The sequence below is a fragment of the Rossellomorea sp. GQ25 genome (assembly GCF_059758515.1).
In genome coordinates this window covers 115,343-230,685 of the sequence record NZ_JCAXEQ010000006.1, presented here as the reverse complement: position 1 = coordinate 230,685, position 115,343 = coordinate 115,343, and the positions used below count along the sequence as shown (strand labels likewise).

Annotated in this window: 117 protein-coding genes, 1 pseudogene and 2 riboswitches (2 of these 120 running past the window's edge); of the genes and pseudogenes, 33 read left to right on the top strand and 85 right to left on the bottom strand. The window is 43.0% G+C overall.

The genetic code is table 11. The annotated features are described in order from the left end of the window. The 3 genes in view from AC6CIB_RS18930 to argH are tightly spaced (at most 16 nt apart) and all read left to right on the top strand, a layout consistent with a single transcriptional unit that may run on beyond the window. Positions 1-782: the 3' portion of an ABC transporter ATP-binding protein gene (locus tag AC6CIB_RS18930; protein WP_498283285.1), read on the top strand. It extends 325 nt beyond the left edge of the window; only the last 782 of its 1,107 coding nucleotides appear in the window; the start codon falls outside the window, past its left edge; it ends in the stop codon at positions 780-782. After that, entirely contained in the window at positions 779-2,470 is a 1,692-nt protein-coding gene (locus AC6CIB_RS18925) for an ABC transporter permease (protein ID WP_498283283.1), read from the top strand. The genes AC6CIB_RS18930 and AC6CIB_RS18925 overlap by 4 nt, the downstream gene beginning before the upstream one ends. 16 nt (positions 2,471-2,486) lie before the next feature. After that, positions 2,487-3,977 (top strand): argininosuccinate lyase, encoded by a 1,491-nt coding sequence (gene argH / locus AC6CIB_RS18920; protein WP_498283281.1) that lies wholly within the window; start codon positions 2,487-2,489, stop codon positions 3,975-3,977. A gap of 42 nt (positions 3,978-4,019) precedes the next feature. Here the strand turns inward: argH and AC6CIB_RS18915 are convergent, their stop codons facing one another. Continuing rightward, the gene (locus AC6CIB_RS18915) at positions 4,020-4,181 is read right to left on the bottom strand and encodes a YwzD family small protein (protein WP_498283279.1); all 162 of its coding nucleotides are present in this window, start codon (positions 4,179-4,181) and stop codon (positions 4,020-4,022) included. Positions 4,182-4,723: 542 nt separating this feature from the next. Here AC6CIB_RS18915 and AC6CIB_RS18910 point away from each other — a divergent pair. The 5 genes from AC6CIB_RS18910 (at position 4,724) to AC6CIB_RS18890 (ending at position 13,316) form a co-directional block, all read left to right on the top strand. Next, on the top strand, positions 4,724-5,389 hold the full coding sequence (locus tag AC6CIB_RS18910; RefSeq protein ID WP_498283277.1) for a hypothetical protein: 666 nt from the start codon (positions 4,724-4,726) through the stop codon (positions 5,387-5,389). A 19-nt stretch (positions 5,390-5,408) separates the two neighbouring features. Further along, complete coding sequence (locus AC6CIB_RS18905; protein WP_498283275.1) at positions 5,409-6,647, top strand: efflux RND transporter periplasmic adaptor subunit; 1,239 nt, start codon at positions 5,409-5,411, stop codon at positions 6,645-6,647. Positions 6,648-6,810: 163 nt separating this feature from the next. Beyond that, positions 6,811-8,430, top strand: coding sequence for an alkaline phosphatase (locus AC6CIB_RS18900; RefSeq protein WP_498283273.1), 1,620 nt, complete (start codon positions 6,811-6,813; stop codon positions 8,428-8,430). A 424-nt stretch (positions 8,431-8,854) separates the two neighbouring features. After that, on the top strand, positions 8,855-10,498 hold the full coding sequence (locus AC6CIB_RS18895; RefSeq protein ID WP_498283271.1) for an SWIM zinc finger family protein: 1,644 nt from the start codon (positions 8,855-8,857) through the stop codon (positions 10,496-10,498). Next, positions 10,491-13,316, top strand: coding sequence for a DEAD/DEAH box helicase (locus tag AC6CIB_RS18890; protein ID WP_498283269.1), 2,826 nt, complete (start codon positions 10,491-10,493; stop codon positions 13,314-13,316). The genes AC6CIB_RS18895 and AC6CIB_RS18890 overlap by 8 nt, the downstream gene beginning before the upstream one ends. 559 nt (positions 13,317-13,875) lie before the next feature. Here the strand turns inward: AC6CIB_RS18890 and AC6CIB_RS18885 are convergent. Both AC6CIB_RS18885 and AC6CIB_RS18880 read right to left on the bottom strand, forming a co-directional pair. After that, positions 13,876-14,049 (bottom strand): hypothetical protein, encoded by a 174-nt coding sequence (locus AC6CIB_RS18885; RefSeq protein ID WP_498283267.1) that lies wholly within the window; start codon positions 14,047-14,049, stop codon positions 13,876-13,878. A gap of 24 nt (positions 14,050-14,073) precedes the next feature. Then, positions 14,074-14,451: a single-stranded DNA-binding protein gene (locus AC6CIB_RS18880; protein WP_498283265.1), complete on the bottom strand. Its 378-nt coding sequence runs from the start codon at positions 14,449-14,451 to the stop codon at positions 14,074-14,076. 267 nt (positions 14,452-14,718) lie between these two features. Here AC6CIB_RS18880 and AC6CIB_RS18875 point away from each other — a divergent pair, with 267 nt between their 5' ends. Both AC6CIB_RS18875 and AC6CIB_RS18870 read left to right on the top strand, forming a co-directional pair. After that, positions 14,719-15,159 (top strand): YwpF-like family protein, encoded by a 441-nt coding sequence (locus AC6CIB_RS18875; protein WP_498283263.1) that lies wholly within the window; start codon positions 14,719-14,721, stop codon positions 15,157-15,159. Between the two features lie 93 nt (positions 15,160-15,252). Further along, complete coding sequence (locus AC6CIB_RS18870) at positions 15,253-15,573, top strand: helix-turn-helix domain-containing protein (RefSeq protein ID WP_498283261.1); 321 nt, start codon at positions 15,253-15,255, stop codon at positions 15,571-15,573. A 34-nt stretch (positions 15,574-15,607) separates the two neighbouring features. On the opposite strand, the gene AC6CIB_RS18865 is transcribed toward AC6CIB_RS18870, so the two are convergent. Both AC6CIB_RS18865 and AC6CIB_RS18860 read right to left on the bottom strand, forming a co-directional pair. Beyond that, positions 15,608-15,745: an anti-repressor SinI family protein gene (locus AC6CIB_RS18865; protein ID WP_498283259.1), complete on the bottom strand. Its 138-nt coding sequence runs from the start codon at positions 15,743-15,745 to the stop codon at positions 15,608-15,610. Positions 15,746-15,778: 33 nt separating this feature from the next. Beyond that, a riboswitch (cyclic di-GMP riboswitch) is annotated at positions 15,779-15,937 on the bottom strand. A 403-nt stretch (positions 15,938-16,340) separates the two neighbouring features. Then, on the bottom strand, positions 16,341-17,045 hold the full coding sequence (locus AC6CIB_RS18860; RefSeq protein ID WP_498283257.1) for a hypothetical protein: 705 nt from the start codon (positions 17,043-17,045) through the stop codon (positions 16,341-16,343). Positions 17,046-17,275: 230 nt separating this feature from the next. Between AC6CIB_RS18860 and AC6CIB_RS18855 the strand changes: the two genes are divergently transcribed. Continuing rightward, positions 17,276-17,602, top strand: coding sequence for a helix-turn-helix domain-containing protein (locus AC6CIB_RS18855; protein WP_498283255.1), 327 nt, complete (start codon positions 17,276-17,278; stop codon positions 17,600-17,602). Continuing rightward, complete coding sequence (gene srtD / locus AC6CIB_RS18850; RefSeq protein ID WP_498283253.1) at positions 17,595-18,203, top strand: class D sortase, LPxTATN-specific; 609 nt, start codon at positions 17,595-17,597, stop codon at positions 18,201-18,203. The genes AC6CIB_RS18855 and srtD overlap by 8 nt, the downstream gene beginning before the upstream one ends. A 205-nt stretch (positions 18,204-18,408) precedes the next feature. Here the strand turns inward: srtD and AC6CIB_RS18845 are convergent, their stop codons facing one another. The 13 genes from AC6CIB_RS18845 to spoIIQ form a co-directional block, all read right to left on the bottom strand. Next, the gene (locus AC6CIB_RS18845; RefSeq protein ID WP_498283251.1) at positions 18,409-18,702 is read right to left on the bottom strand and encodes a hypothetical protein; all 294 of its coding nucleotides are present in this window, start codon (positions 18,700-18,702) and stop codon (positions 18,409-18,411) included. Between the two features lie 201 nt (positions 18,703-18,903). Continuing rightward, positions 18,904-19,335, bottom strand: a complete 432-nt coding sequence (gene fabZ, locus AC6CIB_RS18840; RefSeq protein WP_498283249.1) for a 3-hydroxyacyl-ACP dehydratase FabZ — start codon at positions 19,333-19,335, stop codon at positions 18,904-18,906. Positions 19,336-19,564: 229 nt separating this feature from the next. Next, positions 19,565-19,843: a DNA-directed RNA polymerase subunit beta gene (locus tag AC6CIB_RS18835; RefSeq protein WP_498283247.1), complete on the bottom strand. Its 279-nt coding sequence runs from the start codon at positions 19,841-19,843 to the stop codon at positions 19,565-19,567. Between the two features lie 15 nt (positions 19,844-19,858). Then, complete coding sequence (locus tag AC6CIB_RS18830) at positions 19,859-20,701, bottom strand: flagellar hook-basal body protein (protein WP_498283245.1); 843 nt, start codon at positions 20,699-20,701, stop codon at positions 19,859-19,861. Positions 20,702-20,761: 60 nt separating this feature from the next. Beyond that, a complete protein-coding gene (locus AC6CIB_RS18825; protein WP_498283243.1) occupies positions 20,762-21,601 on the bottom strand; it encodes a flagellar hook-basal body protein in 840 nt (279 codons plus the stop codon). 70 nt (positions 21,602-21,671) lie between these two features. Next, complete coding sequence (locus AC6CIB_RS18820) at positions 21,672-22,682, bottom strand: rod shape-determining protein (protein ID WP_498283241.1); 1,011 nt, start codon at positions 22,680-22,682, stop codon at positions 21,672-21,674. Positions 22,683-23,175: 493 nt separating this feature from the next. Continuing rightward, positions 23,176-23,436: a sporulation transcriptional regulator SpoIIID gene (gene spoIIID, locus AC6CIB_RS18815; protein WP_032086905.1), complete on the bottom strand. Its 261-nt coding sequence runs from the start codon at positions 23,434-23,436 to the stop codon at positions 23,176-23,178. A 388-nt stretch (positions 23,437-23,824) separates the two neighbouring features. Then, positions 23,825-24,484: a 3'-5' exonuclease gene (locus AC6CIB_RS18810; RefSeq protein ID WP_498283238.1), complete on the bottom strand. Its 660-nt coding sequence runs from the start codon at positions 24,482-24,484 to the stop codon at positions 23,825-23,827. A gap of 7 nt (positions 24,485-24,491) precedes the next feature. Further along, entirely contained in the window at positions 24,492-26,384 is a 1,893-nt protein-coding gene (locus AC6CIB_RS18805; protein ID WP_498283236.1) for a DUF294 nucleotidyltransferase-like domain-containing protein, read from the bottom strand. Then, positions 26,365-28,032, bottom strand: coding sequence for a sodium:solute symporter family protein (locus AC6CIB_RS18800; RefSeq protein WP_498283234.1), 1,668 nt, complete (start codon positions 28,030-28,032; stop codon positions 26,365-26,367). The genes AC6CIB_RS18805 and AC6CIB_RS18800 overlap by 20 nt, the downstream gene beginning before the upstream one ends. 43 nt (positions 28,033-28,075) lie before the next feature. Then, on the bottom strand, positions 28,076-28,378 hold the full coding sequence (locus AC6CIB_RS18795; protein ID WP_498283232.1) for a DUF4212 domain-containing protein: 303 nt from the start codon (positions 28,376-28,378) through the stop codon (positions 28,076-28,078). 24 nt (positions 28,379-28,402) lie between these two features. Next, positions 28,403-28,585, bottom strand: coding sequence for a hypothetical protein (locus tag AC6CIB_RS18790; protein WP_498283230.1), 183 nt, complete (start codon positions 28,583-28,585; stop codon positions 28,403-28,405). Between the two features lie 375 nt (positions 28,586-28,960). Then, positions 28,961-29,875, bottom strand: a complete 915-nt coding sequence (gene spoIIQ / locus AC6CIB_RS18785; protein WP_498283228.1) for a stage II sporulation protein SpoIIQ — start codon at positions 29,873-29,875, stop codon at positions 28,961-28,963. Between the two features lie 684 nt (positions 29,876-30,559). Here spoIIQ and AC6CIB_RS18780 point away from each other — a divergent pair. Then, a complete protein-coding gene (locus tag AC6CIB_RS18780; RefSeq protein ID WP_498283226.1) occupies positions 30,560-30,997 on the top strand; it encodes a VanZ family protein in 438 nt (145 codons plus the stop codon). 39 nt (positions 30,998-31,036) lie between these two features. On the opposite strand, the gene spoIID is transcribed toward AC6CIB_RS18780, so the two are convergent. The 35 genes from spoIID to AC6CIB_RS18605 form a co-directional block, all read right to left on the bottom strand. After that, complete coding sequence (spoIID, locus tag AC6CIB_RS18775; protein WP_498283224.1) at positions 31,037-32,050, bottom strand: stage II sporulation protein D; 1,014 nt, start codon at positions 32,048-32,050, stop codon at positions 31,037-31,039. Positions 32,051-32,570: 520 nt separating this feature from the next. Next, positions 32,571-33,875 (bottom strand): UDP-N-acetylglucosamine 1-carboxyvinyltransferase, encoded by a 1,305-nt coding sequence (gene murA, locus AC6CIB_RS18770; RefSeq protein WP_113969226.1) that lies wholly within the window; start codon positions 33,873-33,875, stop codon positions 32,571-32,573. Positions 33,876-33,907: 32 nt separating this feature from the next. Then, entirely contained in the window at positions 33,908-34,657 is a 750-nt protein-coding gene (locus AC6CIB_RS18765) for a YwmB family TATA-box binding protein (RefSeq protein ID WP_498283222.1), read from the bottom strand. 222 nt (positions 34,658-34,879) lie between these two features. After that, positions 34,880-35,116 carry a DUF1146 family protein gene (locus AC6CIB_RS18760; protein ID WP_044339983.1) on the bottom strand — a complete coding sequence of 79 codons (237 nt, stop codon included), beginning with the start codon at positions 35,114-35,116 and terminating at the stop codon, positions 34,880-34,882. 243 nt (positions 35,117-35,359) lie between these two features. Next, positions 35,360-35,764, bottom strand: a complete 405-nt coding sequence (locus AC6CIB_RS18755) for a F0F1 ATP synthase subunit epsilon (protein ID WP_044339984.1) — start codon at positions 35,762-35,764, stop codon at positions 35,360-35,362. 22 nt (positions 35,765-35,786) lie between these two features. Next, positions 35,787-37,190: a F0F1 ATP synthase subunit beta gene (gene atpD, locus AC6CIB_RS18750; RefSeq protein ID WP_498283220.1), complete on the bottom strand. Its 1,404-nt coding sequence runs from the start codon at positions 37,188-37,190 to the stop codon at positions 35,787-35,789. A 71-nt stretch (positions 37,191-37,261) separates the two neighbouring features. Further along, complete coding sequence (locus tag AC6CIB_RS18745) at positions 37,262-38,122, bottom strand: F0F1 ATP synthase subunit gamma (protein ID WP_498283218.1); 861 nt, start codon at positions 38,120-38,122, stop codon at positions 37,262-37,264. A gap of 105 nt (positions 38,123-38,227) precedes the next feature. Continuing rightward, positions 38,228-39,736 carry a F0F1 ATP synthase subunit alpha gene (atpA, locus tag AC6CIB_RS18740; RefSeq protein ID WP_498283216.1) on the bottom strand — a complete coding sequence of 503 codons (1,509 nt, stop codon included), beginning with the start codon at positions 39,734-39,736 and terminating at the stop codon, positions 38,228-38,230. A gap of 27 nt (positions 39,737-39,763) precedes the next feature. Then, positions 39,764-40,300: a F0F1 ATP synthase subunit delta gene (locus AC6CIB_RS18735; protein WP_498283214.1), complete on the bottom strand. Its 537-nt coding sequence runs from the start codon at positions 40,298-40,300 to the stop codon at positions 39,764-39,766. Continuing rightward, positions 40,297-40,815 (bottom strand): F0F1 ATP synthase subunit B, encoded by a 519-nt coding sequence (locus AC6CIB_RS18730; protein WP_498283212.1) that lies wholly within the window; start codon positions 40,813-40,815, stop codon positions 40,297-40,299. The genes AC6CIB_RS18735 and AC6CIB_RS18730 overlap by 4 nt, the downstream gene beginning before the upstream one ends. Positions 40,816-40,978: 163 nt before the next feature. Next, positions 40,979-41,191 carry a F0F1 ATP synthase subunit C gene (atpE, locus tag AC6CIB_RS18725; RefSeq protein WP_044339990.1) on the bottom strand — a complete coding sequence of 71 codons (213 nt, stop codon included), beginning with the start codon at positions 41,189-41,191 and terminating at the stop codon, positions 40,979-40,981. 71 nt (positions 41,192-41,262) lie between these two features. Beyond that, a complete protein-coding gene (gene atpB, locus AC6CIB_RS18720; protein ID WP_498283210.1) occupies positions 41,263-41,976 on the bottom strand; it encodes a F0F1 ATP synthase subunit A in 714 nt (237 codons plus the stop codon). 22 nt (positions 41,977-41,998) lie between these two features. Continuing rightward, positions 41,999-42,373, bottom strand: a complete 375-nt coding sequence (locus tag AC6CIB_RS18715) for an ATP synthase subunit I (protein WP_113969236.1) — start codon at positions 42,371-42,373, stop codon at positions 41,999-42,001. 3 nt (positions 42,374-42,376) lie between these two features. Continuing rightward, positions 42,377-42,598 (bottom strand): AtpZ/AtpI family protein, encoded by a 222-nt coding sequence (locus tag AC6CIB_RS18710; protein ID WP_113969237.1) that lies wholly within the window; start codon positions 42,596-42,598, stop codon positions 42,377-42,379. A gap of 435 nt (positions 42,599-43,033) precedes the next feature. Further along, on the bottom strand, positions 43,034-43,663 hold the full coding sequence (gene upp, locus AC6CIB_RS18705) for a uracil phosphoribosyltransferase (RefSeq protein WP_498283208.1): 630 nt from the start codon (positions 43,661-43,663) through the stop codon (positions 43,034-43,036). 385 nt (positions 43,664-44,048) lie between these two features. Beyond that, positions 44,049-45,290, bottom strand: coding sequence for a serine hydroxymethyltransferase (gene glyA / locus AC6CIB_RS18700; protein WP_498283206.1), 1,242 nt, complete (start codon positions 45,288-45,290; stop codon positions 44,049-44,051). Between the two features lie 422 nt (positions 45,291-45,712). Further along, on the bottom strand, positions 45,713-46,255 hold the full coding sequence (locus tag AC6CIB_RS18695; protein WP_498283204.1) for a TIGR01440 family protein: 543 nt from the start codon (positions 46,253-46,255) through the stop codon (positions 45,713-45,715). Positions 46,256-46,267: 12 nt separating this feature from the next. Further along, on the bottom strand, positions 46,268-46,711 hold the full coding sequence (gene rpiB, locus AC6CIB_RS18690; RefSeq protein ID WP_498283202.1) for a ribose 5-phosphate isomerase B: 444 nt from the start codon (positions 46,709-46,711) through the stop codon (positions 46,268-46,270). A 153-nt stretch (positions 46,712-46,864) separates the two neighbouring features. After that, positions 46,865-48,154: a methyl-accepting chemotaxis protein gene (locus AC6CIB_RS18685; protein ID WP_498283200.1), complete on the bottom strand. Its 1,290-nt coding sequence runs from the start codon at positions 48,152-48,154 to the stop codon at positions 46,865-46,867. An 18-nt stretch (positions 48,155-48,172) separates the two neighbouring features. Further along, complete coding sequence (locus AC6CIB_RS18680; RefSeq protein WP_498283198.1) at positions 48,173-48,610, bottom strand: low molecular weight protein arginine phosphatase; 438 nt, start codon at positions 48,608-48,610, stop codon at positions 48,173-48,175. Between the two features lie 391 nt (positions 48,611-49,001). Beyond that, positions 49,002-49,556 carry a manganese efflux pump MntP gene (locus AC6CIB_RS18675; protein ID WP_397553707.1) on the bottom strand — a complete coding sequence of 185 codons (555 nt, stop codon included), beginning with the start codon at positions 49,554-49,556 and terminating at the stop codon, positions 49,002-49,004. Positions 49,557-49,700: 144 nt separating this feature from the next. Further along, positions 49,701-50,741 carry an L-threonylcarbamoyladenylate synthase gene (locus tag AC6CIB_RS18670; RefSeq protein ID WP_498283196.1) on the bottom strand — a complete coding sequence of 347 codons (1,041 nt, stop codon included), beginning with the start codon at positions 50,739-50,741 and terminating at the stop codon, positions 49,701-49,703. 352 nt (positions 50,742-51,093) lie between these two features. Continuing rightward, positions 51,094-51,534 carry a GNAT family N-acetyltransferase gene (locus AC6CIB_RS18665; protein ID WP_498283194.1) on the bottom strand — a complete coding sequence of 147 codons (441 nt, stop codon included), beginning with the start codon at positions 51,532-51,534 and terminating at the stop codon, positions 51,094-51,096. A 148-nt stretch (positions 51,535-51,682) separates the two neighbouring features. Next, the gene (gene spoIIR, locus AC6CIB_RS18660; RefSeq protein WP_498283192.1) at positions 51,683-52,558 is read right to left on the bottom strand and encodes a stage II sporulation protein R; all 876 of its coding nucleotides are present in this window, start codon (positions 52,556-52,558) and stop codon (positions 51,683-51,685) included. A gap of 315 nt (positions 52,559-52,873) precedes the next feature. Further along, entirely contained in the window at positions 52,874-53,746 is an 873-nt protein-coding gene (prmC, locus tag AC6CIB_RS18655; protein ID WP_498283190.1) for a peptide chain release factor N(5)-glutamine methyltransferase, read from the bottom strand. Then, entirely contained in the window at positions 53,746-54,816 is a 1,071-nt protein-coding gene (prfA, locus tag AC6CIB_RS18650; RefSeq protein ID WP_148996332.1) for a peptide chain release factor 1, read from the bottom strand. The genes prmC and prfA overlap by 1 nt, the downstream gene beginning before the upstream one ends. Positions 54,817-54,967: 151 nt before the next feature. Further along, positions 54,968-55,420 (bottom strand): hypothetical protein, encoded by a 453-nt coding sequence (locus AC6CIB_RS18645; RefSeq protein ID WP_498283188.1) that lies wholly within the window; start codon positions 55,418-55,420, stop codon positions 54,968-54,970. Between the two features lie 411 nt (positions 55,421-55,831). After that, positions 55,832-56,443 carry a thymidine kinase gene (locus tag AC6CIB_RS18640; protein ID WP_498283186.1) on the bottom strand — a complete coding sequence of 204 codons (612 nt, stop codon included), beginning with the start codon at positions 56,441-56,443 and terminating at the stop codon, positions 55,832-55,834. A gap of 312 nt (positions 56,444-56,755) precedes the next feature. Continuing rightward, on the bottom strand, positions 56,756-56,968 hold the full coding sequence (rpmE, locus tag AC6CIB_RS18635; protein ID WP_034765123.1) for a 50S ribosomal protein L31: 213 nt from the start codon (positions 56,966-56,968) through the stop codon (positions 56,756-56,758). A 220-nt stretch (positions 56,969-57,188) separates the two neighbouring features. Continuing rightward, on the bottom strand, positions 57,189-58,451 hold the full coding sequence (gene rho, locus AC6CIB_RS18630; protein WP_044340561.1) for a transcription termination factor Rho: 1,263 nt from the start codon (positions 58,449-58,451) through the stop codon (positions 57,189-57,191). A 333-nt stretch (positions 58,452-58,784) separates the two neighbouring features. Beyond that, the gene (gene glpX, locus AC6CIB_RS18625) at positions 58,785-59,747 is read right to left on the bottom strand and encodes a class II fructose-bisphosphatase (RefSeq protein ID WP_498283184.1); all 963 of its coding nucleotides are present in this window, start codon (positions 59,745-59,747) and stop codon (positions 58,785-58,787) included. 515 nt (positions 59,748-60,262) lie between these two features. Further along, positions 60,263-61,546, bottom strand: coding sequence for a UDP-N-acetylglucosamine 1-carboxyvinyltransferase (murA, locus tag AC6CIB_RS18620; protein WP_498283182.1), 1,284 nt, complete (start codon positions 61,544-61,546; stop codon positions 60,263-60,265). A gap of 192 nt (positions 61,547-61,738) precedes the next feature. Next, a complete protein-coding gene (fsa, locus tag AC6CIB_RS18615) occupies positions 61,739-62,380 on the bottom strand; it encodes a fructose-6-phosphate aldolase (protein WP_148996329.1) in 642 nt (213 codons plus the stop codon). Positions 62,381-62,555: 175 nt separating this feature from the next. After that, positions 62,556-63,416: a class IIb fructose-bisphosphate aldolase FdaB gene (gene fdaB / locus AC6CIB_RS18610; protein ID WP_498283180.1), complete on the bottom strand. Its 861-nt coding sequence runs from the start codon at positions 63,414-63,416 to the stop codon at positions 62,556-62,558. Positions 63,417-63,596: 180 nt separating this feature from the next. Then, a complete protein-coding gene (locus AC6CIB_RS18605) occupies positions 63,597-63,959 on the bottom strand; it encodes a response regulator (RefSeq protein ID WP_044340566.1) in 363 nt (120 codons plus the stop codon). Positions 63,960-64,163: 204 nt separating this feature from the next. Between AC6CIB_RS18605 and AC6CIB_RS18600 the strand changes: the two genes are divergently transcribed. Next, the gene (locus AC6CIB_RS18600) at positions 64,164-64,688 is read left to right on the top strand and encodes a DUF2529 domain-containing protein (protein ID WP_498283178.1); all 525 of its coding nucleotides are present in this window, start codon (positions 64,164-64,166) and stop codon (positions 64,686-64,688) included. Positions 64,689-64,970: 282 nt separating this feature from the next. On the opposite strand, the gene AC6CIB_RS18595 is transcribed toward AC6CIB_RS18600, so the two are convergent. The 13 genes from AC6CIB_RS18595 to AC6CIB_RS18535 form a co-directional block, all read right to left on the bottom strand. Further along, complete coding sequence (locus AC6CIB_RS18595) at positions 64,971-65,960, bottom strand: ABC transporter permease (RefSeq protein WP_498283176.1); 990 nt, start codon at positions 65,958-65,960, stop codon at positions 64,971-64,973. Beyond that, the gene (locus AC6CIB_RS18590; protein WP_498283174.1) at positions 65,929-67,464 is read right to left on the bottom strand and encodes a sugar ABC transporter ATP-binding protein; all 1,536 of its coding nucleotides are present in this window, start codon (positions 67,462-67,464) and stop codon (positions 65,929-65,931) included. Before AC6CIB_RS18590 ends, AC6CIB_RS18595 begins: the two co-directional genes overlap by 32 nt. Before the next feature lie 16 nt (positions 67,465-67,480). Continuing rightward, positions 67,481-68,566 (bottom strand): sugar ABC transporter substrate-binding protein, encoded by a 1,086-nt coding sequence (locus tag AC6CIB_RS18585; RefSeq protein WP_498283172.1) that lies wholly within the window; start codon positions 68,564-68,566, stop codon positions 67,481-67,483. A 95-nt stretch (positions 68,567-68,661) separates the two neighbouring features. Next, positions 68,662-68,768: riboswitch (SAM riboswitch) on the bottom strand. A gap of 421 nt (positions 68,769-69,189) precedes the next feature. After that, positions 69,190-70,794, bottom strand: coding sequence for a CTP synthase (pyrG, locus tag AC6CIB_RS18580; protein WP_498283170.1), 1,605 nt, complete (start codon positions 70,792-70,794; stop codon positions 69,190-69,192). Between the two features lie 495 nt (positions 70,795-71,289). Next, positions 71,290-71,853: a DNA-directed RNA polymerase subunit delta gene (gene rpoE, locus AC6CIB_RS18575; RefSeq protein WP_498283168.1), complete on the bottom strand. Its 564-nt coding sequence runs from the start codon at positions 71,851-71,853 to the stop codon at positions 71,290-71,292. A gap of 160 nt (positions 71,854-72,013) precedes the next feature. After that, positions 72,014-72,196, bottom strand: a complete 183-nt coding sequence (locus AC6CIB_RS18570; RefSeq protein ID WP_498283166.1) for a hypothetical protein — start codon at positions 72,194-72,196, stop codon at positions 72,014-72,016. A 309-nt stretch (positions 72,197-72,505) separates the two neighbouring features. Further along, positions 72,506-75,772 (bottom strand): fused isobutyryl-CoA mutase/GTPase IcmF, encoded by a 3,267-nt coding sequence (gene icmF / locus AC6CIB_RS18565; RefSeq protein ID WP_498283164.1) that lies wholly within the window; start codon positions 75,770-75,772, stop codon positions 72,506-72,508. Continuing rightward, entirely contained in the window at positions 75,769-76,422 is a 654-nt protein-coding gene (locus tag AC6CIB_RS18560) for a TetR/AcrR family transcriptional regulator (protein WP_498283162.1), read from the bottom strand. Before AC6CIB_RS18560 ends, icmF begins: the two co-directional genes overlap by 4 nt. Before the next feature lie 247 nt (positions 76,423-76,669). After that, entirely contained in the window at positions 76,670-77,809 is a 1,140-nt protein-coding gene (locus AC6CIB_RS18555) for an acyl-CoA dehydrogenase (RefSeq protein WP_498283160.1), read from the bottom strand. 182 nt (positions 77,810-77,991) lie between these two features. After that, positions 77,992-79,128, bottom strand: coding sequence for an acyl-CoA dehydrogenase (locus AC6CIB_RS18550; protein ID WP_498283158.1), 1,137 nt, complete (start codon positions 79,126-79,128; stop codon positions 77,992-77,994). 29 nt (positions 79,129-79,157) lie between these two features. Beyond that, positions 79,158-80,009: a 3-hydroxybutyryl-CoA dehydrogenase gene (locus AC6CIB_RS18545; RefSeq protein ID WP_498283156.1), complete on the bottom strand. Its 852-nt coding sequence runs from the start codon at positions 80,007-80,009 to the stop codon at positions 79,158-79,160. Between the two features lie 237 nt (positions 80,010-80,246). Continuing rightward, complete coding sequence (locus tag AC6CIB_RS18540; protein WP_498283154.1) at positions 80,247-81,434, bottom strand: acetyl-CoA C-acetyltransferase; 1,188 nt, start codon at positions 81,432-81,434, stop codon at positions 80,247-80,249. Between the two features lie 547 nt (positions 81,435-81,981). Beyond that, entirely contained in the window at positions 81,982-84,099 is a 2,118-nt protein-coding gene (locus AC6CIB_RS18535) for a 4Fe-4S dicluster domain-containing protein (RefSeq protein WP_459226982.1), read from the bottom strand. A gap of 354 nt (positions 84,100-84,453) precedes the next feature. Between AC6CIB_RS18535 and cls the strand changes: the two genes are divergently transcribed. The 3 genes from cls to AC6CIB_RS18520 are packed head-to-tail and all read left to right on the top strand — an operon-like array spanning position 84,454 to position 86,749. Further along, a complete protein-coding gene (gene cls / locus AC6CIB_RS18530; RefSeq protein ID WP_498283152.1) occupies positions 84,454-85,608 on the top strand; it encodes a cardiolipin synthase in 1,155 nt (384 codons plus the stop codon). A gap of 11 nt (positions 85,609-85,619) precedes the next feature. Then, positions 85,620-86,573, top strand: a complete 954-nt coding sequence (gene uvsE, locus AC6CIB_RS18525; RefSeq protein ID WP_498283150.1) for a UV DNA damage repair endonuclease UvsE — start codon at positions 85,620-85,622, stop codon at positions 86,571-86,573. 20 nt (positions 86,574-86,593) lie between these two features. Continuing rightward, the gene (locus AC6CIB_RS18520) at positions 86,594-86,749 is read left to right on the top strand and encodes a hypothetical protein (RefSeq protein WP_498283148.1); all 156 of its coding nucleotides are present in this window, start codon (positions 86,594-86,596) and stop codon (positions 86,747-86,749) included. On the opposite strand, the gene AC6CIB_RS18515 is transcribed toward AC6CIB_RS18520, so the two are convergent. From AC6CIB_RS18515 to speE, 5 genes are all read right to left on the bottom strand, one after another. Continuing rightward, positions 86,742-86,921, bottom strand: a complete 180-nt coding sequence (locus AC6CIB_RS18515) for a XapX domain-containing protein (RefSeq protein ID WP_148970668.1) — start codon at positions 86,919-86,921, stop codon at positions 86,742-86,744. The two genes, AC6CIB_RS18520 and AC6CIB_RS18515, sit on opposite strands and share 8 nt — an antisense overlap. Positions 86,922-87,025: 104 nt before the next feature. Continuing rightward, complete coding sequence (gene argS / locus AC6CIB_RS18510; RefSeq protein WP_498283146.1) at positions 87,026-88,696, bottom strand: arginine--tRNA ligase; 1,671 nt, start codon at positions 88,694-88,696, stop codon at positions 87,026-87,028. Between the two features lie 4 nt (positions 88,697-88,700). After that, on the bottom strand, positions 88,701-89,138 hold the full coding sequence (locus tag AC6CIB_RS18505; RefSeq protein WP_498283144.1) for a YwiB family protein: 438 nt from the start codon (positions 89,136-89,138) through the stop codon (positions 88,701-88,703). Between the two features lie 208 nt (positions 89,139-89,346). Continuing rightward, positions 89,347-90,219 carry an agmatinase gene (speB, locus tag AC6CIB_RS18500; protein ID WP_498283142.1) on the bottom strand — a complete coding sequence of 291 codons (873 nt, stop codon included), beginning with the start codon at positions 90,217-90,219 and terminating at the stop codon, positions 89,347-89,349. A gap of 123 nt (positions 90,220-90,342) precedes the next feature. Further along, complete coding sequence (speE, locus tag AC6CIB_RS18495) at positions 90,343-91,173, bottom strand: spermidine synthase (protein ID WP_148996313.1); 831 nt, start codon at positions 91,171-91,173, stop codon at positions 90,343-90,345. 663 nt (positions 91,174-91,836) lie between these two features. Here speE and AC6CIB_RS18490 point away from each other — a divergent pair. Continuing rightward, positions 91,837-93,903, top strand: coding sequence for a transglycosylase domain-containing protein (locus AC6CIB_RS18490; protein WP_498283501.1), 2,067 nt, complete (start codon positions 91,837-91,839; stop codon positions 93,901-93,903). Between the two features lie 579 nt (positions 93,904-94,482). On the opposite strand, the gene AC6CIB_RS18485 is transcribed toward AC6CIB_RS18490, so the two are convergent. Together AC6CIB_RS18485 and AC6CIB_RS18480 are read right to left on the bottom strand one after the other, a co-directional pair. Continuing rightward, positions 94,483-94,986: a YwhD family protein gene (locus AC6CIB_RS18485; protein ID WP_498283140.1), complete on the bottom strand. Its 504-nt coding sequence runs from the start codon at positions 94,984-94,986 to the stop codon at positions 94,483-94,485. Between the two features lie 28 nt (positions 94,987-95,014). Further along, on the bottom strand, positions 95,015-95,620 hold the full coding sequence (locus tag AC6CIB_RS18480; protein WP_149154984.1) for a site-2 protease family protein: 606 nt from the start codon (positions 95,618-95,620) through the stop codon (positions 95,015-95,017). Positions 95,621-95,911: 291 nt separating this feature from the next. Between AC6CIB_RS18480 and thmT the strand changes: the two genes are divergently transcribed. Then, positions 95,912-96,097 carry a 2-hydroxymuconate tautomerase gene (thmT, locus tag AC6CIB_RS18475; RefSeq protein ID WP_498283138.1) on the top strand — a complete coding sequence of 62 codons (186 nt, stop codon included), beginning with the start codon at positions 95,912-95,914 and terminating at the stop codon, positions 96,095-96,097. 350 nt (positions 96,098-96,447) lie between these two features. Continuing rightward, the gene (locus AC6CIB_RS18470) at positions 96,448-96,636 is read left to right on the top strand and encodes a DUF4083 family protein (RefSeq protein WP_498283136.1); all 189 of its coding nucleotides are present in this window, start codon (positions 96,448-96,450) and stop codon (positions 96,634-96,636) included. 99 nt (positions 96,637-96,735) lie between these two features. On the opposite strand, the gene AC6CIB_RS18465 is transcribed toward AC6CIB_RS18470, so the two are convergent. From AC6CIB_RS18465 to AC6CIB_RS18455, 3 genes are all read right to left on the bottom strand, one after another. Further along, positions 96,736-97,245 carry a YwgA family protein gene (locus AC6CIB_RS18465; RefSeq protein ID WP_498283134.1) on the bottom strand — a complete coding sequence of 170 codons (510 nt, stop codon included), beginning with the start codon at positions 97,243-97,245 and terminating at the stop codon, positions 96,736-96,738. A gap of 58 nt (positions 97,246-97,303) precedes the next feature. Continuing rightward, complete coding sequence (locus AC6CIB_RS18460) at positions 97,304-98,605, bottom strand: HD domain-containing protein (protein WP_498283132.1); 1,302 nt, start codon at positions 98,603-98,605, stop codon at positions 97,304-97,306. A gap of 283 nt (positions 98,606-98,888) precedes the next feature. After that, positions 98,889-99,113, bottom strand: coding sequence for a YuzB family protein (locus tag AC6CIB_RS18455; RefSeq protein WP_034765044.1), 225 nt, complete (start codon positions 99,111-99,113; stop codon positions 98,889-98,891). Positions 99,114-99,359: 246 nt separating this feature from the next. Between AC6CIB_RS18455 and AC6CIB_RS18450 the strand changes: the two genes are divergently transcribed. Continuing rightward, the gene (locus AC6CIB_RS18450; protein ID WP_498283499.1) at positions 99,360-100,172 is read left to right on the top strand and encodes an RsfA family transcriptional regulator; all 813 of its coding nucleotides are present in this window, start codon (positions 99,360-99,362) and stop codon (positions 100,170-100,172) included. 377 nt (positions 100,173-100,549) lie between these two features. Here AC6CIB_RS18450 and lipL read toward each other — a convergent pair whose 3' ends face one another. Further along, positions 100,550-101,392, bottom strand: coding sequence for an octanoyl-[GcvH]:protein N-octanoyltransferase (gene lipL / locus AC6CIB_RS18445; protein ID WP_498283130.1), 843 nt, complete (start codon positions 101,390-101,392; stop codon positions 100,550-100,552). Positions 101,393-101,675: 283 nt separating this feature from the next. Continuing rightward, positions 101,676-102,647 (bottom strand): phosphate acetyltransferase, encoded by a 972-nt coding sequence (gene pta / locus AC6CIB_RS18440; protein WP_498283128.1) that lies wholly within the window; start codon positions 102,645-102,647, stop codon positions 101,676-101,678. 301 nt (positions 102,648-102,948) lie between these two features. On the opposite strand from pta, the gene hemQ reads away from it, so the two are divergent. From hemQ to gerQ, 3 genes and pseudogenes are all read left to right on the top strand, one after another. Continuing rightward, a complete protein-coding gene (hemQ, locus tag AC6CIB_RS18435; protein ID WP_498283126.1) occupies positions 102,949-103,695 on the top strand; it encodes a hydrogen peroxide-dependent heme synthase in 747 nt (248 codons plus the stop codon). 203 nt (positions 103,696-103,898) lie between these two features. Then, positions 103,899-104,111 (top strand): annotated as a pseudogene (locus tag AC6CIB_RS18430) (cell wall hydrolase); the annotation flags it as partial. A 75-nt stretch (positions 104,112-104,186) separates the two neighbouring features. Then, on the top strand, positions 104,187-104,621 hold the full coding sequence (gene gerQ / locus AC6CIB_RS18425) for a spore coat protein GerQ (RefSeq protein ID WP_498283497.1): 435 nt from the start codon (positions 104,187-104,189) through the stop codon (positions 104,619-104,621). Between the two features lie 48 nt (positions 104,622-104,669). Here the strand turns inward: gerQ and AC6CIB_RS18420 are convergent, their stop codons facing one another. From AC6CIB_RS18420 to AC6CIB_RS18400, 5 genes are all read right to left on the bottom strand, one after another. After that, entirely contained in the window at positions 104,670-105,041 is a 372-nt protein-coding gene (locus AC6CIB_RS18420; protein WP_324745968.1) for a DUF423 domain-containing protein, read from the bottom strand. Between the two features lie 33 nt (positions 105,042-105,074). After that, a complete protein-coding gene (locus tag AC6CIB_RS18415) occupies positions 105,075-105,368 on the bottom strand; it encodes a YwdI family protein (protein ID WP_498283124.1) in 294 nt (97 codons plus the stop codon). Positions 105,369-105,501: 133 nt separating this feature from the next. Beyond that, a complete protein-coding gene (locus AC6CIB_RS18410) occupies positions 105,502-105,678 on the bottom strand; it encodes a uracil-DNA glycosylase (RefSeq protein ID WP_498283122.1) in 177 nt (58 codons plus the stop codon). Between the two features lie 74 nt (positions 105,679-105,752). Continuing rightward, the gene (locus AC6CIB_RS18405) at positions 105,753-106,424 is read right to left on the bottom strand and encodes a uracil-DNA glycosylase (protein WP_498283120.1); all 672 of its coding nucleotides are present in this window, start codon (positions 106,422-106,424) and stop codon (positions 105,753-105,755) included. A 15-nt stretch (positions 106,425-106,439) separates the two neighbouring features. After that, positions 106,440-107,207, bottom strand: a complete 768-nt coding sequence (locus AC6CIB_RS18400) for a DUF4230 domain-containing protein (RefSeq protein ID WP_498283118.1) — start codon at positions 107,205-107,207, stop codon at positions 106,440-106,442. 146 nt (positions 107,208-107,353) lie between these two features. Between AC6CIB_RS18400 and AC6CIB_RS18395 the strand changes: the two genes are divergently transcribed. From AC6CIB_RS18395 to AC6CIB_RS18360, 8 genes are all read left to right on the top strand, one after another. Further along, entirely contained in the window at positions 107,354-107,704 is a 351-nt protein-coding gene (locus AC6CIB_RS18395; protein WP_498283116.1) for a YflT domain-containing protein, read from the top strand. A gap of 169 nt (positions 107,705-107,873) precedes the next feature. Next, positions 107,874-108,683 carry a pyridoxine/pyridoxal/pyridoxamine kinase gene (gene pdxK / locus AC6CIB_RS18390; RefSeq protein ID WP_498283114.1) on the top strand — a complete coding sequence of 270 codons (810 nt, stop codon included), beginning with the start codon at positions 107,874-107,876 and terminating at the stop codon, positions 108,681-108,683. 177 nt (positions 108,684-108,860) lie between these two features. Further along, entirely contained in the window at positions 108,861-109,208 is a 348-nt protein-coding gene (locus tag AC6CIB_RS18385) for a YojF family protein (RefSeq protein ID WP_498283112.1), read from the top strand. Between the two features lie 33 nt (positions 109,209-109,241). Further along, positions 109,242-109,925, top strand: a complete 684-nt coding sequence (gene bshB2, locus AC6CIB_RS18380; protein ID WP_498283110.1) for a bacillithiol biosynthesis deacetylase BshB2 — start codon at positions 109,242-109,244, stop codon at positions 109,923-109,925. A 183-nt stretch (positions 109,926-110,108) separates the two neighbouring features. Beyond that, the gene (locus tag AC6CIB_RS18375) at positions 110,109-110,837 is read left to right on the top strand and encodes an ABC transporter ATP-binding protein (protein WP_498283108.1); all 729 of its coding nucleotides are present in this window, start codon (positions 110,109-110,111) and stop codon (positions 110,835-110,837) included. Then, on the top strand, positions 110,827-111,843 hold the full coding sequence (locus AC6CIB_RS18370; RefSeq protein WP_498283106.1) for an ABC transporter permease: 1,017 nt from the start codon (positions 110,827-110,829) through the stop codon (positions 111,841-111,843). The genes AC6CIB_RS18375 and AC6CIB_RS18370 overlap by 11 nt, the downstream gene beginning before the upstream one ends. A 34-nt stretch (positions 111,844-111,877) precedes the next feature. Continuing rightward, complete coding sequence (locus AC6CIB_RS18365; RefSeq protein WP_498283104.1) at positions 111,878-112,525, top strand: TetR/AcrR family transcriptional regulator; 648 nt, start codon at positions 111,878-111,880, stop codon at positions 112,523-112,525. 289 nt (positions 112,526-112,814) lie between these two features. After that, entirely contained in the window at positions 112,815-113,609 is a 795-nt protein-coding gene (locus AC6CIB_RS18360; RefSeq protein ID WP_498283102.1) for an SDR family NAD(P)-dependent oxidoreductase, read from the top strand. Between the two features lie 52 nt (positions 113,610-113,661). On the opposite strand, the gene AC6CIB_RS18355 is transcribed toward AC6CIB_RS18360, so the two are convergent. Further along, positions 113,662-114,036: a hypothetical protein gene (locus AC6CIB_RS18355; protein WP_498283100.1), complete on the bottom strand. Its 375-nt coding sequence runs from the start codon at positions 114,034-114,036 to the stop codon at positions 113,662-113,664. Positions 114,037-114,220: 184 nt separating this feature from the next. Between AC6CIB_RS18355 and AC6CIB_RS18350 the strand changes: the two genes are divergently transcribed. Continuing rightward, complete coding sequence (locus tag AC6CIB_RS18350; RefSeq protein WP_220154059.1) at positions 114,221-114,319, top strand: putative holin-like toxin; 99 nt, start codon at positions 114,221-114,223, stop codon at positions 114,317-114,319. 74 nt (positions 114,320-114,393) lie between these two features. Here AC6CIB_RS18350 and AC6CIB_RS18345 read toward each other — a convergent pair whose 3' ends face one another. Beyond that, positions 114,394-115,343, bottom strand: the 3' portion of a protein-coding gene (locus AC6CIB_RS18345) for a PQQ-dependent sugar dehydrogenase (protein WP_498283098.1). 148 nt of this gene lie beyond the right edge of the window; the window shows 950 of its 1,098 coding nt (coding positions 149-1,098); the start codon falls outside the window, past its right edge; it ends in the stop codon at positions 114,394-114,396.

Below are 115,343 nucleotides of genomic sequence, written 5' to 3'. Positions count from 1 at the left end.
AAGTAAAGGCCCGGGTTAAGGATGTTTTGAATAAAGTCAGACTTGAACAATATTCCGATCGTCAAGTGAGTCAATTAAGCGGAGGTCAACAGCAGCGTGTCGCGTTAGCCCGTGCATTGGTGATTGAACCGGAAATCCTTCTGTTAGATGAACCACTCAGTAATCTGGATGCGAAACTTCGTGACGAAATGAGAAGTGAGATCCTGCGATTACAGAAAGAATATAACATCACCACTATTTACGTGACCCATGATCAGGCAGAAGCCCTCTCCATGAGTGACCGGATTGCCGTTTTCAACTTTGGTGTCTGCCATCAAGTAGGGACACCGACTGAAATCTATAATGAACCTGCCAATGACTTTGTCGCAAGTTTCATCGGAGAGATTAATCTATTGCCTGTTTCTCTTAATCGTGTCGAGGAAGATAGTGCTTATGTCTCTGCAAAAAGCGGCACGATCACCAAAGAGATAGCTGTACATAACCATCCTGTCATTGGAGAAATGAATGCGCAAGGAGACATCGCCCTCTCGATTCGTCCCGAAGCTATTAAGCTTGTGGATCAAAGTATGGATGGGGAAAATGTGTTCAGAGCAACCGTAAAGGAAGTTCACTTCTTCGGGTCCGTCATTAACGTCCAGATTGAAGTAGACCATCAGCTCTTACAGGTTCATACATTGAATACTCTTCTTTCTAATAAGCTTCAACCAGGCGATGAAATCCGGGTTGAATTACCTAAAGAGCATATGCGCCTCATACCAGTGATCAGCGGTGATGCCCCATGATCAAAAATCGGGACACCCGCTTGACTTTATGGCTGCTGCTGCCTGTACTCCTGGTGTTAATTGCTTATGTGCTGTATCCTTCATTGCGGACGTTTCTGGAAAGTTTGAATAAAAACGGCAGCATAGGGTTTGAAAACTATGCAGACTTTTTCACTCAAGAATCGAAAACAAATTTAGAAGCTTTATGGAACTCTGTTTATATTTCTGTTTTAAGTGTCCTAGTCGCTGCCATGATCGGAATTCCACTTGCGTTTATTTTTAATCGCTATGATTTCCCGGGTCGTAATTTCTTTTCAACTGCCGCCATTATGCCCATCGTTCTCCCTTCTTTGGTTGGAGTTATGGCCTTTATGTTTTTATACGGTGAGACGGGATTAATACCGAACGCCATCAAAGATTTGTTCGGATTGAAGGACGTTCCCTTTAAAATCGGCGGTGTTTCAGGAATCTTGATTGTACACGCATATACCATGTATGTGTATTTCTATATGACTGTCTCTTCAGCCATCAATAAAATTGATCCATCCTTGGAGGAAGCGGCCTTTAACTTGGGAGCCAATCGATTTAAAGTCTTTTTGAAGGTGACCTTTCCATTATTGACTCCAGCGATTGTTGCGGCCTCATTACTCGTATTTATGATTTCAATGGCCTCCTTCAGTGCGCCTTTTCTATTGGCAGGCGGATTCCGCGTTTTAAGTTTACAAATTTATTTTTCCAAGATTAACGGTGATATGGAAGTAGCCGCTACACAATCTGTCATTCTCTCGATTGTGTCCATCAGTTTCTTACTTTTCATGAGATGGTATCAGAACCGGAAAGATTATCGTATGGCTTCGAAGGGGATCGGCGCTCACCGCAGTGAAGTGAAAAATCCATTTATGAAGTGGACATTGGTCGCTGCAGGTGTTGTCGGAGTGGTTATCCTTCTCCTGCCTCACTTCACCATCCTGCTTCTCTCTCTTGTTCCGGATGGTACATGGACATGGCAGACGTATCCAAGCGTTTTTAATTTCGAAAATTACCGGTTACTCTTTGAGGACCCGAATATATTTAAACCGCTCAAAAATAGTTTGATCCTTTCGTTTATTGCAACAGCAGGGAACCTGGTTTTCGGAGTATTGACCTCTTACTTATTAGTGAAACGCAAATTTGTCGGAAAAAGCTTTGTTGATATATTAGTGATGATTCCATGGGCACTTCCAGCCACCGTTATCGGGATGAACTTGATTTTTGCCTTTAACGAGCCGACTATTTTTTCTTTCGGAAACATTCTTGTCGGTACGTTCTGGATTCTGCCGTTAGCCTATTTTATCAGGCATATCCCATTGGTCGTCCGTTCAACCAATGCCGTACTGGAGCAGCTCGATGACTCGATCGAAGAAGCTGCCCGGAGCTTAGGGGCTAAATGGTTTTATACCTTTAGAAAAGTGATTTTGCCTATTATCATGCCTGGTGTTCTTGCCGGGACACTCCTGGCATTCGTAGAGTCCGTAGGAGAGTTTCCGACCTCAGTATTGTTGTATACCCTATCCAACCGCCCTATTTCCATTGAAATCATGAACCAGCTTCGCATGTTTAATATGGGGCAGGCTGCTGCTTACGGAATGATTCAAATCGCCATCATCGCTATCATTCTGTTCATTTCAAATAAGTTTTTCGGTGTGAAAGCTGAAAAATCATTATCTTAGAATCGGAGTTGAAAGAATGATCAATTTAGAAGATTTTATTAAAAATGAAGGCAGCTCTTTTCCAGGTAAAACGTATGTGGAAGAGCTGTTGATGCCTGTATTTAACGACCAGCGGGATTATCTGTTTCATGTCATGTTTGATATTCATAGAGCACATGTCATCATGCTTTCCGAGCAGAACATCATTTCACATGACGAAGCGAAAAAGATGCTGGAGGGAATTAATCGTGTCGCAGAAACAGAGGTAGCAGGAGTCTGCTATCAGCCCCAATTTGAAGACCTGTTCTTTATGATGGAAGCCAAAATCGGCGAGGAAATCGGAGACGAACTGGCAGGTAAAATCCATATCGGAAGAAGCCGGAATGATATGGGTGTTGCCATGTATCGCCTTGTGTTAAGGGAGCACCTCCTGCACCTATTAAGAACCTCCAATCAATTAAGTGAAGTGCTACTCGCTCAAGCAGAACAGCACACCGAAACGTATATGACAGGGTACACACATACCCAGCCGGCACAGCCTACCACACTGGGGCATTATTTCTTAGCCATTTACGATGTGTTACAAAGGGATATTAAACGCCTGCAAGCGGCCTATACAACCGTGAACCAGTCTCCATTGGGGGCTGCCGCCCTCACGACTACCGGATTTCCAATCAGCCGGGAACGCACACGTGAATTGTTGGGATTTGATCAAATCATTGAAAACTCCTATGATTCGATTGGAGGGGCTGATTATTTATTAGAAACCGCTACTGCCCTTATGACTTGTATGGTCAATACTGGAAGGTGGATCCAGGACTTCCTTCAACATGTCACAAGGGAGTTCGGAACCTTTCTGGTGGCAGATCCATATGTGCAAGTCAGCAGTATCATGCCTCAAAAGAGAAACCCGGTGTCCATCGAACATTCCCGCTCCATCGCAAGCAGCGCTTATGGAGATGCTCTTGCCGCAATGAGCATGGTGCATAACACCCCGTTCGGTGACATCGTCGATACAGAGGATGACCTGCAACCACACCTCTATCGTGCATTCACCAACGCGAACCGTGTCTTAAAGCTTATGTATGCCGTCATTGCCACTTTAAAAGTAAACAAGGATCATGCCAAAGAAATGTCTAAGAAATCCAGCATTACCATTACCGAGCTCGCTGATACCCTGTCACGGGATTACCAAATTCCATTTCGAAAAGCACATTCCATAGCCAGTTTCGTATCCAGAAAAACGATTCAGGAACGAAAAGAACTTTATGACTGGAATGTTGAAGAGATCAATAAAATGATTCAAGAACATGCCAATATTTCATTGACCGCTGAAGAATGGAAAAAAGTCATCTCCCCAGAATATTTTATTAAAATAAGAAATATCCAGGGTGGCCCAAACCCGGATGAGGTAGCAAGAATGATTCAAAACAGGAACAAAACTCTCTCCCTTCAAATAGAGGGGCTGGATAATACTATTCAATCATTGAATCAAAAGCGGAAAGAATTATTGTCTTTCAGTTTTTAAAAAAATATAAAACAAAAAGCGCTGAGATACCCATTAAGGATTCTACAGCGCTTTTTGACTTTGATTTGAAGCATATCCAGTCTGTAATTCTTGTTTTAGCCAATCGATCATTTTATCTGTATCCATATCGCCTTTCTGACCTTTGTCATAAGCTTTCTGGATAACAGAGAGAACGTATTGTTCCTTGCTAACGTTTCCTTTCAAAAAAGACAACCTCCTACAATATAAAACAGTTTCTATCACTTTATTACACTATTAGACGAAAGTTCAAACATCAATTACTAGATATATTACCATATATATACAAGATTCAACAAAATATTTTTCGACATCCGTCAAATTAAATAGGCTTTAAGACCTATTAATTATCAGCATATATTTCCGATAAAATGTTGGTATGGGGAAAAATTAGCGTGCGTCAGAAAATATATATAATACGTTCGTTAATTGTCTAGCAGCTTCAAGTCGGGAAAAGGGGGAAATTTAGAATGGCATTTTTAACGCCGGAAGAGGCAATGAGAAAGAAGAAAACGCAGAAAGTAGTTACATATGTAAGTTTCGTGATTATTACTATTCTACTAATCGCGGGGACTACCTACCTAACCTATCAAGCATAAGCTGACCAAAAGCGTCCATTCGACGCTTTTTTATTTTATTTCTTAATTCGTTCTACAATTTATGGAAAAGTTCGATGATTTTAGATAGAATAAGAGATGGAATCTATTCAAGGTGGAGGACAACATTTTATGCAAAGAGAAGTCAGACTTTTCAGGGGTTTGAAACAACCATCAATCTTCTTTTATCAACTAAATGAGATGGAGGAATTAAAAGGTTATAAGAAACGAGTCTCATTTCTCTTCTTATTATCCATTGTAATATTTGGTTTGATCGCGTCTTTCGGAATAGGAATGGACCCTTTGTCTAAAGAATTGACGAAGCTATCCCCAACTGCATTTGAGTTGGAAAAGTTTTTATTTTTCTTAGGCAGACTAATAGCCGGAATGCTTTATGCAGCCATTATTCTCTTTTTTTCATCATTAATTTTCTGGACCATTTCCAATGAAGGTGAGTACCGTAAACTGGTTATCACTCAAGGTCTGGTCTTAATCATTTTATTACTTGAAAAACTCACCTATATACCATTATCTCTATTCTTTTCACTTGAATGGTACTCTTCACCGCTCTCTTTAGGGGTAATCACCCAATATATAACATCAAAATCGTATGTAATCTATTTAATGGGAAGCTTCTCCCTTTTTAAAGTTTGGGTTTTCTATATTCAATACAAAGGCATCAAACAGTTAACCAATCAAAAAAATTGGATCATCTGGTTAGTGATTCTTTTAACCAATCTATTCTTTTGGTCTCTTAACGCATTATTGGCTTTCTTAAACATATCAACCTTAATTTAACTTTCTAAAGGCTGTGAACATGATGAAAAGAAGAACCATTCTTTATAGCACTTTAACACTCTCTCTTTTGTTTGTTGGTGCAAATACATATCTTATTGAAAAAGCGAACAGCAAGGTCGACCGCGAAGTTCGAGTAGCCAATTGGGAAATCAGCGGAAAAGACGATTTAGTTAAAGAGCTCCCGAAAACGGGTGTCATTACAGCTGAAGAAGAAAGCTACATCTATTTCAACGACGAATTTGGCTCCTTCAAGAAATTTCTCGTTAAAGAAGGTGACCAGGTAAAATCCGGAACGCCACTTTATGAATACGAGGTAACCGATCAAACTCAGCAAAAAAGTGTTCTGGAATCAGAGGTAGAACAATTGGAAGATGAGATTGACAGTATTGAAGACAACATCGATGACTTGGAAAGTCTGGAATCGTCTCTTCCTTCCACTTCAACGGACGACAAAGAAATTCCGATTGAGGCCAGTGCACTTCAGTCGGAGTACGATATAAAAAAAGAAATTGCCGCTAAAGGATTAGAGATTGACCGCTTAGAAAATCAAATCGATAATCTTGAGCGCCAAATTTCTGATATCGAATCATATGAAACAACGTTAACGGTGCAAAGCAGTGTGGACGGAACCATCAAGGACCTCTCTCATGCCATTGATAATCCTTTGATTACGATTGCCTCCCAGGCGACGATTGTAACGACGGATCTTACTGAAAAAGAAATTATGACGGTAGAGGAAAATATGAACGCGAAGGTCCAATCGGATAGCGAGAAAAAGACTCAAAAAGGAATCGTGACCAAAGTTGCCACTCTTCCCAAAAACGATCCACACTTGCAAATGGACAGCGTGTATCCTGTGGAAGTGAAGCTTCAGGATACTAAAAATAAGCTTCTTCCCGGTCATCATGTTTTCTTATCAATTATTACGGAGGAAGTAAAAGATGCATTTGTCGTGCCTGTTACTGCGATTGAAAAAGAAAGCTCTTCTAAATTCATCTGGATTCTCACTGAAAAAGGAACTGTTGAAAAGCGAAAAGTTGAAACAGGGCTCCAAGTAAATGGGCAGCAACAAATCAAGTCAGGCGTGAAGGCCGGGGAATACTACATTGTCTATCCCGGGAACATTCCTGCGTTAGAGAATGGTACTCCTTTCGTAACGGGGATTGATTGGAATAGGATCAGGTTGCGGGATTTGAAGAAAGTAGATCGTCCGACCGTTTTAGAAAATCTGCTGGTTGGAATATTGGAACGTAAATAATGTGAGTCGCATCTGAAACCTTGTTCGTTTTGGATGCGGCTTTTTTTCATGATTTCATGTTCTTGCAAACTAATGAAAAGACGATTTATTTTTCTATACATACTCTTTCCCAACCAACAAATACTATTGGTTAATCACTGACGCAAAGGAGCGCTCACCCACCATGAAAACACTAAAACGCCTCATCATACTTACCATCCTCCTTTCCCTCTTAGCCTTCTCCTTCCCCTCCTCCTGCCTATTCGCCGCCCCAAACCCACCCAAGAAAAACGTCATCCTCCTGATCATGGACGGCACCAACTCCGACATCGTCACGTTGTCACGTTGGTACCGAGGGACGGACCTTCAACTGGATAAGATTCTGGTAGGCGGTGCTCGGACGTATTCAGCTCAGTCAGCGATCACCGATTCCGCTGCAGCCGGGTCGGCCATGGCCACCGGTATGAAGACGAAAGCTGATTATATAGGAATGAACCCGGATGGACGTCCCGTTTTGACCGTCCTTGAAAGTGCCAAGTTGTCAGGCTACAAGACCGGTATCGTATCCACCTCCCCTGTCCAGCATGCCACTCCGGCTGCATTCACTTCGCATGTCTTAAACCGTGATGAATTTGGAGATATCGGCGAACAACAGGTATACCAGGGTCTCGACGTTATCTTAGGTGGAGGTGCCGCCTGGTTGAAACCGAAATCAAAAGACCACGTGAAGAACGATGACGGCATGCTTAAAACAAAAGAAGTCAGTCGTGAAGACGGAGAGAACTTAGTTAAAATCATCGGCTCAGCCGGATACGATTTACTTCTGAAGAGGGACGGACTTCTAAACAGAGCAGGATCGTCCAAGCTGTGGGGAGCGTTTGCTGAAGAAGATATCGCCTATGAATTGGATCGAAAGACGTTGAAGCCTGATGAGCCCTCCCTTGCGGAGATGACGGGAGCGGCAATCGACAGACTTTCTCAAGGTGAGAAAGGTTTCTTCTTGATGGTCGAAGGCAGCAAGGTAGATTGGGCCGCGCATAAAAACGATCCTGTTGGGATGATCAGCGAGGTATTGAGCTTTGACGATGCCGTTGGAGAAGCTTTAGCATTCGCTCGCGAGGACGGGAATACGATGGTGATCGCCGTAACCGACCATGGGAATAGCGGCCTCACCCTAGGGAATCAGGGGACAAACGGGGATTATAAAAGTCAGCCTGTCGAGAAGTTTGTGGAGCCATTGAAGAAAGCTGAGCTTACTGTTAAAGGCGCTGTTTCCCAACTTAAGGAGGATCGATCAAATTTAAAAGAGGTCCTTTCAAACTATGGGTTGGGGAAATTGAGTAAAAAAGATTTCTGTGCGATGGAAGATGCCTCTAAAAAAATAGAGGATTTAGAGGATGCAATGGTGAAGCTGTTGGCGAAGCGAGCCAATCTTGGTTTTACGACACATGGACATACTGGTGAGGATGTCTTCTTATATGCGTATGGCCCTGGGAAGCCTGTGGGTCTTATTGAAAATACGGATATACCCGGAGTGATTTCTAAGTATCTGGGATTTTCATTAACTTCCGGCGAATTTGCCTCCTGGTATGTGGATGGTGAAGAATTTTATCGTGAAAAGGGATTTAAAGTGAAGGTTGAGGGACGGATCTCGAAAAATCCCGAGATGGTGGTGAAGCGTGGAGACGAAGAGCTGCGTTTTCCTGAAAATAAGGATTATTATTGGAAAAATGGTGAAATGGTGAGGTTGAAGAGCGTGAATGTGTATGATGGCGAGACTTTTTTTATACATGTGGAGGAGTAAGGCGGGGATTGGGTAGGTTTTGAGTTGATTCTGGACTGTTTATTTTCAAATCCGGGAGTTTTATTTTCAAATTTCGGGATTTATTTTCAAAATCGCCCTATTTATTTTCAAATCCACCTCCATCCTCTGGTGCCAGGCAACTTTTTGTAGGTTTTTTACTCAGTTTCAAATTTTTATTATCGACTTTGCCACTTTTATTATCGACTTCGCCCATTTTATTATCGACTCGCCCCCCCCAAGTCCTATGCGTCCAATCCCACTCTGCCTAATCCAGTCCAACCACCCTCGCTCACTACACAATTCGACAAACTCCTCTACCCTCATCTCACCCACTTCCACCACTTCCCCTGCCACATGTTCCTTTTCCCCCTCCTTTTGCGTTATAATAAAAGAATGCGATTTTATAGATTGGAGAGGTTGGTTGATGTCGATTCGTATTCAGGAGTTGAAGGATAGGTTACTTCCCATGAGTCAGTCGATACAGGGTGAGCTGGACCCGAATCAGGATGAGAGCAAGAATGTCGTGTCCAAGGGCCTTCTTTTGTTCCGTCAGAATCTGGTTTCGAACGTAAAGGTCCGTGATGAAGAAGTGACGGCCGAGGTGCAGGATGTGACGCCTGTCACACTCGAGCTGAATTTTTCGTTTCCCCTTTTAAGCAAGTGCTCGTGTCCTCGGGATAAATGGTGCCGGCATCAAATGGCGACCTTTTTTATGCTATATAACAAAGTTGGACGGGTGAGTGAGTGGATTCAGAATTGGCGGAGACAGTCTCAGCCTTCAATTCAGGAAACACAGTCTTTGGATGATTTATTGAATAAACACAGCAGCACGGGAGCTCTCCGTAAAGCCAGTGATCTATTGAACGAACGGAAAACGCGGGGAAACACGCCTGAGGAATGGTGGCAGTTCTTTGACTCACTTCTGAAGCAGGAAGACTTGGAGTTACTTGAAAGACAGCCCTATTTGATGGATGTCCTCGTTCAAAATATAACGAAACGCTTCATGAAGGAAGCTCCATTCGAACGGGAATGGAAGCCTCTTTATCAGCTCTTTGCTACCTTTTATTTGTCGATTCACATCGATCTTTATTTACAAAAGAGGAATGTAGAGCTGAGTCGCGAGCAGTACAGCATGTATGATTTTCTTTTAGGGGAAATGGAAGACGCAGTTGAAAAACTGTCGATTCATGCCATGCCGTTCAGCTTCGATCCGTACATTGCCTTTATGAAAAAGCAGACGATCGAGATGAGTGATTCCACAGAAAATAGTACGATGATGAAAGCCGAAGTATACCGTTTCCTATGGTATTACTTGTTCAAACAGAAGTCGTGGCGCCGTGAAGAGGTTGAACGTTTAGAAGAAAACAGCGAGCAAGACAACACTTTTTACAACGTCGCCATCCTCCATCAATATTTACTCCTGGAAGATCTGAACAAGGCGAGTGAAGTGGTGGATGAACTAGGTACTGAGCTGGTTGCGTTCAGTGAATTCTGGCTGCGCAAATTTTTCGTCGGGAAGCGTTACGAAGTCGGCTTCTTTCTAGTCCGCAATATTCTAACCAGGATGCCAGATCATATCGAAACCCTCGATTATTATGAAGCGACCCGATTTGTGCGCTGGTTTGTGCGGATTCTGCCGATGGATTGGCTGATGGAAAAGGATAGCTCCCTTGTGAATGAACTTCTTCTATCCATGCTTCCATACAGCTTCTTCTCGTATAATGAGTATCTCATTAGCGCGAAGGCCTATCGTGAATGGGTCGAGCTGCAAAAATATATGAGCTACAGCATTCAGGAGATGGAAGGCATGGGCCTCCGCGATGTGACGAAAGAAGCGCCTGAGCTTGCCCTTCCGATCTATTACGCCGGGGTCATGGAAGCGATCGATCAGAAGAATCGCGACAGCTACAAGCTGGCGGTTCGCTATATGAAAAAAATTCGGACGATTTATAAAAAAACGAAGAAAACAGATAAATGGGATGTGTATCTCAGCTATATTTTAGATAAATACAAGCGATTACGTGCGTTCCAAGAAGAGTGCAGAAAGGGTAAGTTAATCGATGCTTAAACTGTCTTCCGTAAAAATCAACGTCAACACAACTGAATATGAAGACCGTTTCTTCATCACTGCGGAAAACGACGAAGGTGAACTTCTGCCTCCAAAGGAATGGAAGGGTCAGCTGTTTCTTTGGCATGAAGAGAGTTACTACGGGACACTCCCTGAGGAATCCACCAACGGGATTACAGTGACTCAGTGGCAGCTTCTCACATTACTAGCAGGTGAGCATTTCAGCAGCATGATCCAATGGGACTGGAATGAGACCGGGCAGGCATGCATTGCGATCGCCCCTGTGATCTACGAAGCAGTGGAAGCCGGTCGCTGGCTGCCCCGCTTCCAGGAATGGCAGGAAAAAGGATTGCAGTTCCATATCCCTGATGAAGTATGGTCCAACTTTAATAATGAGTTTTGGGAGGAAGAGCTTCCTGATGGAGGTCCGTCCCTCAAAACGTTAACCGAGAATTGGTTTCAGGGTGCGTTGAATGAGGCGATGGCTTCGGGTGGATCGAGTGCGTTGAAGAGGATTCAGAAGCTGAAGGAAAGTACGCTTACGTCTGAAGAGCTGGATGCGTACTTTGATGAGAAGCGTTGGAGTGAATGGATTGCTGGCGAGGATGAGGAACTTCCGTTTTCGATTGGTCTGAGGATCTCTGAGCCTCTTGATGAGGATGAGTCCTGGGAGCTGGAAACGATTTTAAGAGACCGCAAGAAACAGAATCGCGTCATTTCACTGGCTGAAGACACAGTCCCTCCTTCCTGGAAAAAGTATCTGCCTGATGTATCTGAAGAACAGGAACGCTGGATGAAGATGATGCCAATCCTCCGTGACGTGGATGGTTCCCTCCGTACGGCTCTTGGTGAGCACGATGCCTGGGATTTCCTATCCGTATTAAGTGAGAAGCTCATCGATTTAGACATTGAAATCCTTCTGCCATCCTGGTGGGAAGCGATGAAGGATGCTCAGGTGTTGGTAAAAGCCAAACTGAAAAATACGGACACAAGCTATCGTCCTTCTTTCGTAGGGTTGAATGCCATGCTTGATTTCGACTGGCGATTATCGATGAACGGAGTCAATCTCTCAGAGGATGACTTTAATCAACTCGTCGATAATCAGCGACGCTTAGTGAAGATCCGCGGTCAATGGATGAAGCTTGATCCTGCCATGATTCGCCGGATACAGCAAATGATGACGAAAGCAAAGCAGGAAGGGATTTCAATCCAGGATATGCTGGAGCAGGAGCTTGTTCCCCGCGATTCTGATGAATCAGATCTGGAGCCGGATGACGACGAGCATGATCCTTATAAATATGCCAAGATCCAACTGGAACTCAATCGATCTATGAAAAAGATGATTCATCAGTTGACAAATGTGTCATCGATTCCTTTAACGGAAACACCTGAAGCGTTTATTGGCGAGCTTCGTCCTTATCAGCAGCTGGGTATGAGCTGGATGCTCTTTTTGCGTAAATTTGGCTTTGGCGCTTGTCTAGCAGATGATATGGGGCTTGGAAAAACGGTACAGCTGATTACGTACTTGCAGCATATAAAAGAAACAGAGAAACCGGAAACACCTTCCCTGATCGTTGCCCCTACCTCCGTTCTCGGAAACTGGCAGCGGGAGTTGGAGAAATTTGCTCCGGACCTCAAGGTTCACCTTCATTATGGACCGACCCGGGCGAAAAGCGAACAATTTGCAGCGGAAATCAAAGGCGTAGATGTGGTTCTTACCTCTTACGGGTTGTCACATATTGATTTTGACGAGTTATCGGAAGTCGTCTGGACCTCGATTTCCCTTGATGAAGCGCAAAACATCAAGAATGCCAATACGAAGCAATCCCGGGCAATCCGTAAGCTGAGCGGGAAACATCATATTGCGCTTACCGGGACCCCGATGGAAAATCGATTATCCGAGCTTTGGTCAATCTTTGATTTCCTTAACCACGGGTACCTCGGTGGTTTTACGCAGTATCAGAAAAACTATATTGCTCCGATTGAAAAAGATGAATCTGAAGAAAAAGTCAAAGAGCTTCAGGCAAAAATCAAGCCTTTCTTATTGCGTCGTACGAAGAAAGATCCCGAAGTGGAATTGAATCTGCCTGAAAAACTGGAACAGAAAGAATATTGTCACCTGACCACTGAGCAGGCAGCATTGTATGAGCAGCTGGTAAAAGACACTCTCGCTAAAATTGAAACATTGAGTGGATTTGAGCGCAAAGGATTAATTCTCCAAATGCTCAACCAGTTGAAGCAGCTCTGCAACCATCCTGCTCTCTACTTAAAGGAACCAGATCCAAAATCGATTCTCTCCCGCTCTGAAAAAATGCAGAAGCTGAAGGACATTGTGGAAACCGCTCTGGAGTCAGGCGAAGCCTGCCTGATCTTCACTCAATATATTTCAATGGGCGAAATGATCCAGGAAGTGATGAAAGAAGAATTTAACGTTGATGTCCCATTCTTAAACGGCAGCATGACAAAAGGAAAACGCGATGAAATCGTGGAGAAATTCCAGAATGGTGAGTTTCCAGTCTTCCTATTATCACTGAAAGCCGGCGGAACCGGATTGAACCTAACCGCAGCCAACCACGTTGTCCACTACGATCGCTGGTGGAACCCGGCGGTAGAAAACCAGGCAACCGACCGTGCTTATCGGATCGGACAACAACGATTCGTTCATGTCCATAAGCTGGTCTCTTCAGGTACCCTTGAAGAAAAAATAGATGCCATGCTGACGAAAAAGCAGGCATTGAATGATGAGATTATCCGCAGTGATCAATGGGTTACGGAATTGTCTGATCAGGATTTGGAATCGTTGTTGGTGTTGGAGTAGTTGTATGTGACCTCTTTCCTTTTTTGCGGGGAAGAGGTTTTTTGTATAGGTGTGGCGTGAAATTGGCTAAGCTGGCATTTAAATAGTGGCCATTGGGGTTATTTTAAAAGGGTTTTGACTAATTAGGGTTAGATTTGAAACTTACAAATATATTTGTAATAACATTACGTTTTTTGTCTGCACATCCTTTTGTCGTGCCACTTTCGAGCAAACTTGTGCCACTTCTGGACTTTGTCGTGCCACTTTTAGCGTTTGTTGAGCCACTTTCCACAAAACTTGTGCCAAAATGTGAACAACTGGAATCATTATCGTTCACCTCGGCGATGATCTAATTCAATCGCTCTCTTACCAATCAAAAAAACGCCGGCCTCCAAAAAGGAAACCGACTCTATATGAAGACAATATGGGGAACGAGCTTACTTTACTCACTGCTACACATATTTATATCTAATGAGGTATGTTTGAGGCATGTTGCGATGACCATTGGATTTTGAGACAGCTGCTTATAAGGTTGGGTGGATTGTTCGTATGGAAAGAATTCTGGGTGAGGTTGTTTTACTTATGACGAGGTTTTCAAAACTGTATTCGGGTATTCGTACCCTTGCTCAAGGGCTGTCACCCGTTGAGATAAATAGAAATTTTCGACTTTCGCTCTTGCTACCTTTTTGATGAGGTCTTCTGTTAACTTTTCCATTCTGTCAATTCTTCTTTCAAGATCTTGCAGTGTGGCCACAACTCCATCTCCCTTTTAAAAATATTAATACGGTAGTTCGATTGGCTCTTTCTTGCTTGGGTCGGGGGCTTCTGCGGTTTCCCGCCTGCTGTCCATAAATCGGACATTTTCAGCGACGACTTCGGTTACATACGTGCGTTTTCCTTGATCGTTATCAAAATAACGGGTTTGGATTCGACCGGTCACTCCAATGACAGATCCCTTTCGGCAATATTTCTCCATATTGTCTGCAGCCCGGTTCCAAATGGTACAGAGTACAAAGTCTGTATCTATTTGGCCTTTTTGATTCTTGTAGTTACGATTTACAGCTATCGTAGCGTTAAGTATCGATTTTCCTTCCATTGTTTTTCTTGCTTCAGGATCTTTGGTCAGCCTTCCAACGAGGGTCACTTGGTTGATCAATTGAATTCTTTCCTCCTTTCTCTTAAACTGTTTTCATCTTACAATCTTCTGTCTCATCTTGTAAAATCGTGAATTTCCGAAATTCGAGGCAAAAATGGCTTGAATTTCGGAAATTCCCCTAGGGAGATTTCCCGATTTTTAATCAAAATCAGGGTCAAACTCACAAAATTGAAGCTTTCGTCCTTTTTTTCATCAAGGAATTTGTTAGGGAAACAATTCCTACTATGATATAATTTTATAAAACCTTTAAATGGGAGATGTTCGTTCATGAAAACCTTTAAAGTTATTTCACTGCAAGTAGTGGAGAACGATGAACTGCGTGACTTTGAGCTAGTGGACGGTCTGATTATTAATAAAGAAGATGGGCAGAGTACGTGGCTTGTCGAAACGTACTTGTCGAATGAATATATTGAGTTCTTTCAAAAGGCTCAGCAACGTAAGGAAGATTTGGAAATTCAGGTCGTGATTTCCCATAAAGCCAATGATCCTGCTGCTTTCATGACTTCTATCCGTTGTATTAAAGAGATGGATAAGCATATCAGTATTATGTTTGAGGGGAAATTGAAAAAACAGAGGAATGAATATGCAGAATTACTCCTTGATGACCTAGTCCAAAAAGGATATTCAGGGGAAGAATTAATCCGTGAGTTCCGCGAGAAAATGGTATCTAAGCCAAGGATTCCAGCCACTTCAAAACCTAGCGTTTAATTGTGTGAATTAGGTAATATCGGTATGATTCATTATGATATAATTGAATTTAATATTGACTTCTTATATGAAGTTCTTAGGTAGGTGTTTCCTGTGATTGGAGAAAGAGTAAAGAAATACAGACAAGAAAAACGTATGTCCATGACAGAACTTGCTGAAAAAGCCGGTGTTGCAAAGTCATATTTGAGTTCAATAGAGCGTAACCTTCAACAAAACCCTTCCATTCAATTTCTTGAAAAAGTTTCAGCTGCTTTAGGGATTCCGATGGATGCTCTCTTACATGATCAACCAGAAGATCACAATATCGATCATGAGTGGCTTAAGATTGCAGAAGAAGCCATGAGTTCTGGAATTACCAAGGAGCAGTTCAGGGAATTCATTGAATTTAATAAGTGGAAATTAGGCAATAAATAAAGTCTTGCGAGGGATTCGCAAGACTTTATTTATATTAAATCACTTTGTACTCGGCTTTCACTTCCTGAGACTGGTTTTGAAGGAATTCTCTAATTTCTGTTTTAGAAATTCCGGCGTCTAAAGCTTGTTTAATTAGTTCCATCCATTCAAGATCAAGTTCCCGATTTGTCAATATAAATACCCTCCCAAAATACATATATGTATTCCAGGCAATCCAGCCATCATAGTTTTCAATTAACCACACCTTCTTCATCAATATTTTCTGTTCATTATATTCAAGATATTTATGAAGATATGCCTACTTTCCAACCTTAGATCTGTGACTTTGCGTCCTCATTTTTCAATAAGTTTGCCTTTATCTGACTCTTCCCTTAGAACTATTTCGATTATACTAATAAACATTCAGACGTTGTGTTGTTTTTTGTCTATTCCATTAATTTAATTTACACTTTTTTCCTACATATTCATCTATAATCTGACATTTACAAAAATATTACTCTCTTCCGATTAATAAATCGTGTAAGCATATGATGAGGTTTGTCGAAAAACTACGAATTCATGCTATTTTTATATGTCTCTAACTTCCTTCTAAGAGGTAGGACATTTCTATTAATTTTCAGGTAATTACTAGGATAATAGAATGGCTGATTGGATAAGTCAAATTTACAGGTCGGACAAACCCATTCACCCGTTTCAGTGCTACTATAGGATGGTCTTGTGCATCGTCCACATATCTTTTTATACATGAGGTCACCTCTTCATTCAGGTTAAGTTTCTTTTTTCTTTGATAAACGTCTATTTGCATATATTAGTGTCAATCCCGTTGTAGTTAATATAAAACCTATCGTTAATAGCAGGTAAAGGTTGGTTGCAGTGTTAGGTAGTTTAGGGCCTTGTGATGCTATTGGTGGAGATTGGGTTTCATTTGTGCCCGAGTTTACAGGGGGCGGCTTAACATTGCTGTCTGGTTGCTTTACCGGATCATTAGAATCCTCGGGAGGTGAAGGAGTTGTCATTCCAGTTGCTACAATTATGATTTCAAAATATGCGGATGTTTGCTGAAACTTATTCCCTAATTCATATGGCATTTCAACCTGGAAAAATAGATTGTCAGTCGCACCTTTTTTTAATTGCTCTGGTTTAAACCCTTTGAAATTCTTTAATTTATCATCAAAGATTAAATTGGATTTGCCCCCTTCGTACACCTTCAATTCCAATTCGTTAAATAGTTTCCTGTCAGATTGTTTATTATCAACGCGAATGGTGTAGTTAAAATCTTTGTCACCGCCATTTCTAACCCTCAATTCCCTCTCTGCCCAATCACCCGGCTTCATATTTGAAATAGTAAATAAGAACTTTTCGTTAGGTATTAATATGATATCTACTTCATTTGCATACGTTTTATGATGATTCATTATTCCAGAGATAAAAAATAGGACTAATAACATTACGACAATTCTATTTTGATTCATCTTTTTCATCTCCTAGAATCAGTGAATTTGTTCTTTTTAAAGAACACCTTAACTTATTATAAGATCTCACATATGAAATGAAAATCTCCAAAAACATTGAAAATACCGTCAAACAAGGTAGATATCGATACCTCCCTCTTGATTCCTTTAAAATTCACTTTTTTTCGTACTTTATAAAAAAATAATTGTTCTATATAATGAATAAAATGAATTGTGAAGGAGTTATCGACATGGTAGGTAATAAGATTAAAGATCTTCGTGAACAAAAAGGGGTAACCATAAACGAGCTTGCTCATCATTCAAATGTTTCTAAATCATATATAAGTTCTATTGAAAGAGGTATTCAAAAGAATCCTTCCATTAAGATTCTAAAAAAAATAGCTCTTACTTTAGATACTTCTTTAGAAATTATTCTTTCTTCTGATATGAATACGATCTATTTAGATGAGGAGTGGGTTGAACCACTAGAGAAAGCCATTCACCAGGGCTTAACGAAAGAGGAATTTCACGATTTTCTTTCTTTTTTTCAATATAAAAGGAGGAAACATCATGAGTAGGAAGGTTTTTCTGATTTTTGGAATCCTTATTTTATCAAGCGGGCTATCTTTTGTCATATATTCCTTCCTTCAGATAAAAATTCTCGAAGAAGCGGAAAATGAAGCTCTAGTTAAAGCAAAAGAAAGGATTATGGAAAATTCTTCAGTACATAAGAGCCCCGAACCAATTAATTCCTCTCAAACCTCAATCTTTTACCATTTTGAGAAAGGGGATGTCATTGGGGTTTTACATATTCCAAGACTCGAAAGAGATGTAGCAATCATTGAAGGAACAGATGGGGAAGAACTAAAGAAAGGGGTAGGACATTATTCATCAACATCACTACCGGAACAGAAGGATCAAATTTTTTTGGCTGGGCACAGGGATACGGTATTTAGAAACATTGGTGAACTCCAGCACGGCGATATACTTTCCATCGTTATGCCAACTGGAACTTACTCCTATGAAATTTTCAAGACTTATATTGTCGATGAAAGTGACACTTCGATTATTCGGACAACTCGTCCTGAGGAAATCCTGACTCTTTCTACTTGCTATCCGTTTACCCTTGTTGGTGCTTCGACCGAAAGATATATTATTGAGGCTATAAGAATTCACTAAAAAACCTCTTTCCTTTTGAGAAAGAGGTCTTCTTATTGCAAGTTAATCTTTGGTATGAAGACATGTTTCATTTTGTCTTCAAATTCTTAAAAGTTATATTAACTTACTTGGATTTACATCTTGCATCATCTCTATTATTTTGGGAGCTGTGATTATAAAAAATAAAACAGAGACACCTTTAAGCTGCCTCTGCTTTTTGAAACGATTACTCGTCCTTCTTATCCTGATCCTGCATATCCTTATCATCTTCTATAGCGTCTTCTTCAGGCGTATTATTATCCTTCGCTGCATCTTTGTCCCCTGGCTCGTTCTGATCCTGGGACTGATCATTTTCGTTGTCACCCATACCGTCATTCTCGTTCATGCCATCATTTTCCGGGACTTCTTCTTCTGTTGGTGCTTCATCTTCCGGAGGAGGCTCCTGATTTGCGTTACATCCTACAAGAAGCATGGCAGCAAGTGCTGATCCACCAAGAATTGATAATAATTTTTTGTTCATGATGTGTTACTCCTTTCTAACGTGTATGTTAGTTAATGTAAGACCGTTACTATGGTCTTTCGTTAGCATTCCCTGAAAATGAATTTACTTGCATTTTGAGTGAAATTTTTTGGGGAAATTTGATTTTGATCATGCGAAGGGTTGAAACTAAAAAACTGGGCCTGAAGTGAACGAATCACAACAAGCCCAGTTTGCACATGTTTATTGCTTATCTCCTAAAGCAAACATCATTTCTAATTCGCAGGCAACCTCACCATCAACAGTCGCCACGCCTTTTCCTTTACCGATCGGCCCTTTAAAGCGGATCATTTCGACTTCAAGTCTCAGCTGATCTCCCGGCTTTACTTGACGCTTGAAACGACATTTATCAATACCAGTGAAGAAAGCTAAACGCCCGCGGTTATCTTCCACTTTCAACATGGCCACAGCACCGACCTGAGCAAGTGCCTCCACAATCAACACCCCAGGCATAACAGGATATTCAGGGAAATGCCCATTGAAAAACTCCTCATTCGCCGTCACATTCTTAATTCCAATCGCTTTCTTGCCTTCTTCCACCTCCAAAATCCGATCCACCAGCAAAAACGGATAACGATGGGGAATGATTTCCTTAATTTGATTAATATCAAGCATATAAAATTCCTCCTACCAATATGTATGTACACCTTATTGTAACTAAATTGATTGTGGAAAGGCAACAAGAGAGGGACGGACCTCGAAAAATTGCACAATCACTACAAAAGCCTGAAAAATCAAGGTTCTTTTTATTAAGGTTTGCACATTCGAGGTCCGTCCCTAAAAAGGACTTAAAAAAAGACTGTCTCCTTAGCGAGAGGACAGTCTTATGAAATAGATATTGGGTTTATTTCTTCATGACGATATCAATGATGTGCTGCCAGGTTTCTGCTTTGAAGACGTCGGCTGCTTTGCCGTCTCCGATGCCTGCGAAGCCAATGACGGCACCTAATACGAGACTTCCTGCAAGAAGAAGGATGAACAGAAGGATTCTGAGCCAGATTGGCAACATGCGGATCCTTACCCAGCGTGCAGGCTTGGATTCGTCCTTTTGCTTGGCTTTCTTTTCTGCTTTTACTGATTCTCTTGTTGTTTTTTCTTCTTGTAGTAGCTCTTTTTCACTCATAGCATTTAACTCCTTTTAGCGTATCCCATTTACAAGGCCCATCATTTGATCTGCAAGGGAGATCGAGCGGGCCTGAAATTGATATGATCGTTGGACATTCAGCATGTCCGTCATTTCTTTGCTGATATCAACGTTCGAGGCCTCTAATGAATTTTGAACCAATGAAATATCAGAGCGTGCTCCTCCAACGACATTCGTTACGACTTCATCTTCTGTAACCCCAAGCCCGTCCAGGTTCTCCGCAAATCCTAACAGATTACCGCCAAAATGCTGTAGAAATTGAGACTTTTCAACCGTGACAATCCCCAAGTTGAATTGCTCTTCTACGCCGCCTGCATCCGTAACCGTGAGGATTCCATTATCCCCTAACTGGAAAGAAGACGCATCTTCTGAAAAGGTAATATAGTTATCGTTCTCATCAAGGACCGGTAATCCGCTTCCGTTCACGAGCATCGCTTCCCCATTCCCGGTAGGACTGACAAAGAATGCTCCGTCTCTCGTATAGCGCACGTCACTTGAATTGTCATCTTGAGCAAGGACTTTAAAGAACTGCCCCTCACTGGTTAAAGCAAAATCCAGCGAGCGACCCGTTGACTTCAAAGAACCCTGGTTTAGGATCAGTTGAGATTGTGAAAGCTTTGCACCACTGCCTTCCCGTACTCCAAGAGGGGTAAGTCTGCCTGTTTCAAACTCTTCCACACGCTGATTGTTCACCTGTTGCACAAGTAACTCTGAGAATGTCGCTTCCCGGCGCTTGTATCCATTTGTATCTGCGTTCGACAGATTATGACCGATCATGTCCATTTGTTTCTGCAATTGACCTAATGTGTTGGTTGCTGTAATCATTGTTCGATTCATGACGTGTCCCCCCTTATTATAAGGTATTAAGTGACGATTTTCATTTACAATCTTTAACTATCAGTTGACCCGACCGATTTCGTTGGCTGCTTTTTCCATACTTCGATCATAAGCCTGGAGTACTTTCTGATTCGCTTCAAAGGTTCTGTACGCTGATAACATATCCGTCATTGTACGGGATGCATCGACATTGGACCGTTCCAGAAATCCCTGCTTGGTGGTAAAAGAAACATTGGCTTCTTCATAGGCATCAGGAAGAGGCACAGTTCCTTCTGTTGCAAATAGTCCGTCTCCCTGTTTCACAAGTCGGTTGGGATCTTCTGAATAGCCTACACCTAGGGTAGCCACAACATTTTCATCGACAAGAATCTGCCCTTTTTCTCCAACAGTGAACTGGTCACTGTCTAATTGAATACGCTCGCCATTTTCATCCAGAATATAAAAACCACTGTTCGTCGTGAGAAATCCATTTCCGTTCACAGTCAGGTTCCCGTTTCGGGTATAGCGTGGATTTCCATCCGCATCTTCAACCGTCAGAAACACCGATCCCATTGAGCCCGTTTCTTCATTAGTCGGCATCGACACGTCCAATAGTGCAATGTCCAAGCCTCTTCCTGTCTCCTGTAGATCACCCTGTAAAAATGATGGGATCGTTTCCTGCATATACACACCCGTATTGAGGGCTCCCACTTTCTGATTGAAAGGAAGGGAGAGTGTTTTCTCTGTCGGAATCGACGTAGAATCCATCCGCTCCATGAGCATTTCCGGAAATGCCCGCATCGATGCCCGATCAGCTTTAAAACCCGGTGTATTCGCATTAGACATATTATTCGTTAACATTTCAGTCTTGCGTTGCTGCGAAAGCATTCCTGATGCTACTGTATAAAATCCACGAAACATGTTTTCACCTCATAACTATGCTAGCTGTTTTTATATCGGATGAATGGTGCAATATTTTTATTAAAGTAATTTATATAATTCGTCTTCTTGAAATTTTATCGATATTCTCAAGCATTAACCCTGTTCCAATCGCGACGCAATCCATCGGGTTTTCAGCAATGAGAACCGGTACTTTCAGTTCTTCTGCAAGGAGGGTATCCATTCCGTGAAGAAGTGCTCCCCCTCCTGTTAAGATAACCCCGCGGTCAATGATATCCGCTGATAATTCCGGGGGGGTCTTTTCAAGGACATTCTTAGCAGCTTGTACGATGACTGCCACTGATTCACGAAGAGCCCCTTCGATTTCCGTTGATGTCACGGTAATCGTGCGTGGCAGACCGGACACCATGTCACGGCCACGGATGCTCATTTCTTTTCGATCTTCATCCAGGGTTTCTGAGAATACCGTACCAATGTTCACCTTGATATCTTCCGCTGTACGCTCCCCGATCAGAAGCTTGTACTCTTTTTTAATATAATTCAGGATTTCATGATCGAACTTATCCCCAGCCATTTTGATGGACTGACTCGTCACGATGTCACCCATGGAAAGAACCGCAACATCCGTCGTTCCTCCACCGATATCCACGACCATGTTTCCTGTTGGATTGAAAATATCCATCCCCGCACCGATCGCAGCGACTTTAGGCTCTTCTTCTAAATAAATCTTCTTCCCACCGCTCTTTTCAGCCGCTTCCCTGATCGCCTTTTGCTCGACACTCGTGATGTTCGTTGGGCAGCAAATCAAGATTCTTGGTTTAGAAAGAAAACCTTTTACATTTAATTTATTAATAAAATGCTTCAGCATTGCTTCTGTTACATCAAAGTCAGCAATGACGCCGTCTTTTAACGGACGAGTCGCCACAATGTTTCCAGGAGTACGTCCAACCATGCGACGCGCTTCCTCTCCAACCGCTAATACCTTACCTGTATTCTTGTCCAAAGCCACAACCGATGGCTCATTCAAGACAATCCCTTTTCCTTTAACATGAATTAAAACATTAGCCGTACCAAGATCAATCCCAATATCTTTCGCGAACATCTTGTGTTTCTCCCTTCTTCTTTTACAAATTCATCATCATATTTCATCTATGGTTTCATCTTAATGTCATTACGTAAAAACGTTAAGTCAAAACTTTCACCTAATTAATTATTTTACCATAAATATGTCGAAGGAAGATATTATTTGTCAAAAAAATGTATTGATTTTGTTATTTATTTGGAAAAGTATAGGAATATTGGAGGGTGATGTTACAGGGGTGTTAAGGTTTGATGAAGACGGGTGGGATGAGTGGTTGTTTTACCTGGTACAATCGAGGGTTGTTGTACCTGGTACATTCAAGGCGATTTGTACCTGGTACTGTATATGTTTTCTTTTACCTGTTGAACTTTGGAAGATTATTAACAGGTAAATTACAATGAATATTTAACGGTAAAAAAAAGACGAAAATTCAACAGGCAAAATCGCTTCATGCCGCCTGTAAACAAAAACACACCAAGCATGACCCATCTTTCTGGGGCTTGGCGTATTTTGGTTAGCTGTGGAGCTCTTCTTTTTTGTATTTTTGCTTCGTCGCTTCTCCACCTCGTAGATGCCGGATAGATTTATGATAATCAAGTATTGTTTTGACTTCATTTGCGAGTTCTGGATTAATTTCTGGCAGTCGTTCTGTTAGATCTTTATGGACAGTACTTTTGGACACGCCAAACTCCTTCGCAATTACACGAACAGTTTTTTTCGTCTCCACGATATACTTACCAATCTTGATTGTTCTCTCTTTGATGTAATCGTGCACACCACTCGACCTCCCTAAATTGGATGTGAGAAGTGTGAAATGAGACTCGCTTTCGCATCAATGAAATAGTATAGACCGCATGCACATCAAGACCCATGTGCAAGCGGCAGAAAGCCTTATTTAATCCTCGGCAGCTTCCTGATGTTACAACGTATAATCAAATATTCAGCTGATAATCAATGGTATAATGACGATTCCTCACCTCAAACACTCTCTATTTTGATAGGTTTGTATCATTTTATTAGCTTGTGCCCACATATATGCACAAAAAGCACAATAAGGACAAGGTTTGAGGTTAATTTTCTGAAAAATTACTCTTAGGGACGGACCTTCACATGGTTTTCGGAGGAAGATCCTCCACGTGAATGTATCCGATATGTGCACCCCTTCACTCACGACCTCTGCTTACCCGAATCAATTCCCCCCAGGTCTCCACCTTTCGATCTCTTAACAGCTCCAATAATTCTACAAACAAATAAGCCGTCATAAGAGCATCGTTCAACGCCCGATGTCTCGGGTACAATCGAGTCCCAAACAACTGAGCATACCGCTCGAGATCTCTCATATCATTTGAGGGCGAAAGATATCCGATTAGATTAAGTGTGTCCAGGCTCGGTGCCACCTGTAGATGAAGTCCGGCCCGAATCAGTTCACTCTTCAGCACGAGTTCATCAAAGATTACATAGTGTCCAACCAGACTATTCACGGTATTTCCTTCTAAAAAAGCGAAGAAATCATGGATGACATCCCTTGCTTCCGGTGCTTGTTCGACATCTTTTGACTGAATTCCCGTCAGCTGGATTATTTCCTGAGAAATGAGTCGATGAGGATTGGAAAATGTCTGAAATGTGATGTTTTCCTTTACCTCATACCCTTTTACTTTAACCGCCCCGATTTCCAGCAGCCGATCCTCCGCTCCGACGCGAAAACCTGTCGTCTCTGTATCAAAAACAACAAACGTAAGGTCTTCAATTTTCCTGTTCAGAGGGACTGAGTCATAGTGGAGCGGACATTCAATCTTTTTCTTTGAAAAAATGAAAATCTTCACATCCCTTCTACGTTAAGGAGTAATGAGACAACATCATTTGTTGAAATTCACGAATCGTTTTCACACTTTTGTATAGACTTTCTTTTTTACGGGTGGAGAGCGAGGATATGTGTACCGTATCTCCTTGATCTTTCCTCTTCATCTCTATATAGAGCCTCATAAATTCCTGAAATGCGTCAGTTAATTCTTCTGCAAATCCCGACGAAATTGACCGCTTTTCTTTTAAAAAATTCAGCTTCTCCCGGGTCGTTCCTGACGTATTACCATGAGCAACATTCAATATCTGCAGTGCATGATGAAAAGGAAACAGAATGTCTTTCTTGATGGAAACTGTTTTTCTATCCATGCCTAATATCGAACGGATGGAGGAGTGAAGGACAGGCACCGGCTTGGTTTTTTCCACTTGAGCCAGCCGTACCAATAATATTTTTGAGCTGCGCAGCTGCTCTTTTATCGCCTCTTCAAATGTTGAATGAAGTGTTTCATCCCCAAATAAAAAGCGATATGAAAAGAAGTTTTGTACCTTCAATAAAGCCTCCTCTGACGAATGGACCGACCATTCTCTCAATCTTTCCTGCCAGGAACACATACTCCCCGTCCACGGTTTCTGATTCGCCATCATTCCTCCGTCACAAAGACGTAGTCCTGTCTTTTCTAATTCAACAACGACTCTTTCAGCAAAATCACTGAAATATTCCTCAGCTTCATTACTATGTTTTTCATAAACCAGGAAATGATCTTGGTCGGTCAACATAAACTGCTCTTTCCTTCCTGCTGAACCCATAACATAAAATGCATACGGGCAAGGCCTTTCCCGTCCTTCCAGAAGTAATTCTTCCTCAACCTGCCTTAAGATTCGTTGATAAATACGATCGAATAGTCCTGACATGAAATCGAGTATGTGAAACATGGGAGAATGCGCATTCCAAAGGCTCCTTAACATGGATTCTGCAATAGTTTTAACCTTTTCGAGAGGAAAATCCTTGTTCTCCAGCTTCCTTGCACTCGTCAGGGCACCTATATGGTTCGCTTTCATTACATCGTGCAGGGTGATGATGCCGATAGGTCCGTCCCTCTCCTTACGGTCGACAACGGGCAGGTGTTTGACGGAGTGGTCGATCATGGCGGCGAGGGCTTCGTACAGGTATGCCTGACGGGTGATGACGGTTGGGTTGGGGGTCATGGCCTCTTTTACCGGTTGGGTGAGAGGGACGGACCTTGCAAGGCATCTGGAGACGAGGTCTCTTTCTGTCAGGATTCCTGCGATGCGATTGTTTTCCAGAATGATGACAGAGCTGACCCGGTTTTCTCCCATGGCTCGAGCTGCATCCTCCAGAGAATCATCACTCCTGACAGTTACGACTGATTTCGTCATTACATCACTTACCCGCTTCAGAATCGTCGTCCGCTCTTCCAGCCCGTGCGCCATTCCCACTTGCTGCGACAAGGAATAATAAACATCCTGAAGTCGTTTCGATGTTTCTTCTAATAAAAAATTCTTCAAATATGGTTCATCCCAATAAGCTTGCAAACTAGTATATGGAACGAGGCAGAGCAGGCACTCTTCTTTCGCTTTGACCTCAACCGAGGAATACACACTCTCCACCACATCTGTTTTCAGTGCAGAGTACAGACTCGATAAGCCGACAATCCCGTCCTTCGAAATCATCTCGAGAATCTCTTCTTTTTCCTTTGTCACAACGACTTCTACTTCCCCCTTCACAACAAGATAGAGTCCGAGACGATGTTCAAAGCTTTTAAGGATGGTATGGTTTTTACCCACCTCAAGCCGCTTACACTCAGTAAAAAGGGAAAGAGCCGTACTACGCTCCATCCCCTTGAAGAAGGGATGAAGGAGTACAGCTTCTTGAAAGGATCCGTCAGGCTTTGAAGTCGACATCGTCGTTCACCCAAACTTCTCCGTCTTTGAAAGTCATTTGTTCAGGGTAACGGAGATCCATTACCTCTTCTTGAATCTTTTGAGAAGGTGCTTTCGTCATAAGTGACACGACGATATTGGCAATCGTGGCAGCCGCTGCCCCAAATACACCTGCTCCTGTATCAATGATGCCGAATAGGCTAACACCCGATCTTGCCAGGAAGATGTACGTGAGGGTTACCCCTAACCCTACAAGCATCCCTGCAATAACCCCATGGGCATTGGAGCGTTTCCACCATACCCCGAGTAAGAGTGCCGGGAAGAACGTTCCAGACGCCAGTGCGAAGGCCCAGGCGACGATCTGAGTGATAACCCCGGGAGGATTGAGTGCCACGATCCCAGCGAGCACCGTCGCGATGACGATCGACCAACGTGCAACTGCCAGACGATTTTTCTCTGTCGCGTTCGGCTTGAATACACGATAGTAAATATCATGAGCAAAGGAGGAAGATATCGCGATCATCAATCCGCCTGCTGTCGATAACGCGGCTGCCATGGCACCAGCCGCTACGAGACCAATGACGAACACGCCTAAATTCGCAATCTCCGGTGTGGCCATGACCACGATATCATTGGAAATGATGATTTCCTTCCACTGTAGGATTCCATCTCCATTTGCGTCTGCAACTTGTAATTTCCCCGTATCCACCCAGGATTTCGTCCAGGAAGGCAAGTCACTGATTTGGCTTCCCGCTACTTTTGTCATTAAAATAAAGCGGGAGAATGCTGCATATGCAGGTGCAGATAAATAGAGAAGTCCGATGAAAAGAAGTGCCCATGCTCCTGACCAGCGAGCCGCCTTCATCGTAGAAACCGTATAGAATCGAACAATTACGTGTGGAAGGCCCGCGGTCCCGGCCATCAACGTAAACATGAGAGCCATGAACTGCCACTTCGTACCGTTTGTAAAAGGAGCGAAGTATTCCGAGACCCCAAGCTCGCGATCGAGCTCCCCGATCTTCCCTACCAGTTCACCATAGGAAAGCCAAGGAGCCGGGTTCCCTGTAATTTGCAGGGACATGAATATAACAGGAATTAAATAAGCGATAATAAGAACAACATACTGAGCAACCTGCGTCCATGTAATCCCCTTCATCCCACCGAAAGCTGCGTAGAATGCGATGAGGACTACCCCGATCATCGTACCGACTTTGGCATCGATTTCGAACAACCGACCTATTACGACCCCAGAACCCGATAGCTGACCGATGGAATACGTGAAACTGATAATGATCGTACAGATGGCGGCGATAACACGGGCAGTGTGGCTGTTGTAACGGTCCCCGATGAATTCCGGTACCGTATAACGCCCATATTTCCTGAGCTGGGGAGCAAGTAAGAAGGTTAACAGTAAATATCCGCCCGTCCATCCCATGATGTAGGCAAGTCCATCATATCCGAGGATCATGACGGTACCAGCCAGTCCAATAAATGAAGCCGCGCTCATCCAGTCGGCCCCGATCGCCATCCCATTAAAGATCGGCGGCACGCCCCGGCCAGCTACATAGAAGTCCGATGTCGCTTTCGCTTTGTTATAAACAGCAATTCCGATATATAACGCAAACGTCAACAGAATAATCGACGTTGATACTAAAAACTGAGTATCCATTTATCGTTTCCCCCTGCTCTGCTCTATATTTGGTTGAAGCCGTTTAATGATCCAATGTTTTTCCGTAACTGATCTGTTCATTTTTACTTTCATCGATTCCATACTTTTTATCGATTCCATCGCTCACCTTCGCATTTACGTAGAGTAAGATAATGAAAATGACAATCGACCCCTGAGCACCCATAAAGTAGTGAAATGGAAAGCCATTGAGGGTGATCTTTGACAAGCTTTCAGCAAACAGCACGACTCCAAAGGAAGAGACGAGCCAAATCACTAAATACATTGCCATATAACGGTTTTTTTCTTTAAAATACTGATCCGCTTTTGCTCTATCGATCTTCTTCATTTATGTAACCCCTTTTCAAGCTCATTATTTTAAACTGAAAATAAATTTCACGGTCTCAAAAAACGGTAACGGGACCATGGCGATCTGAAAAATAAAGTAAATGAATAAAGACAAGAATGGAATGGTTAAGAAGAAAGCCCGTTTCTTTCTCAGTGCAAGAAAAATACTTCCCCCTGTTATGAGTAAAATCGCGATGAAGTAAAGCAACGTTTCACCTCCTGGTTATATAAGCGTTTTCTAAATTTCCCTTAATATGACCTCCCAATAATAAAGATTAAATTTTCTGAAATTTTATTCATGCCCTCATTATCTTTTTTGGAAAAAGCCTGGTCAATAAAGAAAAAACGACAAATCTGCATTTGATCTTTCTCTTGATTAAATAATCATTTTATTAAAATAAGGATATTGAAGAATGTGTTAACTTCATTAAACGATATCGATATAGAAATGCTTTCCTAGTAAAATATTCCTTTTGTCGAATTTCCGAGGAAATTTTTTATTTTGATGAGGCCACGATTGGAATAGATCTGAAAACAAAAAACTGACCGGAAATCACCGGTCAGCTTTTCTTCATCTATATGATTATTCTTCGTCTTTTACGTCAGAGCCATTATCGGCTGCGTCGTCTTTTTGATCAGCATTTTCTTGTTTCGGCTTTTGCTCAGCTTCCGGCTTTTCTTCAGCTGCATCGTCAGCACCATTTTCTTCAGTTGCTTTATCTTCAGTTGCTTTGTCTTCGCTAGCTTGATCTTCAGCTGCGTTTTCCTGTGCAGCTTCAGCATCCGGCTGTTCACCTGAAACCTTCTTTTCTTCTAATTGTGCTTCTTGAAGTGTTGCAAGGGACTTATTGAAGTACTCCAGTGGATTCACTGCTACATTTGCTTTACGAATTTCAAAATGTACGTGAACGCCAGCTTCTTCATTGAATAAGCTTTTACCTGCTTTAGCGATAGCTTGTCCTTGATCTACTACATCTCCAACCGCGACTTCAAAGTCTTTCACTGATTGATAACGAGTAACGATTCCTTTGCTATGCTCGATTTCAATCGTGTTTCCGAGTAGAGAATCTTCTTGAACCTTTGTGACTGTACCGCTCATTGCAGCCAGAACATCGAATTCTTTCCCATCTTTAGAGATGTCGACTCCTTGGTTCGGATAATACATGTTACCATAAACGACTAGGGCAGCTTCCTGTTCTTCCGCTGATGCTTCAGTATCGTAGAATTGTTTTTCGATGACTGTGTCCTCAGGGCTCGAAACAGGCATTACAAAGTTTTCCAATGAACGATTGACTTCTTCTGCAGGCTGGTTGAACTCATTATCAGTAGGAACTCCATCATAGCTGTAATCCTTGGCTTTCTCATTTACATCATTTCCTGCCTGGTACCACAGAATCCCCGTGATAATGATTGCTGCACTTGCTAAATAGATTGCTGGGTATGCCCAACGTCTTTTCAAAAAGTTTTGAGAAGGTTGTTTCTTTTCTTCCTCTCTCATTTTCATCACCTCAGCAATCATTCTGAACAGAATTCAGAAAATATATACACATTACCAAAAAAATTTTTTAATTCTTATCTTTCGACAAAGAGGTGATTATTATGTATGATTTTTAAAATAAGATGGGATTTTTTATTTTATTAAGCTCTTTTCGTAAAAATTGTTGCTATTTTCAGAGAGAAAGTAGTAGTTGATTTCCGCTACAGGATGCTCGCTTTCCGCGGGGCTGGCGGTGAGCCTCCTCGGCACGCCTCCGGGGTCTCACCTGTCCAGCTATTCCCGCAGGAGTCGAGCATCCTTTCGCTCCAATCAACTTTCTGAGCATGTTTCTTTAAAGTAATAAATAAATACAAAAACTTCTAGAAATTGTTTTTTGACACCTTCTAGATCTGTCACGAAAAATCTCTTAAAGATGGTGAGGGGAACTGCGTAGACTCCTGCGGATTTTGGTCGTGCCGAGACCCCGGAAGCGAAGCAGTTCCCCTCACCATCAAGCACATACTGATTGACAGAGCTCAAGCAGACCTTATGTTAAAAACAATAATCTTTACGAAAAGAGCCATTAGAAAAGAGCCTTTTAATAAAGATATGAGCATATGCAGGACCTGCAATTCTTGATTTATGATAATGAAATTACGGACCTGCATGATACAATACTAAAAAACAGAAAGGAAAAGCTTGCATATGAAGAAGTTACTTACGTATATGCTGACAGCTGCGCCTTTTCTCTATATGATACTTATCTGGATTATGTCGAGTAATCCGGATGATGCCGTCATTCGTTTTCCGGATAATCAGTTGGATCGTTTTATTAAAGAATCTCTCCATTTAATCGAATTCGGTATTTTATATGGATTATTTGTTGTCGCTCTGTTAGCACATGGAAAGCTTCGATTCACTTGGAATTTTACCGTTGCGTTAATTGCGATCTTTTATGGATTTGTGGATGAAATTCATCAATCCTTTGTTCCATATCGGTCGGCAACGCTGATTGACGCAGCCAAGGATCTGATCGGGGTCACTGTCCTTTTTTGGATTGTAAACCGGACATATTTTAAAAAGCCTGATCATCCATTAACGAGAAAGATGAGAAAGTTTGAAAACTATTTAAAAAAGGATTGAGTCTGGTCACCTTGACCATGTAGACTCAATCCTTTTTTATTATCTCTGTGCTGTTACTTTCTGCAGCAGTTTATCGGACTCTGTTATTTTGACATCTTTATAGTAATGCGTGACGATGTCTTGATAATCCTTGCCTTCTTTCGCCATTCCGTTTGCTCCGTATTGGCTCATACCGACTCCGTGGCCGAATCCTTTCGTGGCAATGACGATATGATCATCCTTCAGGTACCAGGTAAAGTCTGATGATCTCAATTCTAACTTTTCTCTAATTTCCCGACCTGAGAATCCTTTGCCGTTTATTTCAACACCTGCAACCCTTTTGCCTTCTGTTCTTGACGTGATCGTTCCTACCGAGCCATCCTTTGGCAGGGTTACGCCAAGTTTCTGCTCAAACTCTTTGATCGGGATAACCTTTTGATCTTCAAATCTAGGTGACGCCGAGTCCCAAGGGCTTTCGACACTTCTTAAATATGGATATTCATTCGGCCAATAAGCCTCCGAGTTTTCTGTGTAACCATTACTCGTTGAGAAGAAGGCTGCCGTAATGGGCTTACCATCATAGGTCAGCACCTGCCCCATCGTTTCAAGCACCGCATCGGATATTTTTTTGATCTTCCAGTCGTAGTCGGCACCCCAAAGACCAGCAAGCTCCTTCTGGTTCTTATACACCTGATGAGAAACAGTATCTGTCACATCGGCACCCTTCGGAACAGTGGAGTCCTCAAGTAAAAGCTGATTCACTATATACGTCCGTGCAGCAAGTGCTTGAGCTTTTAACGCTTCCTTTTCAAAATCTGCAGGCATTTCACCAGCTACTACCCCTACTACATACTGCTCCAAAGGAAGTTTCTCGATCAGGTCCTGGTTGGAGCGATAGACAGCTACCTCAACCGAGTTCGCCAGCTCTTCAACGGATGGCGGATTTTTCAGCTTTTCGTCTAAGTTTGCCGTTTCCTTTTCTGATGAAAATGGGAGCACGAGAAGAGTAGGTACAATAAAAATGATGCTGATAAAGATTGAGAAGATGATCAGTACTGGTTTCAAATGCTTCATGTTCGCGGCCTCCAATGAAAGATTAAATAGGAGAATGTCCTAGCACACTTCTCCACTCTCTTTCATATGTATGGTAGTGGACAAGCAATTATGAATATTTTAAGAGTGATTTGATGGGGGAAGATGTTTGGGATTGGTTTAGTGGAGGATGGTGAATGTGGTTGTCGATATTTCTTTAGATTTGGAATAATGGAATGAAGTGTGTTGCGGAGCGGATGCGTTTGGAAATAAAATCTGAAATTTGAAAATAAATGTGTCAGAATTGAAAACAAAAGTAAAATTTTGAAAACAAATACTGCTTAATTGAAAATAAACGACTTTCCTATCTCATTTTAACCTCATTATACACGTATAAAGCTATTTAACGATATTTCAAAAGTGTCTATCGCTAATCCAGCCACTTTACTAATTTCACCAAACCAGCACCCAAGTTATAGCTTCTGCACCAAGCCCAACTCTCAAGCCAAACAAAAAAGGCAAGCTCTTCTATAAAAGATAAGCTCACCTTTCTATCTAATACTTACGCATCCTTAATCATGTCTTGCTCAGAAACAGGTGTTTCTTCCACTTCTTTCACACGCTCGATATCGGCACCTAAGCCTGCAAGCTTCTGATGGAAGTTCACATATCCACGATCTAAATGCTTCAGTTCAGTCACTCGAGTGTAACCATCTGCTACCAGACCTGCGATCGAAAGAGCTGCTGCTGCACGTAAATCCGTTGCAGCCACTTCTGCTCCTTGAAGAGGCGTTGGTCCGTTCATGATTACAGAGCGGCCTTCAATCTTAATGTCTGCTCCCATACGACGGAATTCTTCAGCATGCATGAAACGATTTTCAAATACTGTTTCAGTGATGACGCTTGTGCCGTCAGCTGCTAAAAGTAATGCCATCATTTGAGATTGCATATCGGTTGGGAAACCAGGATGAGGCATTGTTTTGATATCGACAGATTTTAATTTCTCTGGTCCGATGACACGAAGACCTTCTTCTTCATCGATGATCGTTACACCCATTTCTTCCATCTTGGCAACTAATGAAGATAAGTGTTCTGGAATCGCACCCTTTACTAGGACATCACCTTGAGTAATGGCAGCGGCAACCATGAATGTTCCCGCTTCGATACGGTCTGGAATGATGCTGTGCTCGACACCGTATAGACGGTCCACACCTTCGATACGAATCGTTCCAGTACCTGCACCTACTACGCTTCCTCCCATTTTGTTCAGGAAGTTCGCTAAGTCGACGATTTCAGGCTCTTTTGCGACATTTTCAAGAATGGTTGTTCCTTCTGCAAGAACTGCAGCCATCATTATGTTTTCTGTTGCCCCAACGCTTGGGAAGTCCAGATAAACTTTGGCACCTTTCAGTCTTCCGTCTACTTCAGCTTCGATAAAACCATTTCCTACCTTCACTTTTGCTCCCATTGCTTCGAAGCCTTTTAAGTGTTGGTCAATCGGTCTTGATCCTATGGCACATCCACCAGGAAGCGCAACACGTGCTTTACCTGTACGTCCAAGTAATGATCCCATGACAAGAACGGATGCACGCATTTTACGAACATATTCGAACGGTGCTTCTACAAACAACTCTCTTGATGCATTCACGATGACTTCACCATGGTTAAACTCTACATCTGTATTTAAATGACGTAATACTTCATTAATCGTATATACATCGGAGAGTGGTGGTACATTTTTAATGACACTTTTTCCTTCACTTGCTAATAATGTAGCAGCGATGACTGGTAAAACGGCATTCTTTGCTCCTTCAACTTGCACTGTACCGCTTAAACGCTGACCGCCGCGGACGATAATTTTTTCCAAGAGTATTCCCCTCCGCGTCCAATTTCTCTATATTAATATTCAATAATTAGGATGGGTGTGCCAATCACAAAGGTTGTCTTAGCGCCCATTCCGCTTTTCCGTAGACCTAGTTGTATATTCATATCATCATTTTTTGTTGGTATAGTCCGTGACATTTGTTCCGAGTAAGCTGAAATGGAATAAAAGTCTTCTTCTTTAAGTGATTCCAGTTCTTTTGCGTCTAATTTCGACATTAATTCGACAGCCTGATTCGACAAAACTTTCTCAAGCTTATCATTGAATTCGCCTTTTATACAAGAGAAAATCATAGGTTTAGTAGTAAAAATGATTTCCATATTTGGGATAAATTCAGTGTTGATATAATGCTTCGTCCTTTCTCCCAACGCTTTCTGATCTCCGCGCATTTCATACATAATATACGAAACAGACTGCTTGTTTGTGAGGGTATGCTGCAACTTAATGGTTTCTTCCCCGTGAGACGTCTGACGTTGTCCCACAACCATTACCTCTTCAGCTGATTTCTTCGTCATCCACTCAAAATCAGAAAATCTTTCTTGCATAGTAGTACTATATTTGGCAAATCCTTTATTCGTGAAGCTTTTTTTGTTTTCTCTTGCATATAGAGACCATTCAGTTATCTGACCTTGAGAATGAACAATGGCTTGATCAAGCTTTTCAATGTCTAATAAATGATTGGCTTCGATAGTGTTGTTCCCATTAATAACAGGAAGAAAACCTAATCCAACAAAAAAGATTAAAATAATGTAAAGATACCGACTCATTTTCCATTCCTCCCCTTACCTAAAAGTCTGTCCGAATAGGAGAAGAACATACTTGAAAATTGTCGTCATCTTTTTACAAATATTGAGTTGTCGGCAGGCTGTTACATGAAAGCGTTTCACATTGAAACTTTTTCACAAAGGAACGAGCACAAAATTAATCTTACTTAAAACAGGCTTTGTTGAAAACATGCAGGAAGACCTATTTTTTGTCAGAAGCTCTATTTATTCAAAGAAAACAGGCAATTGTTGAGACCACAGGTAGTAATCCAGTAAAAATTGGCTTACGGCTGAGCCGATTGCTATCGTTAGTAGGATATACAATAGTCTCCCTTGAGCGACTCGATTTTTCTTAAGAAGCTTGTCTAACTGGATGGATTGCAAAGACCAAAATGTGATCCCGAATACGAATAGATGCACGAGCATGCTGATCAGGGCCTGCTGGCCAAAGCTTTCTACCACTCTTCTCACTCCTAATAATGATTTCGACGCACATAGTCCATTTTACCACATAATTCTGTAACGACATATGAAATTTACAAAATTTTTAGTTGAGTTACGCTTGGAAATTTAACCAGCGCTTTATAGGACTTACAATAGGATAAAGTAGATTCGGCACCCAGTTTTAAACCTTCCAACAGAGGTCCGTCCCTCTATTCAAAAAAACCACCCTTCCACAAGGAAAGGGTGGTTTTGGTGTTTGTATTAGAAGTTACGTTCGGAAACGTTAATTCTGTTCATGGCACGCTTAAGAGCGAGTTCAGCACGACGGAAGTCTACGTCATCGCGTTGTGCTTGCATGCGGTCTTCTGCGCGGCCTTTTGCTTCTTTAGCGCGTTGTACATCGATAGCTTCTGCTGTTTCAGCAGACTGTGCTAGAATTGTCACTTGTTCAGGACGTACTTCTAAGAATCCGCCACTGACAGCTACAAGCTCAGTGTTGCCACCTTTTTTCAGGCGAACCGCACCGATTTGTAGTGGAGCAACCATCGGAATGTGTCCAGGTAAGATTCCAAGCTCACCGCTTTGAGCTTTCGTGCTCACCATTTCCACTTCTGAATCGTACACTGGGCCATCGGGAGTGACAATATTGACTTTTAATGTCTTCATTTTCTTCCCTCCTGGTCCCTAATTATACCTCTACGCCCATTTCTTTAGCTGCTGCTAATACATCCTCAATCGGACCTACTAGACGGAACGCATCTTCAGGAATGTGATCGTATTTACCGTCAAGGATATCTTTGAATCCTTTAACAGTGTCTTTTACTTCAACGTAAGAACCTTTTTGTCCAGTGAACTGTTCTGCAACGTGGAAGTTTTGAGATAAGAAGAATTGTACACGACGAGCGCGTTGTACCGTCAGCTTATCATCATCAGAAAGCTCATCCATACCAAGGATCGCAATGATATCTTGAAGTTCTTTATAACGCTGTAATGTTTGTTGAACATTACGAGCGATGCTGTAGTGTTCTTCTCCTACGATTTCCGGAGAAAGAGCACGGGAAGTTGATGCTAATGGATCTACCGCAGGATAGATACCCATCTCAGAAAGCTTACGCTCAAGGTTTGTTGTTGCATCCAAGTGAGCGAAAGTTGTAGCAGGAGCCGGATCCGTGTAGTCATCTGCAGGTACATAGATCGCTTGGATCGATGTTACAGAACCTACATTCGTTGACGTGATACGCTCTTGCAATTGACCCATTTCAGTAGCAAGTGTCGGTTGGTAACCAACGGCAGATGGCATACGGCCTAGTAGGGCAGAAACCTCTGAACCTGCTTGTGTGAAACGGAAGATGTTATCGATGAACAGAAGTACGTCTTGACCTTGCTCATCACGGAAGTATTCAGCCATTGTAAGACCCGTCAAGGCAACACGCATACGCGCACCTGGCGGCTCGTTCATTTGTCCGAATACCATCGCTGTTTTCTTAATAACGCCAGAGTCACTCATCTCGTGGTAAAGGTCATTTCCTTCACGAGTACGCTCTCCAACACCAGCGAATACAGAGATACCGCCGTGCTCTTGAGCGATGTTGTTGATAAGCTCCTGGATTAATACGGTTTTACCAACACCGGCACCACCGAATAGACCGATCTTACCACCCTTGATGTAAGGAGCAAGTAAGTCTACTACTTTAATACCTGTTTCTAGAATCTCAACTTCTGTAGAAAGCTGATCGAATGTAGGTGCTTGTCTATGAATTGGATCACGACGGATACCTGCTGCAAGAGGTTCGTCTAAATCGATTGATTCACCCAGAACGTTGAATACACGACCTAATGTGATATCCCCTACTGGTACAGAGATTGGTGCTCCTGTATCAAGCACGTCAGCTCCACGTTGTAAACCATCTGTGGAAGCCATCGCGATTGTACGTACAGAATCATCACCTAGGTGAAGGGCAACCTCTAATGTAAGTTCAGCTCTATCTGCAATTTGGACCTTTAATGAGTTGTAGATATCAGGAAGTTGGCCATTAGCGAACTTGACATCGACAACTGGACCCATTACTTGAAGAACGTGTCCTTTGTTCATCTCTTTCCCTCCTAACTAGCTTTTGACGACAAAACTATGTTGTAATCCGGCCCTAAGGCGGAATGTCATTTCTATTCGAGTGCTGCTGCCCCGCCGACGATTTCCGTGATTTCTTGGGTAATCGCTGCTTGACGCGCACGGTTATAAGAAAGTGTAAGGCTGTTAATGATTTCTTTCGCATTGTCTGTTGCGTTTCTCATTGCTGTCATACGGGCCGCGTGCTCACTGGCTTTACCATCAAGTAACGCTCCGTAAATCAAGCTTTCAGCATATTGAGGAAGCAACACTTCTAAAATTTCTTCAGCATTAGGCTCAAACTCATAAGAAGTTAAGTTCGATGAAGAAGAATCAAGCTCCGTTAAAGGAAGAACCTTCTTCTCGGTAACATCTTGTTGAATGGCACTGACATAGTGGTTGTAGTACATGTAAAGCTCATCATAAGCACCATCTGAGAACATGCTGACTGCTTTGTTGGCAATGTCTTTAATGTCTGCAAAGTTGGGTTGATCTGGTAGCCCTACAATACCTTCCACTACATTATCGCCTCGTTTTTGGAAGAAATCCCTTCCAATACGACCTAACGCAATAATGGCGTATTCATCTTGTGAGCTGTGACGCTCTTTAATCGCATTACTTACAGCACGAATGACGCTCGAGTTATAAGCCCCCGCCAAACCGCGGTCAGATGTAATGACCAAGTAGCCGGTTTTTTTTACGGGGCGGGAGACTAGCATCGGATGCGTTACATCTGTGCTACCAAGGGAAATGGAAGCAACGACTTCCTGAATTTTCTCCATGTATGGAACGAAGGCTTTCGCATTCGTTTCAGCACGGTTCAATTTAGAGGCAGAGACCATTTCCATTGCTTTCGTAATTTGACTGGTTTTCTTCGTAGATGTAATACGAGTTTTTATGTCGCGTAACGATGCCACTGGTTCTCACCACCCTTTTAAAATGTTAGTCATATTCACTAGAACCAACTAAATAATAGAATAATCAGCCGGCGTCATATAGATGAACACCGACATCATATAAAATTACTCAGACTTTACAAATGTCTTCTTGAATTCGTTGATCGCTGCAACCATTGCATCGTCTTCAGGAAGACCTTTAGTCGTACGAATATGGTCTAACAGTTCTGTATGGTTGTGATCTAACCAGCTTAGGAATTCACCTTCGAAACGACGAATATCTGTTACTGGAATATCATCTAAATGACCTTTTGTTAATGAATAGAAGATCATAACTTGTTTTTCAACATTAAGTGGTTTGTTAAGATCCTGCTTCAGTACTTCAACAGTACGGGCTCCACGGTTCAGTTTCGCTTGTGTCGCTTTATCAAGATCTGATCCGAACTGAGCAAATGCTTCCAGTTCACGGTATGCAGCTAAGTCAAGACGCAGTGTACCGGAAACCTTCTTCATCGCTTTGATTTGTGCGGATCCACCAACACGTGATACGGATAAACCTGCATTGATCGCCGGACGAACACCGGAGAAGAATAGGTCAGATTGTAAGAATATCTGTCCGTCAGTGATGGAGATAACGTTTGTTGGAATGTAAGCGGAGATATCTCCTGCTTGTGTTTCAACGAATGGTAATGCTGTGATGGAACCTCCACCTTTTGCATCACTTAATTTCGCTGCACGCTCAAGTAAACGAGAGTGTAAGTAGAATACGTCACCAGGGAATGCTTCACGGCCTGGAGGACGACGTAATAATAATGAAAGCTCACGGTAAGCCGAAGCTTGCTTAGATAGATCATCATATACAACAAGAACGTGCTTGCCGTTATGCATGAATTCTTCACCCATTGTGATACCAGCATATGGAGCTAAGAATAGCATTGGTGCCGGCTGGGAAGCAGATGCTGTTACAACGATTGTGTAATCAAGGGCACCGTGCTTACGAAGCGTTTCTACTGCATTACGTACAGTTGATTCTTTTTGTCCGATCGCAACATAGATACAGATCATGTCTTGATCTTTTTGATTTAAGATCGAGTCGATCGCAACAGATGTTTTACCTGTTTGACGGTCCCCGATGATTAACTCACGTTGACCACGACCGATTGGAACTAAAGCGTCGATCGCTTTGATACCTGTTTGAAGTGGCTCGTGTACGGATTTACGATCCATTACACCAGGTGCTCCGCCTTCAATTGGACGTGTTTTCGTTGTCGCAATTGGACCTAATCCATCAACTGGTTGTCCAAGTGAGTTTACAACACGACCTACTAGTTCTTGTCCTACTGGAACTTCCATGATACGTCCAGTACGACGAACCTCATCGCCTTCACGAATGTCTTTAAATGGTCCGAGAATTACGATACCTACGTTGTTTTCCTCTAAGTTCTGCGCCATACCCATGACACCGTTAGAAAATTCAACAAGCTCTCCAGCCATGACATTGTCGAGGCCATGAGCACGAGCGATACCGTCACCGATTTGGATAACTGTACCTACATCGCTTACTTTCATCTCAGACTGATAGTTTTCAATTTGCTTTTTTATCAGCGCGCTGATTTCTTCCGCCTTGATGCTCATGAATTTCACCCCTCATTTATACGAAAGTTAACGAACAAGTTCACGCTCAAGACGATCCAACTTGCCAGCAAGAGTTCCGTCATAAATACGGTTGCCGATACGGACTTTAAGTCCGCCAAGTATGTTCTCGTCTATCACATTCTCAATTTTTAATGATTGTTTACCAATTTTCTTAGCAAAAGAAGCTGAGATTGCTGTCTTCTCATCTTCTGTTAAAGCACGTACGGAATACACCTTTGCTTCTGCAATTCCTCTTGCTTCATTTGAAAGCTCGATGAATGCATCGACAACGCCCACTACCTGATCTTCACGATGACGATCAGTCATAAGAAGCAATGTATTCAATACTGGTACTGATACAGCAGAGAATGCTTCTTTTAACATGTCTTTCTTCTTATCCGTCGAAAACTTCGGATTTTCCAAAAGAATGCTTAATTCTTTATTTTGGATAAAAACGGATTTCACTGCACGAAGCTCTTGTTCAATCGCTTCTAATTGATTGTGTTCTTTGGCAATATCGAAAAGAGCTAACGCATAGCGTTTTGCGACTGTAGAGTAGCTCATCGCTCTTCTCCTGCCTCTTTAATATAATCGCTGATTAACTTCTGTTGATCTTGAACAGAAAGTTCTTTTTCAATCACTTTCGATGCAATCAGAACAGATAGTGAAGCAACCTGCTCGCGTAATGCTGCCATCGCTTGTTCTTTCTGCGTCTCGATTTCACGTTTCGCAGATTCTTTTAAGCGCTCAGATTCCTGACGAGCAGCAATGATGATTTGTTCACGTTGCTCATCGCCTTGCTTCTTAGAGTTCTCGATCATCGCCTGAGCTTCTTGACGAGCCTCTTTTAAAAGCTGACGCTGTTCTTCTAAGTTCTTATTTGCTTCTAGACGGCTTTGTTCTGCCGCTTCAATTTCGCTTGCAATGTGATTCTCACGCTCTTGCATGATGCCCATCAAAGGACCCCAGGCAAACTTCTTCAGTAACGCAAGAAGGATAAGGAACATTACAAGCTGGAATACGATATCTCCACCGTTGAAGCCGCCACCAGCTCCAAGGACTAATGCGTTTGTAAGCACGAGGTTTCACTCCCTTCAAGAGTCAATGCCTTCCAAAAAGAAAGCTTTACAATAACGGCAAATGCCGTATCATTCATAGTCAAATGTTCATAAGTACTAAACATAAAGGAATGGCGAAGGTTCTTATCGAATGATCTTCGCCATCTTGAACTCTAAACTGCTATTATTGACCCATTACGATGAATGCGATAACTACTGCGATGATAGGAATCGCCTCTACTAACGCAACCCCGATGAACATTGTAGTTTGAAGCATTCCACGCGCTTCCGGTTGACGAGCCATACCTTCTACCGTACGTGAAACAATAAGACCGTTACCAATACCTGCACCTAGTGCTGCTAAACCGATTGCAATTGCTGCTGCTAAAAGACCCATTCTGAATTTCCTCCTTTAAATGTATGAAAAATGTTTTGAGTAATTTTGTTCAATTTTGAACAGGGTATATATTAATGGTCGTGGCTAACTTTGTGAGCCATATAAACCATCGTTAACATAACGAAAATAAATGATTGGATTGCTCCGACAAAGATTGAGAAAGCTTGCCATACAATCGTTGGGATAATGGCACCAAGTAATCCGGCTGCTCCCATGTGTGCGAGGCTTCCTACCAGTAAAGTAAGCAGGATTTCCCCAGCGTAGATGTTACCGTAAAGACGAAGACCAAGCGTTAGTGTGTTGGCAAATTCTTCAATGATCTTCAGCGGGAATAAGAACGACATAGGTCTGAAGAAGTCTTTACCGTATTCACCGAAGCCTTTCATCTTGATTGCATAGTAGTGTGTTAACACAACGATCATAACCGCAAGGGTCATAGTGATAACTGGATCCGCTGTTGGTGACTTCCACCATAATTCGTGGTCAATGACTACCGAGAACGGAAGTCCTAACATGTTTGAAACGAAAATGTACATGAGTAAAGTAAGTCCAAGGAGATGGAAACGACCACCTGTTTTCCAATCCATATTACTTTTCACAATATTTTTGACAAAGTCCATGACCCACTCCATAAAGTTTTGCACTCCTGTTGGTTTCATGGCCAGTCTACGAGTTGACAGAACGGCGATTAGGAAAACAACGGCACTCGCCACTGTGATCATCAGTACGTTCGCCAGGTTAAAAGTTAACCCTAGAAACTCGGCTGTAGGATTTTCATGATGCAATGAAATTCACCTCTCTTCCCCGCTATTTATGAGCTAAAAGCTGCTGAATAAAATAATCTATCATAATGACAAGGTAAATTGTCATTAATCCCATAATGACGCTCAGGAGATGAAAGTGCTCAGGGTATTCCGTTGCAATAATGACTGCAAAGGCCGCACCTGCCATCCTTGAGAAGGTTCCTAATGATCGAACCTTTTGACCAGATTCTACTGCATCACCGAATCGCACGGTTCTCCTCATGATCAGCCAGTGACTAAACAGACTGATGCCTGTCCCCAAAATAAGCCCAAGGAAAATAGACTGATAGGAAGTGAAACCCCAACCGAGGACGTAAAGGGAAAGGAGGAAAAATATGTACTTACGATGCCTGTTAAACAATTGCTGAAGTTCTGGCATACATTAATCTCCCGAATTGAAATGTTGGACTGTACGGAGCATGGTGTAGATTCCTGTTGCGAGCCCAAGGAGTAGTCCAATAATTAAGAAAAGTGGTGTGGTGCTCCATATTCCATCTAACCATCTCCCGCCGAAGATCCCTATTAAAATAGAACCAACAAGCTGGGAAAGAATAGCAGAATACAAGACCATCGATTGATACGGGCGCCGATCATTTTGACGCATTTTTTTCATCTCCACACATGTGATTTAGTGGAAAATCGTTCACACTGTACCTATGATGAAAAACCGTTTCCATACGGGTTCAACCCTTGTGAAAACCTTATCATTTGATACCCTTTGTAAGCATACAATAGGGTATTATCTATGTCAATGAGTTCAAGTTAAAAAGTTCACAACCTATCCACGCGTTTCCAAATTGTTCACATTTTTAACACATTTACAGAAAAGCGGAGGCAGGTTGGTCAGGACCGACAAGCATAAGGCGAGTCGACCGGAACCTTCACATGCCCCTCCATTATATAGAAAAATTTTTTTATGAGTAACCCTTGAATTTATTGTAAATACTTCCAACTCATATACAACGGGATTTACACGCTATATAAATAGAAAAGCCGGGTTATCAAATATAGATAATCCGGCTTTCCTATTTATTTCAAATTATTTCGTACCGTATAAACGATCTCCTGCGTCCCCTAAACCAGGAACGATGTATCCTTTTTCATTCAGCTTCTCATCAAGAGCCGCGATGAAGATATCAACGTCAGGATGTGCTTCCTTGATAGCGTCTACCCCTTCAGGACATGCCACTAAACACATGAACTTGATGCTTACGGCGCCACGCTTCTTTAATGAGTTGATAGCTTCCACAGCAGATCCTCCTGTTGCAAGCATTGGATCAACCAGGATGAAGTCACGCTCTTCCACATCACTTGGAAGCTTTACGTAATATTCAATCGGTTTAAGAGTCTCCGGGTCACGATATAAACCAACATGTCCTACTTTTGCAGCCGGGATCAGTTTAAGAATTCCGTCGACCATTCCTAATCCTGCTCGTAGAATAGGAACAATCCCTAATTTTTTACCTGCAAGAGTCTTGGCCATGGCGTTGCTTACTGGTGTTTCCACATTAATATCCTCTAACGGTAAATCACGGGTGATTTCAAACGCCATCAATGTCGCTACTTCATCAACAAGCTCACGAAATTCCTTCGTCCCTGTTTCTTTATCACGAATAAACGTTAATTTGTGTTGGATTAACGGATGATCAAATACATATACTTTGCCCATTCGACTCTCTCCTTTAAATTCGATTTTATGTAAAAATAGTTTGTCTACTTCCTTTACACCTCAGACTATTGTACATAAAAGACAATTTAAGAGCAACATGAGATGAGAAGTGTAATGGGATCGTTAGAATTGAGATGGTGTGTGAGAAGCGGGAGTATATATTAGTGCAATTCTGGTTGAGTTTTTTTAATTATGTTAATCAGCTGGATTATTGCCTGAATCGCATGGATTTCTATAGAAAACTGGATTTTCCACAATGCCGGTCGGATTCTATTCAAATTCGCTTTAAAATCTGCACCTATTGGTTATAATTCTACTTCTCTACTAAATTCCCATCAAAAAACCTCTCCACCAGGTCCGTCCCTAGTGAAGAGGTCTTCATCAATTATCTTTCAGGATATAATTCAAATTTGCTTGTTAAGTCAATGACACGTTTGCGCGCTTCTTCCAGCTTAGCTTCGTCTTCATGATTCTTAAGAGTCAACGACATGATGGAAGCAATTTCATCCATATCTTCGAGCCCGAATCCTCTGGACGTAACAGCTGCTGTACCAATACGGACACCGCTTGTTACGAATGGACTTTCCGGATCGAATGGAATCGTGTTTTTGTTTACAGTGATCCCGATTTCATCAAGCACTTTCTCTGCGATTTTACCAGTTAGTCCTAGTGAACGAAGGTCGATTAGCAATAGATGATTATCAGATCCTCCAGATACAAGATTGATTCCTTCTTTTACAAGACCTTCACCTAAACGGTTCGCATTGTCGATGATGTTCTGTGCATAGTCTTTGAAAGAATCCTGCAGCGCTTCACCGAAAGCAACAGCTTTAGCTGAGATCACGTGCATAAGCGGGCCACCTTGAATTCCAGGGAAAATTGACTTGTCTATTTTCTTTGCAAATTCTTCTCTGCATAGGATCATACCGCCACGAGGTCCGCGCAATGTTTTGTGAGTCGTTGTTGTCACGAAGTCTGCATATGGAACCGGGTTCTGGTGAAGACCAGCCGCTACAAGACCGGCGATATGAGCCATATCCACCATTAAGTAGGCTCCCACTTCGTCTGCGATTTCACGGAATTTCGCGAAATCGATCGCTCTTGGGTAGGCACTTGCTCCCGCTACGATCAGCTTCGGCTTGTGCTCTAACGCTTTTTGTCTAACATCTTCATAGTTGATCAGGTGCTTCTCTTCGTCCACACCATACTCTACGAAATTATATTGAATTCCACTGAAGTTTACGGCACTTCCGTGAGTCAGATGTCCACCATGAGATAAGTTCATTCCAAGAACCGTATCACCTTGTTCAAGGATCGTGAAGTAGACTGCCATATTGGCTTGTGCTCCTGAGTGAGGCTGAACGTTTACATGTTCTGCTCCAAATAGTTCTTTCGCACGATCGCGAGCCAAATTCTCAGCTACGTCCACATGCTCACAGCCACCATAATAGCGACGACCTGGGTACCCTTCTGCATACTTGTTTGTCAGAACGGAGCCTTGGGCTTCCATAACCGCTTCACTGACAAAGTTTTCAGATGCAATTAACTCGATTTTTGTTCGTTGACGCTCTAATTCATCTTGAATCGCTGCATAAATTTCCGGATCTTGCTTGGCAATCTTACTCATACATATCCCCCTTTAATTCATAGGCCCAACTGCTCTAGGTGCCTCATTGATTCATTCACTCTCATTCTAACACGATTCAGCAAAACGCGAAATAAAAACCTCTAGTCAAAACGTAATGTTCGTGTTTAGAGCGTATATAGAGGGACGGACCTCGTGTGATGTTGTTCACAAACATCCTCACCGTTCTCCTTCCACACCTCCAATAGTAGCATTATGACTATCATTGTCGAATGAAGGGGAACATGTGCTGATAGTTTTTAATTCTCTCTCCAATCGATCAGTATTGTCCCTCGCTGCCTTTTAACATAATCATATTCTCCATGTCCCCCTTTATAGTTCGGGATTTACACCCCGATTTAAGGTAACAACGAAATAAAGGTCCGTCCCTCAAACCAGAGGGACGGACCTTTTAGTAGAGAATATTATTCGTATACAGCTCTGATTCCACCTATGAGTTTCGGTCTGGTTTTGGCCAGTGTGACGTGGGCTTCGCCGAGGCTTTTTTGGGATACTCGAATTGGAACGGCTACGTGTTTCAAGTGCATGCCGATAAAGGTATCACCGATGTCGATGCCGGCATCACCTTGTATTTGCTCGACCATGACGGGATCTTCAAAGGAAAGATACGCTTGGGTGGCCATGGCTCCTCCTGCTTTTCGCACAGGAATGACCGTTACCTCATCAAGGCCTTTTCTTTCAGCAACATCTCTTTCCAAAACGATGGCACGATTTAAGTGCTCGCAGCATTGAAAAGCCAGTGAGACACCAAAAGAATCAGCCCATCCTTTAAGTACATCAAAGATCATTTCCGCTACTTCAATGGTTCCCGATGTTCCGATCCGCTCCCCCATCACTTCTGATGTTGAACAGCCTACAACAAACACTTGTCCTTTTTTCATCGGAACCTGTTTGCTGAAATCTTGCAGGATCGTATGCAGTTCTTCCTTTAATTGAGCGATTTCCATGAAATCCACTTCCTATTGTTTGTCTTCGTATGCCGTGATTTTCCCTACACGGTTGGCATGTCGGCCACCTTCAAATTCTGTCACTAGCCATGTTTTCGCAATTTCACGCGCAAGTCCAGCTCCAATCACACGTTCACCCATGGCTAACATATTGCTGTCATTGTGCTCACGCGTTGCTTTCGCACTGAACACATCATGTACAAGGGCGCAACGGATTCCCTTGACTTTGTTTGCTGAGATGCTCATACCGATTCCCGTTCCACAAATCAAAATGCCACGATCGAATTCACCGCTGGCTACCTTTTCCGCAACAGGCACTGCATAGTCCGGATAGTCAACGGATGTTCCACACTCACAACCGAAATCCTCATATTCGAGACCCAGCTCTTCTAATAAAGATTTGATTTCTTCCCGGATATTTAACCCGCCGTGATCGGATGCAATTGCAATTTTCATAATTAATCCCACTCCCTATAGCCTTTGATACGTTTTATTTTGCCACACACTGGTGATTATATAAAGTTTTTCGGATTCTTTTTGAGGGAATGAGTCGAAAGCCAGACAATAACAAAAAAATGGACATGAGGTCCGTCCCTCATGTCCGTTTTTTTATAAATGAAACCGTGTAATCGTGCCCTTCAATGATTCTGCCTGCTCTTTCAGGTTCAATGCCAACTTCTCTACATCACCCATTACAGCCGCTTGTTCTTTAGTGGATGCTGACATTTCTACAGCCCCCGCGGAGGTTTCTTCTGCGATGGCCGCAACTTCTTGTGATTGCTGGGAAGTCAATTGAATGCTGTCCATTTGCTGATCTACAAGGACAGATATATTTTGAACGGCATCCGCTACTTCATGAATCGTCTTCGTCATCGTTTCGATCATCTTATTTGTCTTTGTTCCTTTTTCCGCTTCAGAATTAGCTGAATCGACCTGAGTGGTAATCTGTCCAACCACATTTCCAACCTCAGTTTGAATGTTGTTGATGAGTTCCGAAATGCCTTGGACCGCTTTTCCGCTCTCGTCTGCCAGTTTTCGCACCTCTTCGGCGACAACTGCAAACCCCTTACCATGCTCACCTGCCCGAGCCGCTTCAATGGAAGCATTTAAGGCGAGAAGATTGGTTTGGTTCGCGATATCCCCGACCAACTGAATGATCTGTTCCACTTTTTTCGCATTGTCTTCCAATCGGAGAACGGCTTCTAAAGAATCTTCATTTCCTCTTGCAAGTCGGCTTATACCTTCTACCAGGGAATGAATGACTTCCTTGCTTCCTTGAAGTTCCGTCACCATATTATTGGACATTTGTTCTGATGATTTGGAGTGATTCTGCACTTCTTGTGCAATTCGAATCACGTCCTCAACAGATTCAGCCGTCGTTTGAATCGCGATAGCCGAGCTTTCAGCACCTGCTGAAATTTCGCTGATCGTTTTGGAAATGGAATCCGCTTGAATGGAAGCTGCTTCCGATGCTTTCGACAGCTCGATCACATTCGAATTTGTTTTGGTGAAATTTCCGTCGATACTAGACACCATGTCGCGCAAGTTATACAGCATGCGATTGAAGGCCAATGCGAGTGACCGGATTTCATCATCTGACTTCGGCACCTCTACTTCTACAGCAATGTCCCCTTCAGCCGCTTTTAACGCAGCCTGTTCCAAACGCTGAAGTGGTTTGACGATGAATCCAGCTGCAAAAAAGGCAAGCACACCTGACCAGAACACACCCATTCCAAGCGTCACGCTCGTAAATAAAAGTTCGTTCATATCCGGTGCAAAAGTAGGTTTGATAAAATAAATAAAAAGTGCACTTGTGGAATACGTCACCACCGCAAGAAGCGTGATAAAGAAGACCAATTTCTTTCTAAGACCCGATTTGTAGCTTCTCTCTTTCCCCATTCTTTCTCTCTCCCTGTCTCAACCCAGCTTTTTAATTAACTCCTCAATCAATGAATCCAGCTCTCTGTATGTATGTCTATAGATGTCCACACTTCCCCCATACGGATCCGATACATCCAAATCTGCAGGATCTTCATGGACAAACTCTTTCAATGTGAAAATTTTGTCCGCCACATGTGGATACTGATCCACAATTGCCCGCTTATGATTCGAAGTCATCGTAAAAATATAGGAAGCCCAATCCAAGTTCTCCCTCGAAAGCGAACTCGATTGGTGTCTATGTATTATATCGTTCTCTTTCAGCACTTCTTTAGTCTGAAATGAAGCATCACTTCCTTCCATGGCAAAAACGCCTGCAGATTTCACATCAAACCTCTCTGCACCCTTATGCTTCAAAACTGCCTCTGCCATAGGACTTCGGCACGTATTTCCCGTACAAACAAATAAAATATTCATCACGTCATCCTCCTTACAACCTATTATAAAATATTTTCCAATCGTCCCATAGTCCATTCACAAAGAATATAAAAAGAAAAGCGGAAGGGCTTTGCCCAGAGGCGACAAGCATAAGACGAACCAACCGGAAAGGCATTCTTTGCCTTTTTGGTTGGTTTGACTTATGACCTCGAGCCTCAAAGCCCTGGAGCTGGACAATAAGAAAAGCGGAGGCGGCTCGCTCAGTCCCGACAAACATAACCTAAATAAGCCGGAAAGGCGCTCTTTGTCTTTTTGGTCGGCATGACTTATGCCCTCGAGCCCCCAGCCGCCAGAGCTGGACAATAAGAAAAGCCCATCCAAAAGGGACGGACCTTCCTCAATTAATCGCGACCTCCTGGCCACCATATTTTCACAACGGCAGGAGCAGCTTAATCCCAAACGCAAACAAAATACTTCCCCCAAGTGCCTCACTATACGTTCCGAGCACCCCCTGAAATTTACGGCCTATTAATAAACCAGCCCATGTCAACACCGTCGCCGCAATTCCAAAACAGAAGAGAGCAACCGCTGTCCTAGCACCGAATATACCCAGGGTCAACCCAACGGAAAAGCTATCCAAGCTTACACTCAAAGCAAAGAGCACTAAACCAAATCCTACCGGGGAAATGAGCGTCGTCTCCTCTTCTTTAAAGCTGGACATGAACATTTGTATTCCTAATACAATCAAAAGGAGCCCACCGGCATACCCCGCAAAGGCACCGAATGTTTCTGATAAAAATTTCCCCGTCATCATCCCGAGCATGGGCATCCAGACATGAAAGATCCCGACGACCAACCCTATATATAAGATTTGCTTTAATCTCAGCTGAAACATACCCATCCCGATTCCGATCGAAAAGGCATCCATCCCAAGAGCAAATGCCATTAACATCAAGGTAATCAGTTCTCCAATAATTGTTGTCATTTTGTTTTTCCCCCTCCGGACATGCCTACAGAACAAATTTATGCACGTCCAAAGGGAAATAGAATGGTAAATGGGTTTGAAGATTGGGCATTATTGACTCACACAAAAAAACCCTACAGTTCTCTCAAACCATAGGGGTAACCATTATCCTTTTATCACCCGATACCCGGCAGCTTTCTGAAGCCGGTTCATAATCGCCAGACCGACCCCTGCTTCGGGAAACATTTCGGCAAAAATAATATCTACGTCCCTTTTATTAAAAGCACGCAGCGTATCGTAGAGATTCCGAGCGACTGTTGTCAGGTCCTCTCTCCGACCAATCGAGAGAATGACGTCTGCCTGGAAGTCATCCATGAATTCTTCTGTTGTTAACACACCTACTTTTAGACCTTCTGCTTTTTTGTTATCTACTAATTTCTGAAGATCTGCCCTCGTACCATCAACTAAATATACAGGAGCATCAGGTGCGTAGTGCGTATATTTCATGCCTGGGGATTTCGGAGCACCCTTTCCTTCTTTTAAAGAAGGATCCACTTCCACTTTACCGACTACTTCTTCCAGCTGTTCTATCGTGACTCCTCCGGGACGCAAAACAACCGGGCTTGGTCCCGTGCAATCTACTACCGTCGATTCTACACCGACACCCGTTTCGCCTCCGTCGACCACTCCTGCAATCCGGTCTTCCAGATCATCGATGACATGCTGAGCCGTTGTCGGACTTGGTTTCCCTGATCGGTTTGCGCTTGGGGCCGCAATCGGGAGCCCAGACGCTTCAATGATTGCCAGGGCAACAGGGTGATCTGGCATACGGATCCCCACGGACGGTAATCCCGCTGTTACCTTTTCAGAAAATACGTTTTCCTTATTCTTAAAAATAATTGTTAACGGACCCGGCCAAAAAGCATCGATGAGGTTCGCTGCATCATCAGGAACTTCCGCCACCAGTCCTTCCAGCTGATCTATATTTGATATGTGGACAATCAGTGGATTATCCGATGGTCTTCCCTTCGCTTCGAAGATTTTCTCAACAGCGGTATCTGATTTCGCATTGGCACCCAGACCATAAACTGTCTCTGTCGGGAATGCCACCACCTCATTCTGTTGGAGAATCTTTGCTGCATCCACAATTTGTGGATAACTTTCATTGTTATCCACATCTCTTTCCACAATCCAATGTTTCATCATTTCCGTCATCCACCTTCTATTATCAACACTCATTTCTGTGCATAGGTACAGAATTTAACACGTGTTCTAGAACTTTACTCTTTTGAAAGTATAAAAGAAACCCCACAAATTCTCAAGTATTGTCCAAAAAACGAGAATGAAACTCTACAGACTGTGGATAAACCTGTGGATGGTGTGAATAATTCTGAAAAAAGAGATATTTACGTTAGTGACCGGGACCTTATTTATTTTGTCGAATTTTCCACATAAAAAAACTGAATCATTTCTCAATAAAAATGATTCAGTCTACTAGCAGACTACTATCGCAACATCTTTCTTCTAGTTGGAATTTGTCGAAACCCCTCATTTCAACCTAAAGATCAAGCCTCATCGTAATACAGTTATCCACTGTGGATAACTTTTGAGCATGAACAAATTCCTTCAATTCATCCACAAAAGGCTTATTTTCCTGTTGAAAACCTAGCAGGTCAAAGAAATTCAGCGACGCTTTTCGATTGGAGATCAAGTAAAGACGCGTAAGTTCTTTTTCTTTTGCCAATTTCAATATTTCTTGGAAAAGAGCAAACAATTCTTCACTTTCAAAAGATGAGGTCACAACGAGGGAGCGAAGAAGCCCAATCTTATCTTGAACCTCAATACCGAGAGTCCCAATTAACTGGTTTTCTGAGTCTTCTACTACTAAAAAGCAATCAATACTATTTTTAATGCCTTCTGTACTTAATCCTGCTTTCATTAAGAAGGCTACTACTTCATGGATATCTTCCTGAGTTGCTTGGCGAATCACTTTTAACATTACATTCCATCCTCCCTTTTCTATCATCCCCTAGTTTTAATGTATGAGGAGAAAAAGAGAATAGAACAAGTTGTGGTAAAAAATACTAGAACGATAGATTTCTTTCGAACATAAAAAGCTCCATCTCAGGTGGATGAAGCTCTACGTTTTACTTATTGAATAATCCTTTGAAAAAATCGACTACGAAGAACCGAACCTCTACTTCTTCCTCATCTCCCTCCTCAACGAAGACTGTCTGTTCTTGTACTTCCTCCGTTTGAATCTCTTCTTTTACAGGAAGTTCTTCTTTCTTAGCCTCTTCAACAACTACTGTTTCTTCCGTCATTGCCGCTTCCACTGTTTCCATCTCGACCTCTTTATAGGCAATCACATCTTCCATATCGTTTTCAGGTGATTGTTTTTCTACTGCTGTAGTACTTGAATCCATTTCTGAAGTTTCACCAACTTCATCTTCTGGATCCACTTCTGTGACCTCATTTCCACTCGCTTCTACTTTCGTTTCAAACCCAGGACTTCTTACCGCATTTCCAGTCGAGAAATCAAGGAAGCATAGCGGAGGATAAAGAACACACCACCAGTTCGCTCCTTCTCCTGCACCCAGTGTGATCAACACCGCTTCGTATTCGCCTGCCGGATACAAATACTGACCGTATAATTTAGTAGGAAACTCCACTTTCCCAAAATCAATTTTCACCGATTGATCCAAGCCTTGCTCAGCGACAACCTCTTCTGCAATCTTCTGAAGCTGTGGCAAGCCTGCTTGAATCACTGTTTTCGCTTCATCCTGCGATGTAAGAGTCGCTACCCAATTGGTAATCTCTTTATTCACTTCATCACGAACGAGCCTCTTCACATTTTGATCCTGCTCCAAATCACTATTTGCCAGAATCCGAAGACGAATCGCTTCTTCCGGAATCACCATCGTTTCCTGAGCCGCCAGTTCCTGCTTCGGTATATATAAACTTAGAATCGTTCCTAATGATAGAATCAAGATATACAATAAAACCGTATGTTTTGTTTTCATTTCCTCTCCCCCTCAGTAAAACAGTCTAGTCAAAAAGGGGAAATCTTAAACTAGTAAAATAACATTTTTGTTAGGAAATTCTGCCAAACCCTGTTTTGAAAATAAAATCCCCTTTTTGAAAACAAATCGCTGGGAATTGAAAATAAAAATCTATTTTTGAAAATATATGGGAGAAAGTTGAAAATAAAAGTGAGGGTGAGGAAAATAAATCAGGAATGATCCTTCCACCCAACCTAAAAACTCACGAATTCATCCCAAACACTTCATTTTCCACAAAAAAACACCCCCGATCACACGAATCGAGGGCCAACATTCTTATTTTATTACACAAAACACCATTCGATCTTTCCCGTTGATATCATGAACGACTTCCACTTCTGCATCACAAAACGTCTCCCGCAGCAGGTCTGCAACCGTCTCCCCCTGTCCGATTCCTACTTCGAAACCGATCAGACATTTTTCCTTCATCACCAAAGGCAGTTCATCCATAAATCTCTTGTACAAATCATAGCCATCTTCCCCGCCAAACAAAGCGAGCTCAGGTTCATGATCAACGACTACATCTGATAGCGTTTCACGATCTGTCAGGGGAATATATGGTGGATTCGAAAAAAGGATATCGAGCTTGACGCCTTCTTCAATTAATGGCTGCAATAAGTCTCCTTCAAAAAAGCGAACCCCAGCTCCGAGTCTCTTACTATTTTCACGGGCAACAGCCAGCGCTTCACGAGAAATATCCACAGCCATCATATCAAGAGGCAAACGATCCGCCTCAAGCTTCATCGTAATCGAAATCGCTCCACTCCCCGTTCCAACATCAGCAGCATGCAATGGAGTGTCCACAACACCAAACAGACCCTTTATTTTCTGCAAGCCATAATAGATCAGTTCTTCCGTTTCAGGTCTCGGAATCAAAACATGCTCATTCACCACAAACTCCCGACCATAAAACTCCTCACCCCCAATAATATGCTGAATCGGCACTCCACCAACATGCCGGCGAATGCCATTCTGGAATTCTTCCCACTTTTCCTGAGGGACGGACCTCCGCTGTTCAGCCAACAGTTGGGAACGTGACATCCCTACTAAATGCCGCAAATAGATTTCTCCCACATTTTCATCACGGCCATTTTCGACTAAAAAAGAAGAAGCCCATTTTAGGGCTTCAAATATGGTAACAGACGTCATTATTCTTCCAGTCTCTCAAGAAGTTTGGATTGATCTTCGATGATTAACGCATCGATGACTTCATCCATCTTTCCTTCAAGAATTTGGTCAAGCTTTTGAATCGTCAATCCGATTCGGTGATCCGTAACACGGTTTTGTGGGAAATTGTACGTACGGATACGTTCTGAACGGTCACCTGTTCCAACGGCTGATTTACGGTTTGCATCGTATTCAGCTTGAACTTCACGTTGGAATTTATCGTAAACGCGGGCACGCAATACTTTCATTGCCTTCTCTTTGTTCTTGATTTGGGACTTTTCATCCTGACATGACACGACTACACCTGTCGGCATGTGAGTCAAACGGACAGCAGACATGGTTGTATTTACACTTTGTCCTCCCGGGCCACTGGATGCGAAGGTATCGACACGAATATCTTTGTCGTGAATATCCACTTCGACTTCTTCCGCTTCTGGAAGACAGGCAACCGTTGCGGTCGACGTATGAATACGTCCGCCTGATTCTGTTTCAGGTACACGTTGCACACGGTGTGCCCCGTTTTCGTATTTCATTTTGGAGAATGCACCATTTCCGTTGATCATAAAGATGATTTCTTTATATCCACCAACGCCAGTCGAGTTCGCTTCCATCACTTCGGTCTTCCAACCTTGTGATTCTGCATAGCGGCTGTACATACGGTATAAGTCACCGGCAAACAGGGCCGCTTCATCTCCACCCGCAGCACCACGGACCTCCATGATTACGTTCTTATCATCGTTCGGGTCTTTCGGGATCAATAATATTTTCAGACGGGCTTCCAATGCTTCAATTTGTTCTTCAAGCTCGGAAACTTCTTCTTTCACCATTTCACGCATATCAGCATCAAGCTTATCATCCAGCATTGCCTTAGCGTCTTTATACTGCCCAGTAAGTTCTTTATATTCTCGATATGCTTCTACCGTTGCTTGGATGTCTGATTGCTCTTTTGAATAATCTCTTAGCTTCTTTGGGTCATTCACAATTTCTGGATCACTCAATAGTTCATTTAACTTATCATAGCGATCTTCCACTGCTTGTAAACGATCGAACACAGCTATTCACCTCAATTTTAGTCCATAACAGTCTAATTATATTATATGGTGTATGTAAATACAAGGAAGATCGGGAATAGGCAGAAGGCATAAACGGGTGGATTTTATGTAGAAGGCAAGCAGGTCAACTTCCAGACCTGCTTGCACTTTTTTATCTTTCGGTGATTTTCACATTTACATCGTACTTTGGAATGGCTTTCTCTAGTCTCTCTTTTAACATCGCTTCTTCTTTATCGGTCTCAGCCATACTCATTTCATTTTGGGTATGGGCCGTCACCCACATTTGTTCGCCATTGATCCACACTTCATCTGGTTCGAAGTTGGAATACTCCCTCACAACCTCACGTGCTTTGTCTTCATACATACCCATTGTCGTCGATGTTGCGCCTGGTGAGTTCGTCAGGTTTGGAAAGTTCGGGTTATCATTTGTCGTATTTCTGACGCTTCTATCTTGACGATCGTTTCGATCATCATTTCGATTATCAATGAATCGTGTTCCATTTTGATCCTCGTGCATACCGAATTCGGATTCCTGATTTACTCCACACGCAGTGATTAAAATGAAGAATACCGTAAAGGATAAAACTAATACTAGTTTTTTCATGCTTTTACACCTCCTGTTTTTAGGATTTCCCACAGGAAAGTGCTTATGCACATAAAACGAAGCAGCTTGATTAGAGATGACAAGAGTAAGGCGAGCCTGCAGAAAAGCGGTTTTTAACTTAAAATGGTCTATTTCGGCCGGGAATCGGGTGTTTGATGAGTTATTCGGAACAATTTCTAGTTGGTTTTATTATTTATGCTTGCCACGTGGGGATTATCGAGCCGGTTTGGAGTATATTCATGCCGGATTTCAGATTATTAAGCCTTATTGGGATATATTAAGCGAGATTCTAATTAATTATGCCCCTTTTCAAATAATCAAGCATCCGTATCGAATTTTCTTTACATCCCGAACCTCTAAAGACAAAAAAAACAAAGCCACAAACCCATGACTTTGTTTTCTACTCATTATTTATACTTCTTTCACCATATCAGGTGTGACGCTCATTCCAGTCGGAACTTCATGGTGATGACGGCATCTTGGCTCATAGGCTTCAGATGCGCCCACCAGAATGACAGGATCATCGTAGCAAGCTGGTTCGCCATTGATTAATCGTTGTGTTCGACTTGCGGGAGAGCCGCATACTGCACAAACGGCTTGAAGTTTTGTCACTTGTTCGGCAATGGACATTAAGTCCGGCATTGGACCGAATGGTTCTCCACGGAAATCCTGATCAAGTCCTGCGAGGATGACACGATATCCACTGTTTGCTAATTTTTGGACGACCTCTACAATGCCTTCGTCAAAAAATTGAACCTCATCAATAGCAACGACATCCACCTCTGGATTCAGGTCATCAAGGATCACATTTGAACCCTCGACTGCTTTGGCGATGACAGAGGTACCGTTATGAGATACAACCGACTCATCGCTATAGCGATTATCTAGTTTTGGCTTATACACAGCAATTTCCTGTTTAGCAAATTGAGTGCGTCTTACCCGGCGGATCAGTTCCTCGGATTTCCCCGAGAACATACTGCCGCAAATGACTTCTACCCAACCCGTTTGTTTCATGACATACACGAAAGCGCCTCTCCTTCCTTATGCAATATTCTATAATAAAACAGCCTGACTGTTAGTAAAAACGGACTACTCTTTAGTATAAAGCATTCCTTTATGTACGGGAAAAATGCTTAGAATTCAGTAATTTGGCAGAAAAAAAGAGGCACAGCTCAATTGGAACTGCCTCTATTTCTACAATCATTTGCTTTAAAGAGAATAAAAAACAGGCAAGCATGAAGATCCTTGCCTGTTTTTCTAATAGAAGAGAAGTGTCAATCTCATTCGTTTCTGCCTTACGCACAAAGAAATTCGATATGACCTTCCAGCTCTTCATTATTGTTGTTGATTTTTAAGACCGTATTTTTTGTTGAAACGGTCAACACGTCCACCAGCGTCAGCGAATTTCTGACGTCCTGTGTAGAATGGATGGCATTCAGAACATACCTCAACGCGCATTTCTTCCGCTACAGAACCAGTTTCAAATTCGTTACCGCAAGCACAGCTAACTTTGATCGTGTTGTACTTTGGATGAATTCCTGATTTCATTTCTTTCATCTCCTTCCGCCCTGAATCATCTGAAACAGAGTAATTTATTACGAAGATATATGTGATATGAGCATAAGCATGAGATTGATAGCCAGCCCCTTACCACATCCATTTTTTAAAACACATTGACACTATTATAACAAGGACAAGCGATATTTGCAACCTGAAAAATTGGAAGTTACAGACATACCTCTCCTCAAAAAATCAATCGATCACTAGATTAACGCTTCTTCGATTCTTCTGTCAATACATTGAAAAACTCTTCATTCGTCTTCGATTGCTTCAGCTTGCGCATAAGTTTCTCAGCGAAATCAGGCTGATCGGACATCGCTTTGCGAATCGCCCATAGCTTTTCAAGATGATCCGGTTTGATGAGAAGTTCTTCTCGACGAGTTCCGGAACGACGGATGTCGATGGCCGGGAAGATACGTCTTTCTGCAAGAGAACGGTCAAGATGAAGTTCTAAGTTCCCTGTTCCTTTGAACTCTTCATAAATTACATCGTCCATACGGGATCCTGTATCCACTAACGCCGTTGCGAGAACCGTTAAGCTTCCGCCTTCTTCAATGTTACGTGCAGCACCAAAGAATCGTTTCGGACGGTGGAACGCCGCTGGATCAATCCCCCCGGAAAGTGTTCGTCCACTTGGTGGGATGACCAGGTTATAAGCACGTGCTAAACGAGTGATACTATCCATCAGGATAATGACATCACGCTTGTGCTCCACTAAACGCATGGCGCGCTCAAGAACGAGTTCTGCCACTTTAATGTGGTTTTCCGGCACTTCATCAAAGGTAGAGCTTACAACTTCTGCTTCTACCGAACGTTCGATATCGGTTACTTCCTCTGGACGCTCATCGATCAGAAGAATGATTAATTCCGCTTCAGGATGATTCGTTGTGATCGAGTTCGCGATTTCTTTGATCAGCATCGTCTTACCTGCTTTAGGTGGCGCTACGACTAATCCACGTTGTCCAAAACCGACTGGCGCAATGAGATCCATGATGCGTGTGGAAATTTTATTTGGTGTTGTTTCAAGTTTCATTTGACGGTCAGGATATAAAGGCGTCAGCCCTGGAAAATGAACACGTTCTTTCGCAGATTCAGGCTCTTCCCCATTGACCATTTCAACATGAAGCAGTCCGAAATAACGCTCGTTTTCCTTCGGAGGGCGCACTTTTCCCGATACCTTATCTCCGTTACGAAGGTCGAAACGGCGGATCTGTGACGCAGAAATATAAATATCCTCAGAGCTTGGAGAATAGTTGATCGGTCGTAAGAAACCGAATCCCTCTGATTGGATGATTTCAAGAACCCCTTCCATAAAGAAGAAGCCTTCTTGTTCTGCACGAACTTTAAGGATCGCGAAAATCAATTCTTTTTTTGTTAATTTACTATAATAAGAAACTTTATATTGTTTGGCTAGCTCGTAAAGCTCTTTTAGCTTCATATTTTCTAAGCTAGAGATTGTTAACTCTTCCATCATGACACCACGCTTTATTAATTTGTCCTACCTAAAATATAAAAAAAGAAGGGTAGATTTTTCTAAAAATGAAGAAATAAGTTGAAGCATAAACTAATAGAAAAAATGCTGAAGATAAAAACCTTATCTATTGTAACCATACTTTTAATCAAGAATCAATGACTGGGTAAAAAAAGGAAGGTAATTTTGTAGATAGGCAGCATTTTTTCACCTATGAAGAAAAAAAGTGAGTGATAAGAGTGGTCATGGGCAGAAATGGTAAGACACTCTGCCCATCCCTCATCTCTTATTAAGAAGAGTTGGTTTCTCTCTCTGTGTTACTTATATCTATTATTATTTCATGACCAGGTTTGGTTTTTTCTGAAGACTGTGGCGGCCGTCTATGAAGCGAACAGTACCCGATTTGGCACGCATAACGACAGAATGAGTCAATCCGTATGTCCCTTTAAGCTGAATACCTCTTAACAGTTCCCCGTCCGTTACACCTGTTGCCGCAAAGATCGCATCGTCACCGCATACGAGGTCTTCCATTCGAAGGATCTTGTCCACGTCTAACCCCATGCTGATACAGCGTTGCAGTTCGGCATCGTTCTGTGGTAGAAGCTTTCCTTGAATTTCTCCACCTAAGCATTTCAACGCAACGGCAGCAAGTACTCCCTCTGGAGCGCCACCGGATCCGAATAAAATATCCACACCCGTATGATCAAATGCCGTGTTCATAGCTCCCGCTACGTCACCATCATTGATCAGTTTGATACGGGCTCCCGCTTCTCTCAGCTGTTGGACGATATGCTCATGACGAGGACGATTTAAGACAGTTGCAACTACGTCTTCGATGTCCTTGTTCTTTGCTTTTGCCACTGCTTTTAAATTATCGATAACAGAAGCATTAATATCAATTTCTCCAACCGCTTCTGGCCCAACTGCGATTTTATCCATATACATATCCGGTGCGTTCAGTAGGTTTCCGTGGTCTGCCACCGCTAATACCGCCAGTGCATTCCAGCCTCCAGAAGCAACGATATTCGTTCCTTCTAACGGATCGACAGCCACATCTACACGTGGACCATAGCCTGTCCCTAGTTTCTCACCGATATAAAGCATTGGAGCTTCATCCATTTCACCTTCACCGATGACAACTGTTCCCTTCATCGGTACTGTATCGAATACATCGCGCATGGCAGAGGTTGCAGCATCATCTGCTTCATCCTTCTTACCGCGCCCCATCCAGCGAGCTGATGCAAGGGCAGCCCCTTCTGTTACTCTAACAAGCTCCATTGATAAACTTCTTTCCATGTATATAGCCTCCCGTATTCCCTTTTGTTTTACAATAATCTTGAATTGTATAACATATTAACAGATTTATTGTAACACATTGAAACGATTAGAGAGACTTTTTTTCGAAAAAAGTAGGACACAATAGTTCATCTAGTTTAAAAAGAACTAGTCATATTGGAAATATTTAAGGAAATTAACAAAAAGCGAGTAGTTGTTGATTTCCACTCCAGGGTGCTCGCTTTCCGCGGGGCGGGCGGTGAGCCTCCTCGGGCTTCGCCCTGCGGGGTCTCACCTGTCCAGCTACAGGGCTTAGGAGCTCGAGGTCATAAGCCAATTTCTGCCAAAAAGCAAAAAGCGCCTTTAAGACAGATTCGTCTTATGCTTGTTGCCCCTAGTCAAAGCCCTTCCGCTTTTCGTACTGTTCCGCTATTCCCGCAGGAGTCGAGCACCCTTCCGTTCCAATCAACTTAGTTTACCTTAAACTTAAGTAAAACAACCATCTTTCGAAAAAACTATAATATAGTTTTACGAAACTAGGATTTCATCTGCTCCAGCTCTTCCGCTGACATCTTTTCACGCCAGATCGTCGCTCCTAGGCCTTCAAGCTTGGCAACCAGGTCGCTGTATCCGCGATCGATATGCTCAAGGCCGGTTACTTCTGTCACACCTTCTGCCATTAAACCAGCGATGACAAGAGCCGCTCCTGCGCGCAGGTCACTTGCTTTCACTTTGGCACCTTGTAATTGTACAGATCCATTGACGATGGCCGAGCGACCTTCTACCTTGATCGTCGCATTCATTCTCCTAAGTTCATCGATATGCTTGAAGCGGGCTGAATAGATGGTATCCGTTACGACAGCAGAACCGTCTGCCCGGTTTAATAACGTGGTAAACGGCTGCTGCAGATCTGTCGGGAATCCTGGATACACCAATGTTTTCACATCAACGGATTTGAGCTTGTCCGCTCTGCCGATGAAGATCTGGTCATCGTTTGTTTCAACAGGGACGCCCATTTCACGGAGCTTGGCAATGACCGATTCCATATGTAATGGGATAACGTTGTCAACAAGCACGCCTTTACCGACTGCTGCTGCAAGAATCATGAACGTTCCTGCTTCAATGCGGTCAGGAATGATTGTGTGACGGCAGCCGTGAAGCTCGTCTACACCATCAATGCGGATCACATCCGTTCCTGCCCCTTTGATCTTCGCACCCATATTACTTAGTAATGTAGCTACGTCAATGATCTCAGGTTCTTTTGCAGCATTTTCAATGATCGTCCTGCCTTTTGCGCGTACAGCGGCAAGCATGATGTTGATCGTTGCTCCTACACTGACGACATCCAGGTAAATACGTGCACCCCTTAATTCATCGGCACGTAAATAAATCGCACCCTGTTCATTCGTCACTTCTGCTCCGAGAGCCTCGAAGCCTTTAATGTGTTGATCAATCGGACGTGGACCAAGGTGACATCCACCTGGTAATCCGATGACCGCTTTTTTGAATCGTCCAAGCATCGCTCCCATTAAATAATAAGAAGCACGAAGCTTTTTCACCTTCCCGCTTGGTAAAGGCATGGACACCATTTGACTTGGATCTACACTCATATCCCCATCTTCCAACTTGACGGAACCACCGATCTCTTCTAATAGATCTTTCAGTGTCCGCACATCAGAGATGTCTGGTAACCCTTCGATTGTGACTGGTGAATCAGCAAGAATGGTTGCCGGGATCAAGGCTACCGCACTATTCTTGGCCCCACTGACTTTAATGGTTCCTTCAAGGGGATAACCTCCTGCAATTTTTAGCTTTTCCATATTAAACTCCCTTCCACTGTTCATTGATGAGGAAGCCCCAATGGCTGTCAGACTCCGCACACCAAAAACAAAAAGGATTATTTTTCCAAAAGAAGACGTTCTAAGAAGTATTGTCTACTAGTGTAGACATAATTCGTCAAAACATGTATAGGATAAACGAATTTTTTTTGGCTTAGACCGATTGACTTAAGTCTAGCGGTTGTTCCAATCATTCAGGAATGCATCGATCCCTTTATCCGTAAGGGGATGCTGGAACAATTGCTTTAACACTTTTAGAGGAACTGTCGCAATATGAGCACCTCTTAAGGCAGCTTCTGTAATATGCTGTGGATGACGGGTCGATGCCGCGATGATTTCTGTTTCCAGGCCGTGAATCGCAAAGATTTCAGCGATTTTGGATACAAGTTCAAGACCATCATGACCGATATCATCTAATCTTCCTAAAAAAGGCGAAACATACGTCGCTCCAGCACGAGCCGCTAAAAGCGCCTGGTTCGCACTGAAAATCAGCGTGACATTTGTCTTAATTCCTTCTTTAGCAAAAGTAGATGTCGCTTTCAAGCCATCCGGAGTCATCGGAAGCTTCACTGTGATATTAGGCGCGATTTTCGCAAGCTCCCTACCCTCTTTGATCATTCCCTCAGCGTCTGTCGCGATGACTTCAGCGCTTACAGAACCAGGGACTAAATCTGTGATTTCTTTTAAACGATCTTCAAATGTTACGTTTTTTTCTTTCGCTACAAGCGACGGATTCGTTGTCACTCCTGAAAGAATACCCCATTCAAATGCTTCTTGAATTTCACTCATGTTTGCTGTATCTATGAAAAACTTCATGATCTCTACCCCTTTTTCGACAAAATTTTCAATCATCTTTTAATGAACGGAAGGGACTGACCCAAAAGGTATCAACCCTCTCCTGGTGCCAGTCCCGTTCTACAGTTTCATTCTTTTTCTACCACATTCGGAAAGCATGTAATCTATCATGAAGAACTTTCCAAACATTACCTATTTATTTAGCTTGGTTAGAAGAACCAAATTCGCGCATTTTGCCAGCAACTGTCGTTTTGATCGCTTCACGTGCCGGACCCATGTATTTACGTGGATCATATACTTCTGTGTCAGCTGCAAGTACTTCACGTACTGCTTTAGCAGAAGCAATTTGGTTTTCAGTGTTTACGTTGATTTTCGCTGTTCCGTAAGAAATCGCTTTTTGGATGTCTTTTGTCGGAATTCCAGTACCACCGTGAAGTACTAGAGGTACTCCAGTCGCCGCACCGATTTCTTCCATTTCTTTGAATCCAAGATTTGGTTCACCTTTGTAAGGACCGTGAACAGAACCAAGAGCAGGTGCAAGAGTATCGATACCAGTACGCTCTACTAATTCTTGACATTCTTTAGGATCTGCATAGATAACGCCATCTGCTACTACGTCATCCTCTTGTCCACCAACAGTTCCAAGCTCGGCTTCAACAGAAACACCTTTAGAGTGAGCATATTCAACCACTTTAGAAGTGATTTCAATGTTCTCCTCGAAAGGACCGTGAGAAGCGTCGATCATGACAGAAGTGAATCCTGCATCGATTGCTTCTTTACATTTATCATAGCTTGAACCGTGGTCTAAGTGAATCGCAACAGGTACTGTGATTTTTAAGTCTTCCATAAGACCTTCGACCATTTTCACAACTGTTTTGAAGCCGCTCATGTAACGTGCTGCCCCTTCAGAAACACCAAGGATGACAGGTGATTTTTCTTCTTCAGCAGCTTGTAGGATCGCTTGAGTGAACTCAAGGTTATTCAGGTTGAATTGACCTACTGCATAGCTGTTTTCTTTTGCTTGAATTAGCATGTCTTTCATTGAAACTAAAGGCATAGTAATTTCCTCCTTTTATTCAGTCAGTGAACCATTCTAGTAGAAATGGCGGTGTTATTTATAGCACCATGTGACATTGTTTACAATTTCACTTGTATCATACCAAAACAGAATTGATTTTACCAACTGCAGAGGCGATTTGATAAAAATACTACTATTTTCACTATTCAAATAATACTATTAAGCTGGAATATATTGTTTCACAGCCTGCCTGATGTCATCGATATCAAACGGTTTCGCAAAGTGAGTAAGCGCTCCCAAATCCTTTGCTTCCTGAATCATGTCCAGTTCTCCGTACGCAGTCATAATAATGACGCGGATATCTGCATCCTTCTGTTTCATTCTCTTTAAAATTTCGATCCCATCCATACCCGGAATCTTCATATCCAGCAAAACCAAATCAGGGGAATGCTTATCTACAATTTCAAGAGCCTGGATACCGTTCGCTGCCTGAAATGTTTGGTAGCCTTCCTTTTGTAACACTTCATTTAATAGAATTCTAATACCAAATTGATCGTCTACAATAAGAATTTTCTCGTTCATCCATCCCAATCCCCTTCATATTAAAGTAAATTATGTATTACTACACTAAATAACCGGCTAATAATTGTATATTTATTACTAATTCTCTTTTTACTGTAAAAAATCCTGCTTCTTATCAAGATTTTACTTAACACCTTTTTCCCCTTTATAATAAGCGTTACGATGACAAATGTCGAAGCTAAATATGTAAGGAGAGTTTATTCCATGATAAAAATGTTCACGACACAGTTAACTGGACTGTTCAAACGCATTTATGATAAGCAGGAATTCGAAATCGAAGACGGTGCCCGCCTGCTGGCCCAAGCCGCCATCGGACAAGGAAATATCTACATTAAGGGCTATGGGGAAATGGAAGCTGTCACAGCCGAGGCTATGTTTGGTGCTGAACCTCTTCCTTCCGCTAAAAGATACGATGGTTCTACCCGGCTGACGGAAGCTGATCGTGTATTAGTCGTCAGCCGGTTTTCTACGGATGAGGATGCTGTGAAATTAGGGAAAAAGTTGGCTGGTGAAGGTGTGCCATTCGTGGCTGTCTCTGGATTGATGGAGGGTGAAGAGAATCTGGTGGACTTAGCCGATGTTCACTTAGATACGAAAGTGATCAAGGGCATGCTGCCTGGTGATGAAATCGGTGAGCGTGTGAGCTTCCCTTCCAGCATGGCCGCGCTTTATCTCTATTTCGCCTTGGGGTTTGTGATCCGAGAGATGTTGGAGGAATATGAGGAGTAAGAGATGGATATAGAATTGGCCCGTTCCTGGTTGGGGATGGGTTTTTTTATTGGATTTGTTCTTAGTTACGTCCGTGAAATATGTCGTTTATTGTAGAACGGTCGATATCTTGAAAATACGGTTGATATAATGAAAGAACGGTTGATAAAACGATATAAAGGTCGATATATTAGAATGTTGGTTGATAATTCCTGATAACGGTTGATATCTTTTCTATGCCACCTGCTCATATTCCCACATTAAAAAGGAGAGCCCCAAAAGGCGACTCCCCCTTGAACAGCCTCAAGCCCCACGCACCTTCCTGGCATGCACATACGTCACTGCCAGTGCCAAAACCAATACGCTTCCTTTAATAATTTCAAATGCATAGTATGGTAGATTCATCATCGTCAATCCATTCAGCAGGACTCCGATTAAGGCTGCTCCAAAGAAGGTTCCGAGGATATTTGGTTTTCCTGCCCCCAAGACGGAAAAGCCGACAAACACAGCGGCGACTGCTTCCATCAGGAGAGGGGCACCGGCATCCATCTGTCCTGACCCGACCCGGGCCGTGAACAGGATTCCTCCAATCGATGCGAATATACCTGAGAGAACGTAGGCAATTAATTTCACCCTCGTCACTCTGACACCTGATAATCGTGACGCTTCCTCATTGCCTCCTGTCATATACAAAATGCGTCCCCACCTCGTGAAATGCATGATCACATAGACGATTCCGACCAACACGAGCATGATCCATACCGGTACCGGCAATCCGAGCCACTTTCCCTGGCCAATCCAGAGGAACGCTTCGGAAAATTCCCCCGGGGCCGTCCCACCAGTAGTCATCGGCATATTATTGTAGATCGAGTATCCTTCTGTATACGTTCGGTGAACACCTGAAATGATATACATGGCCCCTAATGTAGCAAGCAAATCCGGAATGCCAAACTTCACGATCAATAACGAATTGAATAACCCGACTCCCGCTCCCACCAATAATGGAACCAGGAGCACGATCCACAACGGAGCTTCATACCAGACCATCAAAGAAGCCGTCATAACGGTAGACAGGGATACCGTCGATCCCACTGATAAATCAAAGCCATCCACGACAAGGGTAAAGGTGACCCCAATGGCGACCAATGTGACGATGGAAATCGAGCGGAGAATGTCTGATAGATTTCCATATGTGAAGAAAAATGGGTTATATATGCTGAAAAATATAAGAATGGCAACCATCAAACAAATGGCTCCGTATTTAAATAGTAAGTCGAGTATCTTGCCTTTCATGCGTTTGGATCCCTCCTGAAGCATAAAACAATATGAATTCTTGAGTTGCTTCTTCTTTTGTCAGTTCTTTGACAATCCGGCCATCATACATGACGAGAATGCGGTCCGAGATCGCCAGAATTTCTTGTATTTCGCAGGAAAAGTAGAGAATGCCCTTCTCTTTTTCTGCAAGGGATTGAATCAGGGAGAAGATCTCCTTCTTCGCTCCCACGTCCACACCCTTCGTCGGTTCATCAAATAAAAACACCGAAGCTTCATCTGATAGCCATTTTCCGATTGAAACCTTTTGCTGATTTCCCCCACTTAAAAAGTTGGCTTGGATTCCTTCATGAGCGGTTTTAATTCCAAGGGATCGGATTTTTTCACGAGCCAGCTCACGTTCTTTTCTCCTATTGATCCATAACCAGTTGGAGACTCTTCTTAAAGAAGGGAAGCTCAGGTTATGCTGAACGGATTCATGAATAAACAATCCTTCTTTTCGTCTTTCTTCCGGAACAAGTGCCAAGCCATTCTGAACCGCATCTCGTGGAGAATGAATTCTGAACTTCTTTCCTTTCAGAAAATGGTCACCCGATTCTACTTGTGAGGCTCCAAATAAGGCTTTAGCAAGCTCGGTTTTTCCCGCTCCCACAAGTCCGACCACTCCGACTACTTCTCCTGCCTTGACGGATAAATGGATATCCTTCACCTTTTCTCGGTCTTCCAGCCCTCTCACTTCGTAAAGCGTTTCGCCGATTGGCAGCCTTTTTTTCTGAAACTCTTCTCTATAGGTTCCTCCGAGCATGGCTTCTATGATCTTCTGAGAGGTTGTTTGGTGTGTTCCGTACGTTCCCACCGTCTCCCCATCTCTCATGACTGTGATGCGATCGGAAAGCTGAAATACTTCAGGGAGCCTGTGAGAGATGAAGATGATCCCTACTCTCTCTTTCTTTAAATCTTCTATGACATGGAATAATTTTTCCGTCTCAGAAGAACTTAAAGGTGCCGTTGGTTCATCTAAAATCAATACTTTCGCTTTTTGAAGCAGACTCCTGGCAATGAGCACCAACTGCTTTTCAGCGAGACTTAAGTGTGACGCAGGCTGCCCGAGGGGTATTGCTTCTGCCCCAATTCGTCTGAGCGCTTCCAACGCTTCTTTCTTTAATGACTTTTTGGTAATAAAGAAGGAGCCTTTTTGTGAGAATTGATCAAGGACGATATTTTCTGCTACAGAAAGTTCAGGGACAATGGCAGTGTCCACCTCCTGATATACGCAATGAATGCCATGCTCCTTCGCTTCTTTCGGAGGTTGATAGTCTCTTTTCCCGGAGTGAAGGATGATGTCTCCGCTGTCCTGCACATAGGCTCCTGATAAAATCTTCATCAGCGTACTTTTACCTGCACCATTCGCCCCCAACAGAGCATGAACCTCTCCCTCTTTCACATCGAAGCTTGCAGTCTTTAGGGCTTTCACTCCTGAGAAGGTTTTATTGATATCAATCATTTCTAACAGTGGAGACGTCATCGCTTCTAACTCCTTTCTACTCTGTAAACGATCCTTCAAGCTTTTTCAATTCATCTGTATAACCTTGTTCACTTGCTCCCCAGCCCTCAACATGCTTGTGTAATTGATCTGTCGTGATCGTTTCTTCAGGCAATGCTTCCTTTTCAATAAATACCGGCTCAAGCTTTACTTTCTCAGGCGTTTCTTCCCCATTAAGCTTCTGATATAAGAAACGGACCTGCACGCGGCCAATATCTTTCGGGTCGACAGCTGCCGATGCTACCCACGGGCTTCCATCTTTTTGAATAATTTGCAGGTCTTCATCACTCATGTCGATTCCATATACTTTGATTTCATCTCTCCCTGCTGCTTCGATTGCCCGTACGGCGCCTTTCGCAAATTCATCCCAAGCAGCCCAGACAGCATCGATGTCACCTTTATTCGGGTACTGTTTCAAAATCGCCTCCATTTGAGCCTGGGTATCCAGTGCCGTATTCTGAGTAGCCGCTCCAAAGGCTGCCACCTCTTTAATATCAGGATTTTTTTCTAAAAAATCCTGATAGGCTACTTGGCGTCTTTCCATCGGGGCAAAGCCTGCAACCCAAATCTTCACGATTTCACCTTTGCCGCCAAGCTCATCTGAAAGCTTCGTCAAGGTTTGTTCCGCCATTTGCTGGTCCCCCTGTTCGAGCACCGTCACCTCTTCTGAAGCAACATCCGCATCAAACACGACAACCGGAATGTTTTGTTCCTTCGCCTTTTCTACTCCTGATTGCAGTGCTTCTTTCGTCCCATGATCGATGAGGATCCCATCAAACTTTTGATTGATGGCTGCATCCAGGTTAGAAGACATTTTTGCCAGGTCTCCTTCAGACGTAAATACTTGAACCTTTCCACCAAACTTCTCTACCTGCTCTTTGACACCTTCTATGTATTGAGCGGAAAATGTCCCTAAATTGATTTGCATAATAAGTGCGATCTTTTTATTGGCTAATGGATGATCAGAAGTCGCTTCCTTCTTTTCTCCACTCTCCGCGCCAGCCTCCTGGGATACCTTTGGCTGACAAGCTGCTAAACTGAAAATAAGTACGAGTAATACGAGTAATGATGTCGTTTTTTTCATCTTTCTTTTCTCCTCCCGAGGTGATATGCCTCAATTTTTCAAATAAAAAAACCCCTTTTCCCAAGAGAAAAGAGGTTTATGTATAAATAAACGTACTCTTATCACTCAGGAAATTCTTCCTGCAGGTCTTAGCACCTTTCCGTGTGTACGGTAGGTTGCCGGGCGTCATCGGGCCAGTCCCTCTGCCAACTCTTTATAAGAGATTATGAAATTTGGTATAGTTCGCATGCGCTATAAACGATATGTTAACGATATGTGGGAATATTGTCAATATTCTTTTTAGGGAATTTTCTAGATGGGAGTAAGGAGGAGAATCGCGAAATTTGTCGTTAGTTGTAGAACGGTCGCCTGAAAATTAGGTTGATATATTGAAAATACGGTTGATAAATCCGATTAACGGTCGATAAATTTGAATTTCGGTTGATAAATCTCAATAACTGTCGATAAACTCCAATTCCCCTTAAAAAACAGCCACCCACACCCATTTCATGACTCTAACCAGCCATCATAAGTGTATACTTCCCGCTCAAAGCATCCATTTCCTACCCGTCGACAAATTCCGCACCCTATAAAACAAAAAAACCGCCCTCCCAAACCAGGGAGAGCAGTTCCAAAATCAAATCTTATTTCTCACCATACGCCAGTGATGCTTCCACGAAGTCTCTAAATAGAGGCTGCGGGCGTGTCGGGCGTGATGTGAATTCAGGGTGGAATTGAGACGCGACGAACCATGGGTGGTCGCTTAGCTCGATGATTTCCACAAGACGGCCATCAGGACTAGTGCCTGAGAAGATGAAGCCGGCTTTTTCCATTTGCTCGCGGTAGTGATTGTTGAATTCGAAGCGGTGACGGTGACGCTCGTAAACCACTTCTCCATCATAAGCTGCATAGGCTTTTGAACCTTTTGTCAGCTTACATGGGTATAGTCCAAGGCGCAGTGTCCCGCCAAGGTCTTCGATGTCCTTTTGTTCCGGTAACAGGTCGATGACCGGGTATGGTGTATCAGGGTTCAACTCCGCAGAGTGAGCTCCATCCAATCCAAGGACATTACGTGCATATTCTACAGACGCAAGCTGCATTCCAAGGCAGATTCCAAGGAAAGGAATCTTGTTTTCACGGGCATATTGAGTCGCAGCGATTTTCCCCTCTACCCCACGGTCACCGAAACCGCCTGGTACAAGGATTCCATCTACGTCTGCCAGTTTTTCTGCTACGTTTTCTTTGTCGACAAGCTCAGAGTTCAACCATCTTACTTCAATGTCACTATCGAAATGATATCCGGCGTGACGAAGGGCTTCCACTACTGAGATATACGCATCTTGTAATTCAACATATTTCCCTACGAGGGCGATCGTTGTTTTACGGGAAAGATTTTTCACACGATCAACAAGCTCATTCCACTCGGTCATATCTGCTTCATGGCAGTTCAGCTTTAAATGCTGACATGTGATTTCATCAAGCTTTTGATCCTGAAGCGCAAGTGGTATAGAGTATAGTGTGTCTGCGTCCATTGCTTCGATTACAGCATGTTTATCGATATCACAGAATAACGCGATTTTGTCTTTCATGTCCTGAGTCATTGGCATTTCTGTACGTACAACGATGACATTTGGCTGGATACCAAGACTGCGAAGCTCTTTTACGCTGTGCTGAGTCGGTTTCGTTTTCATTTCACCCGCTGCTTTGATGTAAGGTACAAGAGTACAGTGGATGTACATCACATTGTCACGGCCTACGTCGCTTTTGATCTGGCGAATCGCTTCAAGGAATGGCAGAGATTCGATATCCCCTACCGTTCCACCGATTTCCGTGATCACGACATCTGAATTCGTCTCACGTCCAGCGCGGTATACGCGTTCTTTGATTTCGTTTGTGATGTGTGGAATAACTTGTACAGTACCACCAAGATAATCACCACGACGTTCTTTTTTCAGTACAGTTGAATAGATTTTCCCCGTTGTGACAGAGCTGTATTTCGTTAGGTTAATATCAACGAAACGCTCATAGTGACCTAAGTCAAGATCCGTTTCCGCACCATCATCTGTTACGAACACTTCACCGTGCTGATAGGGACTCATTGTTCCCGGATCCAAATTGATGTATGGATCGAACTTCTGGATCGTGACACTCACTCCACGGTTTTTCAATAGTCTTCCAAGGGACGCTGCTGTGATCCCTTTCCCTAGTGACGACACTACGCCGCCTGTTACGAAAATATACTTAGTCATGTATATGTCCCCCTTCAAAGTAAGTTTGGTTCAAAAAAAGTAGAGGGTGTCTCCTATGTAGGTATGTCATGAATTTATCTTGTTCAAAGAAGGACAAGTCCATTCTCTTAAAATAAATTCATCTGCATAAACCAGCTAAAAGACAGCCTCTTATTATCAATATACATAAAAATGTAAGGGGTCTTAAAGAATCGATCCGCCACACATAAAGGAATAGACAATACCCTATTACGTCAAAGCTTACTTCTTATAAAATAAAAAAAGCCCCACTTACAAACATGTAAGGGGAGCGTTGTATACGTAATTCGTCCTTTTTTAAGGAGCCCAAATAAAATACTACCTTCCTCAAAGAAAGAAGTCAAGCATAGAATGATGAGGGAATTTTCAATCAATAGTATCACCTGATGCACAAGGCTCGAGACCATAAAAAAACCTATCAAAAAGGCAAAAAGCCTCCTTTTGATAGGTTCGTCTGATCCTTATAAGAATTAAAGTTTATTTATCGTCCTTTTCCTCATCAAGATCTTCTTCTTCTTCGTTTTCGTCTTCATCGAATTCATCGATTTCAAGTTCTTCCTCGTCTTCATCGATGTCCAGATCTTCATCTGCATCGGCGTCAACGGCATCTACATCGTCGTCATCTGTCAGATCATCGTCATCGTCCGTGTCATCAAGATCATCATAATCAAGATCTTCATCGTCCAGATCCTCGAAATCTTCAAGATCTAAATCTTCATCGTCTTTCTTCTTCGCTTTTTTCTTTTTGCTGGATTTCATCGTTGGAACGGTTTCTTCCTCGATTTGATCCACCGGATACCATTCTCTTAATCCCCAACTGTTATCGCCCATGGCAATAAAACGTCCCTCGACATTAAGATCCGTGTAGAATTGAAGTAAGCGGCTGCGAACCTCTTTTTCAGAGATTCCAAGCAAACCTTTAATTTCTTTGACTACGTCTTCGAAAGGCATCGCTTTCTTTTTCTCTGTTAAAATCTCATGTGCCAACTCAATGAATGATGTTTGACGTAATTCTTCTTTGGATAACTGCTTAAGACTCAATTAACGCACTTCCTTTCTCTATTTCACACTCTACTAAGTAGAGTAAAAAAGGGCAAAAATTCTCCATTATCAATTTTAACCATATTCATCATTATAAACAATAGAAAAGACTTTATGCTATACCTATCTGGTTTTTCTTGCATTTTTTTCACAACAGGTGTCAGGAGGATCTGCCACTTTCCCATTTCTCTTCTTTTTCACCGTTTCGAATCACACGGAACGCTTCATAGAAAAGATAGAAAGAGAGTAGAAAAAAAGGAATCGCTCCTAATTGCAAGTGATATAGAAGTACTGCAGCAAATATGATGATGGTTAATAGTATATAACGAAAAATAGTCTTCACAGTCTCACATCCAAACGTATATATCGTTCTTACCCTCTCACTTATCTGACAATTCTCATTATATAGGAAATGATACCCGACTACTATTAAGATCGTGTTAAAAATTGGTTGATTTTGTTTAAAGGATAGACTGTTTTTGGACTTTTTAAACTTGTTGGGTTTACTTTTATCATTTTTCAACAGACATGCGTTGTCCAGGATGCTCGCTTTCCGCGGGGTGGGCGGTGAGACTCCTCGCACCTATGAATATGCCCAATTAGAAAAAGAGACCACTGCATCCCCACAGTAGTCTCATCTTCTTCTTGGTTGTTACATATTTCGACGGTACTGCCCGCCAACCTCATATAGGGAGCGTGTAATTTGGCCAAGACTGGCTACTTTCACCGTTTCCATCAGTTCTTCAAAGATGTTTCCTCCGCCTACGGCTGCTTGTTTTAAGCGGATCAGGGCTTCTTCGGATTGATCTTTGTGCTGTGATTGGAAGTCTTGCAGATTTTGAATTTGTGTTTCTTTTTCTTCCTTCGTTGCACGTGCAAGTTCCATGCTGTCCATTTGTTCCTCTGAAGGTGGAGTTGGATTCAGGTACGTGTTCACTCCCACGATCGGAAGTTCCCCGGAATGCTTTTTCATTTCGTAGTACATGGATTCCTCTTGGATTTTCCCTCGTTGATACTGGGTTTCCATCGATCCGAGTACACCGCCTCGATCATTTAGGCGATCAAATTCTGTCAGAACCATTTCCTCCACTAGATCGGTCAGTTCTTCTGCGATGAACGATCCTTGAAGCGGATTTTCATTTTTCGATAATCCGTGTTCTTTCGTAATGATCATCTGAATTGCCATGGCACGGCGGACCGATTCCTCTGTAGGTGTCGTGATAGCTTCATCATAGGCATTGGTATGCAGGGAGTTACAGTTATCCTGCAGGGCCATCAAGGCTTGAAGTGTAGTACGGATATCGTTAAAGTCAATCTCCTGGGCATGAAGAGAGCGGCCCGATGTTTGAATATGATACTTCAACTTTTGACTTCTCTCATTTGCGCCGTATTTATCACGCATCACCGTTGACCAAATGCGACGAGCCACACGGCCGATCACTGTATACTCGGGGTCCAGACCATTCGAGAAGAAGAACGATAAGTTTGGTGCAAACGCATTGATGTCCATTCCGCGACTTAAATAGTATTCAACGTAAGTAAACCCGTTCGCCAATGTGAAGGCAAGCTGTGAAATCGGATTGGCTCCCGCTTCTGCAATATGGTAGCCGGAAATCGATACAGAGTAATAGTTTCGTACTTTATGATCGATGAAGTACTGCTGGATGTCACCCATCATGCGAAGAGCAAATTCAGTCGAGAAGATACAAGTATTTTGTCCTTGATCTTCTTTTAAAATATCTGCCTGCACCGTACCACGGACGACTTGAAGGGTTTGTTCTTTCACTTCAATATATTCTTCCACCGTCAGTACACGGTTAAGCTCTTCTTCTTTCATGCGGATCTGCTGATCGATCGCCGTATTCATATACATGGCAAGGATGATCGGTGCCGGACCATTGATCGTCATAGATACCGACGTAGAAGGCGCACATAGATCAAAGCCAGCGTATAGCTTCTTCATGTCTTCAAGTGTACAGATGCTCACTCCGCTCTCCCCGACTTTTCCGTATATGTCAGGGCGGTGATCCGGATCTTCACCGTATAATGTTACAGAGTCAAAGGCTGTACTCAGGCGTTTCGCATCATCATCCTTAGATAGATAATGGAAACGGCGATTCGTCCGTTCAGGTGTGCCTTCTCCGGCAAACTGACGCTTCGGATCTTCCCCTTTTCGTTTAAAAGGAAACACTCCTGCTGTGTATGGGAACGATCCTGGAACATTCTCTTTGTATACCCAATCCAGAATCTGTCCGTAGTCTTTGTATTTTGGAAGGGCCACCTTCGGAATATTAAGTCCCGATAAGCTCTTTGTCTTTAATTCAGTGACGATTTCTTTATCACGGATTTTTGTGATGAATTGATCTTTGCTGTAGGTCTCTTTTAACCCATCCCATTTTTGTAAAATCTGTTTCGACTCAGCTGTTAACTTGTTTTCGAGTTCTTCTTTCAACGTCTGAAGGGATGTGACGACCCCATCATTCGTTTCCTTTTCGTTAACGGCTTCGATTGCTCCTTCCAATTGGAACAATCTGCGGGCAAGGTTCACCTGCTCCTCGGCTTTTTTATGATAGTTCCGGACCGTTTCCGCAATCTCACGCAGATAGTAACGGCGATTGTTTGGAATGATGACGTTTTGCTTTTCCACATCCACGTCTTTGGAGAAGCTTGTTTTCCAATCCAGTTCCATTTTATTGTTCACGGTTTCCACGATCGCAGCAAATAATGCATTCGTACCTGGATCGTTGAACTGACTGGCGATCGTTCCGTATACCGGCATGTCATCTAAGTCTTTATCAAAAAGCAAGTGGCTGCGCTGATACTGCTTTTGGACCTGGCGTCTTGCATCCTCTGAGCCTTTGCGCTCAAATTTATTGATGACAATTAGGTCGGCAAAATCAATCATATCGATTTTCTCAAGCTGGGACGGAGCACCGAACTCACTTGTCATGACATACATGGACATATCACAGATTTCAGCGATTTCCGCATCCCCCTGACCGATCCCGCTCGTTTCAACGACGATCAGGTCATAGCCTGCCGCTTTGACAACATTGATGGCATCCTTGATGGCCAGTGAAAGCTCTGTTTTCGACCCACGGGTAGCAAGACTTCGCATATAGACGCGAGGATTGAAGATGGCGTTCATACGAATGCGGTCCCCAAGAAGGGCTCCGCCTGTTTTTTGTTTCGTAGGATCGATGGATAGTATCGCGATCTTCTTTTCAGGAAGCTCGTTGATAAAACGACGGATCAGCTCATCCGTCAAAGAACTCTTCCCTGCTCCACCCGTTCCAGTGATCCCTAGAACAGGTACTTTTTTCGCTAAGTTCTTTATTTCAGAAAAAACGGTTTGTACTGTCGCTGCCACTTCTTCATTCGCTCCGACTTGATACTCGGCAAGTGAAATCAGCTTCGAAACCGTGTTCACATTTCCAGTCGAAAGCTTTTCAACCTCTTGATTCACGTTTCCCTTGATCGTCGGGAAATCACACTCTTCAATCATGTTGTTGATCATTCCTTGAAGACCATGCTTTCGACCGTCTTCTGGTGAAAAGATGCGGGCAATCCCGTATTCGTGCAGCTCCTTGATTTCACGTGGGATTATGACTCCCCCACCCCCGCCATAAATGCGGATATGAGAAGCTCCTCTTTCTTTTAAAAGGTCGTACATGTATTTGAAATATTCAACATGTCCTCCCTGATAGGACGAAATTGCGATTCCCTGTACATCCTCCTGAATCGCAGCATTGACGACTTCCTCCACGGAGCGGTTATGTCCTAAATGGATAACCTCTGCCCCACTTGCCTGGATAATCCGACGCATTATGTTGATCGACGCATCATGTCCGTCAAACAGACTCGAAGCCGTTACAAAACGAACATGGTGCTTTGGTTTATAAATTTCAACCGTGCTCATATTACTCCCCCTGTTCTCCCTTGTTTTTCAAACCCTATGACGCCTGCAAAAGTGAGTTCGATTTGAAGGTTGATGTATTCATCGAGTGTAAAACGCTTCTGCAGTGCCCAACGACGGAATCCCCACATCTGTCCTTGGACGAATACATTTTGAGCCAGCATATGGATCTGATCTTCATCAAGCTCAAGCTTTCCACTCTGGACACAACCTATGATGAGGCCCTCCACCATCCCCACCATTTCAAGTTCTTTACGCAGTACATATGGAAGGGCGTCCTTCGATAAAGATTTCGCCTCCTGATACATGACGAGGACTTCATCCTGCATCCGGTCCATCACTTTAAAATAATGAGCGATGCCGAGCCTTAAGCTCTCCAGTGTCCCTTTTCCGACATCCAGCTCCTCAAGCTCCAATCGAACCTGCTCATAAATGCTGTCACACACTAAATATAAGACATCTTCCTTTGTTCGAATATATTCATATAGCGTTCCGATACTGAATCCGGCGGCCTTTGCGATCTCTCTAGTCGTGGTGCGATGAAATCCCTTTTGTTTAAATAGAGAGACGGCCCCACGAATCATCTGATCACGCCGCTTTTCTACTAAACGCTCATCCTTAACCGAAGCATGAACTTCCCTCTTCTTATTCAAAACAACCGACCGCCTTTTCTATCCGATTCTCCCATTGACCCCATTCCAAGACCAATCTGCCTCATCCCCCAACAAAGCAGATACCAATCTATCTCTCTAATCACATAGCTATTCAAACCGGGTCTGGCACCCTTAAGAAGCTTCCAATGATACAAACCCCTTCACGCCACGAAGCAAAGTAGAAACCATCAGGGACTGACACGCTTCAGGACTATCAAGAGATCCTCTTCAAAAAAAACACATTCAATTACTTCGTCACCATCCGGGAAATAACCAACCTCTGAATCTCCTGCGTCCCCTCATAAATCTGCGTAATCTTCGCATCACGCATATAACGCTCTACAGGATAGTCTTTTGTATAACCATATCCACCAAAAATTTGAACCGCTTCTGTTGTCACTTTCATCGCTGTATCCCCGGCCATCAGCTTCGACATCGCCGATTCTTTTCCGTACGGAAGACCTTCTGACTCTAACCATGCAGCTTGATAGGTTAATAGACGGGAAGCTTCGATGGACGTCGCCATATCGGCAATCTTGAATGAAATTCCTTGGTTCGCTGCAATCGGCTTCCCGAATTGTACACGCTCTTTTGCATACTCTACAGACGCATCAAGGGCTCCTTGAGCAATCCCCACCGCCTGAGCAGCAATTCCGTTACGACCGCCATCAAGTGTCATCATGGCAATCTTGAATCCATCGCCTTCGTTCCCAAGCATGTTTTCTTTCGGTACCTTACAATCTTCAAACACGATCTCAGTCGTTGGAGATGAACGAATCCCCAGCTTCTTCTCTTTCTTCCCTACAGAGAATCCATCAAATTCTTTCTCTACGATGAACGCACTCGTTCCACGTTGGCGCTGAGAAGGGTCTGTCAAAGCAAATACGATGTACGTATCGGCGATTCCACCATTCGTGATGAAAATTTTAGAGCCGTTCAATACGTAGTGATCACCTTCTAAACGAGCTGTTGTTTTCATACCGCCAGCATCCGATCCTGAACCCGGCTCAGTCAGTCCGTAAGCCCCGATTTTTTCACCTTGTGCCATTGGACGAAGGTACTTCTGCTTTTGCTCTTCTGTACCAAATTTATATACGGGCCAGCCTGCTAAAGAAGTATGAGCTGAAAGAGTCACTCCCGTGGACGCACACACTCTTGATAGCTCTTCAACGGCGATACAGTATGCGAGGTAGTCACTCCCGATTCCACCGTACTCTTCCGGCCATGGAATCCCCGTTAACCCAAGCTCAGCCATCTTCTTAAACAAATCCATATCAAAGCGCTCTTCCTCATCACGCTCAGCAGCAGTCGGTGCCACCTCATTCCGCGCAAAATCACGCACCATCTTACGTATCATTTCATGCTCTTCCGATAACTTAAAATTCATCTCAATTCCCCCATATCTAAAATGTATTACAGACCAGATCTGGCACCCTCACGAGACAGGCGATAAAAAGAACTCTCCTTTACGCCACTAAGAATCGCAATCAAGATAAGGTGCCTGACACGCTCAGAATGTATGAACTAAAACACTCCTCCAAGATTTCAACCCAAACTTCATTCGTCACACTAAACCAACAAATTCTTCCCAATCACCATTCTCTGAATCTCACTTGTACCCTCATAAATCTCCGTCACCTTCGCATCACGGAACAAACGCTCAACCGGATATTCTTTCGTATAGCCATATCCACCGTAAACTTGGATCGCCTCTGTAGAGACTTCCACCGCTGTTTTCGAAGCAAAGAGCTTTGCCATGCTGGCTTCTTTCCCACAAGATATATTGTTCGAACGAAGATTGGCAGCGCGGTACACAAGAAGCTTCGATCCTTCAACAGCCGTCGCCATATCAGCCAGCTTGAATCCAATCCCCTGTTGGGCTGCGATCGGCTTACCGAATTGTACGCGCTCTTTGGCATAAGCGGTTGAATAGTCGAAAGCCGCTTCAGCGATTCCTAATGCTTGTGCTCCGATCCCGATCCTTCCGACATCGAGATTCGCCATGGCAATTTTGAAGCCTTCCCCTTCTTGACCAAGAAGGCTTTCAGCCGGGACTTTCATATCTTCAAAGGTCAACTGAACTGTTCTCGAACCATGGAGACCCATTTTATGTTCGTCTTTTCCAATCACAAGACCCGGTGTATCTTTCTCTACGATAAAGGCTGATACTCCCCGGCTCCCTTTTGACGGGTCCGTTGCGGCAAAGACAATATAGGTATCCGCTTCGCCACCATTTGTAATAAAGACTTTTGATCCATTTAAAACGTAGTGATCGTCACGTCTTTCGGCTTTCGTTTTCAAGCTTTTCGCATCCGACCCTGCACTAGGTTCCGTTAGGCAGAAAGCGCCTAAATATTCCCCAGTCGCAAGCTTAGGAAGGTACTTTTGTTTCTGATCTTCGTTTCCGAAATATAGAATCGGATTGGTTCCTACTGAAGTATGCACAGACAGAATTACACCGATGGTTGCGCTTACTTTAGACAGCTCATGAATAGCAATGATATAGGATGTGAAATCCATTTCAGAGCCGCCATATTTCTCAGGAATCGTGATTCCCATCAAGCCAAGTTCCCCCATTTTATTTAGAATCTCTCTCGGGAATAGTCCTTCTTCCATCTTCTCTATATACGGCTGGATTTCCATTTCTGCAAAATCCCGTACCATCTTTCTCATCATCTGTTGCTCTTCCGTGAATCGTAACTCCATGAATGGTTCCTCCCTGATGTTCGTCGTTATTACTCGTATGAATAGAAACCGCGGCCTGTTTTACGTCCCAACCAGCCTGCTTTCACATATTTTCTAAGTAGCGGACATGGGCGATATTTGTCATCACCAAAGCCTTCGTGCAGTGTTTCCATGATGTATAGGCAGGTATCAAGCCCGATGAAGTCTGCGAGAGTAAGAGGACCCATTGGATGATTCATACCGAGCTTCATCACTTCATCAATCGCCTCTTTACTCGCCACCCCTTCATACAGCGTGTAGATCGCTTCGTTGATCATCGGCATAAGGATACGATTTGAGACGAATCCAGGAAAGTCCTCTACTTCAACAGGTACTTTATGGAGGGATTTCGTCATGTCTTCGATCACTTGATACACTTCATCCGTCGTCGCAAGCCCGCGAATGATTTCAACCAACTTCATGATCGGTACAGGGTTCATAAAATGCATTCCGATCACTTGCTGGGGCCGATTAGTCGCTGCAGCGATTTCTGTAATCGGAAGTGAAGAAGTGTTAGAAGCAAGGATCGTGTGCTTTGGTGCAATCTCATCTAGTTGAGCAAAGATTTTTGTTTTGATATCCATGTTTTCAACCGCTGCCTCGATGACAAGGTCTACTTGCTTCGCGTCGTGAATATCGGTTGAAGCCGTTAAACGGTTCACTGTAGCTGCTTTTTCTTCTTCTGACATTCTTCCTTTTTCAACGGAGCGCGTCAGGTTCTTTGTGATCACGCCGATTCCCTTTTGTACAAATTCTGTTTTCAGATCGTTCAGGTAGACGTCGAATCCTGCCTGCGCACACACTTGAGCGATCCCTGAGCCCATTTGTCCTGCCCCGATGACCATTACTTTTTTGATGTTCATTATATTCTCCCCTTTGTTATAGCTAACACTAGTAATCTAGTTAGTTTAGTTTGAAGTTGGATCTGTGTTGTTCAGCTGCTGATTTATTTCGAAAATTCAGCAGCTGAACCCTTATAGTGGCTGGTATACCATACAAGCAAACCTGCGCCTGGCAACTTTGTACCTGGTACATTTCGTTCTTTTTGTACCTGGTACAATCAACCCACTTTGTACCTGGTACAACACTCTCCTACCCTTCTACTGCTTCGCCACCTCAATCATGATCGCATCCCCTTGACCGCCTCCGCTGCAGATCGATGCAATTCCTACACCGCCTCCGCGACGCTTCAGTTCGTATGCCAGTGTCAAAATGATACGCGCTCCGCTTGCTCCAATCGGATGACCAAGGGCGACTGCTCCACCGTTTACATTGACTTTTTCCGGATCTAACCCGGCGATTTTCCCACTTGTCAGGGCAACAGCAGCGAATGCTTCGTTAATTTCAAACAGGTCGATTTCTTCAAGTGATTTGCCCGTTTTCTTCAGCAGTTCATTGATGACGAGTCCCGGTGTTTGCGGGAAGTCCTTCGCTTCAACGGCAATTGCTGTATGTCCAAGGATGGTGGCTAACGGCTGCTTCCCTTCTTTTGTGGCTCTCTCTTCACTCATGAGTATCATGGCAGCCGCTCCATCATTGACCCCTGGTGCGTTCCCTGCTGTGATCGTTCCTTCTGATCCGAAGACAGGGCTTAATTTGGACAGAGCTTCGATGGACGTTTCTTTTCGCGGGGCTTCATCTTTATTGACTACTACTGGTTCCCCTCTACGCTGTGGTACTTCCACCGCGACGATTTCTTCACCCAGAATACCTGCATCTGTCGCTTTCAGAGCGCGTTCATGGCTTCTAAGTGCCCACCCGTCCTGCTCTTCTCTTGATAGTTCAAATTCCTTCGCTGTCTCATTTCCGTACGTACCCATATGGACATTGTTGAAGCTGCACGTCAATCCGTCATGAACCATTAAGTCCTTCACTTGGGAATCACCCATCTTGAATCCCCAGCGAGCTTTCGGAAGGATGTACGGTGCATTTGACATGGATTCCATTCCGCCAGCCACGATGACTTCCCCGTCACCTGCACGGATGATTTGGTCACCCATTGTCACACTGCGCATTCCTGAAGCACATACTTTGTTGATGGTTTCTGTTTTGACGTTCCACGGTAATCCGGCATGACGGGATGCTTGTCGGGAAGGGATCTGTCCCTGCCCCCCTTGTAAAACAGATCCAAGGATCACTTCTTCTACCTCTTCACCATTTATGCCTGATCGTTTCAGGGCTTCCTTCACAGCAAAACCGCCAAGCTCTGAAGCTGTAAAACTGCTTAAGCTTCCACCAAATTTACCGAATGGCGTTCTCGCACCATCTAAAATAACCGTTTTTCCCATCTCAATCGCTCTCCTTTATATCTGAATGATTTGATTCGACAAAAACAAATTGTATACGCTTTCAACTGTTCTTAAAAAAATAGGACTCCCTTTTATTCGACTGAACGCTCGCTCAACCATTCCCCAAAAGAGAAGGGACAGTTTTTGTCCCTTATATAGCTTTATTGTACTTCATATTCGGTTAGAACGTAATGATTTTTTAGAAAGTTTTTATTTTTCTATTAAATATATTATTGTAGAAAAAAGAGACTTTAGTTTTTATAAAGTAGCTTATTAAAACAGCCCAATCTCAGAAAGTTGATTGAAGCGGAAGGTGCTCGACTCCTGCGGGAATAGCGGGACAGGTGAGACCCCGCAGGAGCGCAGCGACGAGGAGGCTCACCGCCCGCCCCGCGGAAAGCGAGCATCCTGCAGCGGAAATCAACTACTACTTTCTCTATCAACATTACCAAGAGAGCTTTGTAAAAAGAATATTATCCGTTTAATAATGAAAGATCCGCTTCTCGGTAGTTGAACATCAAGGAGTGAAACAAAAGAAAACAGCCTTTTACGAAGCAGCAGGCTGATCTTTTTGATCGCCACATACCGCTTTTTCAAGGATTTCTGCCACATCCTGAGTAGAGACGGTTTCTTCTACTTCCTTCGCTTTTGTTCCATCAGATAGCATCGTTAAGCAGTATGGACAACCCGAGCTGATGACCGATGGGCTGACCTCAAGTGCCTGCTCTGTACGGGAAACGTTTACGCGGTGACCTGCGTCTTCTTCCATCCACATGAGTCCTCCACCTGCTCCACAGCACATGCCTTTTTCACGGTTACGTTCCATTTCAACCAATTTCACGCCGGAGATTGATTTCAGGATTTCCCGTGGTGGATCGTATACTTCATTGTAACGTCCCAGGTAACAGGAATCGTGGAAGGTGATCGTTTCATTCACTTCGTATTTCGGTTTCAGACGCCCTTCTTTTACCAGGTCATATAGAAGTTCCGTATGATGATACACTTCCGCTTCCAAACCGAAGTCTGGATACTCATTCTTAAAAATGTTATACGCATGCGGATCGATTGTAATTATTTTCTTGATTTCATTCTTTTCGAATTCGGCGATGTTTTGACCTGCAAGCTCCTGGAATAGGAACTCATTACCCAGTCGACGTGGTGTATCACCGGAGTTCTTCTCTTTGTTACCTAAGATTGCGAATTTCACGCCTGCTTCATTCAGCAACTTGGCAAAGGATAACGCAATTTTTTGGCTGCGGTTATCGAATGAACCCATGGATCCAACCCAGAATAAGTATTCGAAGTCTTCTCCTGCTTTTTTCATTTCTTTCACCGTAGGAATATGAACGTCTTCTCTCGCTTCACGCCAGTTTTCACGTTCTTTACGGTTAAGGCCCCAAGGATTTCCTTGGCGTTCGATGTTTTGCATGGCGCGTTGTGCATCTGCGTCCATCTTTCCTTCTGTCAGAACCAAGTAACGGCGAAGATCGATGATTTTATCCACGTGCTCGTTCATAACCGGACATTGGTCTTCACAGTTACGGCACGTCGTACATGCCCAGATTTCTTCTTCTGTGATGACGTCTCCGATCAGGCTTGGACTGTACGCTGCACCAGCAGCCGCTTCTTCCGCTGCTTGAGTGGCACTCGCCATCGCCAGCTGATTCCCTTTAGTGCCATTGAATGCAAAAGTCGGCACCCATGGCTTTTTCTGCGTAACGACTGCACCGTGATTCGTCAGGTTATCACGCAGTTTCACGATTAAATCCATTGGGGAAAGCATTTTCCCTGTTCCTGTAGCAGGACACATATTCGTACAACGACCACATTCCACGCATGCGTAGAAGTCGATCATTTGATGTTGCGTGAACTCCTCAATCTTCCCTACTCCGAAGCTTTCGGCTGACTCATCTTCAAAATCGATGGGCTTCAGCTTTCCAGGGTTGTCTAATCGATTAAAGTAGACATTCGCAGGACCTGCGATTAAGTGAGCGTGCTTGGATTGTGGAACATATACCAAGAATGCCAGTAAGAATAGTAAATGGATCCACCAGGCTACATAGAAAATGACGATGGAAGCTGTTTCTCCAATGGCTCCAAGTGCTCCTGCAATGAGTGATGCTACAGGCTCTGTCCACGCAAGCTCTTCACCGTGCCAGATAAGGCCCATCCCGTTCCCTACAAGAACGGACAGCATTAATCCACCGATGAACAGTAGAACCAAGCCTGACTTAAATCCTCTTTTTAAACGGACCAACTTCTCCACATAGCGGCGATGGAAGGCCCAGACAACCGCTACCAGGATCATGAGCGTGACAAGCTCCTGGAAGAACGTGAATCCAGGATATAACGGTCCCAGTGGTAAGTGACTTCCCGGGGCAAGTCCTTTCCAGATGAAATCGATGGCTCCAAATTGGACTAAAATGAAGCCGTAGAAGAACATGACATGGATCGCTCCACTCTTCTTATCCTTCAAGAGCTTCTTTTGTCCGAAGACATTGACCACGATCTTCTGGAATCGTTCCTTGAATCGCTGGTCGAACTCCACTTTCTTTCCGAGCTTAATATATTCAATTCTCGTCTTTACTACATACACAAACAGACTAAGTGCATAAATGGTCACAAGAATAAATGCAACCCAATTGAGAATGAGTAACCCATTCATAGACAAACACTCCCCCTTCTTTGGTTCGATTGAACTTCCCCTTTGTTCAAACTTTTACAAACCAAATTAATATTCTGAATAGTTCATATATCCATTATATTATGAATGAGCATTCAGTCAATGGTTTTTACTAAGAAAAATGAAAACCTTTACATGAATAGCCATTCATTCTTCGGAAATAACCAGGACTTTTTGTACCCCTATAGGTTTCAATATGAATCATTTAAGGTAAAAGAAGAAAGAGTGCAAAGTGCGAAAGATTTCAGGACATACTAAAGTCAATGCAGATGAGAGAGTGATTATATGTGGTGGTTCATCCTACTTTTCATAATAGTTGTCGTAATAGGATGGTTAATGATCGACTTTAAGCTGGGAAGAAGTCGTTTCATCCGGACACGGACAAGAAGAGATTATGAAAAACGAAACAGCAATATTGAATTATTTTCCAGAGGCCCCGAGCTTTTTGATCAAATGTTTAAAGAAATGAAAGAAGCCAAGTCTTCCATTCATGTTTTATTCTATATCGTACAAGATGACCATTTTGCTTTACGGTTTTTGGAATTACTGAAGGATAAAGCAAAAGAAGGCGTAGAGGTCCGCCTGTTAATGGATCAGATCGGGAGTTATAAGGTACCTAAATCAAAAGTGAGAATGCTTCGTGACGTTGGTGTGGAAGTGGCCTTCTGCGAAAAGGTGCGTCTCCCCTTCCTATTCTTCTCATCTCAACAGCGCAATCACCGGAAGATCACGGTGATTGATGGGGTGTTTGGATATCTGGGCGGTTATAACGTCGGGAAAGAATATATTGATGAAAATGACAAACCCGAGCTTTCTCCTTGGAGGGATTACCACCTTCATATAGAAGGTGAAGGTGTTCACGACTTACAAAAAGAATTTTGCATCGATTGGTTCAGAGGGACGAAAAAGAATCTGAAAGACAAAACGAAATACTTTCCTCCAGCTAAAAAAGGAAGCATTGCACATCAGATTTTCCCGACAGAAGGGGTGAATATAGAGGATTTTTTTAAGAAATTCATCGATGAAGCCAAGGAGGAGATCATTATTGGGACCCCTTACTTCATCCCTACTCCCACTTTAATGGATGCCCTTTGTGACGCACTGGGACGTGGAGTCACTGTAAAAATCATCACTCCCAACAATGCTGACCATATGTTAGTGAAGGAAGCTGCCTTTCCATATTTCAGAATTCTGCTTTCTAAAGGGGCAAAGGTGTATCAATTTATGAACGGATTTTACCATGCAAAGGTAATGATTGTAGACGATCATTTCTGTGATTTAGGTACGGCCAATTTTGATAAAAGAAGTTTCTTTATCAATCTTGAAATTAACAACCTTATTTTCGACAAAGAATTTATTCACACATTGAAAAAAGAAATGGCAAAGGATATGGAGGCATCCGACATGCTGAGTGAAAGTGACCTTGCTTCTGTTTCCATTCTCACCCGTTTAAAGGAACGCGTCGCTTCATCCATTTCAATCTTACTTTAGGAGGATACCACATGAAAGTCAGACTGGGGTTCGTTGCTAATTCCCTCTCCTTATGGGACGCGAGCCCTGCCAAAACCATGACCTACAAACGATATTCTGATCTTCCGAAAGAGGAACGAATGGATCGTTTGAAGGAAGTAACAAGATTAAACCTGGAACATACGAAACGCATACTGTATCTGTGTGCAGCTCACGAAATTGAACTGTACCGACTATCAAGCTCACTTGTTCCTTTAGCTACTCATCCGGAAGTCGAGTGGGACTTTCATACTCCTTTCAAAAAAGAATGGAAAGAGCTTGGGGATCTAATCAAGAAGTTTGGGATCAGGGCAAGCTTTCACCCCAATCAATTCACTTTATTCACTAGTCCCAGACAGCATGTAACGGACAACGCCGTAAAGGATATGGTTTATCATTACCGCATGCTTGAGTATATGGGGCTTGAGGAAAGCTCTGTCATTAACATTCATATTGGTGGAAGTTATGGTGATAAGGAAGAAACATTGGGACGCTTTCATGAGAATTTGAAAGCCCTCCCGTCTGATGTGAAAGAGATCATGACCCTGGAGAACGACGACAAAACCTATACGGTTGAAGAAACATTAGCCGTATGTCAAAAGGAAAGCATCCCCATGGTTCTCGACATTCATCATCATGAGGGTAACCCTAGCGAGAAGCCTTTGGTGGATTATATTGAAGCGATTTTTGCCACATGGGAAAAAAGGGATCTGGTTCCCAAAATACATATTTCCTCGCCGAAATCGGAAAAAGCATTCCGCTCTCACGCTGATTTGGTCGATGCAGGCTTCGTAGAGGGATTTTTCAAAACACTCAAGACGTTTGATCAGGACGTTGACTTTATGATTGAAGCAAAGCATAAGGATTTGGCCATGCTTAAGCTGATAGAGGACCTCTCGACGATTAGGGGAGTGAAGCGGATTAGTGGTGGGGCTTTGGAATGGTAATGATAGAGATGAACACTTAGTTGTTCGTCTTTTTTTGTCTGAAATTTCTTCATGGTGAGATCGGTGAATTTCATAGCTTTGTGTTCGATGGTCCTTTATTCCATGAACCGGTCCCATTTAAAATAGATGGAAGCTACCGTAAATGGGATCGTTTTTCATATGTACATATCATTTAAAGACTGATTCAATCCAAGGCTGAATGGCTGTAAATGCTTTAAATCCTAGGTAAATGCCTACAATTCCGGCAATCCCGGCCAAAGCAGGCGGTGCCGGAATGGGAAGCTTGAATAAAGCAAAAATAAATCCAACCAAGAAACCGGTCACAATCGCTAAAATAACTGTTTTCATAACATCCTCCTGAACAATATGTCTACTTTTATTATACGTCAAAGCTGGAGAAATATAAGAAAAAAGGTCCACCCCGAGGGACGGACCTTCTTCATCTATCGTCATTACATTTTTTCTGGAGCGGCAACTCCGATTAATGCAAGAGCGTTTTGTAATGTTACTCGAACCACTTTTACAAGAGCCAGACGAGCTGTTGTGAGTTCACGGTTTTCTTCATCAAGAACCTTATTGGCATTGTAGAAGCTGTGGAAAGCTGATGCCAGGTCGTTAATGTAGTTCGCGACACGGTGAGGTGTACGTTTCTCCGCAGCATCGGCAACCATTTGTGGGAATTCACCTAATTTTTTCAGTAAATCCACTTCTTTTTCCGTTCCGATCAGCTTTAGGTCGATCAAATCTTCTGAAGCGAGACCCTGCTCCTCTGCTTGACGAAGAATACTGCAAATACGCGCATGGGCATATTGAGCGTAATACACAGGGTTTTCGTTCGACTGAGACACAGCCAGGTCTAAGTCAAAGTCCATATGCGTATCAGCACTTCTCATAGCAAAGAAATAACGGACTGCATCCAGGCCGACTTCTTCTACAAGCTCACGTAAAGTGACTGCTTTACCTGTACGCTTACTCATCTTCATCTTCTCACCATTTTTATAAAGGTGAACCAGTTGAATTACTTCTACTTCTAATTTCTCACGCTCAAAACCAAGTGCTTCAATCGCCGCTTTCATACGAGGTATGTATCCGTGGTGGTCAGCACCCCAAATATTGATCAGCACATCGTGTCCACGTTCGAATTTATCCTGGTGATAAGAAATATCTGGAGTCAAGTACGTGTAAGTTCCATCATTCTTGATGAGAACACGGTCTTTGTCATCCCCAAGTTCAGTGGAACGGAACCAGGTCGCGCCGTCTTCTTCATAAACGTGACCATTGTCTTTTAATGTTTTTAACGCAGCATCAATTTTACCATTTTCGTATAGGGATGTTTCAGAGTACCACACGTTGAATGGCACACGGAACATTTCCAGGTCCTTTTGCAGCTTCGCCATTTCGATCTTCAATCCGTACTCACGGAAGAACTTGTAGCGCTCTTCGTCACTTACTTCAGCATATTTCGAACCGAATTCTTCCGCTAGTTTCTTCCCGATTCCAATGATGTCCGCGCCATGATATCCATCTTCAGGCATCGCTTTGTCTTCTCCAAGAGCTTGGAAATAACGGGCCTCCACTGAAATAGCCAGGTTATGGATTTGGTTTCCTGCATCATTGATGTAGTATTCACGCGTTACTTTATAGCCGGCTTTTTCAAGAACGTTACATAGGGAATCACCTACAGCCGCTCCACGGGCATGACCAAGGTGAAGGTCACCTGTTGGGTTGGCTGATACAAACTCCACGTTCACTCTCTCGCCATTCCCCGCGTTTGATTGACCATATTCCTGGTCTTGATCAAGAATCAATGGGACCAAATCGGTCAGGTATTCATTGTTCATGTAGAAGTTAATGAATCCAGGTCCTGCGATCTCCATTTTTTCAATTGATGCCTTGGACTGGTCGAAGTTCGCCATAATGCCCTCTGCAATCATGCGCGGCGCTTTTTTCGCCACGCGTGCAAGCTGCATCGCCATATTGGTAGAGTAGTCACCATGGGACTTTTCTTTCGGGATTTCTAAGATTACATCAGGAATCTGATCCTCTGTTGCCAAGTTTGCTTTCAGAACCGCTGCTTTGATTTCGGATTTTAGGTTTTCTTGTACTTTTTCGACAATATTCATGCGCCTATGCTTCCTCCTTATAGTGAATGGACATAACATAATCCCCTACTGGTCTGTCTTGCATCTTTAACTCGTAAGAAAGGTTGAAATCCCCTTCAAGTTTGGAGTCACTTTGTGTATGTGAAAGTTTCTTTGTTTTGGTTGTAAGTAAGAGAGTACCCATCTGGCTTTCATAAGAACCATTTTGTTCTTCCCGTTCGTTAAAGGCCATTCTCATTTTCACTGCACCGCTTCTGAGAATGAGAGCTTGTTGATCCGAGACTTTAACAATCGTGTGGGTGGTTCCTTCCTCTTGCACCTCATCGTACTTCAGGAAAACGGCATCTCCTTTTTCATAGTATCGACCAAATGATACCAGTTCAAAAGAGTCACTTTCCTCTCCTATTGTGATTTTGGTTTTCAAGTGAACTTTGACAGGGGTGTAATCTGTTTTTGCCGTCAAACCACTCACATCCTTTTCTATTTTAGGGTCCGATCAAGTGTTAGGTCCGTCCCTCTTTTAGACGTCCCTTCCTTCTAACTAATTAAGTATAAGAAGTATTGTGGGAAAATGCAATGGAACACGATGAGTTTTCATTATTGGGAGTTGATGTAAGCGGATTTATGGTAAAAGAAAAGCCACTTCTAGTAAACAGAAGTGGCTTTGTTGTTTATTTTACCCATCCTAGAAGCATTTCGCGAATCAGCTTACTTGCTGTATTGGCTGTTTGCTCTGATGGATCATAGATTGGAGCAACTTCTACAAGGTCTGCACCTACTACATTTACGTCAGAGTGAGCAATCGCATGGATCGATGCCAGTAATTCTTTAGACGTAATCCCGCCGCAATCCACGGTTCCTGTACCAGGAGCGTGGGCAGGGTCCAGCACGTCAATATCAATCGTTACATATACAGGACGTCCTGCAAGCTGAGGAAGAATTTCCTTCAACGGCTCCAGCACTTCAAATTTTGAAATGTGCATGCCGTTTTCTTTCGCCCATTGGAATTCTTCTTTCATCCCGGAACGGATTCCGAATGAATAGACATTCTCTGGTCCGATATGCTCAGCGATTTTGCGGATTGGAGTGGAATGAGATAATGTCTCTCCTTCATACTCTTCACGAAGATCTGTGTGAGCATCCATATGAATGATCGCAAGGTCCGGGTATTTCTTAGCGACTGCTTTCATGACTGGCCATGAGACCAAGTGCTCTCCACCCATTCCAAATGGGATTTTTCCGTCTCCAAGAAGACCATCGATATAATCTTCAATCATATCAATGCTTCGCTGCGGGTTACCGAATGGCAATGGAATATCCCCGGCATCAAAGAATTTCACTTCTTCAAGCTCGCGGTCTAAATAGGCACTGTACTCTTCCAAACCGATCGAAACTTCACGAATACGAGCCGGGCCAAAACGGGAACCGGGACGGTAACTTACCGTCCAATCCATAGGCATACCGTAAAGAACGACCTGGCTATCCTCATACGAAGGGTGACTCTTAATAAACACATTACCTGAATAAGCCTCATCAAAACGCATAATCTTCAACCTCTCTTTTTAGAGGGACGGACCTCTAGGAGGTGCATAGCACCTCCTGAGGTCCGTCCCTATTGAATTTGAACTATTTTCATTGAATTTTGAGGTCCGTCCCTCAAAATCACCTTATTTCGTGAGGTCTTTAACGAATTTAGGCAGGGCGAATGCTGCTTTGTGCAATTCTGGTGTGTAGTATTTTGTTTCGATATCATGGAAACGGTCTTCTGGCACTTCGATTGGATCGTGTTTTTTCGAACCGATTGTGAATGCCCATAATCCGCTTGGATATGTCGGGATATTCGCTGTGTACAGACGGGTGATCGGGAAGATTTCCTTTACATCGCTTTGTACCTGGCGAATTAGATCTGCTTTGAACCAAGGGTTATCACACTGTGCGACAAAAATTCCGTCTTCTTTCAAGGCTTTGGAGATTCCTGCATAGAAACCTTTTGTGAATAGGTTTACAGCTGGCCCGACCGGCTCAGTTGAGTCGACCATGATCACGTCATATTCATTTTCACTTTTCGCGATATGCATGAAGCCATCGTCCACTTGTACGTCAACGCGCTCGTTTTCCAGTTCTCCAGCAATCTCCGGAAGATACTTCTTAGAGTACTCGATCACTTTACCGTCGATTTCAACAAGAACCGCTTTTTTCACGCTTGGATGCTTTAACACTTCACGGATGACACCACCATCTCCGCCACCGACAACCAATACCTTCTCAGGATTAGGGTGTGTGAATAAAGGAACGTGGGCCACCATTTCGTGATATACGAATTCATCTTTTTGACTTGTCATCACCATTCCATCAAGGAACAGCATGTTACCCCACTCTTCTGTCTCTGCCATTTCAAGATATTGAAAATCCGTTTGCTCTGTATGTAAAGTTTTCTTGATTTTCATCGTAATTCCGAAGTTTTCTGTTTGTTTCTCTGTGTACCAAAGTCCACTCATTGTTTCAACTTCCCTTCTTGTTTTTATTTTTAGCTGTTTTCATAAAACTTTGTTGATAAGAGAGTAGTGGTTGATTTCCGCTCCAGGATGCTCGCTTTCCGCGGGCGGGCGGTGAGCCTCCTAGTCGTTGCGCTCCTGCGGGGTCTCCACCTGCTACGGCGGCTATTCCCGCAGGAGTCGAGCACCTGCAGCGAGAATCAACTTCATGTCTACCATTGGCACTTAAAGAAGCTATTTCAAAAACAACAATCTTTTAGAAGAGCCTTAATTTTTATCGATTTTTCCACAACTTCCGTTCCCAGCTCTAAAAATCATATACCACTAGTTTGAGTTTTCACACGTTCATTTCAGGACAAAATAGATCACTCAGTTATGCTAAAGCCTGTAATGACGGGCTTTGCTCCTATTTATAAAAACGTCCGCAACAGACGTCATTGTTATCCTTCCCTATCATGATAAATACAAACATGAGAAAAAGTATAGTGGAATCTAGCAAAATTTCAAGTGAAATTTTTTCTAACCCTTTGACGTTTAAAAACTCGTAAAACTTTTCATACTGATACTATACGCTAAACATAATATAGGATGTTTACTATTGTCCAATACAAACTAAGGTCCGTCTCTCAAACATGCGGACCTCGGGAGGAGAAAGTGGGGAGAGGTATGGAACTGATGGCTCGAATGGAGAAAACAAAAAAATATGCCAGAGTGGCAGTCGTTGCATGTTTATTGGTTACGGTCCTCATTCTTGTTGGGCTGATCGGAATTTTAACATACGCTAAAATCCAGGGACCCCCTCCTCTTGCCGTGCCTCAATCCACTTTGCTCTACGGTGAGGACGATTCGGTTATAGGGGAAACGAATACAGGAGAGAAACGTTATTGGGTTAGCCTGAAAGAAATCTCCCCTGCGCTCATCGAAGCCACCATCTCCATTGAAGACAAAAGCTTCTATCAGCACTATGGTTTCGATATTAAACGTATGGCGGGAGCAGCAGTTGCCGACTTGAAAGCCATGGCCAAGGTGCAAGGGGCCAGTACCATTTCCCAGCAGTATGCTCGTAATCTATTTTTATCCCATGACAAGACATGGAAAAGAAAGATTTCAGAAGCCTTGTATACGATTCGTATCGAGATGAACTATTCGAAGAAAGAAATTCTGGAAGGCTATTTAAATACCATTTATTATGGCCACGGAGCCTACGGGGTCCAGGCAGCAAGTCTTTACTATTTTGGTAAGGATGCCAACCAATTGACCGTTGCAGAAGCTTCTATGATTGCCGGAATTCCGAAAGCACCGACTTACTATTCACCCGTCGCCAATATGGAGAATGCCAAGAAGCGCCAGGAGCTTATCCTTCAGTCCATGACCGAGGACGGCTACATTACAAAAGAACAACAGGCAGTTTCAAAGGTAGCTCCCCTTACCATTACAGGCGAGCATGCACACCATAAGGCAGAAACGGCTCCTTATTTTCAAGACGTTGTGAAAAGCATTCTGCGCTCTGACTTAGGCATCGAAGAGCGAACCATTGAGATGGGTGGACTAAAGGTATACACAACCCTTCATCCCGACCATCAAAAAGTCGCAGAAAAAGTCATGAAGGAACAAATCCCTGATGAGTCTGATATTCAACTGGGCTTTGTATCGATGAACCCAAAGAACGGTCATGTAACAGCGCTTGTCGGAGGAAGAAGCTATAAGGAAAGCCCGTTTAATCGTGCGGTTCAGGCCATTCGTCAGCCGGGATCCACGATTAAGCCGCTCCTGTACTATTCTGCCCTGGAGCAAGGCTTCACCCCGTCAACGACGATGAAAAGTGAGTTAACATCATTCACATTTGATGATGACAAAGCGAAATACACACCTCATAACTACAACAACAAATATGCAGGGGATGACATCACCCTCGCTCAGGCCATTGCTCTTTCCGATAACGTATACGCAGTGAAAACCCACCTTTTCATTGGGCAGGATACCTTAACGAAAACAGCACAAGACACATTCGGATTAACGACAAAGGTGAAAAAGTATCCATCCTCTGCACTCGGTACATCAGGGGCAAGAGTCATCGACATGGTCAACGCCTACAATATTTTTGCCAACGGAGGCTATAAGGTGAAACCGGTATTCATTACCCGTGTGGAAGACTGGTCCGGTAATGTCATTTATGAAAACAAATCCGAAAAAGAACAAGTTTTGGACCCTGATCAGGCGTATGTCATGACCCATATGCTGAGTGGTATATTTGATCCAAAGCTCAATGATTACTCAACCGTAACGGGAATTCAGATCCGGAAAGACGCCACTCGTCCCTATGCCGGAAAATCAGGTACCACCAACACAGATAACTGGATGATTGGCTACTCACCTCAGCTCACAGCAGGGGTGTGGACAGGATATGACAAAGAAAAAGAAATCTCCCTGGTCGACGATAAATATTTAGCCAAGAAACTCTGGGTGAATTTCATGGAGGAAGCGCTGAAGGATGAACCCGTCAAAAACTTCAAACCGACGAAAGGCGTCGTCGGCGTAGCCGTGAACCCCCATAATGGGAAACTGGCCACAGAAGACTGTCCCGTGCAGCGCTTCACGTACTTTGTAAAAGGAACCGAACCAACTGAATACTGCCATGACCACCTGGGTGAAAATGAAGTACCAAAAGAAAAGGCGCCAGCAAAAAAAGAAGAAAAGCCATGGTATGAAAAAGTGAAGGATTGGATTTTTTAGCAGAAAAGCGGAGGCGGCTGGTCAGAGGCGACAAGCATAAGGTAAACCTACCGGAAAGGCACCCTTTGCCTTTTTGGTAGGTTTAACTTATGACCTCGAGCCTCTAGCCGCCGGAGCTGGACAAATAGAAAAGCGGAAGGGCTTTGCCCAGAGGCGACAAGCATAAGACGAACCTGCTGGAAAGGCGGATTTTGCCTTTTTGGCAGGTTTGACTTATGACCTCGAGCCTCTAAGCCCTGCAGCTGGACATCTCGAAAAGCGGAGGCGGCTGGGTCAGTCAGAAAAGTCGGTGTTCACAATTTGGCGCAACAAAGTTCAAAAGTGGCACAAGTTTATTCGAAAGTGCCGCAACAAACCCAAAAGTGCCGCAACAAATCCAATTCAAGCTCCCAAATCACGTTAAATTTCTATAAAAAAACGAAAAACCACGGGTTTGTGCGAACCCGTGGTTTTTCATGTCCTAGTTTATGTGCAAACTGTGATTTAAGTGTACTTTTTTTCAAGCATAAGGGCAAGATGTGAACGACATATTCAAAAAAATGTCATAGTTTGTTCACAAAAGAAGTTTTTTCTATGTTTTTAAACTTTTAACGCTTCCTTTAATTCGTCTTTTGAGCGTTCCCACATACCCTCATCATGTTTCTTCAGGAAGTCCGTGAGAATCCCTTTAGACTTGTCGTCCAGTTGATCGAGGACAATTTTACGTTTAATCGATTTATCCATATTATTCACATGCTCCGGCATGGACTTATATCCTCTTCGCTTCTCACGGTTCACGACCAGCTCACAAGCGGTTACGCCTGCATAGTACGGTCCATTTTCCATACGGTCGATGGTCACCCAGATCAACCAGTAAGGCTTTCCGCCTGCTGAGTCCTCACGGTTATTCGTGAATTTAATCCCTTTTTCGATCGGGCTCCTGGCATGCATCGCTCCGATTTCAATTGTCGCTTCCCCTTCTTCGACATCAATCATCACTGGGGAAACATTATCAAGACTTAAAGAGCCTACACCATAGCCACCGTGGCCATCAGTAGGATCACTTTTGATGATATTAAATCCAATGTTCTTTTTCTTTTCCATGTATCTTCACTCCTTCTCGTCGACATTCCTAGCTAAAAACTGAAAAAACAGTTGTAAAAATGGCACTGAAAGCCTGGTTTGTCGCTGTCATTCCACCTTGTAACAGTGGCCAAATCGTATATTCATCAAGGGGTGTAATCACGATGATCAGAAATAATACGACTCCATACTGCTCATACTGAGTCAGTTTTGCCCTGATATGATTCGGGGACAGGTCCTCTATGATCCGGTACCCATCCAGCGGGGGGAACGGCAGCAGATTAAACACAAATAACAACACATTCAGATACACAATCATCTGCAGGAGATCGATGACAAAGGGTGGAACCCCGACTCCACCTGTTACACCTACAAAAAAATAAAAAAATCCAAATGCAATAAATGCAAGTAAGAAATTACTCAATGGACCTGCCACTGAAACTAATACCCCTGCCAAACGGGGATTTTTAAATCTGGATCTCATGACCGGCACAGGTCGCGCCCAGCCAAACCCCGCAATTAAGATTAAAATGGTTCCAAGAGGATCCAGATGTTGAATCGGATTTAATGTGAGTCTTCCTTGATCCTTCGCTGTCGTATCCCCGAATTTGTATGCCACAAACGCATGGGCAAACTCATGAACCGTAAAGGCCATGACTAAGGCAATCACCACAAACGGAAGCTCTTCCAGCCGAAAGACGGAAATGGACTCAAAAAGAGTGCTAAATGTATCCAAAGTATGTACTCCTTTAAAAAAATGTTTTACTTTCTTATTCAATAGTATACAGAAAAATTCCTGCCTTCATGACCACTCTATAGAACAATTCCTGTTTCAAACCATAACAAACTTGCTCTAACATCCCCTACCCATTACATTTATAATGGAGGCAGAATGAACAAGCCTACCACAGATTGTACCAAAACAAAAAGCAAGGAGCGAATCATAATGCCTTATATCACAGTGAAAATGCTCGAAGGCCGTTCAGAAGAACAAAAACGCGCCCTAGTCGAAAGAGTAACCGAAGCCGTAAGCGAAACAACCGGAGCACCTGAAGAAAAAATCGTTGTCTTCATTGAAGAAATGACGAAAGGTCACTATGCAATCGGTGGTAAGAGACTCAGTGATCAATAAGAATTAAGGATAATAAGCCTGCCAACAGACCGATTTGTCTACAGGCAGGCTCAAATCGTATTCTATACGAAGGAGCGATCATATGAAATTCTTCAAATCCATGTCAGATAAAGAACAGACCAACTCAGAACAAAAGCATCGTCTTGGGATTCTATACATACCTGGTTTTACTCTTCATTGACTGCATTTCATCATTGATAGGAGGCAAGGACCTCTTTTCCTCACCTTCATTTTCTTTACCGGACTTATCATCACATTCGGCTTTGAAGCGTACTTAAACGCAAAAAAAGGGTAAATTCCCACTTCGAAGAATACTATATACCATACACGCGTGGAAAGGATGGAGAGAAATGGACATTAATATTGGCGATGTGATGTTCCAATTGTTCATGATGGCTTTCCTGTTAGCCATTGTGGTGGTCGCTTTCATGGTTGCGAAACGTTTTCGAAATAGAAGGATCCAGCAGCGGAAGCATGACAAACAGATCGAAGAAAAACTTGATCAAATCATTAAAAAAATGGATCAAACACCTAAATAAGCCATGAAAATCGTTACTCTCATCAGTGACGATTTTTAGTTCATTTAAAAGGGGATCACCCATTTCGTGTGATCCCCACCATTCATATTAAAACGCCCATTATTGGACGATTTTTTTCATTTTTAATCCTTCGATGTATGCGAAGGCTTCGTCAATTTCTTCTGTTGTATATTTCTGCTTGCTCTTAAGTGTGAATACTTTCTCCACGACTTCTTCTTTAGGAAGGTTATCAAAATATAAGACTGTTGAAACAAGTTCAAGAAAGCGTGCTGATTGAACGTTCATATCCGTCAGGCAATCCTGTAAGCAAGGCATCTCTTTCTCATAAATCTGCAGGAAGTCTTCCCCTTCTTTGGTGACGGTGTACCGGTATTGATAATATCCACCCTTTTTCTCCTTCACCTCGGAGATGAATCCCATATTGCAGAGCTCTTCAACCCTTAGGGTAAGCTCTTCTGAATACGGTCCATAAAAATGGAACTGAAATTTTTCCTGAAACGGGAATTCAAGCTTCTTCGCGATGAAGATCATCTTCTGAAGCTTTTTTCTTCCCACCACTTCACCCGAGGCTAAGAAGGCACTCATTAGTTTTGCATGATCTTTCAACAATGTACGTCAACTCCTACTCCTAGTATTGCGTTTGTAGATCCTCATTGTGTCGCGCCATTTATGTTAATTCTAGAATCGTACGTATTTGTCTCTTAATATTTTTCTTCGTTGATTCGTCATATAGTAAATCCACTGGATAGTAAAGTTTATGATCGGTTCGACGTTTTCCGGAAATAGAATCGACGATATCCGACTGCCTCGATAACTCGCGCAGTTCATCATTCCTCATTAACAGATGAATCGGAAGACGTTCCTCTTCCTCACCCGGTCTGTAGAAATCGTATGGAAGGTCTGAAGATGAGTCCACCACTAAATAATAATCAGGGTCGATCCCCGCTTTTTTAAAGAGGGTTTCAAGCTCACTATGCTTCTTATATTCCTTCGCCGGATCAAATTCCACGTACTTAAATAAATTACGGTTCATGAACCGCTCACATAAGTCCCGTAAAATCGGATCCTCTTCTTCCTGCCAAATTTGAAAATAGTACATAATGACCGCTTCATCCAGCTTCAAATAATCCTCAAGTGAAACCTCTCCTTCAAACAGGGAGTAAAAATGGATCGGGCTTTGCTTAAAAGAATAATACTCTTCATGAAGCTCCTTCGCCCTATGTAGAATTTTCGTTAAAATCACTTCAGCACTCCGGGTAACCGGATGAAAATATACCTGCCAATACATCTGATAGCGGCTCATAATATAATCTTCCACTGCATGCATTCCGCTCTGTTTGATCACTACTTGGTCTTCACGGGGTCTCATCACACGAAGAATTCGCTCCATATCGAAATGACCGTAGCTGACTCCGGTAAAATAAGCATCACGCTGCAAATAATCCATTCGGTCCGCATCAATCTGACTTGAAATCAGACTGACAACCAGCTTGTTCTTATACGTCTTCGCTATCACTTCCGCTACATGCTTCGGAAAATCAGGTCCCACTTTCGTTAGAACATCATTCACCTCTGTATCCCCTAAGATGATGGCTTGAGTGAAGTGCTCGTGATCCAGGTGAAACACTTTTTCAAAAGAGTGGGAAAAAGGTCCATGCCCCAAATCGTGTAATAGCGCTGCGCAAAGAGACAATAATCGCTCATCCTGATTCCACTCCGGTCTGCCTGCGAAGACATCGTCCACGATTCGGCGGATGATCTCATACACGCCAAGTGAATGATTGAACCGGCTATGCTCGGCCCCATGAAAGGTCAAGTAAGTGGTTCCCAGCTGTCGAATTCTGCGAAGTCGTTGAAACTCTTTCGTTCCAATCAAATCCCAAATCACGCGATCCCTTACATGAACATACCGATGAACAGGGTCTTTAAATACTTTTTCTTCATGTAATTTCTGCTTGGCATACTCCATCTTCTACCCTCTTCCTAAACTAGCATATTTCTATTATAGCGACTTTCATCCTGGTATTCATCTCGAATTTTGTCGAAAAAAATAGGTGTTTGGCTTCTGTATGATTCGCGCCAAGCGTTCCATTTACTCCAAAAAAATTTCAGCTTTTGGGTACGCTTGACAATAATCTATGCTTTCCCTACTTATTCTCTACCTTCTAACTAGTTTCCTTTTCCAAGAAGAGCCAAACCTATATTTTTTTATTCAGCAGAAAAGAAAAAACTCCCTCACTGGAAGTTTTCCTTTATTTCTTTATTTTCTTGATTACTTTTTCCATGAGTTCTTCTTCAGTCAACGCCGCTACAGGACGATTATTCACAAAAGCGAATGTCTTCTTGCGTCCTGGACCACAATAGGATTGACACGCAATATCAATTGGTGCATCCGGGTCTATTTCTTTTAATTTGGGGATTAAGGTTTTTAAGTTAACGGCCTGACAATCATCGCAAACACGAAATTCGTTTGCCATCTGTCAACAACCCTTTCTATCTATTGAAATGAATTCTATTCGTCGTAAACATCGCTTTATAGAATACAGTTTTCTGCCATGTTTTGCAAGAGAACATTGTTTCCAGCTTGTGGGAATCCCCACTTATACAACGAAACTAGCAGACAAAAAATAAATTTAACATATTCGTATAAAAACCAATAAAAATGTCCATCCTTTAACCAACGAATCATTTAAGAAAACTATGGGAGTTGAGATGAAATGATGATGAAAACAAGACAGGATGCCTGGACGGAAGAGGATGATCTATTATTAGCAGAAACGGTCTTACGTCATGTACGGGAAGGTAGCACACAATTAAATGCCTTTGAAGAAGTGGGAGACAAACTGAACCGCACATCTGCCGCATGTGGATTCCGCTGGAACGCAGTGGTGCGTCACCAATATGAGAAAGCTCTTCAACTAGCAAAAAAACAACGCAAACAGCGCCACCGTATCCTAGGCAAAGACCAGGGAGGCAAGAAAAAGCTTTTATATCAGCCACCTACACCTTCATTCGAAGATTTAGATGCTATGTCTCTATCAATGTCTGAAGCCGAAGAAGAAATGGAATTCGCGCAATACGCGAACTACGTGCCCGAAACGGAACAGCTGGGGAAAGAATCCGAAGAAGCCCCGAAATTCGAAATGGAAACAAGCGAGGAACAAGTCTACGTCCCGCAGCAAGCGCCTGCCGCTAACCATGTGGTAAAGCCTTCAGGATTAAAAGGTGAAGTGACACTCGAGAAAGTCATTGCCTTCCTGCAAAACCTGGCTCAAACCAACATGAATTCCGACTATGTAAAAATTGAGAATCAGAGATTAAAGCATGAAATCGCTGAAATCAGAAAAGAAAACAGCGAGCTTGAAAAGAAAGTCAAAGCTCTTGAAAACAATTCCGTCACGATGCAGGAAGACTACGAGACACTTATGCAAATCATGAACCGTGCCAGAAAGCTTGTCCTATTCGATGAAGACGATGCCAAAGCACCACGTTTCAAAATGGATCGTAACGGAAACTTAGAAAAAGTGGCTGAATAATGCGTTTCCCAACCAGTGCACCTGTGGGTGTGCTGGTTTTTTGGTTGAGTTGTGACAGTAAGTCGGTGGGGGATAGGTGGTGTAGAGGTTATAAGTATGGAAAGCTTGTGAACACTTGAACAAACCTGCTCTACAAAACTAAATGAATGCAAAATACAGTTACTTTAAGACCTTTTTAGATGAAAATAAGTCTCTCGGAATAAAAATATGCTCTAGCAATAGGAATTGATGTTTTGAAAGTGGTAGAGAGGTGACGCAATGGCGTCGATTTAGATTTTTATGCATCTTTTACCATTATCACCCAAACAAATCGCACACCCCCACCAACTAAAAAAGCCAGACCCCAAACCAGTCGAAGTCCAGCTTTCCCCTATAACCTACCCTAATACCTTCTCATTCCGATCGACTACCCTCTGATAATAGGTCTCGTACATCGTGTACTCTTCTCCTTGAAGGGCACTGCTATAAAATTCACCGCTGAATCCTTTTAAGGACTGAAGGAACCTGAGCATCACATCTTGAATCGATAACTCCACTCCCAGCAACTCCGATAATGATGCCATCACATCCGGATCGATGGTCGGAAATGTAAACTTCGTCGGTTCATCCTTCAATCCGACCTCATAAAAACGCTGAATCAGCTTCGCTCGCTCGGATCCGCTTCCGTTTACACAAAGGTACACCTGTACGGCTACTCCATTTCGGATTCTGCGCTGAGAAATACCCGCAAACTTCTGATCATTGATACTCAAATCATAACTTCCAGGACAGTAGGACTGCGTGATCTCCTTTGCCTCGATCTTCACATCAAAGTCCCTGAACATATCTTCAACAAGCAACCACATAGCATCGTAGCCACGGTTAATATCGATTCCTTTTTCAGAATCGGGGAAAACCAATGAAAGATTCAATACTCCTTCATCCAACACAACCGCTAATCCGCCAGAGTTTCTCACAATATATTGATAGCCTTCCCCTTCCAACACCTCTAACGCATCAGAAAGAAACGGCAGCTTTGTATCCTGAATGCCGAGTACGACCGTTTGATGGTGGACCCATGAGCGTGCCGTCGGGTCAGACTGAGCTGCTCCAATTGCCGTGCACAACGTATCGTCCATGGCAAACGACTGCAGTGCCCCGAACATCGGTCCCAAGCTTGATTGATCAATCACTCTCCATCTGTCTTGACGAAGCAGTGCATATGCTTTTTCCTTATCCATAACGCTTCTCCTTCACTCACAACATGCGAGCTCATTATATCATATTATGGCGGGGTTGCTAAAAAAGGGGGTGGACAATCCAAGAGTTCCTATTTTCGTTGGAGGTTGATTGCCTGTTAAAAAATATGGTTGAATATCCCCATTTATTTGATTGTTAAAAAACGAGTGATATTTAGCAGGCAAACGTGATTCTCTCCTGGTCCAGGCACCAAAGGAGGCACATACATACGAAAAAAAGCCGAACCCTCTAAAGGATCCGGCTTCTTTCACAACATCTATAAAATCACAGCGCCTGAGCAGCCGTAATCAACGCCAGCTTGTACACATCTTCTTCGTTACAGCCACGTGAAAGATCGTTCACAGGAGCATTCAGTCCTTGAAGGATCGGACCTACTGCTTCGAAGTTTCCTAGGCGTTGGGCGATTTTGTATCCGATGTTTCCTGCTTCCAGGCTAGGAAATACGAATACGTTCGCATTACCTTGGATGTCTGCACCCGGTGCCTTTTTCTCTGCTACAGATGGAACAAAGGCAGCATCGAATTGGAATTCACCGTCGACAGTCAGTTCCGGTGCTTTTTCTTTTGCGACCGAAACGGCTTCAACCACTTTTTCTGTTTCCGGTGATTTAGCCGAACCTTTTGTAGAGAAGCTTAGCATTGCCACACGTGGATCGATGTCAAACATTTCAGCTGTTTTTGCACTTTCAACCGCGATTTCAGCAAGATCCTGGCTGTCAGGTGAAATATTGATCGCACAGTCAGCGAACACATACTTCTCGTCTTCACGTACCATGATGAAGACACCAGAAGTTTTGCGGACGCCTTCTTTTGTTTTGATGATTTGAAGAGCCGGGCGAACCGTATCAGCTGTTGAGTGAGCAGCTCCACTTACAAGACCGTGAGCTTTTCCCGTGTATACAAGCATCGTTCCGAAATAGTTTCCGTCTAATAGGATTCTTTTCGCATCTTCTTCTGATGCTTTTCCTTTACGACGTTCTACGAATGCCTTCACAAGCTCGTCCATTCCAGAAAATGATGCCGGGTCTACAACGTCACAACCGTCGAGCCTCACACCCAGCTGATCCGCCTTGGCATTGACTTCATCCACGTTTCCGACTACGATCGGCGTCAAGATGCCGCCGCTTGCTAAACGGGAGGCTGCTGTTAGAATCCGTTCGTCTGTACCTTCAGGGAAAACGATTTTTAACTCTTTGCCTTTTACTTTATCTGTTAGTGTTGTAAATAAGTTGCTCAATAGAGGGACCTCCTTGATTTATACATATCCAATCTTAGAATACTCTTCTCATATAGGAATTCAAGGAAAAGGAGAAATGATACCGGTTTCACAGAAAAAGTCTTTGTTTTCTAATAATTCCTATTACCCTTTCCTCTACATCCCTAAGTCTATGTAATAATCTACGAAGATAGTGTGTTCCAGATACCCCTTGCCTATCCACCATTTGTGCCATTTTAACGACATTGGGTTTTGTATTCTTACTCTAAGGCAAAACTATGATATAGTAAAGTTGGAAAAAGTACTTTAAGGAGTGATTACGTTGGCAGAACCGGCACAAACGTTAGATGGTTGGTATTCCCTGCATGATTTTCGCGCGATGGATTGGACGTCCTGGAAGATGCTTCCGAGTGAAGAAAGATCCTCAGCGATTTCTGAATTCCACCGTTTCTTAGATAAGTTAAACAGCACGCAGGATGCGAAAGAAGGAAGTCATGCTCTTTACACGATCGTTGGTCAAAAAGCAGACTTCATGCTGATGATCCTTCGTCCTACGATGGAAGAATTAAATGAGCTGGAAAATGAATTCAACAAGCTGAAGATTGCTGAATTCACGATTCCGACATTCTCTTATGTTTCTGTAGTGGAACTTGGCAACTACATGCCTTCAGAAGGCGATCCCTATGAGAACCCATATGTACAAGAGCGCATCTACCCGACCCTTCCGAAAGCGAATCATATCTGCTTCTATCCAATGGACAAGCGTCGCCAGGGAAATGATAACTGGTACATGCTGCCTATGGAGGAGCGTCGCGACATGATGAGAAGTCATGGAATGATCGGCCGCCAATACGCAGGAAAAGTCAAACAGATCATTACAGGTTCTGTTGGTTTTGATGATTACGAGTGGGGTGTGACCCTATTTGCTGACGATGTCCTTCAATTCAAAAAGCTTGTATACGAAATGCGTTTTGATGAAGTAAGTGCACGCTACGGCGAATTCGGTACCTTCTATGTAGGAAATCTATTAAAAGAAGAAGCAATTGCGAAATTCCTTCACGTAAACTAAATACATGATGAACGACAAGCTCTTGGTGGCTTGTCGTTTTTTTTATGAAAAAAAGTTCGTCTTCCTCATTAAAAAACGAACGAATATATTTTTCTCCCCCTACATAGACATGAAATAGTGAGACATATAGCATCTCCTAAAGTGAGGTGGGAATATGGGAGTTATTCCTTATAACAAGAAGGAGGTAAACTCCTGGCTCGACTGGTGGATTCGAATCCACCCAGAAAGGTTATTTTTATCAAAGGGCCCGACAAAAGGAGATCGATTTAGCCAGAAAGACCATTAAAGGGGACAGATATCATCCTGCGTCGTATTCCCTTTGGTTCTTTAAGCCGGCAGGCGACTGTCCGGGTCAATGGTATAACCAGGCAAACTCGCGGCGATTCAAGTCCCACTGTTTCTATCAGCCTACTTAAGGAGATTGTCCAAAAGTATTTTAACTTTATTAAAAGGAGGTATTCGGTTTGGCGAATCAACAATCAAACCCGTATATGCAAGGGTATAATCCATATGGTCAGTATTACGGTGGAGGGCAAGTTCAGGGTCAAGGACAATATTATCCCCAACAGCAAGGTAGTGGAGGTTTTCAGGTACCTTCACCGACGAATGCTCCAGCACCTTCTCAAAATATTCAAGGGATGCTACCGATTGAAGAATCGTATATCGAGAATATCCTGCGCTTGAACAAAGGAAAAGTAGCGACTGTGTACACTACGTTTGAAAACAATACAGAATGGAATGCGAAGATTTTTAAAGGAATTATCGAAGCCGCGGGCCGGGATCATCTTATCCTGAGTGATCCACAAACGGGGACCAGGTACCTCATCCCAATGATTTATTTAGACTACATTACATTTGATGAAGAAATTGAATATGAATATCCGTATGGAGCTGGAGGCTCGATGCAAAGTTATTCGCAACGATAAAAAATACCCTGACAGGAGAATAGTTCCCTGTCAGGGTATTTTATTTTTTTATAATGTTTTCGCTGCAAAGACAATCAGAAGCACCCATGCTGCCAAGAAACTGACGCCGCCTAGAGGTGTGATTGCTCCAAGCACCTTAATTCCGGATAGGCTCAGTACATAAAGGCTTCCCGAAAATAAAATCGTTCCGATCAGCATCAGCCAGCCTGACCAAGAAAGCAATGATGTTGGTGTCACATTTCCCATCAGGACTCCTACAATGATGATTCCGATGGCGTGGAACATCTGATAGAGAACTCCGGTATTCCAAATATCAATATACTTCTTTGAGATTTTCCCTTCCAATGCGTGGGCACCGAAAGCTCCTAAAGCGACTGATAAAAAGGCGTTGATTGCTCCAATAATGATAAATGTTTTCATGATGGCCCTCCTGTTCTTTCGTTCACTTAGTGATTAAAAGTCGAATAATGAATTTCCATTCGCTCCGTCATCCGTTTCCAGAGGCTCTTCTTTCTGGATGGAAACAGGCTTCTGACTCGGTTGTGACTCCTGAAAATATGGAATTGTTTGTTGAGATTGAAACGAAGGTGCTGCAGTAGCTGCCCCATGGTTTTCCTCCAACAAAACTTCACATAGAGCCTTTATTGAATACACATGCTCACGGATTTGCTGTGACTTTTCGGCTGATTTTGCTTTTCCGAGTTCATGTTCTATTTTCTTTATTAATGATTGATGAGGGATATTCACAATTGATGACTCCTTCCAGACGATTCCCGTACATGATTTATCGTTTACATATAGTACAGTATGTACTTCCTCTGTTTAACCTACATCACTATCCTAATTCTAAATGAAGGATTTCGCAAATATCTTCTTGTCGTCATTTCAGTTTAGGCTTGAATTTCATACAGGGACTTCCTGAGGATTGGAAAACCACTAGTGAAGGCATGGCTTTCGTTTTGAACCCGTAACCGTTACAACCCCGGGGATGAGCCGGCTCCCAGGTTGTATAGAAATATTGACATTGAAAGCAGTTGATACGCTTCTCATTTTTCATTAGGCGTCCCCCTTCTACAAAATAAACCCCTCCATATACGAGGGGCTATCCATTGTTTCACGTGAAACATCCGGTTAATCGATACACCAGTCAATCTCATTTATCCCTTGTTCCCGCAGAAACTCGTTTGTTTTTGAATATGGTTTACTTCCAAAGAAACCCCGGTGTGCAGATAATGGACTCGGATGAGGAGCCGTCACGATATAGTGCTTGGAAGAATCGATGAGCGCCTGCTTCGACTGAGCAGGTTTCCCCCATAAAATAAACACCATCGGTTTCTCTCGTTCATTCAGGATCGAGATGACATGATCCGTGAATTGTTCCCACCCTTTTCCCCGGTGGGAGTGCGCCTTCCCATTTTGTACGGTTAAGACAGTATTTAACAACAGGACGCCTTGTTCTGCCCATTTTACCAGGGAACCATGAGGAGGGATCGGACATCCGATGTCACTCTGAAGTTCTTTGTACATATTTCGTAACGACGGGGGTATCTTGACTCCTTTTTTGACAGAAAAGCTTAAACCTTCTGCTTGATTCGGTCCATGATACGGATCTTGTCCAAGCAATACAACCTTCACATCTTCGTATGCTGTGTAATGAAATGCATTAAAGATATCATGCATGGAAGGATACGTGGTGTTTGTTTCATATTCTCCTTTAAGCCATTCTCTCAAGGTCTGATAGGACTCCAGCTGAAGTTCATCTTCCAGAATGTCTGCCCAATCGTTTTGAAAAATCGTCGTCACTGTTCGACATCCTTTCTAGTCCTGAAATTGAATCGTAACGTCGTAGCCCAATTGTTCAAAGAAACCCTTCAACGATTTCTCAGCATTTTTTTCCGCGGCTTTAAGCAAACCCTGTTCAACCGCTTCCTGACTGATTTGGTCCTTTGCCACTTCTGCGAGAGCAAACCCTTCATTCCAGTCCACATCATTTCTGAATATTCCTTCTACGGAAAAGGTCTTAATGTTCTCAGTATCAATGGATGGGTCTTGCAGAATCTCTGCACGTGGCAGGGTTAATTGAATTTCTTTCTTCTCTTCATCAACTACTATATCGTCTTCATCGATTCCTTGTAAATCAACCCCTGCCAGGACGGTTCCAGGGACCACCATCAAGAGCTTCCGTTTTGTCCCGGGAAGATCTGTATTGATGTCTTTCCCAAATAATTGATTATCCTCCTGTTCGATCACGGCCTTTACAAACCCCTGAGCCGTCGCCAGGGAACTCATCTCTTGAATCCGTTCGACAAACGCCCCCTTCTCTTCTGTAAAGGTAGATCCGGATAACCACGAATAGACCCCAATGGATACTCCTCCTACTAATAAGATGAAAAGAAGGAGAATCAACAACACTCTATTTTTCCAAAAGGACAGAACGGATGTTGTTAGTTTCCAAGCCGGAAAACGTCTACTGCTTCTATTCTCAAACGCCAAAAAGGCACTTGTTTCTCTTTCACTCGCTTTCAAATCTGCTAAAATCGCTTCTATTTCTTGTATTTTCTTGTATTGATTTGTCAAATACTTCACCTTCCTCTCTTCTATTATAGGAAATAATGTAGAATCTTGGAAACAATTATTCTCTCAAAAACATTTCTATATTATGGAAAGTTTGAATTTGCTACAACCGGGAAAAGAAGGAACAAGACATTAAAATGATAGTGGAGGTAATGATTATGTATAAAGTTCAAACTGCTGAAAATGTGGTAGAAGCGAAAAGAGAAATTGAAATGTTTACAAGTGACGGTTATTCTAAGGATGAAATCTATGTGTTCGCGCATGACAAACATCGTTCTGAACACATCACAGAGGCAACCCATACGGAATCCACTGGTATAAAAGAACAAGGAATCATTGAGTCTATGAGTAATCTATTCAACAGCCGCGGAGATGAATTACGTTCGAAAATGAAGTCCGTGGGGATGAACCAGGCAGAAGCAGATGTCTATGAAGAAGAACTCGATAAAGGAAAACTTGTCATCGTCGCTTCCAAAGAAGCAACCAATAATGATGCGAAACCATTCTAAATCTACCAACAATCCATTCAATCTCAAAAGACGTCGAGGAAATCATTCTCGGCGTCTTTTTTTGTAAAGAGTCATAGTCAAAAGAATTTGTATTTACCCGCCCGTTATTATATTCTTTAGTCAGACTTTTACAATTATAACGAGCTACTTTCTTAGGAGGAATGCAACTATGACATTGAAAAAAACTCTTACGATCGCTGGATCCGATACAAGCGGTGGAGCCGGAATCCAAGCCGACCTTAAAACATTCCAGGAGCATGGCGTGTATGGCATGACGGCTCTTACAACTGTTGTTACGATGGATCCGAACAACCATTGGCACCACCAGGTTCATCCATTATCTATTGATACATTAGAAGCACAACTGGAAACGGTTCTTTCAGTCGGAATCGATGCAATGAAAACAGGCATGCTCGGTACAGTCGAAATCATTGAGCTTGCAGCAGAGAAAATGGATGCATTCGGTTTAGATAAAGTCGTTATCGACCCTGTAATGGTATGTAAGGGGGAAGATGAAGTATTAAACCCTGAAACAACAGATGCCATGAGAGAGCATTTGCTCAAGCGCGCTACCGTTGTAACTCCTAACCTATTCGAAGCAGGGCAACTTGCTCAATCAGGGCCAATCAAAACCATTGAGGAAATGAAGAAAGCGGCAAAGAAAATCCACGACCTTGGCGCTAAAAACGTTGTCATCAAGGGCGGAAAGCAATTACAACACGACAAAGCTCTCGATCTATTCTATGACGGAAATGAATTCACTCTTCTGGAAGAGGAAAAAGTAGAAACGACGTTTAACCACGGAGCTGGTTGTACATTCGCAGCAGCCATCACTTCTAACCTTGCAAATGAACAAGACGTGAAAGAAGCTGTACAAAACGCGAAAACCTTCGTTACAGCAGCCATCAAACACGGCTTCAAACTGAACGAATACGTTGGACCTGTCATGCATGGGGCATATAACCGTTTTGAAAAATAATTGGGCCTGGTGCCAGACACGACTGAATGATTTCGTGGCTGGCACTTTTTTTTGAGGGACGGACCTGCCAAAAAGAACGTCCCTCCCCCAAATCATTCTTTTCGCATTCACTCATGAATTTTAGTAAGATAGTACATAATGGTTAAGAGTCTTTTCTGTATTTAAGGAGGAAAAAGAATGGAACCGATTAAGATTGCTGATGTGCAAGGGATCATTACCCAGCTTGCCCGTCAGGACGTTTATATACATTTAGAAACCACCAACGGAGCCTATGCATCTCACTTTAATGAGGGCTTCTTTTCAGCCGGAGCCTATATCCGCAACGCTAAAGTCAACTATGAGCACGGGAAGATCATTGGGGACGGACCTTACCGTGTCGGCTTGAAAATTGAGATCGGCTGGGTATATGCTGAAGGACTGACTCATTATGAATTCGATGAACAGGGCCGCCTGTTACTTGCAGGTCATGGTGCCGACGGAAAACTGGCCGTAGCCCTTGAAATCAGCCCGACACCTTTCAACTAAACCACTTGAATCAATTTAAAAGGAGAGGTCAAAATGGAAAAAGAAAGACAAGTACTTGTCATCTTTCCCCATCCGGATGATGAAGCCTTTGGGGTGTCAGGAACCATTTCCACTCACGTGAATAATGGAACACCAGTCACCTACGCCTGCCTCACATTAGGAGAAATGGGTAGAAACTTAGGAAACCCACCCTTCGCAACTAGAGAGTCGCTTCCACTGATTCGTAAAAAAGAATTAAAAAAAGCGGCCGATGTGATGGGAATACAGGATTTACGCATGATGGGATACCGGGATAAAACCCTTGAATTTGAAAATGATGAAAAGCTGTCCAACATGGTGACTGAGTTGATTGAAGAATTAAATCCTTCACTCATCATCACCTTCTATCCGGACTACTCTGTTCACCCGGATCATGAAGCAACAGCAAGAGCCGTCGTTCGTGCCGTTCGACGTTTACCGAAAGCATCAAGACCGAAGCTTCATTGCCTTGCCTTCTCCAAGAATTGTGAGGAAGCATTAGGACAGCCGGATATCCTTGTTGATATCACACCAGTTAAAGATCAAAAAATTGATGCCATGAGGGCACATATCTCCCAAACAGCGTGGATGCTCAAGGATTTAGAAATAGGCATTCAGCAAAATGACCCTGAAGCATTAAAATGGGTGACTGTTGAGCGATTCTGGAGTTACCAATGGGAAAATGACACAGTAAAATAATGGTTTTGAAAAGAGTTTGGGCTTTGCTCAAGCTCTTTTTTTATTGTGCTCTTCTAAGGGATCATTTTGTGAATAGAATAGATATAACTAAATAGTGAGTGATTACTCACTTTACAATTCACTCAGCATACTTTATATTAAAAGTGAGTAATCACTCACTAACTTCCGAAAGGTGTGATTCATTTGAATTCCATCATCCACTTGAACGGGCTGTCCAAATCATTTGGCTCTCAAGAAGTGTTAAAAAACGTTTCTCTCAACATCCAAAAAGGCGATATCTATGGATTATTAGGACCCTCTGGCTCGGGTAAGACGACTTTGATCAAGCTTATGATCGGTCTCGAAACGTCGTCAACGGGGAGTGTCACCTTCAAAGGAAGCAAGCTGAAAGCAAATGAGCTATATCCAGCTATCGGATATATGGCACAATCCGAGGCCCTCTACGATGAGCTGACAGCGAAGGAGAATCTATCTTTCATGGCTTCTCTCTATGGATTGAAGAAAAACCACCGGAAAGAACAAATTGAAAAAGTGATGACGACCGTAGATCTTCTTGATCACCTCTATAAGCCTGTCCATCAGTACTCAGGAGGAATGAAAAGAAGGCTATCCCTTGCCATTGCCCTTCTGCATGACCCTGAAGTCTTATTTTTAGATGAACCGACTGTCGGGATCGATCCCGTTTTAAGAAAAGAAATATGGGATAGCTTTCACCGTCTTAAGGAAGAAGGCAGAACCCTTATCATTACAACCCACGTGATGGATGAAGCAGAAAGATGTGACCGGCTGGGCCTCCTGCAGCATGGAGAAATCATTTCAAGCGATACACCAGATGCCATTAAAGAAACGTATGGGGTGACTTCGATTGAAGATGTATTTTTGAAAAATGGGGGTGTTTCCATTGAGGATTAGAGGATTTGTCATTCGGATTCTTCAACAGCTGCTCAGGGACAAACGAACATTGGCCTTGATGTTTCTAGCTCCATTACTGATACTCAGTATGCTGTCTCTTGTTTTTAACTCTGATGATTATGAGGCAAAGGTAGCGATTGTCAATCTGCCACAGCAGCTGGAAGCGAAATTCGATACGAAGGATTTTCAATCATACACGAGTCCCGATAAAGCATTAAAGGACATTAAAAATGGTGAACTGGATGGCTATATTTCATTTGAAGAACCCACTGCACCTTCCATAGTCATTGAAGGAAGTGACCCCACTGTCAACGGGGCTGTGATGAAAAAAATTCAAACGTTGTTTCCCTCGAACTCTCAAAAACGATCAGATCAAATGGAGTATGTGTACGGAAGCGGGGAAATGGAGATGTTTGACTCCTTTGGACCAGTACTTCTGGGCTTTTTCGTCTTCTTCTTTGTCTTTTTGATCAGCGGGGTATCTTTCCTGAGAGAGAGAACGACGGGCACACTTGAGAGATTGCTTGCTTCCCCAATCAAGATTTGGGAAATGGTCGTCAGCTATGTCCTTGGTTTCGGTATCGTCACTCTCCTTCAGGCATCCTTGATTTCCTGGTATGCCATCTATGTATTGGATATGATGATGGAAGGAAGCTTTTTCAATGTATTAATCATCATTGTTTCATTATCATTCACGGCCCTAACACTTGGAATATTGCTATCGGCCTTTGCCAAGAATGAATTACAGATGATGCAGTTCATTCCGATTGTGGTTGTACCGCAGATATTCTTTTCAGGATTATTCAATTTAGAAACGATTTCTGAATGGCTGAGCTGGATCGGTCCAATCACCCCTCTATATTATGCTGCGGATGCTTTAAGAGATGTGATGATTCGAGGATTTGCATTTGAGGATTTGTTCTTTAACTTATCGGTATTGATTGGATTTTCTATACTCTTTATCGTTCTCAATGTTGCAGCCCTCAGAAAATACCGTAAAATATAGGTAAGTAATGAACGACAAGTTAGGGGTTTGAAGGATGACTGAGGAAAAGAATATATTTAAACAGCTATTAGATCGGGAAGAAACACTGACTGAAAAGCAACAGAAGATCGTAGAAGCAGCCATCGAAATGTTTGCTGAAAAAGGCTACGCCTCCACCTCTACCAGCCAAATTGCCAAAAAAGCCGGCGTCGCAGAAGGAACCATCTTCCGGCATTACAAAACGAAGAAGGACCTGCTTCTTTCGATTGTATCCCCTACGATGGCCAAGCTGATCGCTCCATTTGTGATCCGGGATCTCAATAAAGTGCTCGATGCGAAGTATGATCGGTATGAAGATTTCCTGAAAGCGATGATTTTGAATCGGCAGGAATTTTTGAAAGAGAACATGACCGCATTTAAGATTTTAATACAGGAAATCCCTTTTCATCCTGAGCTGAAGGAACAATTCAAAGAGCATATCGCAGAAAAAGTGATCGAGAAATTCGTGAAGCTCGTCGACCATTACAAAGAAAAGGGACAGATCATCGACCTCCCTTCACTCGCTGTCGTGCGATTTTCAGCCACCAGTATCTTCGGATTGCTACTTGTCCGGTACCTATTCCTTCCTGAAGCCGATTGGAATGATGAGAAGGAGATTGACATGACGGTGCAGATGATTGTGAATGGGATTGGGAAGGGATAACACAGGTAGATAGGACTCCAAATATTGATTTGGGGTTCTTATTTAGGCTGTAAAGTGACCATTAGGACTGAAAATGGATAATTTTGATTCGTCTTGCTCCTCCAATGAGGATTTTATTTTCAATTCCAACGTTTTTATTTTCAAATTTCCATTTTTATTTTCAATTCTCCACCATTTATTTTCAAAACCACGAATTTATTTTCAAAACCGGCATCCCACCCCACCTTCACCCGTTTTCCTCCTCCCCGAAACGGGTAAATCCTACTATACATCACAAGGAGGTTAAAAAATGAGTTTCCTTTTCCACGAAAGCACATTGAAAGACCAGCATATCCTCATCACTGGTGCCACAGGAGGCATCGGGTATGAAACGGCGAAAGTAGCCGTACAGGCAGGAGCGAGGGTGACGGTTACAGGAAGAAATGAAGAAAAGCTGAATCAACTGAAAAACGAATGCCGGGACTCAGACAAGGTCTTCCTAAATATAGCGGATCTTACCAACACGGAAGATCGCGAACAGCTTCTATCGGCCGCAAAAAACCAGCACGGCCCCATCACTGGACTCGTGAACTCAGCCGGGGTAGGCGGAGGTGATATGGTAGAGAGCCTATCCGAAGAAGATCTAAGAAAAATCATGGAGTTAAATTATTTCTCACTGGTCCAGCTCTCACAGGCCGTCTATAACCAAATGAAGGATAAAAAAAGTGGTTCCATCGTCAATATCTCTTCCCTGTCAGGTTTGAGAGGGACTCATGGGAATAGCGCGTATAGTGCATCTAAGTTTGCCGTAACCGGATTTACTCAAGCCTTTGCCCATGAAGCGATTCAAAACAACATACGAGTAAATGCCATTTGCCCGGGATATGTAGATACCGATATGGGAAGAAGCGCAATAAAATCAAAAGGTGAACGTGAAGGCAGAAGTTATGAGGAGCAACTGGAGATCGCGAAAGACAGTATTCCTTCTGGACAACTTACCTCACCGACTGAGGTGGCAAATACGATTGTGTATCTACTAAGTGATGCCGCTCGGAACATTGTTGGGGAATCTGTAAAAATATCAGGCGGCAGCGTCATGCGCTAATAAGTGTCCGTACATGAACAGGCAAGGATTTTTTCATCCTTGCCTGTTTCTTTCAATTATTTGTATCACCTTCGGAAGAATTCCCCTCTTGAATTTTCTTTTTCATCTCCTCAATGTATTTCTTCTTCTCCTTTTGATTAATCAGTTGATTGCTATTTTTATCTTTAAGATATTTTTGAAGAGCTTTTTCTATCTCTTCGGGGGAAGCATCTTCAGATATCACGCCGGTCTTTTTTAACATCTCTATGATTTTGTCATCGTTGGCAAGAACATCTAGCTTGTCTGCTGGCTGATTGGTATTAGGTGAAGGCAAATCGGAATTTACTTCAGATGAATCCTGCTCTTCCTGAACCGGTTGATCATCTGTTCCACATCCACTAAGTAAAATGGGAACGAGAAGAAATGAGAGTATCCATTTTCCATTCATGTCACCACATTCCTTTCAAAGAGTTTTCATCCTTGTATTTCATATTAAATAAAACACCATTAATTTCCTTTATTGAGATGACATTATAATGCTTTATTTATAGAGGTTTGATATTTTTTCTTTATTGCGGCGTATAGGACAATCTTATGTCCGGGAAGCCTTTAAATAAGGAGGCGATGTATTTATGAATACGTTTGAGGTATTATCTCTGATGCTCAGCTTTGGGATGTTTGTGATCGCTATTCTGAAATATAAAGACAATGATGAGAACAAGAATTCATAAACACGCTGAAGAGCGTGTTATTTTTTTGCGAAAAATACCTCCCTCAGCTCAACGCTAAGGAAGGTATCCCTATCTTATTCTTCAATCGTCAATGAATTCAAATCCACCTCATACAATTTATCATCATTCTCTCGGGGGATCCCGCGCCCATCTGTGTTATTCGATACAAAGTAAAGGGTATCTCCTTCCACAAGCACGTCCCGAATACGACCAAAGCCCGTCAACAAGTCTGATACTTTCCGGGTTTCAGGGTCGAACCGCTTCACACTTTGACCCGCGAGAGAAGCAAACACTAAATCTCCATTCCAAAAGTCCGCTCCTGAGGGGGCCCAGGAAGATTCCCCGGAATGCGCGAGCGGCGAAATCAACGACTCTTGTTTTTCACCGCCTGTAATCTTTGGCCATCCATAATTGTTGCCCGCTTCGATACGGTTCACTTCATCAAATCCGTTAGGTCCATGCTCTGTTGCATATAGTTCTCCTGCTTTGGTCCAGGCTAGTCCCTGAGGATTTCGATGACCGTAGCTGTAAATGTATGAATCCTTAAATGGGTTGTCGTTTGGTATTCCACCATCCAAATTCATCCGAAGAATTTTCCCGCCAAGAAAGGAGAGATCCTGAGCATTATCCTGTTGAGTGGCATCCCCGGCCGTGATGTAGAGCTTGTTTTCCGGACCGATTTCCAGTCGGCCACCGTGGTGGTATTGACCGCCTGGGATTCGGTCCAGCAATACTTTCTCCTCGCTCCATTGATTTTCCGTTCGTTTTAATACTACGACACGGTTGTACGGGTCACCCGAGTCATCATACGTGTAGTAGGCATACGCCTGCTGATTTATTTTGAAATCCGGATGAAGCACAAATCCCAGTAACCCCGCTTCAGGACGCTTGGATAATGGCTTTGAAAGATTGGTTTTCACAACGGATTTCCTGCCATCCTTTATTTCAATTATATCCCCTGTCCTTTGGGTGAGGTAGAAAACATCATCAAGCTTTTGAATCGACCAGGGAATGGAAAGGTCCT

Coding starts and splice junctions, on each gene's coding strand:
- AC6CIB_RS18925 (WP_498283283.1), top strand. CDS start 779: ATGATCAAAAATCGGGACACCCGCTTGACTTTATGGCTGCTGCTGCCT.
- argH (WP_498283281.1), top strand. CDS start 2,487: ATGATCAATTTAGAAGATTTTATTAAAAATGAAGGCAGCTCTTTTCCA.
- AC6CIB_RS18910 (WP_498283277.1), top strand. CDS start 4,724: ATGCAAAGAGAAGTCAGACTTTTCAGGGGTTTGAAACAACCATCAATC.
- AC6CIB_RS18905 (WP_498283275.1), top strand. CDS start 5,409: ATGATGAAAAGAAGAACCATTCTTTATAGCACTTTAACACTCTCTCTT.
- AC6CIB_RS18900 (WP_498283273.1), top strand. CDS start 6,811: ATGAAAACACTAAAACGCCTCATCATACTTACCATCCTCCTTTCCCTC.
- AC6CIB_RS18895 (WP_498283271.1), top strand. CDS start 8,855: ATGTCGATTCGTATTCAGGAGTTGAAGGATAGGTTACTTCCCATGAGT.
- AC6CIB_RS18890 (WP_498283269.1), top strand. CDS start 10,491: ATGCTTAAACTGTCTTCCGTAAAAATCAACGTCAACACAACTGAATAT.
- AC6CIB_RS18875 (WP_498283263.1), top strand. CDS start 14,719: ATGAAAACCTTTAAAGTTATTTCACTGCAAGTAGTGGAGAACGATGAA.
- AC6CIB_RS18860 (WP_498283257.1), bottom strand. CDS start 17,045: ATGAATCAAAATAGAATTGTCGTAATGTTATTAGTCCTATTTTTTATC.
- AC6CIB_RS18855 (WP_498283255.1), top strand. CDS start 17,276: ATGGTAGGTAATAAGATTAAAGATCTTCGTGAACAAAAAGGGGTAACC.
- srtD (WP_498283253.1), top strand. CDS start 17,595: ATGAGTAGGAAGGTTTTTCTGATTTTTGGAATCCTTATTTTATCAAGC.
- AC6CIB_RS18845 (WP_498283251.1), bottom strand. CDS start 18,702: ATGAACAAAAAATTATTATCAATTCTTGGTGGATCAGCACTTGCTGCC.
- fabZ (WP_498283249.1), bottom strand. CDS start 19,335: ATGCTTGATATTAATCAAATTAAGGAAATCATTCCCCATCGTTATCCG.
- AC6CIB_RS18835 (WP_498283247.1), bottom strand. CDS start 19,843: ATGAGTGAAAAAGAGCTACTACAAGAAGAAAAAACAACAAGAGAATCA.
- AC6CIB_RS18830 (WP_498283245.1), bottom strand. CDS start 20,701: ATGAATCGAACAATGATTACAGCAACCAACACATTAGGTCAATTGCAG.
- AC6CIB_RS18825 (WP_498283243.1), bottom strand. CDS start 21,601: ATGTTTCGTGGATTTTATACAGTAGCATCAGGAATGCTTTCGCAGCAA.
- AC6CIB_RS18820 (WP_498283241.1), bottom strand. CDS start 22,682: ATGTTCGCGAAAGATATTGGGATTGATCTTGGTACGGCTAATGTTTTA.
- AC6CIB_RS18805 (WP_498283236.1), bottom strand. CDS start 26,384: ATGTCGACTTCAAAGCCTGACGGATCCTTTCAAGAAGCTGTACTCCTT.
- AC6CIB_RS18800 (WP_498283234.1), bottom strand. CDS start 28,032: ATGGATACTCAGTTTTTAGTATCAACGTCGATTATTCTGTTGACGTTT.
- AC6CIB_RS18795 (WP_498283232.1), bottom strand. CDS start 28,378: ATGAAGAAGATCGATAGAGCAAAAGCGGATCAGTATTTTAAAGAAAAA.
- spoIIQ (WP_498283228.1), bottom strand. CDS start 29,875: ATGAGAGAGGAAGAAAAGAAACAACCTTCTCAAAACTTTTTGAAAAGA.
- AC6CIB_RS18780 (WP_498283226.1), top strand. CDS start 30,560: ATGAAGAAGTTACTTACGTATATGCTGACAGCTGCGCCTTTTCTCTAT.
- spoIID (WP_498283224.1), bottom strand. CDS start 32,050: ATGAAGCATTTGAAACCAGTACTGATCATCTTCTCAATCTTTATCAGC.
- AC6CIB_RS18765 (WP_498283222.1), bottom strand. CDS start 34,657: ATGAGTCGGTATCTTTACATTATTTTAATCTTTTTTGTTGGATTAGGT.
- AC6CIB_RS18755 (WP_044339984.1), bottom strand. CDS start 35,764: ATGAAGACATTAAAAGTCAATATTGTCACTCCCGATGGCCCAGTGTAC.
- atpD (WP_498283220.1), bottom strand. CDS start 37,190: ATGAACAAAGGACACGTTCTTCAAGTAATGGGTCCAGTTGTCGATGTC.
- atpA (WP_498283216.1), bottom strand. CDS start 39,736: ATGAGCATCAAGGCGGAAGAAATCAGCGCGCTGATAAAAAAGCAAATT.
- AC6CIB_RS18735 (WP_498283214.1), bottom strand. CDS start 40,300: ATGAGCTACTCTACAGTCGCAAAACGCTATGCGTTAGCTCTTTTCGAT.
- atpE (WP_044339990.1), bottom strand. CDS start 41,191: ATGGGTCTTTTAGCAGCAGCAATTGCAATCGGTTTAGCAGCACTAGGT.
- AC6CIB_RS18715 (WP_113969236.1), bottom strand. CDS start 42,373: ATGCCAGAACTTCAGCAATTGTTTAACAGGCATCGTAAGTACATATTT.
- AC6CIB_RS18710 (WP_113969237.1), bottom strand. CDS start 42,598: ATGCGTCAAAATGATCGGCGCCCGTATCAATCGATGGTCTTGTATTCT.
- upp (WP_498283208.1), bottom strand. CDS start 43,663: ATGGGCAAAGTATATGTATTTGATCATCCGTTAATCCAACACAAATTA.
- glyA (WP_498283206.1), bottom strand. CDS start 45,290: ATGAGTAAGATTGCCAAGCAAGATCCGGAAATTTATGCAGCGATTCAA.
- AC6CIB_RS18695 (WP_498283204.1), bottom strand. CDS start 46,255: ATGGAAATCGCTCAATTAAAGGAAGAACTGCATACGATCCTGCAAGAT.
- rpiB (WP_498283202.1), bottom strand. CDS start 46,711: ATGAAAATTGCAATTGCATCCGATCACGGCGGGTTAAATATCCGGGAA.
- AC6CIB_RS18685 (WP_498283200.1), bottom strand. CDS start 48,154: ATGGGGAAAGAGAGAAGCTACAAATCGGGTCTTAGAAAGAAATTGGTC.
- AC6CIB_RS18680 (WP_498283198.1), bottom strand. CDS start 48,610: ATGAATATTTTATTTGTTTGTACGGGAAATACGTGCCGAAGTCCTATG.
- AC6CIB_RS18675 (WP_397553707.1), bottom strand. CDS start 49,556: ATGACAACAATTATTGGAGAACTGATTACCTTGATGTTAATGGCATTT.
- AC6CIB_RS18670 (WP_498283196.1), bottom strand. CDS start 50,741: ATGATGAAACATTGGATTGTGGAAAGAGATGTGGATAACAATGAAAGT.
- AC6CIB_RS18665 (WP_498283194.1), bottom strand. CDS start 51,534: ATGTTAAAAGTGATTCGCCAAGCAACTCAGGAAGATATCCATGAAGTA.
- spoIIR (WP_498283192.1), bottom strand. CDS start 52,558: ATGAAAACAAAACATACGGTTTTATTGTATATCTTGATTCTATCATTA.
- prmC (WP_498283190.1), bottom strand. CDS start 53,746: ATGACGTCTGTTACCATATTTGAAGCCCTAAAATGGGCTTCTTCTTTT.
- AC6CIB_RS18645 (WP_498283188.1), bottom strand. CDS start 55,420: ATGAAAAAACTAGTATTAGTTTTATCCTTTACGGTATTCTTCATTTTA.
- rpmE (WP_034765123.1), bottom strand. CDS start 56,968: ATGAAATCAGGAATTCATCCAAAGTACAACACGATCAAAGTTAGCTGT.
- rho (WP_044340561.1), bottom strand. CDS start 58,451: ATGGAAGAGTTAACAATCTCTAGCTTAGAAAATATGAAGCTAAAAGAG.
- glpX (WP_498283184.1), bottom strand. CDS start 59,747: ATGGAAAGAAGTTTATCAATGGAGCTTGTTAGAGTAACAGAAGGGGCT.
- murA (WP_498283182.1), bottom strand. CDS start 61,546: ATGGAAAAGCTAAAAATTGCAGGAGGTTATCCCCTTGAAGGAACCATT.
- fsa (WP_148996329.1), bottom strand. CDS start 62,380: ATGAAGTTTTTCATAGATACAGCAAACATGAGTGAAATTCAAGAAGCA.
- fdaB (WP_498283180.1), bottom strand. CDS start 63,416: ATGCCTTTAGTTTCAATGAAAGACATGCTAATTCAAGCAAAAGAAAAC.
- AC6CIB_RS18605 (WP_044340566.1), bottom strand. CDS start 63,959: ATGAACGAGAAAATTCTTATTGTAGACGATCAATTTGGTATTAGAATT.
- AC6CIB_RS18600 (WP_498283178.1), top strand. CDS start 64,164: ATGATAAAAATGTTCACGACACAGTTAACTGGACTGTTCAAACGCATT.
- AC6CIB_RS18595 (WP_498283176.1), bottom strand. CDS start 65,960: ATGAAAGGCAAGATACTCGACTTACTATTTAAATACGGAGCCATTTGT.
- AC6CIB_RS18590 (WP_498283174.1), bottom strand. CDS start 67,464: ATGACGTCTCCACTGTTAGAAATGATTGATATCAATAAAACCTTCTCA.
- AC6CIB_RS18585 (WP_498283172.1), bottom strand. CDS start 68,566: ATGAAAAAAACGACATCATTACTCGTATTACTCGTACTTATTTTCAGT.
- pyrG (WP_498283170.1), bottom strand. CDS start 70,794: ATGACTAAGTATATTTTCGTAACAGGCGGCGTAGTGTCGTCACTAGGG.
- icmF (WP_498283164.1), bottom strand. CDS start 75,772: ATGAGCACGGTTGAAATTTATAAACCAAAGCACCATGTTCGTTTTGTA.
- AC6CIB_RS18555 (WP_498283160.1), bottom strand. CDS start 77,809: ATGAATTTTAAGTTATCGGAAGAGCATGAAATGATACGTAAGATGGTG.
- AC6CIB_RS18550 (WP_498283158.1), bottom strand. CDS start 79,128: ATGGAGTTACGATTCACGGAAGAGCAACAGATGATGAGAAAGATGGTA.
- AC6CIB_RS18545 (WP_498283156.1), bottom strand. CDS start 80,009: ATGAACATCAAAAAAGTAATGGTCATCGGGGCAGGACAAATGGGCTCA.
- AC6CIB_RS18540 (WP_498283154.1), bottom strand. CDS start 81,434: ATGGGAAAAACGGTTATTTTAGATGGTGCGAGAACGCCATTCGGTAAA.
- AC6CIB_RS18535 (WP_459226982.1), bottom strand. CDS start 84,099: ATGAATGGGTTACTCATTCTCAATTGGGTTGCATTTATTCTTGTGACC.
- cls (WP_498283152.1), top strand. CDS start 84,454: ATGATCGACTTTAAGCTGGGAAGAAGTCGTTTCATCCGGACACGGACA.
- uvsE (WP_498283150.1), top strand. CDS start 85,620: ATGAAAGTCAGACTGGGGTTCGTTGCTAATTCCCTCTCCTTATGGGAC.
- AC6CIB_RS18515 (WP_148970668.1), bottom strand. CDS start 86,921: ATGAAAACAGTTATTTTAGCGATTGTGACCGGTTTCTTGGTTGGATTT.
- argS (WP_498283146.1), bottom strand. CDS start 88,696: ATGAATATTGTCGAAAAAGTACAAGAAAACCTAAAATCCGAAATCAAA.
- speB (WP_498283142.1), bottom strand. CDS start 90,219: ATGCGTTTTGATGAGGCTTATTCAGGTAATGTGTTTATTAAGAGTCAC.
- speE (WP_148996313.1), bottom strand. CDS start 91,173: ATGAGTGGACTTTGGTACACAGAGAAACAAACAGAAAACTTCGGAATT.
- AC6CIB_RS18490 (WP_498283501.1), top strand. CDS start 91,837: ATGGAACTGATGGCTCGAATGGAGAAAACAAAAAAATATGCCAGAGTG.
- AC6CIB_RS18485 (WP_498283140.1), bottom strand. CDS start 94,986: ATGGAAAAGAAAAAGAACATTGGATTTAATATCATCAAAAGTGATCCT.
- AC6CIB_RS18480 (WP_149154984.1), bottom strand. CDS start 95,620: ATGGCCTTTACGGTTCATGAGTTTGCCCATGCGTTTGTGGCATACAAA.
- thmT (WP_498283138.1), top strand. CDS start 95,912: ATGCCTTATATCACAGTGAAAATGCTCGAAGGCCGTTCAGAAGAACAA.
- AC6CIB_RS18470 (WP_498283136.1), top strand. CDS start 96,448: ATGGACATTAATATTGGCGATGTGATGTTCCAATTGTTCATGATGGCT.
- AC6CIB_RS18460 (WP_498283132.1), bottom strand. CDS start 98,605: ATGGAGTATGCCAAGCAGAAATTACATGAAGAAAAAGTATTTAAAGAC.
- AC6CIB_RS18455 (WP_034765044.1), bottom strand. CDS start 99,113: ATGGCAAACGAATTTCGTGTTTGCGATGATTGTCAGGCCGTTAACTTA.
- AC6CIB_RS18450 (WP_498283499.1), top strand. CDS start 99,360: ATGAAAACAAGACAGGATGCCTGGACGGAAGAGGATGATCTATTATTA.
- lipL (WP_498283130.1), bottom strand. CDS start 101,392: ATGGATAAGGAAAAAGCATATGCACTGCTTCGTCAAGACAGATGGAGA.
- gerQ (WP_498283497.1), top strand. CDS start 104,187: ATGCAAGGGTATAATCCATATGGTCAGTATTACGGTGGAGGGCAAGTT.
- AC6CIB_RS18420 (WP_324745968.1), bottom strand. CDS start 105,041: ATGAAAACATTTATCATTATTGGAGCAATCAACGCCTTTTTATCAGTC.
- AC6CIB_RS18410 (WP_498283122.1), bottom strand. CDS start 105,678: ATGAAAAATGAGAAGCGTATCAACTGCTTTCAATGTCAATATTTCTAT.
- AC6CIB_RS18395 (WP_498283116.1), top strand. CDS start 107,354: ATGTATAAAGTTCAAACTGCTGAAAATGTGGTAGAAGCGAAAAGAGAA.
- pdxK (WP_498283114.1), top strand. CDS start 107,874: ATGACATTGAAAAAAACTCTTACGATCGCTGGATCCGATACAAGCGGT.
- AC6CIB_RS18385 (WP_498283112.1), top strand. CDS start 108,861: ATGGAACCGATTAAGATTGCTGATGTGCAAGGGATCATTACCCAGCTT.
- bshB2 (WP_498283110.1), top strand. CDS start 109,242: ATGGAAAAAGAAAGACAAGTACTTGTCATCTTTCCCCATCCGGATGAT.
- AC6CIB_RS18365 (WP_498283104.1), top strand. CDS start 111,878: ATGACTGAGGAAAAGAATATATTTAAACAGCTATTAGATCGGGAAGAA.
- AC6CIB_RS18360 (WP_498283102.1), top strand. CDS start 112,815: ATGAGTTTCCTTTTCCACGAAAGCACATTGAAAGACCAGCATATCCTC.
- AC6CIB_RS18355 (WP_498283100.1), bottom strand. CDS start 114,036: ATGAATGGAAAATGGATACTCTCATTTCTTCTCGTTCCCATTTTACTT.
- AC6CIB_RS18350 (WP_220154059.1), top strand. CDS start 114,221: ATGAATACGTTTGAGGTATTATCTCTGATGCTCAGCTTTGGGATGTTT.